The following is a 109,960-nucleotide window of genomic DNA, read 5'->3' on the forward strand; positions in this document are numbered from 1 at the left end:
GGCGAACGACAGCATGCCGGCAGACAGCGCGGCGTGACGGTTTCCATCCGCCCCGTCCTGAGCGGGGCAGACCGCAAGGCGTTCGTCGATCTGGCGTGGCGCATCTATGGCGATGATCCGGCCTGGGTGCCGCCGCTGAAGTCCGAGGTGCACGGGCTGATTGCCGAAAGGGGATCCAACCCCTGGTTCGAACATGGCGAGGCGGCCTTCTGGCTGGCGGAGCGTGACGGGGTGCCGGTGGGACGGGTGTCGGCACAGGTGGACCGGCTGGTGCAGGAGCGGCGGCCGGGGCTGGGGCAATGGGGGTTCTTCGACTATGTCGATGATCCATCGGTGGGCGCCGCGCTGATCGCGACGGCCGAGGCGTGGCTGCGCGGCAAGGGGATGACCATCGCGCAGGGGCCCTTGTCCTTGGGCATCTGGGACGAGCCGGGGCTGCTGGTCAGCGGCTTTGACACCAGGCCGACGGTGATGATGGGGCACCACCGCGCCTGGTTCGAGCGCGACGTGCTGGCGGCGGGCTATCGGGGCGTGAGGGACCTGCACGCCTGGGAGCTGGACATCAGCAAGCCCTTTCCGCCGCTGGTGCAGCGCATCGTGGCGGCGGGGGAGAAGGGCGGACGCATCCGCATCCGCGAGATCGACAAGGCGCGCTTTGCGCAGGAGGCGGCGCTGGTGCTGTCGATCCTGAACGAGGCCTGGTCGGAGAATTGGGGGTTCGTGCCGCTGACCGACGCCGAGGTGGCCTATGTCGGCAAGAAGCTGAAGCCGATCGTGTTCGCCGACCTGGTGCGCATCGCCGAATATGACGGCGAGCCGGTGGCCTTCATGATCACGCTGCCCGATGTCAACGAGCTGACGGCGGACCTGGATGGCCGGCTGTTTCCGTTCGGCTGGGCGAAGCTGTTGTGGCGGTTGCGCAAACCGAAGGTCAGCCGCATGCGCGTGCCGCTGATGGGGGTGCGGACGCATTTGCAGGGGACGCGCGCGGCGTCGATGATGGCGTTCATGATGATCGAGTATATCCGGCGGGCGTCGGTGGCGAATTATGGCGCGACGCGGGGGGAAATCGGCTGGATCCTGGAGGACAATGAGCCGATGCGCAGCATCGCCAAGGCGATCGACAGCGAGATCAGCCGCACCTACCGGATTTTCGAAAAGCCGCTCTGACCCTGCTTGCCGGCGGGGCCGGGCCGGGGCATCCTGAGGCCCTTGTGGTGAGGGAGGCGTTGATGCGGTTTCTGTCTGGATTGATGGCGCTGTGCCTGACGCTGCTGGCGGCAGTGCCGGCGGCGGCGGAGGCGCTGCTGTTGCGCAACGTGCGGGTGCTGGACGTGGTGGCCGGGCGGCTGGGGCCGGCGACCGATGTCAGCGTGCGCGACGGGGTGATCCAGCGCATCGCGCCCGGGCAGGCGGCGGACGGCGCCCGGGTGATCGATGGCCGTGGCGGCACGCTGATGCCGGGCCTGATCGATGTGCATGTGCACATGATGTTCAACGCCTTCGGGCCGGCGGACCTGGGGCGGGACGACCTGACGCCGGACAGGATCGCCGCCGCCGCGGGGGCGCAGGCGCGGGCGATGCTGTTGCGGGGGTTCACCGCGGTGCGCGATGTCGGCGGGCCGGTGTGGCCGTTGAAGGCCGCGATCGACGCGGGGAAGGTGCCGGGGCCGCGCATCTGGCCATCGGGCAACATGATCAGCCAGACCAGTGGCCATGCCGACCTCAGGGCGCGCGACGAGCCGTCGCGGCGGTTCAGCGGCAAGCTGAGCCGGGTGGAGAAATTCGACATCGGGATCATCGCCGACGGGCGTGACGAGGTGCTGACGGCGGTGCGCGAGAATCTGCGGATGGGCGCCAGCCAGATCAAGATCAGCGCGGGTGGCGGGACCTCATCCGAATATGATCCGCTGGATGTGACGCAATATACGCTGGATGAGATGAAGGCGGCGGTCGAGGCGGCGGACGATTGGAACACTTATGTGACAGTGCACGCCTATACGCCGAAATCGGTGCGGCGGGCCATCGAGGCGGGGGTGAAGTGCATCGAGCATGGCCAGCTGCTGGACGAGGCGACGCTGAAGCTGATGGCCGAGAAGGGCATCTGGCTGTCGGGGCAGAATCTGGTCGCGACCACCGAGGCGATGGACGCGGGGCGGCGCGAGAAGCGGCGGCCGGTGATCGAGGGGCAGGACCGGGTGTGGCCGATGGCGAAGCGGCTGGGGGTGAAGCTGGCCTGGGGCACGGATTTCCTGTTCGAGCCGGACCTGAACGCGCAGCAGAATGCCTATATCCTGAGGCTGAAACCCTGGTTCACGCCGGCGGAGATCCTGAAGCTGGTGACGCATGACAATGCCCAGCTGCTGGCGCTGTCGGGGCCGCGCACGCCCTATCCGGGCAGGCTGGGCGTGGTGGAGCAGGGGGCGCTTGCCGACCTGATCCTGGTGGACGGCAACCCGCTGGCGAACATCGACCTGCTGGCGGCGCCGGCGACGAAATTCTCGATGATCATCAAGGGCGGCGAGGTGGTTCAGAGCCTGATCAAGTAGCGGCGCGAAGCTGCACCCAGGCGGGGGCGTGGTCGCTGGCCTTGTCCTCGCCGCGGGTGTCGGCATCGACGCCGGCGTCCGCCAGGCGGTCCGCGGCAGCGGGCGACAGCAGCAGGTGGTCGATGCGGAAGCCCCAATTCTTCTGCCAGGCGCCGGCCTGATAGTCCCAATAGGTGTAGCAGGGGCTGTGCGGGTGACGGGTGCGGATCGCGTCGGTCCAGCCCTGGGCGAGCAGGCGGCGGAAGGCGGCGCGGCTTTGCGGCTGGGTCAGCGCGTCGTTCGCCATCATGGCGGGGCGGGCGATGTCGATCGTCGCATCCGTGGGGATGACGTTATAGTCGCCGAGCAGGACGGTGGGGGTTTCGAGCGCGAGCAGCTGCGCGGCGTGGGCGTTGAGGCGTTCCATCCAGGCCAGCTTGTAGTCGAACTTGGGGCCGGGCTGCGGGTTGCCGTTGGGGAGGTAGAGGCAGCCGAGGCGGATGCCGGCGACCTCGGCTTCGAGGTAGCGGGCCTGTTCGTCGCCGTCGTCTCCGGGCAGGCCGGTTTGCGTGGGCGTGATGGCGGTGCGGGCGAGGATGGCGACGCCGTTGAAGCCCTTTTGACCGTGCGCGGCGACCTGCCAGCCGGCGTCATTCAGCGCCGCGACAGGGACATTGTCGGTCTGGCACTTGATTTCCTGGAGGACGACGATGTCGTTGCCGCTGTGGCCGAGATAGTCGAGCAGGCGGGGCAGGCGGGCGCCGATGCCGTTGACGTTGTAGGTGGCGATCCTCACACCGAGAAGCTGGTGCCGCAGCCGCAGTTGGAGGCGGCGTTCGGATTCTTCACTTGGAAGGCGGCGCCGCCGAGCGACTCGACATAATCGACGGTCGCGCCTTCGACGAAGGGCAGGCTGACACTGTCGACCAGCAGGCCAACGCCGTCGGTGGTGACTTCGGTATCGTCGTCGGTGGCGGCGTCATCGAGGCCGAACTTGTACTGGAATCCGGCGCAGCCGCCGCCATCGACGGAAAGGCGGAGCTTGAGCCCGGTCTTGCCTTGTCGTGCCGCGATGGTCGCAACGCGGGCCGCGGCGGCGGGGGAGAGGGCGATGCTCATGGCGGCTAGATAGGCGTTGCGCGCGGTGGCGGCAAGCACGGGGCGTTCTGGGCGGCGTTATTGCGCCTTGGCCCGTTGCGGCCCGACGCCGTTACTGCGCGTCGGCAAGCTGCGGGCCGACGCGGCTCTGCTGCATGGCGAGGACGAAGCCGGTGGCGTCGAGGAAGGGCCGCGGGTTGACCTGGCGGCCATCGACATGAACCTCGAAATGCAGGTGGGTGCCGGTGGAGCGGCCGGTGGAGCCCATGGCGCCGATGGTCTCGCCGACATTGACGCGGTCCCCGACCTGGGCGCGGATGCGCGACAGGTGGGCATAGCGGGTCATGATGCCGCGGCCGTGGTCGATGTCGATGGTGTTGCCATAGGCGCCGAACCAGCCGGCGCGGACCACGGTGCCGCCGGCGCTGGCGCGGATCGGTTCGCCGTGCGCGCCGGCCATGTCCACGCCCTGGTGGTTGGCGGCGCCGCCATGGAAGGGGTCGTAGCGGAAGCCGAAGCCGCTGGTGTAGCTGAAGGAGGCGACCGGCATGAAGGAGGGCAGCGCGGTCATCGCGTCTTCGAGCTGCGAGACGCGCTGCCAGTTGACGAACAGGTCGGCAAAGCGCGGGTCGGCGCCGCCGGTGGCGGGGACATAGGGCCCGCCCATGCCGAGGCGGCCGCGGGCGGCGAAGCTGGATTGCGCGACGAACCGGTCGGCGTTGAGGCCGAGGCGGGCGAGCAGCGCTTCGGCATCGCGCAGGCGGGTTTCGGCGGTGGCGGCGGCCTTGTCGACGAAGGCGAGCTGCGCGGCTTCGAGTTCGGCGAAGGGTTTCAGCACGCCGGCTTGGGAGGGATCGATGGCGGTCTTGCCGCGACCCAGGCGGGGCAGCATGTTGGCGAGTGCATCGGGGCGGGTCTTGCCGGTGAGGAGGCCGGCGAGGAATTGCTGGCGCGCCTCGATCCGTTCGGCGGTGGTGGCGACGGTGCCCTGGAGCGCGGCGGTGTCGGCCTTCATGGCGGCGATCTGCGCCTGCATGGCGGCCAGTTCGGCATCCTTGGGACTGGGAGCCACCATGGTGGCGGTCGAGAGGCTCATCCACCCGGCCACCAATGCAGTCATCGTCATTGCCATTGCTTGCGTACCCGATCCGACCCTTATGTCGCGGGTTTTGCTGGCGCTGTGCAGGATGATCCGCCGTTCGGGCAGGATGCGGGACAACCATTCGTCGGCCCGTTTCCAGGCACCCCGGTTTGGCATGTCCACGCGTTCGACCCTCTTGTGCAGTTCAGCGTGCGCCAAACCCTCGACCCATTGATATTCCCGTTGCGGTTGTCCGCTTGGTTGGGGGTCAGAAAGCATCATGCGGCGGGGCTGCCAAGCGGAAGATACCAGCCCGGCGTCAGACCGGCCTGAAGCCGCGCTGAATCGTTGAACGGGGGCTTAACCATGCCGCGAAAGTGTCGCTGGACGAGGGCATGGAAAGCGGCCTGTGGCGGGGTTTTGGCACGGTCACAGACGAATCGGAACCAGCGGTTGCCGATGGCGACATGGCCGATTTCATCGGCCAGAATGCGGGTTAGGATCGAGACGACGCGCTCATCTCCGACGGCCGCGAATCGGGCGATCATGGCGGGTGTGACGTCGAGGCCGCGGGCTTCGAGCACCTGGGGCACGATGGCCAGGCGGGCGGCGAGGTCGTGGCGGGTGTCGTGCGCCGCCTGCCACAGGCCGTCATGGGCGGGGAGGTCGCCATAGTCGCCGCCGCTGGTTTGAAGCCAGCGGTGCAAGAGGTTGAAATGCTGGGCTTCCTCGTCGAGCACCAGCACCCAGTCGTCGGCGAAGGCGGGTGGCATTGGGGGCGCGAATCGGCCGAGCATGTCGGCGGCGAGGTCGATGGCGTTGAGTTCGATATGGGCGAGCGCGTGCAGCATGGCGAATCGGGCGCGGGGGCTGCCGGCGCGGCCCCGGCGCGGCATGCGGCTGGCGGGGAGCATTGCCGGTCGCGCCGGCCGGGCCGGCGAATCGGGGAGCGGCGCCGTGCCCGCGAGGGTGAGGGTACCCGCCCGCCAGGCCGCCGCGAGCGCCCGGGCGGCATGCGCCGTGGCCGCCGCATCGCCGGTGGCGAGCACCCCGGCGGCCACGGCGGCGAGGCTGGTCATGGCAGCGCGCGGGCGGCGGCCAGGACGGCGTCGGCGTGGCCGGGCACCTTCACCTTGCGCCAGATCTGGGCGATGCGGCCATCGCGGCCGATCAGGAAGGTGCAGCGTTCGATGCCCATGTAGGTCTTGCCATACATGGATTTCGCCACCCAGGCGCCGAAGGCTTCGGTCACTTCGCCCTCGTCGGCGCCGAGGGTGATGGTGAGCTTGTGCTTGGTGGCGAACTTGCCGTGGCTGGTGACGCTGTCCTTGGAGACGCCGAGGATGGCGGTGTCGGCGGCGGCGAAGTCGCCCGCGAGCGCGGTGAAGGCGACGGCCTCGGTGGTGCAGCCGGGGGTGTCGTCCTTGGGGTAGAAATAGAGCACCAGCTTGCGGCCGGCGAAATCGGCGCTGGTGATCGGTCCCGAAGGGCCGGCGAGGGTGAAGGCGGGGGCGGGGTCTCCGACGGCGAGGATCATGCGGTCTCTCCTGACTGGAAGGTGGTGGCCCATGCGGCAAGGACCTGCTGCCGGGCGAGAGTCAACGCCGATTTCACCGCGGCGAAACCAGGGAGGCCGAGGGCGCGGGCCAGCAGCAGCCCGGTGGCGGCGGAGGGTGCGGCGCCGTCGCCCGCGGGCATGACGAGCCGCAGCAGGACGAGGAGGCGCATCAGCACGCCATGCGCGTCGGCGAGTTCGGGGGCGACGGCGGCGATGGCGCGGTCGAGCTGCGGCGGGATGGGCGCGCCACGCAGCAGGGCGCGGGTCTGGACAATGAACTCCAGGTCGACGAGACCGCCGCGCATCAGTTTCAGGTCCCACGGGCCGGCGGCGGGTTTGTGCCTGGCGATCTCGCGGCGCATCGCCATCGCCTCGCGCGGCAGGGTGGCGGGATCGCGCGGCTGGGCGACGATGGTGTCGATCATCGCCTGGGCCGCGGCGACGGCGGCGGCGTCGGCGCCGAGGGGCCGGGCGCGGGTGAGGGCCATATGCTCCCAGCTTTCGGCCTCGGCGGACTGGTAGGCGGCGAAACTGTCGAGGCTGACGGCGAGCAGGCCCTGCGCGCCCGACGGGCGAAGGCGGGTGTCGATGTCGAACAGGCGGCCGGCGGCGGTGGCAACGCTGAGGTCGGCGATCAGGCGCTGGCCGAGGCGGTTGAACCAGGCGGTCGCGGAGAGGGGTGCGGGGCCATCGGATTCGCGGCGGAAATCGCCGCTGAACAGCAGCACAAGGTCGAGGTCTGACTGGGCGGTAAGTGCCTGGCCGCCCCAGCGGCCGAGCGCGAGGATGACCAGATGGCAGCCCGCGCAGCGGCCGTGCCGCGCGGCAAAGCGCGCGCTGGCGGCGTCTGCCAGGCGCAGCACCGCGGCGTCGGCGATGGCGGCGAGGGTGGCGGCGGCGTCGAGCGGGTCGATGGCGGCGTCCAGCAGGCGGACGCCGAGCAGGAAGCGGCGTTCGGCGGCCCAGCGGCGGACGCGGTCGAGCAGGGCCTCGCCATCGAGGTTGCGGGTGGCGAGCGCGAGTTCGGCCTGTGCCTCGGCGGGGCCGGGCAGCGGCGGCGGCGGGTCCAGGAGCGTGTCGATCAGGCCGGGATCACGCGCGAGGGCGTCGGCGAGCAGCGGCGTGGCGGTCAGCAGGCGGGCGAGCAGGGTGACGAGCGGCGGGTGGGCGGAGAGCAGGCCCCAGAACTGCACGCCCGAGGGCAGCGCCCGGATGAAGCTGTCGAGGCGGAGCAGGCCGGCGCGCCCCTGCTTGCCGCGCGCGACCGCGGGCAGCAGGGTGGGGAGCAGGATTTCGAAGCTGCGGCGCGCCTCTGGCGCGCGGAGCGCGCGCGGCCGGCCGGCGCGCCAGCCCGCCAGCAGGCTGCGCACCAGCGGCGGGTCGGCAAGGCGGGCTTTGGCGAGCCAGCGGTCGAGGGCGTCGCTGTCGTGCGGCAGGCGGGGTTTGCGGTCGCCGTCCTCGGCAACGAGGCGGTCGTAAGCGCGGGAGACGGTGCGGGTCAGTGGCAGCAGGGCCGATTCGAGGGCACGCCAATGGGGGGCGCCGGCCAGCCCGGCGACGGCGGCGCGCGCGGCGGCGAGGCGCGGGATGCTGTGGGTCTGGGCGTCGTCGAGCATCTGGAGCCGGTGTTCGAGGGTGCGCAGGCGGCGATAGGCGTCGGCCAGCGTGGTGGCGTCATCGGAGGTGATGCGGCCGGCGGCGGCGAGGGCGGGGAGGGCATCGAGCGTGGCGGGGGCGCGCAGGCTGTCGTCCCGCCCGCCGAAGATCAGCTGGTGAATCTGGGCGAAGAACTCGATTTCGCGGATGCCGCCGCGGCCGCGTTTCAGGTCATAGCCGGGGCCGGGTTTTTGGCCCTCGCTGTAATGGTCGCGGATGCGGTGGCTGACATCGCGGATGTCGGCGATGGCGCTGAAATCCAGGGTGCGGCGCCAGACGAAGGGCTCGATGTCGGTGAGGAAGGCACGGCCGAGCGCGGTGTCGCCGGCGGCGGCGCGGGCGCGGATGAAGGCGAGGCGTTCCCAGGCGAGGGCCTGGGATTGATAATAATGCAGGGCGGCGTTGAGCGCGAGGCTGGCGGGCGTGCTGTCGGGATCGGGGCGGAGGCGGAGGTCGACGCGCAGGGCATAGCCGTCGGCGGTGCGTTCGGAGAGGATGGCGGCGATGCGGCGGACGAGGCGGACCGCGGCTTCGCCCGGTTCTTCGGTGGGGCGGCGGGGCAGGGTGTCGGGATCGTGGATGAAGATTAGGTCGATGTCGCTGCTGTAGTTGAGCTCGTGGCTGCCCATCTTGCCGAGGGCGAGCGCGGCGAGGCCGGCGGGGGACGAATCACGCTCCGCGAAGGCGGCGGTGATGGCGGCGTCGAGTGCGCTGTCGGCGAAGCGGGTGAGGGCAGCGGTGACGGTTTCGAGCGGCCAGAGGCCGGCGAGGTCGGCCAGGGCGACGGTAAGCGCGACGCCGGCACGGGCGTGGCGGACGGACGGCAGGGGATGGGCGGGGTCGAGGCGGGCGAGGGCGGTGGTGAGGGCGGCCTCGGGGCCGTCGGTCGTCAGCGTGTCGAGGAGGGCGGTTTCGCGGCGGATGAGGCCGCGCAGGAAGGGCGAGTGGCTGTTGGCGCGGTGAATCGCGTCGGGCAGGCTCACAGGTGCAGCATGCCCGCCATGACGGGGACGCAGGGGCCGCCGACGGTGACGGCATTGGGGCCGGCCTCGACCTCGATCAGCGACGGACGACGGACGTGGCGGCCCTGGTGGAGGGTGAAGCGGGTCTCGGCCGGGTCCAGCGCGTTCAGCCAGGCGCCGAGTGCGGCGGCGGCGCTGCCGGTGGCGGGATCCTCCGTAACGCCGGCGAGCGGGGCGAACATGCGCACCTCGATATGGTCGGTGTGCCGGGCGTAGAGGTGCAGGCCGAGGAGGCCGGCGGACTGGCCGATGTTGCCCTCCGCGGCCTCGAAGGCGGCGACGTTGCAGCGGGCGCGGGCGAGCGCGTCGGCGCCGACTTCGGCGATCAGGAACTCGGCGCCGACCGAGGCGAAGCGGGGCGGGTGGCGGGTGGTGAGGATGTCGGCGGGGTCGAGACCGGCAAGCGCCGCGACGCGGACGGGATCGACGATGGTGCCCAATGCCAGCGGGCGGGGGGCGCGGACGGTGGCGCCGGTGATGGCGCCGGCTTCGCGCCTGATGGTGACGGGAACCAGGCCGGCGGCTTCCTCGAAGATCATGCGGTCGGGGACGGGGCGGCCGAACAGCGTGCCCAGGCGGGCGAGGACAAAGCCGGTGCCGACATTGGGGTGGCCGGCGAAGGGCATTTCCTCTTCGGGCGTGAAGATGCGGACATGGGCGGTGTTGGCGGGGTCGGTCGGCGGGAAGACGAAGGTCGATTCGGCGTAGTTGAACTCACGCGCGATGGCCTGCATCGCCGCCGTGTCCAGCCCGCGCGCATCGGTGATGACGGCGAGCGGGTTGCCGGCGAAGCGGCTGGTGGTGAAGACGTCGACGGTGGTGAAGGGAAAATCGGGCATCGCCGCGCTATACCAGATCGTCGGGCACGAACCAGCTTGGCCGGGCGAAGGCGCGGGCCTTGGTGATCTGGTGCGGGACGATGAAGCCCTGCCGCTCCTCCGGCTTGCGGGCGGCGTTGGCGACCGCCTGCTCCCGCCAGCTGTCGAGCGCGGTTTCGGGCGCGATGGAATCGCGTTGCAGGAGGTCGTGCCACAGCGCGTCGCGGAAGGCGCCGACGGCCCCGGGTTCGTGCCAGAGGAAGCCGGTTTCGGTGTCCCAGCGGAAGCTGCGGCCGTTGATGTTGGCGGACGAGATGAGCGCGCTGTGGTCGTCGGCGATGAGCAGCTTGCTGTGCACATGGATCATGCCGCTGCCGAAGCCGACACCGCGGCCCTCTTCATATTCGGCGATCTCATCCGGCCGGGCGCGCTGCTGCTGGGCGAGCGAGAACAGGCCGACGCGGCGCGGGATGCGGCGCCGCAGGTGACGGATGGCGCGCATCTGGAGCCATTCGCCATGGCGGTGCGGCGCGCGGCGGTCACCGTCGAAGGCCACCTCCTCGGGCGCGTTGGGCAGCAGGATGATGACCTGGAGCGCCGGGCATTGCCGGGCCCGTTTGACGATCCAGCGGGCGACGCGGCGCAGGCGGAAGAATTGCGCCTCGATATAGAGGATCGTCTCGGCGCTGTTGATGAGGCGGCGGTGGGCCTCCTCGATCTCGGTGATGCGGCGGATGGGGCCGACTGCCCAGGCGACGGGGTTGCGGCGGGATTGCGTGCGGACGAGCTGCACCCGGGCGTTGCCGCTGGCAGGCGGGGCGGGGGCGGGCGTGCAGGGCGTGAAGACGATGTCCGGCGCCTCGCCCGCCATCCAGTCCTTCAGCCGCTGCGGCAGCCGTTCGCTTTCCATTTCCCACAGGCGGCAGAAATGCTGGTGGAAATCGGCGACGACCGGCCCGGTGACGCGGGCCGACAGGTCGTGCCAGCTGTCGCCGACGCGGCGGCGGTGGCGGCGGTCGTCCCACCGGCGTTCGTCGATGTCGAGGCCGCCGACGAAGGCGGTGTGGCCGTCGACCACGGCGAATTTCTGGTGATAGGTCGCTGGCCACAGGCGCGGCAGGTGGCGCCAGGAGGTGGGGCGGCGCCAAGGGCTGAGGCCGGGGATGAAGGCGTCGGCGGCCAGCGATGCCAGCGTGCGGCGGGCAAAGAACCAGACGGGCAGGCGGGCGAGATGACGGAACAGGCCGCCGAGCTCGCCCTCATGCTGGACGACCAGCACCTGCATGTGGGTTTCATGGGCATCGCGGGTGAGGGCGTGCAGGGTTTTCCAGGTCCGCCAGCTGTCGGCGTGCAGGCGTTGCCCGAGCGTCGGTTCGAAATCGCTGAGGAGGAGGCGTACGGTGAGCCCGCGGTGGGCGGCGTCCGCGAGCAGTTCGCCCCAGGTGGCGAGGCCGGCGGCCGTCGCCTCGGGCGAGCGGGTCTTGGTGTCGGGATCGAGGATGCGGAAGGCGAGGTTCAGGCTGTGCGTGGCGCCGAGGATGGCGGCTTCGAGCGCCGGGTAGAAGGCGGCGGCCAGCACCAGCGGCTCGACGGCGCAACCGGCGCGGGGGGGATAGGGGGCATCGGGGCCGCTGCCCGGAGGCAGGAAGAGGGCGGGGGTCATGGGGTGACGGCGACGTTGTCGAGCAGCCGGACGCCTTCGATCCGGGCAGTGGCGAGGAGGCGGGCGGGACGGTCGAGCGTGTCGAGCGGTTCGAGGCTGTTGGCGTCGGTGAGGGCGACATAGTCGACACTGTCGAAGCCGCCGGCGAGGATGGCGGCCTGGGCCTCCGCCAGGACGGTTGCGACGGATGCGCCCGATTGCAGCCGGGCGACCGCGGCGGTGAGGGCGGCAGGAAGCGCTGCGGCGCGGGTGCGGGCAGTGGCGGAGAGATAGGCGTTGCGTGACGAGAGGGCGAGGCCGTCGGGATCGCGGGCGATGGGGGCGGGGATGATGGTGACCGGCAGGTCGAGGTCGGCGACCAGGCGCCGGATGATGGCGAGCTGCTGCCAGTCCTTCTCTCCAAACACGGCGATGTCGGGGGCCGCCATGGTCAGCAATTTGGTGACCACGGTGGCGACGCCGTCGAAATGGCCGGGCCGCGCGGCGCCTTCCCAACGGTCACCGAGTCTGCCGACATGGATGGTGGTGGCGAAGCCGGTGGGATAGACGTTTGTGGCGGCGGGCGCGAACAGCAGGTCGCAGCCGACCGTGGCGAGCGCCGCCGAATCGGCGGGCAGGGTGCGGGGATAGGCGCCAAAATCCTCGTGGGCGCCGAATTGCAGCGGGTTGACGAACACGGAGGTGACAACGCGCGCGACGTGCGATTGTGCCAGCCGGACGAGGCCGAGGTGGCCGGCGTGGAGCGCGCCCATGGTGGGGACCAGGGCGATGCGGTCGCCGGCGGCGCGCCAGGCGGAGAGCTGCTGGCGGAGATCGGCGACGCTGTGGACGGTGTGAACGGACATGCGGCCTTCTGATTGACGCGACGCGGGGCTTGCCGCCAATGGCAGCTTTATCGGGAATCGGGGACAGAAATTTGATGTCGGCGCCGCATGTCATCGTCTTTGCCAATGAGAAGGGGGGGTCGGGGAAATCCACCAGCGCCGTGCATGTGGCGGTGGCGCTGTTGACGCTGGGGCATGAGGTGGCCGCGGTCGATCTCGATTCGCGGCAGCGGACGACGGCGCGGTACATGGAGAATCGGGCGGACTATGCCCGGCGCAAGGGGCTGGCGCTGGCGGTGCCGCCGGTGCGGGTGCTGGAGGAGGGCGACGAGGCGGGGCTGGCGGCAGCGATCGAGGGTGCGCCGCGGTTCCTGATTGTCGACACGCCGGGGCGTGATTCGGCGCTGGCGGTCAAGGCGATCGCGCGGGCGGATACGCTGGTGACGCCGATCAACGACAGTTTCATCGATTTCGACCTGATCGGGCAGGTGGATGCGGAAACCTACAAGGTGAAGCGCCCGGGATTCTATGCCGAGCTGGTGTGGAAGGCGCGGCAGGCGCGGGCCAAGGCCGATGGCGGCAGCGTCGACTGGGTGGTGTTGCGCAACCGTCTGTCGAGCCTGGAGGCGCGGAACCGGAAGCGCGTGGGCGCCGCGCTCAACGAGCTGTCGAAGCGGATCGGCTTCCGGGTGGCGCCGGGGCTTTCCGAGCGGGTGATCTATCGCGAGCTGTTTCCGCGCGGGCTGACACTGCTGGACATGGCGGCGCTGGAGGATGTGTCGGTCAGCCATGTCGCGGCGCGGGCGGAGCTGCGGGCGCTGGTGGAGGCGCTGGCGTTGCCGGCGCTGATGCGGGCGGCGGCCTGATGGGGGCGTTCGCGCTGTTGCTGGCGGCCGGTGCGCTGGTGCTGGCGCTGACCGGGCGGTTGAAGCGCGATGGCTGGCGCTGGGTGGGGGGTGCGCTGGGGGCGCTGCTGACCGGCGAGCTGTTCGTGAAGGGGCAGTTCATTCCGGCCGCGCTGGTCGCGGTGTTGACCGCCTGGTGGGTTTGGCGCGACGGCCTGCGCCGCAAAGTGGCGACCTTGCCGATGGACGAGATGGAAGCGCGCAACATTTTGGGGGTGGGGCCGTTTGCAGCCGACGCCGAGATCATCGCGGCGCATCGCCGATTGATCAGCGGCGTGCACCCCGATCGCGGGGGTAGCGCAGAGCTGGCGCGCCGGGTTAACGCGGCGCGCGACCGATTGTTGAGAAAGTGACCCTTGTGAACCATCAGTTCCATCCGACCAGCCTTCGCGAATATGATATCAGGGGGATCGTGGGCGATACGCTGACCGAGGCGGATGCCTGGGCGATCGGGCGCGGGTTCGGGACGGTGATTGCCCGCGCCGGCGGGCGGACGGTGGCGGTGGGCTATGACGGCCGGCTGTCCTCGCCACCGCTGGAGGCGGCGCTGGTGCGCGGGTTGAACGAGAGCGGCGTGGATGCCGTGCGCGTGGGGCTGGGGCCGACGCCGATGCTGTATTTCAGCGTCTATGAGCTGGGTTGCGACGGTGGCGTGATGATCACCGGCAGCCACAATCCGCCCGATTACAACGGCTTCAAGATGATGCTGAAGGACCGGCCCTTCTTTGGCGCGGACATTCGCGCCTTGGGGGAGGCGGCGGCGGCGGGCGATTGGGAGGCCGGGTCGGGATCGTCGCGGGCGCATCGCATCTTCGAGCGCTATGTGGCGCGGTTGGTGGAGGATTTCCGGGGTGGCGCGTTCCGCGTCGGCTGGGATTGCGGCAATGGCGCGGCGGGGCCGGCGGTGCAGGCGCTGGTGGCGATGCTGCCGGGCGAGCATCATGTGCTGTTCGCCGAGATCGACGGTGCCTTTCCCAACCACCATCCCGACCCGACCGAGGAGAAGAATCTGGCCGACCTGAAGCGGCTGGTGGCGGAGAAGGGCCTGGATTTCGGTATCGCCTTTGACGGTGATGGCGACCGGATCGGCGCCATCGATGGCGAGGGCCGGGTGGTGTGGGGTGACCAGTTGCTGGGCATATTGGCCGAACCGGTGCTGCGCGAGCTGCCCGGCGCGACCATCATCGCCGACGTGAAGGCGAGCAAGGCGCTGTATGACCGGGTGGCGGAACTGGGCGGGCGGCCGCTGATGTGGAAAACCGGGCACAGCCTGATCAAGGCGAAGATGAAGGAGGAGGATTGCCCGCTGGCCGGCGAGATGAGCGGCCATATCTTCTTCAAGCATCGTTGGTATGGGTTTGACGATGCGCTCTATGCCGCGGTGCGGCTGATCGAGGCGGTGCATGGACTGGGCGGCTCGCTGACGGCGCTGAAATCGGCGATGCCCGCCATCGTGAACACGCCGGAGATGCGCTTCCCGTGCAGCGAGACGCGGAAGTTCGCGGTGGTGGACGAAGTGCTGGCGCGGTTGCGCGCGGACGGTGCCGATGTGAACGATACCGATGGCGCGCGGGTGACGACGGTGGACGGCTGGTGGTTGCTTCGCGCCTCGAACACGCAGGATGTGCTGGTGGCGCGCGCGGAGGCGGCGGACGAGGCGGCGCTGGCGCGGCTGACGGCGGCGATCGACGCGCAACTGGCGCTGTCGGGGGTGGAGCGCGTGATCGCCGGGCACTGATTTGCTGCACTGCACAAAGGCCTCTTGAAAAGTGTTTTGCTGCGCATTATTGTGCAATGCAGCAAAACACAGGAGTGCGTGCAGATGGCAAGCAAAGCGACGACGACCCCCGCCCCGAAGGCGGACATGACCCCGAAGGCTGATATGGCCCCGAAGACGGTGGCGCCGAAGATCGAAGCGCCCAAGGTTGAAGCGCCGAAGATCGAAACGCCGGTGGTGGTGACTGCGCCGGTTGCGGCGACGGTTGAAACCCCGACGCTGAAGACGGTGGTCGAGGATGTGAAGGCGGTTGCGGCGGATGTCGCGACGCTGGGCAAGACCGCGGTGGCCGATGCGGCCGCCAAGGGCAAGACCGCCGCGGCGGATGTGGTGGAAGCTGGCAAGGAACAGGCCGAGACGCTGCGCGTGAAGGCCAAGGACATGATGGAGAAGAGCATGAAGACGATGAGCGACGTGACCGAGTTCACCAAGGGCAATGTCGAAGCGATGGTCGCCTCGGCCAAGGCGGCGGCTGCGGGTGCCGAAACCATCGGTTCGATGGTGGTCGAGCATGGCAAGGCCCGTTTCGAGGAAACCACCAGCGCGGTGAAGTCCCTGAGCGGTGTGAAGACCCCGACCGAGCTGTTCGAGCTGAACAACCGCTATGTGAAGACGCAGTTCGACCACACGGTCGCCTTCTGGTCCAAGATGAGCGAAACCATGCTGAAGGTGGCGGGTGACGTCGCCCAGCCGCTCAGCAGCCGCATGGCGCTGGCTGGCGAGCAGGTGAAGGGCGTGTTCGCGCGCTGAACCGACGCCGACAAGGCTGATGAAAACAGGCGGCGGGGGTGACCTCGCCGCCTTTTTCTCGGGCGCCGCTGCGGCTATGACGCCGGCATGATCGTAACATCTGATACCATGCGCGAGCTGTATCGCGCCCCTGAACCCGATGTGCTGGCGGCGTTGCTGCCCGATGCCATGCTGGACGCGCCGACGCGCAAGGCGGTGCTGGTGCGCGCCGGCGGGTTGCTGGCGGATCTGCGCGCGGCGGCGGTCGATGGCTGGGTGAACCGCTTTCTGCAGCAGTATCGGTTGAACACCGAGGAAGGGATCGCGCTCCTGAGCCTGGCGGAGGCGTTCCTGCGGGTGCCCGACGCCGACACCGCCGATGCGCTGATCCGCGACAAGCTGGGGATGGCGAACTGGGCGGAGCACAGCGGGCAGAGCGATTCGGCGCTGGTCAACAGCGCGACCTGGGGCCTGGTGATCACGCGGGCGCTGGTGAAGGAGGGCGAGGGCGGCGGCGTGCTGGGGCGGCTGGTGGCGCGCGCCGGGGAACCGTTCGTGCGGACGGCGGTGGGCGCGGCGATGCGGGTGATGGCGCAGCTGTTCGTGATGGGACGGAACATCGCCGAGGCGCTGGAGCGGATGGAGGCGAAGGAGAATCGCGGCTTCAACGCCAGTTTCGACATGCTGGGCGAGGCGGCGCGGACGGCGGAGGATGCGGAACGCTATTTCGCGGCCTATGGGCACGCGGTCGCGGCGGTGGGCAAGGCGGGCAACCGGGCGGCGCACAGCGTTTCGGTGAAGCTGTCGGCGCTGCATCCGCGTTATGAGACGGCGCGGGCGGGGGCGTGCGTGCCGGCGCTGACCGACATGCTGCGGACGCTGGCGCGGGCGGCGGCGGCGGCCAATGTGGGCCTGACGGTGGATGCCGAGGAGAGCGAGCGGCTGGTGATGTCACTGGAGATCATCGCCGGGGTGGCAGACGACCCGGCGCTGCGCGGCTGGGACGGGCTGGGGATGGCGGTGCAGGCCTATGGCAAGCGGGCGGCCGCGGTGGTGGACTGGGCGGCGGAGACCGCGCGGCAGAGCGGCCGGCGCATGACGGTGCGCCTGGTGAAGGGCGCCTATTGGGACAGTGAGATCAAGCGGACGCAGGAAGCGGGCCTGAGCGACTATCCGCTGTTCACGCGGAAGGCGGCGACCGATGTCAGCTACCTTGCCTGCGCCAGGCGGATGCTGGCGGCGGACAGCCTGTTTCCGGCCTTTGCCAGCCACAATGCCCTGACGGTCGCGACCATCCTGCAATGGGCAGGTGGACGGCGGGATTTCGAATTCCAGCGGCTGCATGGGATGGGTGCCGGGCTGTATGAGCGCTTGGTGGCGGAGGAAGGTTATGCCTGCCGGCTCTACGCGCCGGTGGGGGGGCATCGCGACCTGCTTGCCTATCTGGTGCGGCGGCTGCTGGAAAATGGCGCCAACAGCAGCTTCGTGCACCAGCTGGCGGATCGCAGCCTGAGCGATGCCGAGCTGCTCGCGGATCCGGCGGCGAAGATCGCCGGGGTGGGCGGCGCGCGGCATCCGGCGATCCCGCTGCCGGCGGACCTGTTTCCGGGGCGGCGCAATTCGGCGGGCCTGGACCTGGCCGAAGCCGATACGCTGGCGGCGACGGTGGCCGCTGTGCGGGCAGCGGGACCGGTCCATGCCGTGCCGCTGACGCGCGGCGTGGTGGCGGGGCAGGGGCGGCTGGTGGTGAACCCCGCGCGGCCGGAGGAGACGGTCGGGAGCGTCGTGGAGGCGGATGCGGCGCTGGTGGCGCGGGCGGTCGAGGCGGCGGCGCGGGCGGCGCCGGGTTGGGATGCGACGCCGGTCGAGGCGCGGGCGCGGATGCTGGAAGCCTGGGGCGATGCCATCGAGGCGGATCGCGATGGGCTGCTGGCGCTGCTGGTGAAGGAGGCCGGCAAGACGCTGGGGGATGCGGTGGCCGACCTGCGCGAGGCGGTGGACTTCTGCCGCTATTACGCGGTGCGGGCGCGGCTGGATTTTGCTGAGGTGGCGCTGCCGGGGCCGACAGGGGAGGCGAACAGCCTGCGGCTGGCGGGGCGGGGCGTCTATGCGGCGATCGCGCCGTGGAACTTTCCGCTGGCGATTTTCGTGGGACAGGTGGCGGCGGCGCTGGTGGCGGGCAATGCCGTGTTGGCGAAGCCGGCGCCGCAGACGCCGCTGGTGGCGTTTCGTGCCGTGCAGCTGGCGCATGAAGCCGGCGTGCCGGCGGATGTGCTGCATTTCCTGCCGGGCGGTGGCGAGGTGGGCGGGCGAATCGTGGCGGATGCGCGGGTGGCTGGCGTGGTGTTCACCGGCTCGACCGCGACGGCGAGGACAATCGCGCGGGCGCTGCTGGCCGATGACGCCCGCCCGCTGGTGCCCTTGATCGCGGAGACCGGTGGCATCAACGCCATGATCGTCGATTCGACGGCGCTGCCGGAGCAGGTCGTGGCGGATGTGGTGACCTCGGCGTTCCGCAGTGCCGGGCAGCGCTGCTCGGCGTTGCGGCTGTTGTGCGTGCAGGCCGAGGTGTCGGAGGGCATCATCGCCATGCTGAAAGGCGCGATGGACCTGTTGCGGGTGGGTGATCCGGCCGATCCGGCAACCGATGTGGGGCCGGTGATCGATGCCGCCGCCGCGGCGAAGCTGAATGCCTATCGGGAGCGGATGCGCGGGCGCTGGCTGCACAGCCTGGCGGTGCCGGAGGTCGGGCATTTCGTGGCGCCGACGCTGATCGGGATCGATGCGGTCGATGCGCTCGATGCCGAATGGTTCGGGCCGCTGCTGCATGTCTGCGCCTGGCGTGCGGGGGAGCTGGAGGCGCTGGTGACGCGGCTGAATGCAAAGGGTTACGGGCTGACCATGGGGTTGCACAGCCGGATCGCGGGGGTGGCGGACCGGGTGCGGGCGGCGGCGAAGGTGGGCAATCTCTATGTCAACCGCAGCATGATCGGCGCGGTTGTGGGCGCGCAGCCGTTCGGCGGTGAGGGGCTGAGCGGGACCGGGCCGAAGGCGGGCGGGCCGCATTACCTGCCGCGTTTCGCCGTGGAACGGACGGTGAGTGTCGATACCACCAGCGCCGGCGGCAATGCCAGCCTGCTGTCGATTGAAGATTGAGGCAGGCTGTGCCAAGGGCCGCGCGGCGGTCAACAGGCGCGGGAGTATTGTGTGAGTGAGATTGTTCCGGTGTTGTTGTCCGGAGGGTCGGGCACGCGGCTGTGGCCGCTGTCGCGCGCCGATGTGCCCAAGCAGTTGCAGGCGGTGGCGCATGAGCGCACCATGTTGCAGGCGACGGCGTTGCGCGTCGCCGATGGCGCGGCGCCGATCGTGGTGGCCGGCGACGCCCACCGCTATCTGGTGAGCGAGCAGTTGCTGGGCGTGGGGGTGATGCCGGCGGTGGTGATCCTGGAGCCGGAGGGACGCAACACGGCGCCTGCGATCGCGCTGGCGGCGCAGCATCTGGCGGCGGCGGGACGGGGCGCGGCATTGATGCTGGTGATGCCGTCCGACCATCTGATCACCGACGAGGCGGCGTTCCGGGCGGCGATCGCCACCGCGGCGGCGGCGGCCGCGGACGGCAGCCTGGTGACGTTCGGCATCACGCCGACCGAGGCGGCGACCGGCTATGGCTATATCCGGCCGGTGGAGGCGGCGGGCGCGGTGCGCCGGGTGGCGGCATTCGTGGAGAAGCCCGACGCGGCGACGGCGGAGCAGTATCTGGCGGATGGCTATCTGTGGAACGCCGGCATCTTTTTGTTTTCGGCGGACGCCTATCTGGCGGCGCTGGACGGGGCGGCGCCGGAGATCGCGGCGCATGTGGCGCGGGCGGTGGCGGCGGGTGTGCTCGATGGCCGTTTCCTGCGGCCGGAGGCGGCGGCGTTCGCGGCCTGCCCCAGCATCAGCATCGACTATGCCGTGATGCAGACGGCGCCGCATGTGAAGGTGGTGCCGGTGGACATGGGCTGGTCCGACGTGGGAAGTTGGGACGCGCTGTGGCGGGTGACGGTGCCGGACGCGGAGGGCAATGTGGTGCGCGGGGCGGGGACGCTGATCGGGTGCCGGGACAGCCTGGTGCGGAACGAGAATGGGCCGTTCGTGGCGGCACTGGGGCTGGATGACATGATCGTGGTCTCCACGCCCGACGCGGTGATGATCGCGCCGCGCAACCGCGCCGAGGACATCAAGCTGCTGGTCGATGCCATCCATGCCCAGGGGCTGGACCTGGCGAAGGCGCATGCCGAGGTGCGGCGGCCCTGGGGCAGTTACCGCAGCCTGGGCGCCGGCGAGGGGTGGCAGCTGAAGCATATCGCAGTGAAGCCGGGGGGGCGGCTGAGCCTGCAGAGCCATGCCAAGCGCGCCGAGACCTGGGTGGTGGCGAGCGGGGAGGCGGTGGTGACGGTGGGCGACCGGGTGCTGACGCTGAATGCCGGGCAATCGGTGCACATTCCGCTGGGGGCGAAGCACCGGCTGGAAAATCCGGGCCCGGCACCGCTGGAGCTGATCGAGGTGCAGCAGGGCAGCTACCTGGGCGAGGATGACATCGTCCGGTTCGAGGACATCTATGGCCGGGCGCCGCCGCTGGCGGATGCGGCCGAATGATCCTGGTGACGGGCGGGGCCGGCTATATCGGCTCCCACATCGTTCTGGCGCTGCGGGATGCCGGCCGGGACGTGATGGTGCTGGACAATCTCTCGACCGGTTTCGCCGACGCGGTGCCCGATGGCGTACGGCTGGTGGAGGCCGACCTGCGTGACACGGATCGGGTGATCGAGGCGCTGCGAGGGGTGGAGGCGGTGGTGCATTGCGCCGGTTCGATCGTGGTCAATGAATCGATCGAGAAGCCGCTGGATTATTACGGGAATAATGTGTCGGCCTCGGTCAGCCTGGCGAAGGCGATGGTCGCGGCGGGGTGTCAGCGGTTGCTGTTTTCATCGACGGCGGCGGTTTATGGCCCGGTGGGTGATGCGCCGGTCAGCGAGGACGAGCCGCTGAAGCCGGCCAACCCCTATGCGGCGTCCAAGGCCTTCGTCGAGCGCATCCTGGGGGATGCGGCGGGGCAGGGCCTGTTCGACCTGGGGGTGCTGCGGTATTTCAACGTGGCCGGGGCCGACCCGGCGGGGCGGGCGGGCCAGCGCGCGCCCGGGGCGACGCACCTGTTGAAGGTGGCGATGGCCGCGGGGCTGGGGTTGCGGCCGGCGGTCGAGGTGACGGGGACCGACTATCCGACGCGGGACGGGACGGGCGTGCGCGACTATATCCATGTCAGCGACCTGGCAGCGGCGCATGTGCTGCTGCTCGATGCGCTGGCGGCGGAGCCGGGACGACCGAGGCTCTACAATGTCGGCTATGGCCGGGGGGCTTCGGTGTTCGAAGTGCTGGCAGTGCTGGGCGACGCGCTGGGACAGGCGGTGCCGTGGGTGGCGGCGGCGCGGCGGCCGGGCGACATGGCGAGTGTGGTGGCGGACAATGCGAGGATTTTGAAGGAGTTGGGGTGGGTGCCGCGGCATGCGGCGCTGGCGGAAATTGTGCGGGACGGGTTGGCCTGGGAGCGGCGGATGTTGCAGGGTTGAAATCTTGACGATTTTTCGATTTCTGTTCTTTTTTACTACACCATGTTTTGTTTTGAATCAATGGGTTGCAAGGATGTGTCGCGATCATTTCCGGTGAAATGCCGGTGGTTATGGTGGTGGATTGTTGCAGGGCGGGGTGAGGGTGAAATGTTCGTCGTTTGCCGCGTTGGCCCCTTTGTCCGCTTCGCGGCCACCTCCCCCCCTGCGGAGAGGACGGATGCGCCATGCGGGGGAGAGATCAGCAACTAAACCGATACGGTATCTTTTGTCAAGGATTTTTCCGGGTCGGGGTGGAGGGTCCGGAGCAGGAGGAGGGCAGCGAAGGCGGTGGTGAAGAGGAGGGCGAGGCCGGGGTGGAGGTTGCGGAAGCTGAAGAAGAGCCAGGCACAGAGCGCGATCTGGAGCGAGAGGGGCGCGGCGCCGCCGGGGCGCAGGCGGGCGAGAAGGGTGAGGGCGGCGGTAAAGGTGCCGATGAAGAGGCCGAACCAGAGCGGGCCGGCGGGGCCAAAGGCGAGCGTGAAATCACCGATCAGGCCGGGAAAGACGTTTCCGGCGCCGAGGATGAGGTCGATCTCGGTACGGGCCATGTTGAAGGCGAGGAGGTGATCGGGGATCGCCTTTGAGAAGCCGAGGAAGCTGGGCAGCATGTAGGTGAAGGGGGTGAGGATGAAATCGCGCGCCGATTGCGAGCGGTAGCCCTGCATCTGGTCGTTCACGAACACCAGCTCGCGGAACATGTCGTTGTTCACAAAGAAGAGGTCGAAAAGCGGGTTACTTTCCTCGACCGCAAGCGTGCTGCGGGCGGCAAGCGCGGCGGCGATAGGGATCAGGAGGACGGTGGCAGCGAGCCCGCCGATCACGAGTTGGCGGGTGCGGCCGCCGGGGCGGGGCGGCACGCGGGCACCGCTGGTGGCGGCAAGCACCATGGCGACGACGCCCATCATGATGACGGCGCGCGTGCCGCTGCCGACGAAAGCGATGGCAAGACCGGCGAAGCCAAGGAGTGCAGCGGCGCTGTCCAGCCGGCGGCCGAGGGTGGTGTGGGCGATCAGCATCACGGCCGCATAGAGGGCGAGGATTTCAAGGAGTGCACGCAATGAGTCGGCGGCGCTGGCCGAGAAATTATCGTAGCTGAGTGCTTCGCGCGCGGAGGCGGCGCCGGTGAGCAGTTGCAGCAGGAAAGCGGGGCCTTCTGCTGCGAAGAGCCAGACGATGACGATAGCCATGCCGCTGACGGCGAACAGGCCGACCGGAACTTCGGGGATGGTCAGCGTGTAGGGGCGGGGCGGGTGGTCCGGCACGAGGCGGGCGACGAGGGCGATAGCGGCCAGCGCCGCGAGATGGTGGAACAGTAGGGGCCAGACGGTAAGAGCGGCGATGGTCGGGTCGGGGCGGACCTCCTCCAGCCCCAAATTGCCGCCGACGAGCACGTTGAAGCCGGGCAGCCAGTACCAAAAGAGGAAGGCGAAGCTGACGGCGAGCCATGCGAGGCGGGCGCTGGAGTGGGTGCGGATGAGTGGCCAGCCGAGCCAGGCAACTAGGAGTGCGATGACCGGCGCGACGAAGGGGATCATGACCTGGGTCGCATGAATGTCATCGGGCGAGCATAGCAGGCTCGATCAACCCTGTCGCGTCGCGCGGGTCGCAGTGATCATCGATCCTTGCGGAAGAGAGCGATGGCGTCCCGGTGGTTGAGGCCGACGTCGGGCATGATGACGTTCCAACCGGCGGTTTCGAGGGCGGCGGCGAAATCGTCGATGTCGCGGTGGTAAAAGCGGCCGGGGCGCGGGGTGGTGTCGGTCTTGTCCTGCCGGCCTTCCTTAGTCCACGCCGACAGGAGGCGGCCGACATTGTAGCGCAAAGAGTAGTTGACGCCTGTAAGCGTTGCCGGAACCGCCCGAAGTTTGCCGATATTGTCGAGCGCGGCATTCGATTTGTCGAAATTGGCAAACATGATCACGCCGACCGCGCCCGGCTTGGCGACACGGTACAGGTTTTTCAGATAGTCGTTCTGCAGCACCGGATCGATGTGGCAGAAGGCACCGAAGGAGAAGATGAAGTCGGCCGCCTCGTCTGGAACGACGGAAACCGAGGCGTCCGAAACCTCGAAATAGCTGATTTTCTCGCGGGCGGCTTCACCGACATAGGCCCAGAAATCATTATGCTCGGCGCTGAGTACATCGAGGCAATAAAGGAATTTTGCGCCCAACATGCCGCGGGTCCAGGCACCGCGGCCCGGTCCGATTTCGACGACGACGGTTTCGGGATTAATGTTGGGCAGCACAAGGCCGCGATAGACGGCGTTGTTGACGGAGATGAGACCTAGATCACCATATTCGCGGCAGTTGATCGGGTGCATCGGATCGCCGCCGTAGTAGCCTCCCTTCCAGATCTTGCGGAACAGGTCGATGTCGGGGTGAGTCATGGGCATTCCTGTAGAGGGTGAGCGCTTATGCGCGTTGCGCCAGAGCGTAAATCTGGACGGCGAAAGGGCTTTGGCTGATCAGTCCTTGGATGATCCTGCGGGCATGTTCGGCCGGCGATGGCGGACGGCAGTAGGGCACGACGCCGGCGATATCGAGCACACGCAGACCGTTGCGTTCGAAAATCATGCCGAGCGATTGCGGTGTATGGTAGTAGACATGTTCCCACGGCACCAGACCAGGCGTGCGCCCGCGCAGGGAGGCGAGTCGGACCTTCAGCCGGTTCAGGCCGCGCGCTGGCACGGACACGAAGAACAGCCCACCGGGCGCAAGAGCTTCTCGGACTTCGGCCAGCAGGGCCGAAGGGTCGCGGATATGTTCGAACACATCCCACATGGTGATTGCGTCAAGGGGGGGCACGGGGTGGCCGAGCAGCATTTCATAATCTCTGAAACTGGTGGCGTTGCGGACCTTGTCATGCCGTGTGCGCGCGGCGTCGGCGTGCGCTGCGGAGGCATCGAAGCCGAAGGTTTCGAAGCCCTGTTCACGCGCGACATCGAGGAAACTGCCGACGCCGCAGCCGATATCGAGGAGGTTGCCGCCGCGCACCTGGCGTTCGGCCAGCAGGGCCCGCCACTGTTCGAAGGCGTTCTGCTTGGCCTCGAACTGCGTGTAGCGATGCTGCGCATCGAGATTGTCGGCGGTGAGGCGGACATAATCCGGCGAAACCTGGGGTATGTCGCCGACGGTCTGCTGGCAGCCGCAGTTGGCACATTGCCAGCTTTCGTGGCGGTGCCCGCTGGCGGGATCGGTTTCGGCGAAGGCGAAGGACAGCCGCGTGCTGCCGCAGATTTTGCAGATGTGGGTCATGAAGCGGTTTCCGGCAGGCGGTGGGTCCAGCGGTGGAGGATGAGGGTTTCGGCGGCCCAGGCGGCGGCAAGCGCGAGGGCGAGGGCATAGGCGAAGCCGGCGTGCACCGCGGCGAAGGCGACGGCGGCGAACAGCGCGAAGAAGAGGATGCGCAGACGAAACAGGCGTTTTGCGCCGCCATCGAGCTGGACAAGGAAACGGCCCCAGCGGTTGCCTGCGATCAGGCTGTCGAACAGCATCAGGGCGATGAAAAGGGGAAGCGACTGGACCACGGTGTCGGGCACATAGCGGGCGATCATGGGAATGGCGAGGGCCAACATGATGCCGGCGACGGTGGCCGCGAACAATGCGAGCGCTAGGCCGACGCCGCGGCCCCATGCGCGGCGCCAGGCCGCGCCGCGATTGGCGAGAAGCTGGGCAATCCGGCGATAATGTTCGGCATAATAGGGATCGGTGACCATCACGGTTGCGACGCCGATGCGGCGGGCGAAGAAATAGACGACGAGCATCTGCGGGCCGACGAGGGCACCGACGACGAGCTTGTCGGCGACATCGGTCATCGCGCTGCCGACGTCCCACAGCCAGTTGCGGAGGATGAGGCGGGCACCGGCGACCGTGTTGGCGACGCCCTGCCAGCGGAAGTGGCGGACAGCGAGGGGCAGATAGATGAGGGCGATGCGGATCGCATCGGGCAGGAGGAAGAAGAAGAGGATGAGCTGGGCGCGGCCGGCATTGGCGGGGAGCAGGCCGAGCTGGACGAGGAGCGGCGTGGCGGCGACGAGGATGACGCGCAGCAGGTTGGGGAGAATCAGCCAGACGAGGTAGCGGCCCCAGGATTCAGTCGCGCGGAGCCAGCCCATGCAGGAGGACATGGCGGTGGTGGCGAGCGAGAGATACATGGCCCAGGCCCCGGCGGTGAGGTGGCCGGCACCGGCAAGAGGAGCGAGCGCGGTGACGGCGAGGATGAGGGCGAGGCCCACGAGAAGCCCGGTGAGTTCAAGCGCCACGCCTTCGCCGTAGCGGGTTTCGAGGGCAGGGCGATCGGGCGCGCCTAGGAGATAGACCCAGCTGCCGGGGATCATCAGCATCTGCAGGATGGCGACCGCGGACTGGACGAGGATGATTTCGCCCAGCATGCGGTCGCCGAAGCGGTCGGCCAGCCCCAGGAAGAACAGCACCGACAGGCCGGCGGTGAGACCGGAGGCGATGGTGGGGATGGCGACGGCGAGGGGCGGGGGTTTCACCGGTGGATGCCGACTTTTCCCAGCAGGGTGCGGGCGGTGCGGCCGGCGACGATGTAGGCGGAATGGCGGGTGAGGGTGAGACTGTCGGCGGTCTCGATGGCGGTGGCCATGATTTTGTAGCGGCCGCCGAGGTGGAGGCTGTGGGGGCGTACGGGGGTTCCGTTTTCGGTCGTGAGCCAGAAGCCGTCGGCGGCGAAGCGGAGGCTTTTGCGCCCCAGCGTGGTACGGAAGCGGGTGCCGAGACAGTGCGGCATGAAGAAATTATGGTCGATGTAGCCACCGTTGATGACGCGGTTGCTGTTGACAAAGGCGGTGTTGGTATCGGCCACGAACTGATAGAGCAGCGTCATGTCCGAGATGCTGGCACGGGGGTTGCCGGCGGCGGTCTTTGCGGCGTGGATGCGGGCGAGGCGATCGAAATCGCTGGCGTAGAGGGCGACCATGTAATCGCAGAAGGCGTGGAGCGTGGCACCGGTCCAGATCGAGAAGCCGCCGTTGATGCCGTCTTCGAGCACGTCATCGGTGGAACCGATGCTGCCGACGAGGGCGGTCGTTTCGCGCAATTCGGCGGGGAGCGCTGAGAAGCCGTCCTGGACGACGAGGTCGCTGTCCGCCAGGACGAAGCGGTCGGTAGGGGTGACATTGGCGGCGATCTCGAACCAGCGGCGGAAGCTGGCGAGTTCGAACCGCTCGGCATTGGGGGAGAGGTGCCGGTAATGGCGTTTCAGCTCGGTGAAGCCGGCGGGTTCGGCGGCGGGGTGCAGGATGCGGACGTCGTAGCCGGCGCGGGTGGCGGTGCGGCGGAAGACGCCGACGAAGGGGGCATCGCGATCCTCGCAGCTCCACATGATCATGGGTTGCGTCACCAGTAGGCTCCGCCGGCGGTTTCGAAATTCTGGAAGCCGGGGGGGCGTTCTTCGAGCCCCGGGCGGGTCCAGTGGCTGTTCTGGAGCGCGGCGTAGGCGGGGTTGATGGCCCAGCGGTTGCCCATGATGCCGAAAAGGAGCTGGGTGGAACCGCCCAGCACGATGACGGAGGCGCCGCGCGCCTTGGCACGCGCGCCGACGGGAAGGCCATAGGCGCCGGCGCCGATGATGACGATCTGCGGATCGGTGGCGGCGACCATCGAATCGAGGCGGTCGAGATTGTCGAACCAGCTCTGGCCCTCTGTGTCGGTCTCGCACTGGGTCTGCGGGGCCTGAACGACTTTAAGGTCGGCCTCGCCGAGGGTGGGCTGGGCGAAGAGATGGGCGCGTTTTTCCCATTGCGCCATGATGGTGGTTTTGAACGGGCTGACAATGGTGACGCGGCGGCCTTCCCAGGCGAGCGGCCAGCGGCGGGTGCCGAAGAAAGGGTCGAGGTCGATGATGCGGCAGCGGCGCGCGGTGGGCGGGCAGAGGAGGGCGTCGTGCGGGGTCCAGGCGGCGTAGAGGTCGATCGCCGCGATGGATTGGAGATAGAGCGCGGCGAGGCGGTCGATGCCGGGGTCTGTGGTGGGGAAATAGCCGGCGAGGAGTTTCAGACGCTCGCGGTTGAGAGGTTCATAGGGCGGGGCGCTGCCGGAATCGGCGGCGACGCGGTGGCGGAGGTAGAAGGCGGCGGCGCGGCCCTCGGTCTCGCCGACGCGGGCGATGAGGTTGTTGCCCTCCACCAGGCGGCGGGCAATGTCGATCTGGGTCGCCTCGCCCATGGTATGGGGGAGGGGGATGCCGCGGGCGAGCATGGCGGCGCGGGTGTTGAGGATGGGGCCGACGCGGCGTTTGGCGCGAACGAGAAGGGGGTCTTGGGTGGTCATGAGGCGGTCTTTAGGCTTGCGGTGGCACCCTCGCACAGGGTTTTGACAAGTTCCTGCGTGTGGACGGTGGCGCGCCAGTTGAGTGCAGAGGCAGCGGGATCGGGGTTGCCGCGGCTGCTGCGCAGTTCATTGGGGCGGGCGAGGGTGGGATCGGTGGTGACGTGGGCGCGCCAGTCCAGCCCGAAATGGTCGAAGGCGTAGGCCACGAACGCTTCGAGGGTCATCGAGGTTCCGGTGCAGACGACGTGATCGGCTGGTTCGGGCTGGTCGAGCATGCGGGCCATGGCATCGACATATTCGGGTGCCCAGCCCCAATCGCGGGCGATGGAGAGATCCCCGAGCGAGAGGGTTTCCTTGCTGCCGGCGGCGATGCGGGCGGCGGCGTGGACGATCTTGGCGGTGACGAAGCGCGGTGGGCGGAGGCGCGATTCATGGTTGAAGAGGTGGCCGGTGACGGCGAACAGGCCATAGCTTTCGCGGTAGGAGCGGACGAGCATGGCGGCCGATGCCTTGGCGACGCCATAGGGGGAGAGGGGGCGAAAGGGGGTGTCGGCGGTGGCGGGGACGCCGCCGGTGTCGCCAAAAGATTCGCTGCTGCCGGCGTTGTAGAAGCGGACGGCGGGCGCGGCGGTGCGGATGGCTTCCAAGAGTGTGGCGGTAGCGGTGACGATAGAGGTGAGGGTGGCGATGGGTTCGGCGAAGGACTGGCCAACGGAGGATTGGCCACCGAGGTTGAAGACACGGGCGGGGCCGAGATGATGGAGGAGGGCGGCGACAGCGGTGGGGCTGGTGGGGTCGAGGCCGTGCAGGGGAAGGGTGATGCCAAGCGTGTCCAGGCCGCTGGTGCTGACGGTTTCGGGGGCGCGGCTGGTGCCGTGGACATCGTGACCGCGGGCCTGGAGGAGACGGGCGAGGTAGGCGCCGTCCTGGCCGGTGGCACCGATGATGAGCGAGACGGGTTTCATGCGAGATCACCCCATGCGGCGCGGGTGAGGGCGTAGGTCCGGTCCCAGTTGAAGCGGGCGGCATTGGCGAGGCCGGCGCTGATGACGGCGGCGCGGGTGGCGCTGTCGGCAAGGCTGAGGAGTTGCGTCGCGTAGGCTTCGGCGGACTGCTCGGCGGCATAGAGCGCGGCGGTGCCGCCGACTTCGGGGAAGCTGCTGCGGTTGGCGACGACCGCCGGGCAGCCGCAGGCCTGCGCCTCCAGGATGGGAAGGCCGAAGCCTTCATAGTCCGACGGGTAGAGGAAGGCGAAGGCACCGGCATAGATGTCCCGCAGCTCGGGATCGGTGACGCGGCCGAGGTGGCGGTGGCGGTGGGGCAGCGCGGCGGCGAGGATGGCTTGCTCGTCGGGCGTGAGGTCGGGGCCGACGATGGCGAGGCAAAGGCCGGATCGGGCGACCGCGGCGATGGCGAGGTCGAAGCGCTTGTAGCCGGCGCGCTGGCCGACGAAGACGACATGATCCTGAAGGTCGTTGCGGCGGCCTTCGGGCAGGTAGAAGGCGGTGGTATCGGCGGCGAGGGGCGTGACACGGGCACGGTCAGGCGAAATGGCGGGGCAGGCGGCCAGCAGGTCCTGACGGGTGTTTTCGGAGATGCAGAGGATGATGTCAGCAGCCTGGCAGGCACGGCGTTTCTGGGTGCTGTGAACGGTACGCGCCAGGCCGCTGCGGTAGCGTTCATAGACGAAATCATAGGCGGTAATGACGGATTTGCCGCCGCCGAGGGGCGAGCGATAGTAGGTGGAGTGGCTGACCGGCTGTCGCAGGCGGTGCGGCAGGTAGCGGGACAGGCCGACGGGGAGGCTTTCGCGTGCCTGGGTGACGGCGAGCGCGGCGAGCGCCGCGGCGCGGTTGCTGGAGAGCGCGGCGGGGAGGCCGAGGGTGAGGGCGACGCCATCATCATCGGCGGCACGACGCAGCAGTTCCCACGCATAGGTGGAAATGCCCCCGAGCCGCTGCAGGCCGAAGATGATGCCGTCGAAGCCGACGTTCACGCGGCGCGCGCGCCTTGTTCGTCGCCAGCCAGCAGTGCGTCGAAATAGGCGATGGTGGCTTTCAAACCCTCGGTCAGGTCGACCTTCGGGCTCCAGCCGAGCTCGCGGCCGGCGAGGCCGATGTCCGGCCGGCGCTGCCGCGGGTCGTCGGTCGGCAGCGGGCGGTGTTCGATCCGGGAACGGGAGCCGGTGAGCGCGAGCACCTTTTCGGCGAGTTCGAGCATGGTGAATTCGCCGGGGTTGCCGAGGTTGACCGGACCGATCAAGCCGGCATCGGAGTTCATCAGGCGGACGAAGCCCTCGATGAGGTCGGAAGCGAAGCAGAAGCTGCGCGTTTGCGTGCCATCCCCGAAGATGGTGAGCGGCTGGTTTTGCAGCGCCTGGACGATGAAGTTGGAGACCACGCGGCCGTCGTTGGGGTCCATGCGCGGGCCGTAGGTGTTGAAGATGCGCGCCACCTTGATCTCCAGCGCATGCTGGCGGTGGTAATCGAAGAACAGGGTTTCGGCGCAGCGTTTGCCCTCGTCATAGCAGGCGCGCGGGCCGATGGGATTGACGCGGCCCCAGTAGCTTTCTGGCTGGGGGTGCACCTCGGGGTCGCCATAGACTTCGGAGGTGGAGGCCTGGAAGATGCGGGCGCGGACGCGCTTGGCGAGCCCCAGCATGTTGATGGCGCCGTGGACACTGGTCTTGATGGTCTGCACCGGATTGACCTGATACTGGACCGGGGAGGCCGGGCAGGCGAGATTGTAGATTTCGTCAACCTCCACGAACAGGGGCAGGGTAACATCGTGGCGCATCAGTTCGAAGCGGGGGTGATCGAGCAGATGTTCGATGTTGCGCTTGCGGCCGGTGAAGAAATTGTCGACGCAGAGCACGTCGGCGCCGTCGGCGAGCAGCCGGTCGCACAGGTGGGAGCCGAGGAAGCCGGCGCCGCCGGTAATCAAAACCCGCTTGGCGGCTGCCAACATCGCGGTTACTCCCTGAAAAAAGATGGTGTGTAAAGTCGGGCGCTCTTGCCCGCGACCGGCCGCGAGGTCAACCGACAGGTGATGGTGCGCATGAATGCGATGACGGGAAATGGCTGGATGGTGCGGCTGCGGACGCGGTGGTGGTGGCTGCTGGTGGCGGGTGCGTTGGGGCTGTTGGTGGCGCTGGTGCAACTGAACCTGTCCACCTACGACTATCTGGCGCAATATCGTGTGACGCCCGTGCGGGCGGAGGCGTCGGGCGTGCCGGCGGGCATCTCTTCGATCGCGGCGGTGGCGGGCGTCAATCTGGGGCGGGGGGACGCGGCACGGCCGTTCACGCTATATTTGCAGATGCTGAAGAGCCGCGAGGTGGCGGGCGATCTGGTGAGGAACGAGGCCTTGTTGCGGGGGGCGTTTCCGGCACAGTGGGATGCGGCACGCGGCGTGTGGCGGGAGCCGGCGAGCCGGACGCGCTGGTTGCGGCAGTTGATCCAGGGATTGGCGGGGGCGCCGATCGCCACCTGGCACAAGCCCGGGGCAGCGGAGATGCAGACCTATCTGGAGCGCGAGCTGACGGTGGCGGACGACCAGCGCAACGCCATTGCCCGGGTGAGCCTGGCGGCGCCGGATCCGGCCTTTGCCATGGCGATCCTGAAAGCCGCGCATGAGTCGGCGGACCTGCGGCTGCGGCAGCGGGCGCTGGCGCGGACGAAGACGGCGGTGACCTATCTGACCGAGACCTTGCCGACGGTGACAGTGGCGGAACACCGCGAGGTGCTGGCGCAGGCGCTGGGCGAGCAGGAGCGGGTGCGGATGATGGCGGCGGCATCGGCGGCGTTCGCGGCGGAACCGCTGGGCAGCGTGACGGTATCCGCAAACCCGGTGACGCCGAACCCGTTCGTGAACATCGCGGCGATCGTAGGGCTGTTCCTGGTGCTGGGGGTGGCGGCGGTGTTGAAGGTAAAGTTTCCGTTCAGGTCGGCAATGGTGTAGGCTGAAAGCATGTGGCGCCGTTGTCTTGAGCTGTTGCTGATCGCCGCGCTGTTGCTGGGCGGTGCCCATTCGGCGGCGATGGCGTTGCCGGTGGCCATGGTCGAACCGGTCGCGGCGGCGGTGCCGCCCTGTCATGCGATGGCGGCGGCGGTGGAAGCAAAGGCGCCGCAGAAGCCGACGCCGGAGGCAACCGGCTGTTGCGGCAAGCTGTGCGCCGGCGGGTGCGCGATGCTGGCGGTATCCGCCGTTGCGCCGGCGATCCGGATTCCGGTGGCAATCCTGTTCCAGGCGCCGCGCGTGGAGGCGGTGCGTGCGCCGCCGCAGGTTGCGGTCGCTGGGCCGGAACGACCGCCAAGACGCTTCGTCTGATCGACGCCCGCGCATGGGATGCGCGGGCCGTTATCTCGATCTGACGGAGATTTCCGATGACAAAAGGATGGACCGCGATTGCGGTCATGAGCCTGCTGGGCGGCGCGGTGGATGCGCGCCCGGTGAGCTATCCCGGTGGCTGGACGCTGATCCAGACGCTGGAGCCGGACGAGGCCGCGGGCCTTGTCCATTACACGCCCAACCGGCACTGGTCGGTGGGCGTGCGGGGGCAGCTGATGCGCGAGAGCGACTGGGCGCTGCTGGGGGTGCAGCCGACCTGGCTGGTCAAGCGCTGGAATGGCGAGGGCAGCCAGGCCAACCTCTATCTGTCCGGCGTGGCGGGCGTGGCGTGGCGGACGGAACCGCACCACCAGGCAAAACCCGGCGGGCGTGATGGCGTGCTGCGGCCTGCGGTGGCGGCTGAGATCGCCGCCGACTGGGAGACCCGGCGCTGGCTGGTGATGGCGATGGCGCGGGTGAGCCATGCCGACACCATCGAGCGCGGCGACATGCAGCGGTTGCGGGCCGGGTTCGCGCCGTGGATCGGCGACTATGGCGATGTGCACCTGTGGTTGTTCGGGCAACTGACACGGCAATCGGCGAGTGCCGACCGCTGGCAGCCGGCGCTGGTGGCGCGGGCGTTCTGGAAAACGGCGATGCTGGAGGCGGGCGTGACCGATCGCGGCGGGCTGATCCTGAACTCGACGTTTCGATTCTGATCCGAAAGGGAAAGCAATGAAGAGCATGATGATTTCGCTGGCGCTGCTGATGGTGGTGCCGATGGCCGCGGCTCCGACGGCGGCCGCCGAGGCTGTCGCCGGGGCACAGATGGTGACGCTGAAAGTGAAGGGGCTGGTGTGCGATTTCTGCGCGCGCAGCATCGAGGCGATGATGAAGAAGCGTGCCGATGTGGCGACGGTGCATGTCGATCTGGACAAGGGCGAGGTGCATCTGCGGCTGAAGCCGGGGGCGACGCTGGATGATGCCACGGCGCGTCGGTTGATGCTGGATGCCGGGTTCACGGTGGCGGCGATCGAGCGGGTGCCGGCGTGAGGGTGCTGGGGTGGCGCGATACCCTGGCGCCGACGCTGAGCCTGTTCGCCAGCGGATCGACGCTGGTGTGTTGCGCCTTGCCGGCGCTGCTGGTGAGCCTGGGGCTGGGGGCGAGCCTGGCGGGACTGGTGAGCGCGGCGCCGTGGCTGGTGGAGCTGACGCGGTGGAAGGCATGGCTGTTCGCCGGCAGCGGCGCGCTGCTGGGGCTGGCGGCGCTGATGCAGTGGCGGGCACGGGGCTTGCCCTGCCCGGCGGATGCGGCGGCGGCACGGGCGTGCCTGCGGCTGCGGCGGGTCAGCGCCGCGGTGCTGGCGCTGTCGGCGCTGTTGTGGGCGGTGGGGGCGTTCTTCGCCTTTTTCGCGGCGCGGCTGTTGTTGTAAGGAGGAGGCGGGGCGGCAGGCTGGGATCGATGGCGGGACCGGGCGCCGCGGCCGGTGCCGCGCCCCCTGCGGAGGGCTTTGCCCGTGAGCAGAAAAGATGGTGGGCTCGCCGGGACTCGAACCCGGGACCTACAGATTAAAAGTCCGTTGCTCTACCAACTGAGCTACGAGCCCGCACCGCGAGGGCGGGGCATAAGCGCGGCGCGGGGTTTGTGCAAGCGGGCGTGAAGGGCGCGGATGGTCGCATTGAGGATGGGGTGGCGCCAGCGCGGCGCGATCTCCAGCAGGGGATCGAGGACGAAGGCACGTAGGTGCAGCGCGGGGTGGGGGAGGGTGAGGCGGGAGGTGGCAAGGGTGAGGTTGCCCATGGCCAGGATGTCGATGTCGAGCACGCGGGCGGCCCAGCGGCGGGCGCGACGGCGGCCGAAATGCTGCTCGATGGATTGGGTGAGGGCGAGGAGGGCTTGGGGGGAGCCGGGCCAGTCCACGATGAGTGTGGCGTTGGCGTAGGTGCGGCTGGAGGGGCCGAGCGGGGCGGTGGCGCGGATGCGGGAGGTGGCGCGGACGCGCACGCCGGCGGCAGCGAGGGCGGCGATGGCGGCGCGCAGCACGGTGGGCGGCGGACCGTGGCGCCCGTGCGGGCGGTTGCTGCCGAGCGCGAGCAGGACGGGGGTTGTTGCGGTGGCGTGGCGGGTCCTAGGGAAGGGCATGATTGTTCCTGGCCTGCCGCACGATCCGGCGTTCGATTGTCCGCGTTGCCCGCGGCTGGTGGCGTATCGCGCCGTGATGGCGTCGCGCTATCCGGGCGGGCATAACGGCGCGGTGCCGAGCTGGGGTGATCCGGCGGCCTGGCTGGCGATCGTGGGGCTGGCGCCGGGCGCGGGGGGCGCGAACCGGACGGGGCGGCCGTTCACCGGGGACATGGCGGGCGACCTGCTGTTCGCGGGGCTGGCGGCGGCGGGTCTGACCGAAGGGGTGAATGGTGGGCATGCGGGCGACGGCTTTGCGCTGAAGGGGGCGATCATCACCAACGCGGTGCATTGCGTGCCGCCGGAGAACAAGCCCAGCGTGGCGGAAATCCATGCCTGCCGGCCGTTTCTGGAGGCCAATCTGCGCGCCTTGCCGGGGCTGCGGGTGGTGCTGGCGCTGGGGCAAATCGCGCATCAATCGGCGGTGAAGGCGCTGGGCGGGCGGTTGCCGAAGGCGCGGTTCGCGCATGGCGCGGTGCACCGGATGCCAAGTGGGGTGGTGCTGGTGGATAGCTATCATCCGAGCCGGTATAACCAGAATACCGGGCGGATCACGGCGGCGATGTTCGCAGAGGCGGTGGCGACGTGTGTTCAGGCGGGCAGGCCAAACCGGGCATAGGTGAAGCGCAGCAGCCGGGTGCTGGGGAAGGCGGGGATGGCCACGATTGTGTCGCCTTCGTGGCGGAAGCTCCAGCTTTCGGCGATGCTGGGCGGGCCGATGAAGACCGCGGGGTCGAGGATGGGGAGCGTGATGCCGCCGGGGTGGCGGGCCGATGGGGCGCGGAGGGCGGCGGTGGCGATGCTGCGGGCCTGGGCGGCGAAGGCCTGGGTGGGGGCGTAGTCGTCGGGGTGGGTCCAGCGTTCCTTGTCGAACGGGGGCAGGGTGAGATCGAGCAGGCGGTCGGTGCGGATGGGCACGTTGAAGAGGCTGTGGTCCACCGCGCCGGTGGGGGGTGTGGCGCCGGGGGCGCGGGCGAAGAAGCGCAGGCGGTGGTAGGCGCTTTCCCAGATCGGCGTGACGGCGTTGTCCGCGGCGTAGAAGATGCCCGGTTTTTCATGCGCGGCGCGGAAGCGGGAGGCGCTGGCGTGACCGTAGCGGAAGGGGGAAGCGAGCAGCCAGGGGAGGTGTTGCGCGGCAGCGGGCAGGTGGGGCTTGGCGGATTCGAGGAGGGTTTCGAGGCGGGCCTGATCGGCGCCGCTGTCGGTCAGGCGGTTGGTGGAGATGCGGTGCTGCCCCTCCACCAGGCGCCAGGCGAGGCCGGCATAGGGGCGGAAATCGGCGGGGGTGGGCGGATTCACACCCGCGCGCGGTGGTCGTCGACATAGTCGGCGACGCGGATCAGGCCGGTGATGCTGGGGAGGAGATCGAGCGGGCGGGCGCCGAGATCGAGGTTGGGGGTGGCGAGCCAGGCGCGGGCGGCGGCATCGTCGCTGCCCATGAAGGCGTCGAGGCTGCGGAACAGGCGGGTGAGGAGGAGGGCGAGCTCGAAGGGTTTTTCGCCGGGCTTGACGGTATAGGCGCCAGCACGGAGGCGGGAGACGCTGGCGGGCGAGAGGCCGAGGATGGCACCGAGCTGGGCGTTGGTGAGATGCCAGAAGGCGGCGACGCGGGCGACGGCACGGCTGATGAGGGCGTCATCGGCCGAGCGGGGGCGGCTGTGGATGAAGGGGGTGGGGGCTTCGGCGACAGAAAAAGGCATGGTTGACGTTCCTTGGAACACCAATGTGGGGGAATGTGCTGAGGAATGCAACGGATTTCAGTGGTTGTGGTGGTCGGCTCTCAATGTCAGCAGCATCGCCATCAAGAAGCTTGCGGATTGCAGCAAATCCTTGCCCGAGTCATTGCCGGTCAACAGGCGGGCGACGAACAGGGCCGCCCATACCAGCGCAGCGGTGAAAAGAAGATAATCCGACACGGAGCGACCGATATCGTTCCAATCGATCGGTCGGGGTGGTGACCGGGTGTAGAATCCTGCCCACCTTTCGGAATCGGTGAGCCATCGAAAGAACAGCAGGCATCCACAGACAATCGCTGTGATCGAAAGTGGATTTTCGAACTGGCCGAAGGATGCGCCGAAGAACATCGCGGCAGCGGCCGCGATGATACAGAGCCATAGCAGCGTGAGGGAGGGCCAACGCAGATACGCCATGCCCGCGATCCTGCGCTGTCAGCGATCCTCTGACAAGCGGCCGTAGAGGTTCGGTCTTCGGTCGCGGAAGAAGCCGAAGGCGGCGCGGTGGCGGGCGATCTGGTCGAGGTTGAAGGTGGCGGTGATGACGCCTTCTTGGGCGGTGCCGAGTTCGGCGGCCATGTCGCCGCGGTGGTCGGCGATGAAGCTGTTGCCGTAGAAATGGGCTTCGCGCGGGGTGCCGGCGTTTTCGGTGCCGGTCCTGTTGGCGGCGATGACGGGGACGACATTGGAGACGGCATGGCCGACCATGGCGCGGACCCACAATCTGCGCGTGTCGAGCTCGGGGTCATGCGGTTCGTTGCCGATGGCGGTGGGGAAGAACAGCAGTTCGGCGCCCATCAGCATCATGGCACGGGCGGTTTCGGGATACCATTGGTCCCAGCAGATGCCGACGCCGATGGTGGCGTGGCGGGTTTCCCAGACCTTGAAGCCGCTGTTGCCGGGGCGGAAATAGAATTTTTCCATGTAGCCCGGCCCATCGGGGATGTGGCTTTTGCGGTAGGTGCCCATAACGGCGCCCTGGTCGTCGATCATGGCGATGCTGTTGTAATAATGGTGGCCGTCGCGCTCGTAAAAACTGGCGGGGATGTAGACCTGTTCGGTACGGGCGACCTCGCGCATCGCCTCGACCGCGGGGTGGGTGGCGAGCGGCGCGGCGGTGGCAAAGATGGCCTCGTCCTGCGCGGTGCAGAAATAATGGCCTTCGAACAGTTCGGAGGGAAGGATGATCTGCGCGCCCTCAGCGGCGGCCTGGCGGGCGAGGGCGGCGGTGGCGGCGATGTCGGCGTCGCGCTCCCCACTGTAGGCGCGCTGCAGGGCGGCGACGGTCACGGTTTTGCTCATGCGGGCACCTGTTGGGTGATGCAGTGGAAGCTGCCGCCACCAGTCAGGATATGGTTGGCGCGGTGGCCGGTGACGCTGTGGTTCGGGAACAGCGCGGCGATCGCGGCGACGGCGGCCTGATCGTTGGGCGCGCCATAGGTGGGCACGACGACTGCGCGGTTGGCGATGACGAAGTTCATGTAGCTGGCAGGGAGCGCTTCGCCGTCGACCTCCAGCTGTCCGACGGAGGGGATGTCCACCACGGTCACGCCGAAATCATGCGCCCGCGCCCGGGCGTCCGCGATGACGTCGGCATTGGGGTCGTCGGCGGTGGCGACCGGCAGGGCAAGGGTGTTCGGGGCGACGAAGCGGGCGAGATTGTCGACATGGCCGTCGGTATGGTCGTTGAGGAGACCATCGCCGAGCCAGAGGATGCGGGTGAAGCCGAGGGTTTCGGCAAGCGTGGCTTCGATGTCGGCGCGGGTCATGGCGGGGTTGCGGTTGGGGTTGAGCAGGCATTGTTCGGTGGTGACGCAAAGCCCGGTGCCGTCGCCGTCGATGGCGCCGCCTTCGAGCACCATGGGATGGCGGGTGAGCGGCACGCCGGCGGCGAGCGCGATCCCCTCGGCGAGGCTGTTGTCGAACGGCAGGTTATATTTGCCGCCCCAGCCGTTGAAGGTGAAGGCGAGCGCGTCGCTGGCGGTGCGGAAGAGGGGTGCGGTGTCGCGCAGCCAGATGTCGCCGAAGGGGATTTTGTGGACGCTGGCGGCGCCGCCCAGCGAATCGCGGGCGCAGGCGAGTGCCTCGTCATGCGCGCAGACGATGTGGAGCGCGACATGGGGCGCCAGCGCCTTTGCCATGCGCGCCACTTCGAGGCGGGCAGGGGTGAGGTCGTCGCGCCAGAGGTCGGCATCGGAGGGCCAGGCGGTCCAGAGCGCGCGCTGCGGCGCCCATTCGGCGGGAAAGATCATGGGCGCGGACTTAGCGGGGTTTTTGTGACAGCGCTACCGCAGCCGGGCGAGCGGGGTGAGGTTGTCGGAGAGGGTGACGCCATAGGCCGGGCCGAGGGCCTCGGGGGTCAGGACGGCGGTGGCGGGGCCGTGGGCGGCGATGCGGCCAGCACGCATCAAGAGCACGTCGTCAGCGATGCGGGCGGCCTGGGCGAGATCATGCAGGACGAGGACGACGCCGGTGCCGGCGTCCGCGCTGGCGCGCAGGTGACCCAGGATGTCCAGCGCATGGGCGGGATCGAGGCTGGCGAGCGGTTCGTCGGCGAGCAGCCAGCGGGGTTGTCCGGCGAGCACGCGGGCGAGGAGGACGCGCGCCCGCTCGCCGCCGGACAGGTTCAGCGCCGGGCGGGCGGCGAGGTGGGCGGTATCGGTGGCGGCGAGCGCGGCGGCGATGGCGGCATGGTCGGCGGCAGTGAGGCCGAAACGGCCGGCGTGGGGCAGGCGGCCCAGCGCCACCAGTGCCGCGACGCTGATGTTCCAGTGGAGTTCGGCGACCTGGGGGAGGAGGCCGATGCGGCGGGCACGATCCCGCGGGCCGAGGCTTGAGATCGGCTGGTCGTCGAGGGTGAGACGGCCGCTGGTGGGGGGCGTGAGGCCGGCGAGGCAGGCGAGCAGGCTGCTTTTGCCGGCGCCGTTGGGGCCGAGGATGACGGTGATGCGGCCGGGGGTGAAAGCGGCGGTGAGACCGTGCAGCACCGGGGTGCCGCCGAGGTTGAGGTGTAGCTTGTGCGCGGTGAGCATCAGGCGAGGCTCCGCCGCAGGCGCCACAGGAGCGCGAGGAAGAAGGGCGCGCCGAGGAGCGACATGGCGACGCCGAGGCGGAGTTCGGCGACGGTCGGGAGCGCGCGGACCGCGGTGTCGGCGAGCAGCAGCAGCAGCGCCCCGGCGAGCGCCGAAGGCAGGAGGATGGCGGAGGGGCGCTCGCCCATGAGCGGGCGGACGAGGTGGGGCACCACCAGCCCGACGAAGCCGATGATGCCGGCGGCGGCGACCGAGGCGCCGACGCAGAGCCCGACGCCGAGAATGACGAGGCTTTGCAGGCGGGCCATGTCGGTGCCGAGCGAGCGGGCGACCGATTCCCCAAGGGTGAGCGCGTCGAGGCCGCGGGCGGTGAGGGCGAGGATCGCCATGCCGAGCGCGAGCAGGGGGAGGGTGAGGCGGACATCATTCCAGCTGCGGTCGGTCAGGGCGCCGATCAGCCAGGTGACGATTTCGGTGGTGGCAAAGGGGGTGGGGGCGAGGCTGATGAGAAGGGTGGTGAGCGCGCCGGTGAGGCTGGAGAGGATGAGGCCGGCCAGGGTGAAGAGGATCAGGCTTGAATGGCGGCCGGCGATGAGGGTGAGGGCGGCCATGCCGAGCGCGGCGCCGGCGAGGGCCGCAAAGGGCAGGGCGGCGGCGCCGAGGGCCAAGAACAGGGTGGCGACCGCGCCCAGTGCCGCGCTGCTGGACACGCCGAACAGGCCGGGGTCGGCGAGCGGGTTGCGCAGATAGCCCTGCATCACGGCACCCGAGAGGCCGAGCGCGGCGCCGATGGCGGCGGCGAGCAGGGTGCGGGGCAGGCGGAGTTCGAGGATGATAAGGCTGGCGGTGGGGTTGGTGAGCCAGTCGGCGGGGGGCAGCCAGACCTTGCCGGTGAGCAGCGAGAGGGCGAGCGCCGTGGGGAGGGCAAGTGCGAGGAGGAGGGGCAGGCGGGTCATGCCCGCGCGGCTTTCAACGCCGCGAGCGCGGGGATGATGTTGGGGCCGCCGCATTGCAGCAGGCGGCTGGGGAACGGCGCGCGGGGGAGGGAGCGCAGGACGGGGTGGTTCAGGCGGCGGTCGGCGGTGGTGGGGTCGGTGAGGAGCAGGGGGGGCGGGGCGGTGGCGATGGCTTCGAGCGTGGGGACATCCCAGGGTTTCGTGGTGAGGCGGCGGGCGGCGTTGCGGAAGCCGGCAAGGGTGAGCAGCTCGTCCGCCAGCGTGCCGGGGCCGGGGGTGAGGCCGCCGGATTGCAGGATCAGGGCGTCGGCATGGCGGGTGGCGCGGGTGGCGCGGCTTTGCGCGATGGCGGCGTCGATGCGGGCGTTGAGGGCCGCGCCACGATCCGCGTGGCCGGTCAGGCGGGAGACCTCGATGATCTGTGTTTTGCTGGCGGCGATGCTGTCGGGAACGGGGAGTTTGACGAGGCGGATGTTGAGGCGTTGCAGTGCAGAGATGGTCTGGGGTGCCACATGCGGCCCGGCGAGCACGAGGGTGGGGCGGCGGGCGATGACCTCTTCGGCGGTGCCGCTGGTGATGGGGAAACGGTTGGCCCAGGCGAGGGGGACGGAGGTGGCGCGGGGGTCCTGCGAATAGTGGCTGATGGCGGAAAGCTGGGCCGGGTCGGCGACGTGCATCAGGATGGCATCGAGGCAGGGGTTGATGGAGACGATGCGCTGGGGTGCCGCAGCCAGGGGGCCGCAGCACAGCAGGAGTGCAGGTATGAAATACCGTTTCACAGGCGGAGCCTGATGCCGGCATAGGCGGCCCGCCCGGGGGTGCCATATTGGAAGGCGGTCTCGTAGCGTTCGTTGAACAGGTTCTCGATACGGGCGAAGAGGGCGAACTGGTCGGTCAGCGGCAGGCTGGCGCGAAGGTCGACGAGGGTGTAGCCTTCGAGGCGACGGCTGTTCGACGCATTGTCAAAGCTGGACCCGACATGGGCGAGGGTGAGGCCGGTGTCGAGACCGAAGGGCCAGCGATAGTCGAGCGATGCGCTGGCGCTGTGGCGGGCGCGGCGGGGCAGGATGAGGCCGGAGTCACGGTTGCGGGCGTTGACTAGGCTGTAGCCGGCGGACAGCCGCAGCGCCGGCGTGGGCGTGGCGTTCAGCGCCAGTTCGAGGCCGGTGGCGCGGGAGCGGCGGATATTGTCGTAGGTGCCGAAGGGGCGGTTGAGGCAGATCGGCGAGGGGTTGGCGAAGCAGCCGATGAAATCGATCTGATTCTTCGTGTCGCGCTGGAAGGCGGTGGCCGACAGGGTCAGCGTGCGGTCGATCAGGCTCTGCGTGATGCCGGCGTCGAAACTGCGGGCGGTTTCGGGTTGCAGCCGGACGTTGCCGAAATCGCTGAACAGTTGGAACAGGCTGGGGGCCTTGAAGCCTTCGCCATAGCTGGCGCGCAGGATGGTGGCACCGTCGTTCAGGCTGAGGGCGCCGTTGGCGGCAACGCTGGTGTTGCCGCCGAAGCGGTCGTGATCGTCGTGGCGCAGGCCGGCGTTCAGGGTGAGGCCGGGGAGCGGCGTGGCGCTGAGCTGGGCATAGATGCTGTCCAACCGGGCGCGGGCGGTGGCGGCGGGGCCGCCGAAGCTGCTGGTGCGAAGCCTGGAGGTTTCGCGCTCGACACCGAAATCGGCGCGCAGCGTGTCGGTGAGGGTGAAGCTGCCCTGATAGTCGAGGCGGATGTTGCGGCCGAGGCCATCGAAGGTCGTAAAGCCGTTGCCGTCGTCGGTGAGGCGCTTGGTGCTGGTGAGGGCGTAGCCGAGGCGGTTTTGCAGCCGGCCGTCGAACAGCGCGGCATTGACGCCGGCGTACAGGACGGTTTCGCGGGTGCGGGTCTGGTCGAGCGTATCGGCGAGCGTGAAGTCGGGCGGCGGGAAACCGTCCTGCCGGGTGCGGCTGTTGGCGTGCCAGCCGCGCAGGTCGAGCGAGATGGCGTCGCCGAGGGCGAGGTTGAGACGGCCGTTTGTCGTCCAGGTCCGGAAGCCATCGCGCTCCTTGCCTCCGCGGGCTTCGCTGAAGGCGGAGATGCCGTCCGTGGTGAACCAGCCGCCGCCGAGGCTGGCGGAAAGGGGCCCGGCCTTGCCGGAGACATTGCCGGAGAGGCGGCCGGTGTCGCGCCAGCCGGCTTCGGCCTCGGCATCGAGGCGGGGCGTTTCGGTGGGGGCGCGGGTGATGAAGTTGATGACGCCGCCGATCGCTTGGCTGCCCCAGAGCACCGACTGCGAGCCGCGAACCACCTCGATGCGGTCAAGGTTGGTGGTGGTGAGGTTGCCGAAGTTGAAGCCGCCGCCGGGCGCGGCGGGGTCGTTCAATTTGATGCCGTCGATGAGGGCAACGGTCTGGTCGCTTTCGGCGCCGCGGATGGTGACGGTGGCGACGCCGCCGGGACCGCCGGTGCGGGAGAAGCGGACGCTGGGGACGTCGCGCAGCAGGTCGACGACGGCGGGGGTCTGGCGAGTTTCGAGGGTGGCGCGGTCGATGACGCTGACCGACTGGCCGATGCGCTGGATGGGTGTTTCAGCGCGGGTGGCGGTGACAACAATGCTTTGGGCGATGGTGCCGCTGTCGGTCTCGGCGAGCGCCGGGGTTGTCAGCAGGGTGGCCAGCAGGGCGGCGGGGAGCAGGATGTTTTTCGGCATGAGTCTTCCCTTCGTGTCCAAAGGGGTCATGCGAGCTGGCGGGATTGCCATTCGTCACGACCCGGTCGTCACGAAAGGCGAGCAGCCCTGTGGGGCTGGCCCTCGTTACGCGCGGCACACCCCGACCGTGCGAGCAACGACAGCGCCGGGCAGGTCTCCTGGCTCGCGGGTCATCACGGGTGCGCCGCCTTCCCAGGCCGAGGCCCAGTGGCAATTGGCGCGCCCATTCGCCGCTCACAGTTGCGGGGACAGCGCCGGTCTCGAATGGAATTCGTTCCGGCTTCCCTTTTGATCCCCTCGCGGGGAACCTGGCGCTGCCCTATGTTATCCCGGGGCGAGGATGCTGGCAAGCGTGCGGATGCTGGCGGCGTGGCGGGCGCCGAGCGCGGCGACATCGTCGAGATAGCCGCCGCCCAATGTGCTGGCGAGCGGGATGCCGGCAGCCTTCGCGGCGGTCGCCACCAGCCGATCGCGGGCGGCGAGGCCCTCCTCGGTCAGCGCCAGCCGGCCGAGGCGGTCGGTGACGTGGGGGTCGACGCCGGCCTGGTAGAGGATGAGGTCGGGGCGCGGGGTGAGGAGGGGCGGCAGTTCGGCGGCGAGGGTGGCGACATAGGCATCGTCGCCGGTGCCGTCGGGGAGTGCCACGTCCCGGCTGGAGCGGGCCTTTCGCGCGGGGAAGTTGCGGGCGGCGTGCATCGAGAAGGTGGTAACGCGAGGGTTGCCGGCGAGGCAGATGGCGGTGCCATCGCCCTGGTGCACGTCGAGGTCGATGATGAGCAGGTGGCGGACGTCGGTCTCGGTGAGCAGTCGGGTGGCGGTGACGGCGAGGTCGTTGAAGACGCAGTAGCCGGCGCCCGTGTCGGGCAGGGCGTGGTGGCTGCCGCCGGCGGCGTTGGCGGCGAACCCCGTCTCGAGCGCGGTGAGCGCGGCGAGCCAGGTGCCGCCGACCGACAGTTGCGCGCGCAGGCTGACCGGCGGCGTGACGGGAAAGCCGATGCGGCGTTCGATGGCGGACGGCACGGCGGCGGCGAGGACGGCGGCGACATAGGCCGGGTCGTGCACGGCCTCCAGCCAGCGGCGGGGCATGGGTTCGGGGGTGAGGAGGCGGGGGGTGTCCGGCGCGAGGGCGTTGAAGGTGGCGGTATATTTGCTCATCGGGAAGCGGCTGTGGGCGGGGAGCGGCGGGCTGTAGCCGGGGTGCCAGACGAGCGGGAACATGCGGCCGATGTAGGCGAGTCGCGGCGGAAATGCCCCCATCTTTCCGCTTGGCAGCGGCGGGGGGTGGGGGTATAGGCGCGCCTTCTTGCCGCGTTCCTCGATAGCTCAGCGGTAGAGCATCCGACTGTTAATCGGACGGTCGTAGGTTCGAATCCTACTCGAGGAGCCATTATTCTTGCCGGCTGCGCCGGAGAAGGCGGCGGACTCCCGCCGGCGCGCGGTCGCGCTTGCGGCCTTCGGAAATTCTTTGTTGACCGGCTGACGCCGGAGAAGGCGGCGCACTCGCGCCGGCGCGCGGTCGCGCTTGCGGCCTTCGGCCGTTGGCGCATGTGCCCGATGAGTGGGTCTAATCCGGGGCCAGGCCGACGCCTTTCAGGAGGATGCTGCCTTCGAGAATTGTCAGCAGTTTCAGCGCGTCCGTATCGGGATCGGGGCTGTCGAGCTGGGCGCGGCCCCAGGCGAGGAAGCCGTGGGCGATGGGGGTGGCAAGCGGGCGGAGCAGCGGGTCGCCGCGGGCGGCGAGCGCGGCGATTTCCAGCCAGAGCTGCATGTAGGGCCAGGCGGCGTCGGACAGCAGCACGGTGCGCAGGCGCGGCAGCAGCAGGTCGAAGGGCAGCGGCTGGGGGCCGGCCTGGGCGGCGAGCAGCGCGGTCATGCGGGTGGCGACCACGGTGAGGGCGGCGCCGAGGGCATCGGCCTTGTCGGTGAAATAATAGAGCAGCATGCGGTCGGACAGGCCGGCGGCGGCGGCCAGCGGCCGCAGGCTGGCGGCGCCGAGGCCCTGGGCGAGGAGATGATCGGCGAGCGCGTTGGCGAGGACGGCCCGGCGGTCATCATTCTTGCTCATCGGGGGGCCTTTCGGGCGGGAGATTTGCACAGCCGGCGGCGGCGGGGAAGGGGCGGGCTTGGGCGGCGGCGGCAGCTGGGCTATGCCGGCGCGGCAGGAGAGATGCGATGCTGTGGCGTGTGGCGGTGGGTTTGCTGTTGTTGGGGGCGCTGAGCGGGTGCGTGGTGCGGACGGCGGCGAAGGTGGTGACCTTGCCGGTGAAGGTAGTGGCCGCGGGCGTGGATGCGGTGACGACGAGCCAGTCCGAGGCGGACGAGAAGCGTGGCCGGGAGCTGCGCGAGGCGGAGGAGCGCGCCGAGAAGGAGCGCCGGAAGGCGGAGAAGGCGCAGCGCAAGGCGGAGCGCGAGGCGGCGCGGAACGGGCCGTCCTGAGGCCATTGACCGCGGCCGCCGGGGTGCGCATGGGGCGGCGATGATCACGATGTATGGCATCCCGAATTGCGACACGGTGAAGAAGGCCCGGGCGGCGCTGGATGCGGCCGGCGTGCCCCATCGCTTTCATGACTATAGGAAGGCCGGCATCGATGCGGCACGGCTGCGGGGCTGGGTGGACGTGCTGGGCTGGGAGGCGGTGCTGAACCGGGCGGGGACGACGTTCAGGAAGCTGGACGCCGCCGCGCGCGAAGGGCTGGATGCGGATAGGGCCGTAGCGTTGATGCTGGCGCAGCCGTCGATGATCAAGCGGCCGATCGTGGAGGCGGGCGGGCGGCTGATTCTGGGCTATCGGCCGGGCGTTTATGAGGGGCTGGCATGAGGCGGCTGATATCCTCCGGCAATCCGCTGGAGGCGGCGGTCGGCTATAGCCGGGCGGTGGTGCAGGGCGACTGGTGTTTCGTGGCCGGCACCACGGGCCGCGATCCGGCGACGGGCGTGGTGCCGGGCGATGCGGCGGCGCAGGCGCGCGTGGCGCTGGGCATCATCGGCCGGGCGCTGGACGACGGCGGGTTCGGACTCGGCGACGTCGTGCGGCTGACGGTCTATGTGACGGACGTGGCGTTCGTGGACGCGGTGGGCGCGGTGCTGGGCGAAAGCTTTGGTGCCATCCGGCCGGCGGCGACGATGGTGGTGGTGGCGGCGCTGTGGGTGGAGATCGAGGCGACGGCGTATCGCGGTTGACCGTCCGCGCGGGCTGTCGCACATCCAAGGCATGACTCCCGAGCTTGTCGCCCTGATGGCCGGACAGCGCGCCTATTATGCCGCGCGCGCCCCGACCTATGACGATTGGTGGCAGCGCAATGGCATTTATGACGAGGGGGATGGACGCAACGCGGCCTGGACTGCGGATGTCGAGGCGCTGCAAGCCTGGCTCGGATCGCAGGGCCGTCTGGGACGGTGCATCGAATTGGCCGGGGGCACGGGGCTGTGGACGACGAGGCTGGGACGGCAAGCGGATGAATTGCTGGTGGTCGATGCCTCGCGGGAAGTCCTGACGCTGAACCGGGCCCGTGGCCATCCACCGCATGTTCGTTTCCGTCAGGCCGACATCTTCGCCCTTGAACCATTGCAGCAGTTCGACACGGTGTTTTTCGGTTTCTGGCTGAACCACGTGCCGAACAGCCTGCGGGCACGCTTCTGGGCGCTGGTGCGCGGTCTGCTGCGGCCGGGCGGGCGGGCGCTGTTCGTGGATTCGGCGGCAGCGAGCACGATCTGGCGGTTTGATGAAAGCATCGACCGGCAGGGCGATCGCATCCAGCAGCGCGAGTTGGACGGTGCTGTTTTTGGCGTCGTGAAGCAGCCGCTGGCGCCCGATGACGTGCGACAATGGCTTTGTGCGGAAGGCTGGTGGGCCGATGTGGCGCAGACGAACGAGTTTTTCATCCACGGCCGATGCGAGCCGGCAGCGGTGGAGGTCGTTGCGCTGACGTGCACGTGCGACATTGCCCCTGTTCAGTTCGAAGGGCGCACGCGTGATGACCGCCCGCTCTACATCCGCCAGCATGAGGGACCGGCAACCGTGTGCATTGGCCGACCCCGCGAGACGATGGCCGCCGCGGTGCAAGGCGATCCGCAGTTTCTGGTGCCGTTGCTGGCGCAGGATGATGCGCGGAATATGCTTGATGATATCGCGCGCTGGTGCGACCTGACGCTTCCTGATCACATCGCGGGGCTTTGACTGTGTCCACGACCTTCACGCTTGATACCGCGACGTCGCGCGCGCATCCGGTGCCGGAGCCCGTCCGGCGGTTGACGGTGCCGGCGATCCAGCGCCGGAAGGCGGGCGGGGTGACGGCGGAGCCGGTGGTGATGCTAACGGCCTATACCGCGCGGATGGCGCAGCTGCTGGATCCGGTCTGTGACATGCTGTTGGTGGGGGATTCGCTGGGGCAGGTGATCTATGGCCTGGACACGACCGTCCGGGTGACGCTGGACATGATGTGCGCGCATGGCGCGGCGGTGGTGCGGGGGAGTTACAAGAGCGTGGTGGTGATCGACATGCCGTTCGGCAGCTATGAGGCGAGCCCGGAGGCGGCATTCCTGAGCGCGGCGCGGGTGATGAAGGAGACGGGGGCGGCGGCGGTGAAGCTGGAGGGCGGGGAGGCGATGGCGCCGACGATCGCCTTTCTGGTGGCGCGGGGCATCCCGGTGGTGGGGCATGTGGGGCTGACGCCGCAGGCGGTGAACGCGCTGGGCGGCTATGGCGCGCGGGGGAAATCGGCGGCGGAAGCGGCAAAGATCGCGGCGGACGCGCGGGCGGTTTCGGATGCCGGGGCGTTCGCGATGGTGATCGAGGGGGTGATGGAGCCGCTGGCGCGGGATATTACCGGGCAGGTGTCGGCAGTGACGATCGGCATCGGGGCCTCGCCGGCGTGCGATGGCCAGGTGCTGGTGCTGGACGACATGCTGGGGATGTTCGAGCGGGTGCCGCGCTTTGTGCGGCGGTTCGATGATCTGGCGGGGCGGATCTCGGCGGCGGCGGAAAGCTATGCCGCCGCGGTGCGCGAGCGGAGCTTTCCCGCCGATGCCGAGCTGTATGGCGTTCAGCGGGCCGACAGCAAGCCTGCGTAAGGCTGGCATTTGCAGGTTCGCGCGGCTAAGGCGGCGGGCTACACGGTTCAGGAACGAGATTTGGCCAGCAAACCCCCCGCAAGCGACCCCCGCGACGATGCCTTCATCCGCGAGGTGGACGAGGAATATCGGCGCGACGAGGTGAACAAGCTGTTCGCGCGCTGGGGCCGGCCGGTGCTGCTGGCGCTGATCGTGGCACTGGCGGCCTTCGGTGGCTATCTGTTCTGGCGGTCGGAGCAGGCGAAGGCGCGGGCGGAAGCGGGTGAGGCCTATCTGGCAGCGCTGAACAAGCTGGACAGCGGCGGATCGACCGAGGCGGTTGCATCGCTGGCGGCGCTGTCGAAGAGCGATACGCCGGGATACCGGGCGCTGGCGCTGCTGGCGCAGGCGGCGGTGGCGGCGCGCGGCGGCGATGTGCCGAAGGCGCTGGGGCTGTATCGCGCGGTGGCGGACGATGCGACGCTGGATCCGCCTTTCCGCGACCTCGCGAAGGTGAAGGCAGTGCGGCTGGAGTTCGACAGCCTACCGCCGGCGCAGGTGGTGGCGCGGCTGAAACCCTATGTGCAGCCGGACAATCCCTGGTTCGCGGTGGCGGCGGAGATGACGGCGCTGGCGCATCTGAAGGCCGGGGAGGCGAAGCTGGCGGGGCCGCTGTTCCTGCAGGTGGCGGCGGACAGGATGGCGCCGCCCTCCGCGCGGGCGCGGGCGGAGCAGATGGCGGCGATGCTGGGGCAGGACACGACAAAGCTGTTGCCGGAATCGTCGTCGACCTCTGCGACGAAGGGCTGAGGATGCGCAGAACTCTCCTTGTGATGGCGGCGGCATCGATGCTGGTGACGAGCTGCGGCATTTTTCGCGGCGGCAAGACGAAGCAGCGGACGCTGGGTGACCGGGTTTCGGTGCTGAATTTCGAGCAGCAGGTGCGGGCCGAGCCTGAGCTGAAGGATTTGCAGGTGGTGCTGCCGCCGCCGGCGGACAATGCCGCCTGGACGCAGCCCGGGGGCGCGCCGGCGAAGACGCTGGGGCATCTGGCGCTGGGGGATACGCTGCGCGAGGCCTGGCAGGTCTCGGTGGGGCGGGGCAGTGACGGTACGCGGCGGCTGAACGCCACGCCGGTGGTGGCCGACGGCCGGCTGTTCGTGATGGATGTGGAATCGACCGTTCGCGCGTTCGACGCCAGGAGCGGCCGGGCGCTGTGGAGCGCCAGCCTGCGGGTGAAGGGCGAGGATGTGCGCGCGGCGTTCGGCGGCGGCGTGAGCGTGGGCGAGGGGCGCGTTTATGCCACCAACGGCTTTGGCCAGGTGGCGGCGTTCGAAGCGGCGAGCGGCAAGCAGCTGTGGCTGCGGCAGTTGCCGGTGCCGCTGCGCGCGGCGCCGACGGTGGCGGACAACCGGCTTTATGTGATGAGCCAGGACAACCAGTTGCAGGCGCTGGATGCGGCAACGGGCGAATCGCAGTGGGAAGCCAATGCGACGGTGGAGCCGGCAAGCATCCTGGGGCCGGGGGCGCCGGCGGTGGCGCAGGATACCGTGGTGGCGGGGTTCAGCAGCGGTGAGCTGTTCGCGCTGCGGGTGGAGAATGGCCGCACCGTGTGGCAGGACCAGCTGGCGCGGACCGGGCGGACGACGGCGCTGGCGGCGCTGGCCGACATCGCGGCCTCGCCGGTGATCGACCGGGGCCGGGTGTTCGCCATCGGCCATGGCGGCCGAATGGTGGCGCTGGAGCTGGCGACGGGGCAGCGGGTGTGGGAGCGGAGTTTCGCCGGCACCAGCACGCCGTTCGTGGCCGGCGAGTTCGTGTTCGCCGTGACGGTGGACGGCGAGGTGGTGGCGATGACACGCGGCGAGGGGAAGATCCGCTGGGTGACGCGGCTGCCGCGCTGGGACAATCCGGAGAAGAAATCGGGCGCGATCGAGTGGTTCGGGCCGGTGCTGGCGAGCGACCGGCTGATCCTGGCGAGCAGCAGCAAGAGGCTGGTGACGATGAGCCCCTATACCGGCGCGCTGATATCCGAGGTGAGGCTGGGGGCGCCGGCCTATCTGCCGCCGATCGTCGCCGACCGGACGCTGTTCGTGCTGACGGATGACGGCAAGCTGACGGCGTTTAGATGACGTCGCCCATTCAGCAAAAGTGGGCACCGGTTTTGCGCCCGGAATGGGCGGTACAATGAGTCCCTTGCCTGCCGTTGTCATCCTGGGGCGGCCGAATGTGGGGAAATCGACGCTGTTCAACCGCCTGATCGGCAAGCGGCTGGCGCTGGTGGATGACCAGCCGGGCGTGACCCGCGACCGGCGCGAGGGCGAGGCCCAGCTGTTCGACCTGAAGTTCCGCATCGTGGATACCGCCGGGCTGGAGGAGGCCGAGGCTGAAAGCCTGAGCGGCCGGATGCGGGCGCAGACGGAGGCGGCGCTGGAGGGGGCGGCGGCGGCGCTGTTCGTGGTGGATGCGCGCGCCGGGCTGACCGAGGGGGACCGGCATTTCGCGCGCTGGCTGCGGCAGCAGGGTCGGGTGCCGATCGTGCTGGTTGCCAACAAGGCGGAAGGGGTGGTGGGGACCGAGGGCGCGATGGAAGCCTATGCGCTGGGGCTGGGCGATCCGGTGCTGTTCAGTGCCGAGCATGGCGAGGGGCTGGCCGACCTGTTCGAGGCGTTGCAGCCGATCCTGGATCCCCTGCAACCCGATGAGGTGCAGGAGGATGACGGCGAGGATGAGGAGACGAAGGCGCAGCGGGCCGAGGCGGCGCCGTTGCAGCTGGCGATCGTCGGCCGGCCCAATGCCGGCAAATCGACGCTGATCAACCGGCTGCTGTCGGAGGAGCGGCTGGTGACCGGGCCGGAGGCGGGGATCACGCGGGACAGCATCGCCATCGACTGGGCGTGGCAGGGCCGTCCGGTGAAGCTGATCGATACCGCCGGGATGCGGCGCAATGCGCGGGTGCAGGACAGGCTGGAGAAGATGTCGGTCGCCGATACCCGGCGGGCGATCGATTTCGCCGAGGTGGTGGTGATCCTGCTAGATGCGACGCTGGGGCTGGAGGCGCAGGATCTGCGCATCGCCGACCAGGTGTTGCAGGAGGGGCGGGCGCTGATCGTGGCGCTGAACAAGTGGGATGTCGCGGTTGACCAGTCGAAGCTGTTCAACGGGGTGAAGGCGGCGCTGGAGGATGGGCTTTCCCAGGTGAAGGGGGTGCCGCTGCTGACGGTGAGTGGCGCGACCGGCAAGGGCCTGGACATGCTGATGAAGGTGGCGTTCGAGACGCGCAGCGCCTGGACGCGGCGGGTGCCGACGGCGGCGCTGAACCGCTGGTTCGAGGCGGCGCTGGAGCGCAACCCGCCGCCGGCGGCGGGCGGCGTGCGGATCAAGATGCGCTACATCACGCAGGCGCGGTCGCGGCCGCCGACGTTCATCATCTTCGGCAACCGGCTGGATGACCTGCCGGACAGCTATGTGCGCTATCTGGTGAACTCGATGCGTGAAGATCTGGGGCTGGGGGGGCTGCCGATCCGGTTGAACTTGCGGAGCCGGAAGAATCCATTCGATTGAAAGCCTGTCTGCAAATCGCCCAGGCCGGGCTGCGAACGCCGATTCTCCGCGCTCCGGTGCTCACGTGCCTTGAGCACGCTGCGCTCTGGTGCTCGACAATCAACGTTCTCGCCACAGCCTGAGCAATTTTCAGACAGGCTTTCGGGCGAACGTGACTTCACCTCGCCGGCGCCCTACATCGCGGGGCATGCGGCGGCTGGATGAATTGCTGGGATGCGGGGCGGCCGGGGCGGTGGCGCTGGTGGAGCGTGAGCGGCAGCTGGGCTATGCCGAGCTGGACGGGCTGGTGAGCACGGTCGCGGGCAATCTGGCGGGGCGCATCGCGGCGGGGGACCGGGTGGCGGTGTGGCTGCCGAAATCCATCGAGGCGGTTGTGGCGCTGCTGGCCATCTCTCGCGCCGGTGGCGTGATGGTGCCGGTGAACCCGGCGCTGCGCGGCCCGCAGGTGGCGCATATCCTGGAGGACAGCGGCGCGGCGCTGCTCCTGACCCATGCGGCGCGGGCGGTGGGGGTGTCGCATGGCCAGGTGCTGACCTTGGAAGCCGATTGGGCGGGGTTGAGCGCGGGCGGCGGCGGAGCGGTGCATGCGGCGGGTGAGCTGGCGGCACTGCTCTATACCTCGGGCTCGACCGGGCGCCCCAAGGGGGTGATGGTGACGCACGCCAACCTGTGGGCGGGGGCGGAGAGTGTGAGCGACCGGTTGGGAACGGCGGCGGACGACCGGGTGCTGGCGGCGTTGCCGCTGAGTTTCGATTTCGGCTTCAGCCAGCTGACGACGGCGTGGCGGCGCGGCGCGCGCGCGGTGCTGCTGGACTATCTGGCGCCGCGCGATGTGGTGCGCGCGGTGGCGCGGCATGGCATCACGCAGCTGGGGGCGGTGCCGCCGCTGTGGGTGCAGCTGGCGGGGCTGGACTGGCGTGGGGTGACGACGCTGAGGACGCTTTCCAACACCGGCGGGCGGCTGCCGGTGCCGGTGGTGCGGCAGCTGCGGGCGATGTTTCCGCAGGCGAAGCTGCACCTGATGTTCGGGCTGACCGAGGCGTTCCGGGCGACGATGCTGCCGCCTGAATTGGCGGATGCGCATCCGGACAGCATCGGGCGGGCGATCCCGGGCGCGGAGGTGCTGGTGTGCCGGGCGGATGGCAGCCTTGCCGATGATGACGAGCCGGGGGAGCTGGTGCAGATGGGGCCGCACGTGACACGGGGCTATTGGCGCGATGCCGAGCGGACGGTGGCACGGTTTCGGCCGGCGCCGGCCGCCTCGGTGCTGGGGGGCATGGCGGTATGGAGCGGCGATACGGTCCGGCGCGATGCGGCGGGGCTGCTCTATTTCGTGGGGCGGGCGGACGAGACGATCAAGACGATGGGGATGCGGGTGTCGCCCACGGAAGTCGAGGAACTGGCGCATGCCAGCGGCGCGGTGCGGGCGGCGGCGGCATTCGGGGTGGAGGATGCGGTGGCGGGGCAGGTGATCCGGTTGTTCGCGGTGCCGGAGGGCGATGACGCGGGGGCGCGGTTGCGGGCCTTTTTCAAGCGGGAGGCGCCGGGGCATCTGATGCCAGCCGACATCATCTGGCGCGAGGCGCTGCCGCTGTCGGCGAACGGCAAGATCGACCGGGCGGCGTTGAGGGCGGAGGCGTGAGCGGGCATGTGCCGCCGGGGTTCGGCGTGCGCGACGGGGCATTGGTGATCGCCGGGCGGACGGCGGAACAATGGGTGGCGGAGGCGGGGGATACGCCGCTGTTCGTCTATGACCGGGTGCGGGTGGCCGCGAAAGTGTCGGCGTTCCGCGCGGCGTTTCCGGGGGTTCGGCTGCACTATGCGATGAAGGCCAATCCGTTCGCGCCGCTGCTGGCCTGGATGGCGGGGCTGGTGGATGGGGTGGATGTCGCCTCTGGCGGGGAGCTGGCGGCGGCGGTGGCAGCGGGCGCGCGGGAGATCAGTTTCGCCGGGCCGGCGAAGAGGGACGCGGAGCTGGCGGCGGCGATCGAGGCGGGGGCGACGATCAACCTGGAGAGCGTTGGCGAGATGCGGCGGGCCGCGGCGCTGGCGGCGGGGAAGGGTTTGCGGGCGCGGGTCGCGGTGCGGGTGAATCCGCCGTTCGAGCTGAAGGGCAGCGGCATGCGCATGGGCGGCGGGGCGAAGCCGTTCGGGGTGGATGCCGACGCCGTGCCGGACATGTTGCGGGCGATGGCGGGGCTGCCGCTGGATTTCCGGGGGTTTCACATCTTTGCCGGCAGCCAGAACCTGGACGCGGGTGCGATCATCGCGGCGCAGCGGGAGACGGTTGCGCTGGCGGCGGCGCTAGCGGCGCAGGCCCCCTGCCCGCCGGCGCTGGTCAATCTGGGCGGCGGATTCGGGGTGCCCTATTTCCCCGGCGATGTCGCGCTGGATGTCGGCCTGGTGGGGGCGGCGCTGGCGGAGGCGCTGTCGGCGCGGCCGGCGGTGCTGGCGGAGACCGAATTCGCGCTGGAGCTGGGGCGCTGGCTGGTGGCGGATGCGGGCGTCTATCTGACGCGGGTAGTGGACCGGAAAATGTCCGGCGGGCAGCTGTTCCTGGCGTGCGATGGCGGGCTGCATCACCAGCTGGCGGCGAGCGGCAATTTCGGCACGGTGATCCGGCGCAATTATCCGCTGGCGAACGCGACGCGTTTTGCCGCAGAGCCCGAGGAGGTGGCGAATGTGGTGGGGTGCCTGTGCACGCCGCTCGACAGGCTGGGGGACCGGGTGATGCTGCCGCGGACCGAGGAGGGCGACCTGATCGCGCTGTTCATGGCAGGTGCCTATGGCCGGACGGCGAGCCCGGGGGCTTTTCTGGGGCATCCGCCGCCGGGGGAGATTTTTGCCTGAGGCAACGGTGGTCGCGCATCCTGTTGCGCAAGAACCGGTTTCCGCTTTCTGCGCGCTGCGCCCTATTTCTGGAAGCGGGAGGCGAGGGACTGGTCGCGCGGCAGGGTGGAATCATCGGGCATGAGCAGGGATGCGGTGGCGATGCCGACGGCGACCCCGAGCGCGATGCCGCCGATCCAGATGGCGATCAGCCAGGGTGAGCTTGATTTGTCCTTCAATTGCATTCGTCCCGCTCCCGACCCTTGACGCCGGACTTGATAGACCGGTCGTGGACCGCATCCTGGGGATGGGATGCGTTTCTTGGTTAATGCAAAAGCTGTGCCAAACCGCGCCGCAAAGGATTCCAGCGCGTTGGGAAAGAAGCTGCAGGAAGGATGTAAGTTATTCCGACGTGCTCAGGCGCCGTCATAGTTCGCACCGACGAACCACAGGCCATCCGGTGGTGCGTTGAGGCCAAGGGCGGCGCGGTTGCGGGCGGCGAGGGCGGCGGCGAGTTGCGCGGGGCTCCATTGGCCACGCCCCACCAGGACGAGGCAGCCGACCATGGAGCGCACCTGGTGATGCAGGAAGCTGCGAGCGGCGGCGTGGATGGTCAGGCGGTCGTCGTCCGCGACGACATCGAGCCGGTCGAGGGTCTTGAGCGGCGAGGCGGCCTGGCAGGCGACCGACCGGAAGGTGGTGAAGTCATGGTGGCCGATGAGATGCGCGGCGGCTTTGGCCATGGCTGTGGGGTCGAGTGGCGGGGGCAGGCGCCAGACCAGGCCGGCTTCGTGGGTGAGCGGGGCGCGGCGGAGCAGGATGCGGTATTCATAGGCGCGGCCGGTGCAACTGAAGCGGGCGTGCCAGTCCGGTGGCGCAAGCCGTGCATCGAGGACGGCGACGGCGGCGCCGGCGGCGCGGAGATGGTAGTTGAGCGCTTCGGACAGGCGGAAAGGAGTGAGGTCTTTCGCAAGATCGAGATGGGCGGGCATGGCGGTGGCGTGGACGCCGGCGTCGGTGCGGCCGGCGGCATGGACGGTGGTGGTTTCGCCGAAGGCGGCGAGGACGGCGTCTTCGAGATGCTGTTGCACGCTGGGGCCGTGCGCCTGGCGTTGCCAGCCCATCAGGCCGCGGCCGTCATATTCGAGCGTCAGGCGGAAGCGGGTCATGCGAGGGGGAGAGGGAAACTGCGGCCACGGGCAAAATCGGCGAAGGGCATGGGCTTGCCGCCGGCGGGTTGCACCCTGTGGAGGGTAAGGGTGCCGGTGGGGAGGGCGATGTGGCCGTTGTGGGAGAGGGTGGGTTGAACTGCGTTGCGGTCGACGAAAGAGCCGGCACCCACCCCCGCTCGCTGACGCGAGTCGCCCCTCCCGCTCTCCGCTTCGCGGGGCAGGAGGGGAGTTGCGCTGGCGTCTGTGATTTTCACACGTTCGCCGCCGGCCAGGAACCAGGCGCCGGGGGTGGGGGTCATGGCGCGGAGGCGGCGGAGGATCGCGTCGGCGGGTTCGGACCAGTCGAGGCGGGCTTCGGCCTTGTCGATCTTGTGGGCGTAGGTGACGCCGTCCTCCGGCTGTGGCACGGGGGTGGGGCGGGTGGCGAGGGCCTGCACCATGAGGGTGGCGCCGAGCTGGGCGAGTTCGGCGGTGAGGGCGCCGGCGGTCTTGTGGGCGATGGGGGTAACGGCAGTGAGCAGCATGGGGCCGGTATCGAGGCCGCGTTCCATCTGCATGATGGTGACGCCGGTGACCTGGTCGCCGGCGAGGATGGCGCGCTGGATGGGGGCGGCGCCGCGCCAGCGGGGGAGCAGGCTGGCGTGGATGTTGAAGCAGCCCAGGCGCGGAGCATCGAGGATGGCTTGCGGCAGGATGAGGCCGTAGGCGGCGACGACGGCGGCATCGAGGTCGAGCGCGGCGAAGGCGGCGCGGTCGGCATCGCCGCGGAAGTTGGCCGGGGTGCGGACGGGGAGGCCGAGGCTTTCGGCGGCGCGCTGCACGGCGCTGGCTTGCAGCCGCCCGCGGTTGCCAGGGCGCGGCGGCTGGCAATAGACGGCGGCGATCTGGTGGCCGGCGTCGAGCAGGGCGTGCAGCGCGGGCACGGCGAAATCCGGGGTTCCCATGAAGGCCAGTCGCATGGCAGGGCAGGTGGCAGAGCGGCGGGAGTTCGACAAGAGCATGGCGAGTGTGGAGCTGGAGCAGCTGACGGGGTTGCTGGCGCGGTTGCCGGGGCTGGGGCCGCGCTCGGCGCGGCGGGTGGTGTTGCAGCTGATCAAGCGGCGGGAAGCGCTGCTGGAGCCCTTGATCGCCGCGCTGAGCCGGGTGGCGGCGACGCTGTCGACCTGTGGCGTGTGCGGCAATGTCGATACGCGCAATCCGTGCGGCGTGTGCGTGGATGCGAAGCGGGACGCGGGGTTGCTGTGCGTGGTGGCGGAAGTCGCGGACCTGTGGGCGCTCGACCGGGCGCGGCTGTTCGCCGGGCGATATCATGTGCTGGGGGGCACGCTGAGCGCGATGGATGGGGTGCGGCCCGAAGATTTGTCGGTGGAGGCGTTGCTGGCGCGGGTGGCGGCGGATGGCGTGCGCGAGGTGGTGCTGGCGATGAATGCGACGCTGGAGGGGCAGACGACGGCGCATTATGTGGCGGAGCGGTTGGCGGGCACGGGCGTGGCGGTGACGCAGCTGGCGCATGGCGTGCCGGTGGGGGGGGAACTGGATTATCTGGACGAGGGGACACTGGCGCAGGCGCTGCGGCTGAGGCGGCCTTTGCAGGGGTGAGACCGGCCGATAAATCGCCCAGGGCGGGCTGCGAAAGGCGATTTGCTGCGCTCCGATGCTCACGCACCTTGAGTGCGCTGCGCTTCGGTGCTCCCAAATCACCATTCTCGCCTCACCCTGAGCAATTTCTCGACCGGTCTCGCGGGACGGGCGGGCGGCAGTCTTGACCTGGTCAGCAAGCGACCATAATTCGCTGGCATGGCCATTCTTCCCATCCTGGAGGTTCCCGATCCGCGGTTGCGGCGGATTTCGACGCCGGTCGACGCGCTGACCGATGAGGTGCGGACGCTGATCGCCGACATGTTCGAGACGATGTATGCGGCGCCGGGCATCGGGCTCGCCGCGGCGCAGGTGGATGTGCCGCTGCGGCTGCTGGTGATGGACATCAGCGACGGCCCGCCGGACGCGGAGGGCAAAGGGACATCCAACCCGCGGGTGTTCATCAATCCGGAGCTGTCGGAGCCGGCGGACGACTGGACGGTCTATAATGAAGGCTGCCTGTCGGTGCCCGACCAATATGCCGATGTCGAGCGCCCGGCGACGGTGCGGGCGCGCTGGATGGATGAGCATGGCGAACAGCATGACGCCGTTCTGGAGGGGCTGCTGGCGACCTGCTTGCAGCATGAGATGGACCATCTGAACGGGGTGTTGTTCATCGATCATCTGAGCCGGTTGAAGCGCGACATGGTGTTGAAGAAGCTGGACAAGCTGCGGCGCAGCGCGGCGTGAGCAAAGGTCGGCTTGAGCGACTGGAGCACCGACGCGCGCCGGACGATCATGACGCACTGGAAGCCGCATTGCAGCAGCGGCTGTACCGGGTGCAGGTGGCCTATCTGTCGCAGGGACGATCGGCGATCATCATGCTGGAGGGGTGGGACGCCAGCGGCAAGGGAGGCCTTATCAAGCGGCTGACGAGCGAGCTGGATCCGCGTTTCTTCGCGGTGCACCCGATCGCCGCGCCGACCGAAGCGGAGCGGAAGCGGCATTTTCTCTATCGTTTCTGGACGCGGCTGCCGGGGCGGGGCGAGATCGCGATCTTCGACCGCAGCTGGTATGGGCGCGTGGCGGTGGAGCGGGTCGAGGGCTATTGCGAGGAGGCGGAGTGGCGCCGCGCCTATGACGAGATCAACGATTTCGAAGCGGGCCAGGTGAAGGCGGGAACACGGGTGATCAAGCTGTTCCTGCACGTCAGTGCGGAGGAACAGGACGCGAGGTTGCGCGAGCGGGTGGAGAATCCGTGGAAGCGCTGGAAGACCGGCGCGGACGATTATCGCAACCGGAGCAAGCGCGAGGGCTATCTGGCGGCCTATGAGGCGATGTTCGCCAAGACCGACACCAAGGTGGCGCCCTGGCACCTGATCGGAGCGGACCACAAGAAGTTTGCGCGAACGGAGGGCATGCGGATCATCGCCGAGGCGCTGGAGACGGGCGTGGACCTCTCGCCGCCGCCGCTGCATCCGGATCTGCACAAGCTGGCGGACGCGGCGCTGGGGCCGATTGACGCCGGCTGAGCGGCCTGCGTTGAATTCATCGCGTGCGGCTGTTAACCATATGGCAGGGAGTGCGCGATGTTGCTGGCGGGTGCGAACGAAGGCTCGGACGGGGGCGTAACACTGGCGACGCTGAGCGAGGCCTATTCGCCGACCGAGACGCGATTCCGCCCGGAGGAATCGCCGTTCACAACGCTGTTCGCGGACATCACGCATCGCTGCAACATGGCGTGCCGCAATTGCTACATTCCGGTGCGCGACCTGCCCGACCTGCCGGTGGACTGGCTGTATGAGGTGGTCAGGCGGCTGCCGCGTCGCGCGCGCATCCGGCTGGTGGGGGCGGAGCCGACGATGCGGGAGGATCTGCCCGACATCATCCGCACCATTCGCGCGCTGGGGCATATCCCGGTGGTGCTGAGCAACGGGCTGAAGCTGGGGCGCCGAAACTATGTGGAAAAGCTGAAGGCGGCGGGGCTGCATACGGTTTATCTGAGCCTGAACGGGGGCTTGCGCGACGATCTTTACCTGGCGATCGATGAGTTGGCGTGTGCTGAGCGGAAGCTGGCGGCGCTTGACAATTTGCTGGCGCTGCGGATGCATGTGACCACGGGGACGATCCTGGTGCCCGGCGTGAATGTGGGACATCTGCCGGAATTCATCGATCATCTATTGGGCAAGGGGGTGCGGGACATGCATTTCCGCTCGGTGGGGCAGGTGGGGAATTACATCCGCGATGCCTCATTCACGCTGGACGAGCTGGAGGCAGCAGTACGCGGAGCGCTGCGGCCTGAGCATGGGGAGTTGCGGCTGCTGGCAGCCTATGGGTCGAGCCGGGATTTCGCGCTGGGGCGCGCGCGGGTGCAGTTGACGCAATGGCCGGAGCTGGGAAGCCTGGAGCGGGGGCGGATCGCGCCCGACGGGATGGTGGAGCCGATGTTCGAGAGCATCGTTGCCAATGAACATCGCTATTGACCTCGGATTGTTGCCGCGCGCGGTGCTGCGGAAGAGGCTGCTGGGCGCGGTAGCGCGCTGGCGGTTCGAGGATACGCGGCTGCATGCCCTGCTGTCGGCGGGGAGGACACCGAGGGGGCTGATCCTGCGCTATGCGCTGGCGACCTATCGGTCGGCGCTGATCTTCACCGCGACCATCGCCGAGATGGTGGAGAAGGCGCCGAGCGACCGCGCGAAGCTGCACCTGCTGATGAACCTGCTGGAGGAGGAGGGGGCGTTCGTGCGTGCCTCCACCGGGCTTGTCGTGCGGCATGAACGGAGCCATCCCGCGCTGGCGCTGCGGTTCCTGGAGGCGTGCGGCGGCAGCGCGGCGATGCTGACAGGTGCCGAGCAGCACGCGACCGGGCCGGGGCGGGCGTTGCTGCGCGAAGGCCGGTGGGTGGAGGCGGTGGCGCATCTGCTGGTGGGGCAGGAATTGCGGTTCGGCGAGGCCTCCGGCGAGCTGGCGGCGCTGTTCGAGCGGGCGGGGGTGGCGCGGCGCGACCTGGCCTTTTTCCATGCGCATGTGGGGACCGATTGCCGGCATGGGGAGGAGGCGCTGGACCTGGTGCTGGACCATGCCGACACACGGGGCTTGCAGGAGGCCTGTGTGGCGGAAGCGGAAGCCGGCGGGCGCATATGGTTTGACATGCACGGGGGTGCGCGGAGTGATGTGATCGCGGCGGCATGAATTTTGCCTCGTGGGGCTTTGTCGGCCTGTTCCTGCCGCTGTTGTGCCTGTGTTTCTGGAGCCTGAGGGGGGAGGCCGCGCGATGGCGGCAGCCGCTGCTGACGGCGGCATCATTCGGATTCTATGCCTGGTCGGGCTGGGGCAACGCAGCGCTGCTGCTGGCATCAATGGCGGTGAACTATGGCGCCGCGCGGTGGCTGCTGCAGGTGGAGGCCGGCCGCAAGGCGGTGATGTGGGGGGCGGTCGCGGCCAATCTGGCGTTGTTGGTGGGGTTCAAGGTGGCGGCGCTGGGCAATGCGCCAACGGATGGTTTTCAGACGAGTGAGGCGATCCTCATTCCGCTGGCGCTGTCCTTCATCACCTTTCAGCAGATCGGCTTCGTGGTGGCGGTCTATCGGCGGCAGGTGAAGGCGGCGCCAGTGGCGGATTATGCTTTTTTCCTGTGTTTTTTTCCGCAGTTGGTGATGGGGCCGATCCTGCGCTATCAGGATGTGGCAGGGCAGTTGCGGTCGGGAGCGCTGGCTGCCGTGCGGCGCGAGGATGTGGGCGTCGGGCTCGCGATCTTCGTGTTCGCGCTGGCGAAAAAGGTGCTGCTCGCGGACCCGCTGGGGGTGGCGGTGGACCGGCTGTTCGTGGCGGCAGCGTCCGGTCCGGTGCCGGTCCAGGACGCCTGGTTTGCGATCCTGGGGTTTCAGTTGCAGCTGTTCCTGGATTTCAGCGCCTATGCCGAGATGGCGATCGGGTTGGGGCGGATGTTCGGGGTGCGGCTGCCGATCAATTTCGACCGGCCATTGTTCGCGACCGACCGGTTCGACGTGTGGCGGCGCTGGCACATCACGTTCGCGATCTTCATGCGCACCCATGTGTTCATGCCGTTGGTGCGGACGCGGCGGGTGCCGGTGGCGGTGGCGCTGACCATTACCGGTGTTCTCTCTGGACTGTGGCACGGACTGGGGTGGACGTTCGTGTTGTGGGGGTTCGTGCAGGCGGGTATCCTGTTGTTGACGCATCTGCGGAATATGAAGGCACGGGCGGCGCCGCCGGTGGCGGGGGCGCGGTGGCTGGCGGCGATCGCGCTGACCTTCCTGACCAATGCATTGCTGGGGGCGATGTTCCGGGCGCCGACGTTGGAGACGGCGGGGCATGTCTATGGCGCGCTGCTGGGCGTGGGGGATGGGGGCGGGAGTTTGATCGGGCTGCGGGGGATGATCCTGTTTCCGCTGTGCGCCCTGGTGATCTGGGGGTTGCCGGATGCGGCGCAATTCTTCCGGCGATACTGGAACGCCATCGATCCGCGCCCGGACCCGGGCATGCCGCCGGTGCATGCGCTGGAACGGCGGTTCGGTTTTGTGCTCAACCGGCGCTGGGGCATGGTGATGGGGGTGCTGCTGCTGCTGGCGTTGCTGATGTTGAATGAAGCGCGCAGGTTCGTTTATGTCCAATTCTGACGGCTTTCTGCCGGCGTTGCTGGGCGTGATCGCGGCGGGGCTGCTGGCGCTGGTGGGCAATGCGGTGTGGGTGGATCCGTTCCGGGTTTTTGGCGAGGGGCGGGGGCATCACCTGTGCCCCTCGGGCTGGCTGGCAGGAGTGGAACGGGTCCAGAAGCCGTTGATCCTGGCATTTCGGCGACCGGAGGTGGCGCTGATCGGCTCATCGAAGGTGATGCAGGGCTTTGACGAGCGCGATGCGGCGGTCGTTTTCCGTGGCGCGCGCGTGGCCAATCTGGGGATGGCGGCGGCGGACATGCGGGTGGTGCTGGACATGGCCGGGCGGGCGTTACGGACACCGTCCATGCGGCAGCTTTGGATCGGGCTGGATTTTGGCATGCTGGCACCGCAGGACGCGGCACCCGCGCTGGCGACGGCGGATGGGACATCGCGATGGGAGCGGTTGCGGCGCGGCGTCCTGTCGGCTGAAGCGCTGAAGGCAGCGGTGTCGATGCGGATAGGCGACTGCGACGTGCCGCGCCTGAGCGGTTGGGGATTCAATGTGGGAAGGGTAGATCGGCGGGGCGATGGGGTGGCGGTTCGGCGGCAGGTGCTGGCGACGCTGGCGCCGCTGAAAGAGCCGGGGCGGCGGGTGCAGGCGGAGGCGGCGGCGCTGGGCGGGTTGCGAGCGCTGGCAGGCGCGGCGCAGCGACGCGGGGTGCGGCTGGTGCTGTTTCATTCGCCCGTTAGCGCCGACTATCGGCGGCTGCTGGAGGCCGAGGGTCTGGTGGCGGCTGAGCGGAGCTGGCGGCGGCAGGTGGCGGGATTGCCTGGTGTCACGCTGGTGGAGGTGCGGCCACAGGCATTTTACGATCTGACACACTATCGCCCGGAGGTGGGGCGGACGATCCTGATGACGGGTCAGGCGATCATGTCGCGGTAGTGGTAGATGATATAGGTGCCGCCGTTTCGCTTGGCGTCGACCTTGATGCCCTTGCCCTTGGCGCGGCCATTGAAATCGTCGAGCGAATCGACGCTCTTGATGGTGGCGGACGTGCCGACGCCGAAGTTGAGCTCCAGCCCTTCCTTGCGTTGAAAATCGTTCCACACGCCCTGGGCCTGGATGGCGCCGACGACCGCGTCCTTGAAATCCTGGAGGTCGATCTCGTTCATCAGCACGACCGTATTGTCGCCCGTGCAGGCGCCGCCGGGGCCGGCGAAGGGGTTGGGCAGGCCGAGGGCGTTTCGGTGCTGGTCATAATGACCGTCGACGAAGCCGGCACAGCCGGCGTGCTTGCGGGTGGCCGGTGCCCAGGTGGTGCAGGTACACAACGTTCCGCCCTTCGGACCTTCGGCACACAGGCCGGCTTCCCAGATCTTCTTGTGCTTGTGATTGCAGACGGTGCAGGTCTGGTGCACGCTTTCCTTCTGGTTGCAGGTGGCGCAGCTGCCCTGGGACACACGCGACAGCACCAGTTTTTTCAGCTTGAGGAAGCGCAGGACGCTGGCGTCGAGCACCGGCGGCAGTGCCTGTTGCGCCGGACCGGCGAGATTGCCGTAAAGGTTGATGTTGCCGGCGATCTTGGCGGCCTTGACGCCGAGCGCATGCGCCGAGGCGATCGGATCGGGATCGACGAAAAGATGCTTCTTCACGAATTCCTTGTCGAAGCCGACATTGAACGTGGTGCCGCTGCGCGCCTGGATGACCCAGACCTGGCCTGCGGCGGGCTGTTGGTGGCCGCCGCCGTCGCGCTGAATGAGGGTGTCGGCTGTCGGCATGGCTGGCTCCCCTGAACGCGCGGTGCCCGGGACTCGGATGCACGTGCGTGAGAAAGTTAACAGTGTGGCGGGGCGCGTCAATCGTAGCGGATGGCGAGAATTTCCAGGCTGCGGGTGCCGGAGGGGAGCGTGACGGTACGGGTGTCGCCGACGGTAGCGCCGCGGAGGGCGCGGGCGATCGGGGTGTTCCAGGCGATGCGGCCGGCGTGGGCGTCGCTTTCGTCCGCGCCGACGAGGGTCAGGGTCTGGTGCTGGTCATCCTCGTCGGCCAGCGTGACGGTGGCACCGAAGAAGATGCGGGTCCGGTCGGGCTGCCCCGCGGGGTCGATGACGGTGACGGCGGCGAGGCGTTTGGACAGGTGGGCGAGTTCGCGGTCGATTTCGCGCAGTCGTTTGCGGCCATAGATGTAATCGCCGTTTTCGGAGCGGTCGCCGTTGCCGGCGGCCCAGCTGACGGTTTCGACGATGGCGGGGCGTTCGGTGGTGAAGAGGTGGGTATAGCGGGCGCGGAGTGCGGCCATGCCGGCGGGGGTGATGGGGTCGGTCATGGGGGCGGGGGCCGCGCTATGACCGCGGCGTGGCGGGTGGTGCGCCTGCCTGCCGGCCCCCTCCGCTCGCGCAAGCGCGAGTCGCTCCCCCGTGGCGGGGAAGAGCTTGTGGCGGCGCCTGCTCGGCTCATTCGCCGCCGCGGGTGGGGGCGGCGAGCCATTGGCTGGCGCGGGGGGTGGCGCCGGGGCGGCGGGGTTCGAGCATGGAATAGACGGCGGCGTTTTCGATGACGCGCTGGACATAGTTGCGGGTCTCGCTGAAGGGGATCATCTCCACCCAGTCGATGACCTCGGGCAGGGGGCGGCCGCGGGGGTCGCCGAGCGTGGCGAGCCAGCGCCGGACATTGCCGGCGCCGGCGTTGTAGGCGGCGATGGCAAGCAAATGGCTGCCATCGAAATTGCCGAGGCGCTGGCCATAATAGCTGCTGCCGAGCGTGAGGTTGTAGCCGGGGTCGCTGAACAGGCGGTCGGGATCATAGGGCAGGCCGAGCTTGCGGGCGACATCGGCGGCGGTGCCGGGCATGAGCTGCATCAGGCCGCGGGCGCCCACCGAGGATATGGCGGTGCGGTCGAAGAAGCTTTCCTGGCGGGCGATGGCGTGGCTGATCAGCCAGAGGTCGCTGGGCAGCGCGGCATTGTCCAGCCGGGGGAAGCCAGGGTCGGTGAGGCCGAAGACGCCGGTCCCGCCAGAGGCGGGCAAACCGAAGCTTGCGCGCGAGGCGCGGGCGACGCGGACGGCGAGGTCGGGGCGGCTGAGGCTGCCCGCGAGTTCGGTGGCGAGGCGGGCCTGGGCGGGGGTTTCGATACTGTCGGCGAGCGCGCGGAGAAACAGGGACTGGCGTTCGCGGTCGAAGGTCAGCAGGCGGGTGGCGCGGACGAGCTCGTCGGCGTTGAAGGCGCTGCGGTCGGCGGGGCTGACCGGCGGCGGCGCGGCCTGCGGCAAGGCGGGGGCGCGGCCGAGAAATTCCGATGCCAGCTGGCCATAGAAGAAATCGGGGTGGCTGGCGGCGCGGTCGAAGGCGGCGCGGGCCATGGCGGGGTCGCCAAAGGCGTGGGCGGCGCGGCCCAGCCAATAGTCGCCGCGTGCCTGGCTGACCGGTGTGAGGACGGCGGCGCGGAAGCTGCTGAAATGGCGGATGGCGTCCTGCGGCTGGTTGAGGCGGCGCAGCGCGAGCCAGCCGGCGAGCCATTCGACATCGGTGAAGGCCTGGCGCTCGGCAAGGCTGCGTTCGGCGAGCGGCCGGCCGAGTGCGAAGCTGTTGTGGTTGGCGAGCAGCCGCCAGGCCGTGCGCGCGTCCCCCTCTCGCATGGCGGGACGGGCAAGGTCGAGGCGCTGTTTCAGCCAGAGTTCGGGGACGGTGACGCTGCCGGCGCGCACGCGGCTGTTGGCGAGGAGGGCGCGGGCGCTGGCAGTCTGGCCCTGGCGGACCAGCCAAACGGCGCGGTCGTAGAGCAGGCCGGGATCGGTGAGTTGGGCCGCGGGCACGCTGGCGGCGCGCGCCTCTGCATCCGGGGCGTTGTTGCGCAACGCGATGCGCGCCTGGGTGAGGGCGCGGGCTTCGTCTGGCAGCAGGGGCAGCAGTCGGGCGGCAGCGCTGGTGGCGCCGAGCCAGAGCAGGCGGTCGGCGCGGATGATGTGATCGTCGCGGGTGAGGATGCCGCCGAAGCGGGTAAGGAGGGCGGATTCGACCTGCGGGTCGAAACTGCCGGCGCGCCAGGCGGCGCGGGCGGTTTCAAGGTCACCGGTGAGGAGCGCGAGGCGGGCGCGGCCGGCGGCGGTCTGGGGGGGCAGGATGGTGAATACGGCGCGCGCGTCATCATCAGGGGTCTGCGGGTCGGCGGCGGCGCGCTCGGCACGAGCACGCATGGTGGCGGTGGCGGGCCAGGCGGGGTTGGCGGCGGCGAAGGTAGCGAGTTCGATCAGCGGCAGCATCCGGTTGCCCACCAACACCATGGCGGGTGCGGTGACGGCGCCACTGCGACCTGTTACTACGACGATGTCCGGGCCGCCGCGCGGTGCAGGCGCGCGCAGGCGATCCCAAGTGGCGAGTTTGCCGCTGAGCGCGTCGGGCGCCGGCACATCGGGGGGGACGCCGCGTTCGGCGTTCACGAACGCCCGCATGAGCCAGGAAGACGGGTCTTGCGCCGGGGCGGGGGAGGCGGCGGCGAGGGTGAGGGCGGCGAGCAGCAGGCGCAGCGGCGGAATCGGGCGGATTGGTTGCGTGGGCATGGGGGAGGGTTTAGGCGGGTGAAGATGAAGCTGCTAGGAACAAGATGATGGAAGCCCCGCGTTTTTCAGGTTCGATCCCGGCCCTGGTGACGCCGTTCCGGGGTGGAGCGGTGGACGAGGCGGCGCTGGCGGCGCTGATCGACTGGCAGATCGGCGAAGGTTCGAGCGCGCTGGTGCCGTGCGGCACCACGGGCGAGGCGGCGACGCTGAGCATCGCCGAGCATGACCATGTCGTGCGGTTGACGGTGGCGGCCGCCGCCGGCCGCGTGCCGGTGATCGCGGGGTGCGGATCGAACGACACGCAGGCGGCGCTGGATCACATGCTGGCGGCGAAGGAGGCGGGCGCGTCGGCGGCGCTGGTGGTGTGCCCCTACTACAACAAGCCCAGCCAGGCCGGGCTGGCGGCGCATTTCGAGCTTCTGGCGGAGCGCGGGGGTCTGCCGGTCATCCTCTACAACATCCCCGGGCGCAGCGTGGTGGACATGGCGACGGCGACGATGGCGGCGCTCGCCAGGCATCCGGCGATCATCGGCGTAAAGGAATCGACGGGCGACCTGGGGCGGATCAGCGCCATCCGCCATCATTGCGGCCATGATTTCCAGATATTGTCGGGGAATGATGACATGACGCTGGGCATCCTGGCGCAGGGCGGGGTGGGCGCGATCAGCGTGACGGCGAATGTGGCGCCGCGGCTGTGCGCGGACCTGGCGGCGGCGGCGGCGCGGGGCGATTATGTCCACGCGCTGGCGGTGAATGACCGGCTGTGGCCGCTGCATTCGGCCCTGTTCAGCGATGCCAGCCCGGCACCGGTGAAGCATGCGCTGGCCCGGCTGGGGCGGATGGCGGCGGACGTCCGCCTGCCGCTGGTGGCGGCGAGTGCGGCATCCCGCGCGGCGGTGGAGGCGGCAATGATGCATGCCGGGCTGACAGGGGGGGGTGGGGCATGAGGCCCAAGCCGGCGGGGACGAAGCTGAAGACGGTCGCCGAGAATCGCCGGGCGCGCTATGAATATTCGATCGACGAGGTGTTCGACGCCGGCATCCAGCTGACGGGGACCGAGGTGAAATCGCTGCGCTTTGGCGAGGGGAGCATCGCCGAAAGCTATGCCGAGGTGCGCGACGGCGAGGTGTGGCTGGTGAACAGCAATGTCCCCGAGTTCAGCCATGGCAACCGGTTCAATCATGAGCCGAAGCGGCCGCGGAAGCTGTTGCTGAAGCATCGCGAGATCGAGAAGCTGCATGGCGGTGTGGCGCGACAGGGCATGACGCTGGTGCCGCTGAGCATCTATTTCAACGAGCGTGGCAAGGCGAAGGTGGAACTGGCGCTGGCGAAGGGCAAGAAGCTGCACGACAAGCGGGCGAGCGAGAAGGAAAAGGACTGGAAGCGGGAGGCGGCGCGCATTTTGCGCGACCGTGGGTGAAATGAGGCGTGAATCGTTCACATTTCTGCCACGCGCAGCCGTATAGGCAAGGATGATGAGCGAGCCCGTGGACGCCGAACGGCGCTGGAAAATGAAGGTGCCGAGCCGGGAGGTGTTGCTGGCGAACCGCTGGATGCGGCCGTTTGCGAAGCATCTGTCCGACCCGCGCATCTGGCAGTGGAACCGGCGCAGCGTGGCGCGCGGGGCGGCGCTGGGGATGTTCATCACCATCGCCGTACCCTTGCCGATCCAGATCCTGCTGGCGGCGCTGCTGGCGGTGTTCGTGCGGGCGAATGTGCCGGTGGCGGCGCTGTGTGCTTTCCTGTCGAACCCCTTCACCACGCCGGCGATCCTGGCGGGCGCCTATTGGGTGGGAAATCTGGCATTGGCGGTGGAGAACCGGATGCCGGTGCCGCTGCTGCCGCAATCGGGGAGCTGGATGGAGCGGGCGCTGGAATGGGTGGCGCAGGCGAGCCTGCCGATCGCCATCGGGCTGCTGATCATGGCAACGGTGTTGGCATCGGTGAGTTATGTGGCGGTGCATCTGGCCTGGCGGGTGCGGATCGGGCGGAAATGGGCGCGGCGGCGGGCGGCGCGGAGGAAGATGGCATGAGCGAGAAGCTGATCGGCGTGAAGCAGGCCTGGGCGAAGGCGGGGCGGTTGCTGACGGGGAAGGCCGATGAGGGGTATGAGGCGCGGCTGCCGCCCGGGCAGCGGCTGGTGACCAACTGGCCGGTGCTGGACCTGGGGGTGCAGCCCGACGTGCCGACGGCGAGCTGGCGGCTGGAGGTGGACGGGGCGGTGACGACGCCGATGACGCTGGACTGGGCGGCGTTCATGGCGCTGCCGCAGGTGGAGGATGTGAGCGACATCCACTGCGTGACGCAATGGAGCCGCTATGACAACCGCTGGCAGGGGGTGTCGACGGCGACGATCCTGAATGCGGTGCAGCCGTTGCCGCGGGCGGCGCATGTGATCCTGCACGGGTTTGACGGCTATACCACGAACGTCTCGCTGGACCTGTTCGCGGAAGCGGATTGCCTGCTGGCGCACAGCCATGACGGGGCGCCCCTGAGCCGCGAGCATGGCGGCCCGGTGCGGGCGATCATTCCGCGCTATTATTTCTGGAAGAGCGCGAAGTGGTTGAAACGGATCGAGTTCGTGGCGGAGGATGCGCCGGGGTTCTGGGAGGTTCGGGGATACCATAATGTGGGCGATCCGTGGTTGGAACAGCGCTATTCCTGATCGGAACATGATGGGAACATTTTGCTTGCAAGGGTAGAACAAAAGCGATACGTCGGAGCTTCTGACATGCCTTGCGCCGGGTGGGGCGAGGCCGTAACGAGGGAGCGGGTCATGGCGGCAGCGCTGAAACTGGTGGACACGAAAATGGACAAGCAGAAGGCACTGGAAGCGGCCCTGGCGCAGATCGACCGCGCGTTCGGCAAGGGCTCGGCGATGAAGCTGGGGCAGCGCGAGGCGCTGGAGATCGAGGCGATTTCGACGGGCTCCCTGGGGCTGGATATCGGGCTGGGGATCGGCGGGCTGCCCAAGGGGCGGATCGTGGAGATTTACGGCCCCGAATCGAGTGGCAAGACCACGCTGGCGCTGCACGCGATTGCCGAGGCGCAGAAGCTGGGCGGGACGGCGGCGTTCGTGGATGCCGAGCATGCGCTGGACCCGATCTATGCCAAGAAGCTGGGGGTGGATACCGAGAATCTGATCGTCTCGCAGCCGGATACCGGCGAGCAGGCGCTGGAGATCGTGGACACGCTGGTGCGGTCGAACGCGATCGACGTGCTGGTCATTGATTCGGTGGCGGCGCTGGTGCCGCGCGCCGAAATCGAGGGCGAGATGGGCGACAGCCATGTGGGGTTGCAGGCGCGGCTGATGAGCCAGGCGCTGCGCAAGCTGACGGGGAGCATCAGCCGCTCGCACTGCCTGGTGATTTTCATCAACCAGGTTCGGATGAAGATCGGCGTGATGTATGGCAATCCGGAGACGACGACGGGGGGCAATGCGCTGAAATTCTATGCCTCGGTGCGGCTGGACATCCGGCGGACGGGGCAGATCAAGGACCGCGACGACATCGTGGGCAACACGACGCGGGTGAAGGTGGTGAAGAACAAGGTGGCGCCGCCATTCCGGCAGGTGGAGTTCGACATCATGTATGGCGAGGGCATCAGCAAGACAGGCGAAATCCTGGACCTGGGCGTGAAGGCCGGGATGGTGGAGAAGTCGGGCGCCTGGTTCAGCTATGATTCGATCCGCATCGGGCAGGGGCGGGAAAATGCCAAGAAATTCCTGAAGGAAAATCCCGAGGTGGCGGCGAAGCTGGAAGCGGCGATCCGGGCGAATTCGGCGGGGGTTTCAGACGCGCTGATGGCCGGACCGGATGCCGACGAGATGGAGTGAGTGCCGCGGGACGTGGTGCTTTCTTTCGAAAGTTGCGCGTCGGATGCAAAAGTCCGGACATTGATGCTGGAAATCATGTCATATTTCTGTTATGGCAGTGCCACCGGCGGTGACGTCGGGTCGCACAGCTGACGCGCCGCCCTGTGTTCCGCCAGGGGCCGCGTTGCAGAAACGGATCAGGCGCGGGACACGTCCAGTCAGATTTCCAGCATAAGCTCCTTGGGGCGGGCACCTGCATGGCATGGCGGACGAATTGAAAGGATGGACCCTAAGATGGCAGCCAAGCCGCTCAATTTCGTTGTTGGTGACAATGTCGTTTATCCCAAGCATGGCGTGGGCAAGGTCACGGAAATCCTGACCAGCGACATCGCCGGTGCCAAGCTGGAGCTTTATGTGTTGCGGTTCGAGAAGGAACGCATGACTTTGAAGGTGCCGACCGCCAAGGCGGAGAGTGTGGGCATGCGCAAGCTGTCCAGTGAGGCGACGTTGAAGGATGCGCTGCTGACGCTGAAGGGCAAGCCGAAGATCAAGCGGATCATGTGGTCCCGCCGGGCGCAGGAATATGAGGCCAAGATCAACAGCGGCGACCTGGTGTCGATCGCCGAGGTGGTGCGCGACCTGCACCGCGCGGAGGACCAGCCGGAGCAGAGCTATAGCGAACGGCAGATTTTCGAGGCGGCGATCAGCCGGCTGGCGCGTGAGGTGGCGGCGATGAAGAATATCGACGAGCCGGCGGCGCAGAAGGAAATCGAGCAGGTGCTGAAGGCGGCCTGAGGGCGCCCCCCGTCCCCGGGGCGTCATGACCCTGATGCACGGGAGGAGCCTGCGCGTCAGGTCGATCGCGTGGCGCTGTCAGATTTTATCGACGGGATGGAGGGAGCCGGGTGTCGGAAGATGCCCGGTTCCCGCTCTTCTGTTGCCCTCTCCGCTGCAATCGAGCTGCTTTGAGCGTCGATAGTTCGAGCAGGCCGGCCTGCTAATTTTTAACGACAGGATGACTGCGGCGAGTCGCGGGCTTGCCGGGCATCGGGCGTGTGCCGCATAGCGGGGCATGTTGAACGGATTTCAGGGGCCGCTCTGGCTGGTGGGCTGCGGGGCGATGGGGGGTGCGCTGCTGTCGCGCTGGCGCGCCGCGGGCCTGCGCGACGATCAGGTGACGGTCATCGATCCGGCGCCGAAGGCGGTGCCGGCGGGCTTCGCCGGGATCCTTGTCGATTCGCCTGATGCGGCAAGTGGCACGCCTAGGCTGGTGGTGCTGGGGGTGAAGCCACAGATGCTGCCGGTGGTGGCGGCTTCGCTGTCGGCGCGAATTGCCGGCGCCTTGCTGATTTCGATGCTGGCGGGCGTTCGCACCGGGACGCTCGCCAATCTTTTCGACCGGGCACGGATCGCGCGCATCATGCCCAACACACCGGCGAGCATCGGCGCGGGGGTTACAGCGCTATATGGTGCAGGGCTGCCAGCGGCGGACATGGCCATGGTCGAGGCGCTGTTGAAGCCGGCCGGGCAGACGCTGTGGCTGGAGGATGAGAGCCGCTTTGACGCGGTGACGGCGCTGTCGGGCAGTGGCCCGGCCTATGTGTTCCGTTTCATCGAGGCGTTGGCGGGGGCCGGGGAAGCGGCGGGGCTGGATGCGGCGACCGCGGGGGCGCTGGCGATGGCGACGGTGACCGGGGCGGCGGCGCTGGCGGCGCAATCGGGGGAAACGCCGGCGGCGCTGCGGCTGGCGGTGACCAGCCCGCAGGGGACGACCCAGGCGGGGCTGGATGTGCTGGACGGCGACGGCGCGCTTTCGGCGTTGCTGCGTGGTACCGTCCGGGCGGCGGCGGAGCGCTCCCGCGCGCTGGCGGCCGCCGCGGATGCGGCGGCGGACGCGAAGGCGGCGGCATGAGCAAAGAGGTGAACCGGGCACTGGCGCTGAAGGGCTGGCTGGCGGCGTTCGCCGACAAGGGCTGGCGTGGCGCCGATGCCATCGCAGCGGCGGACGCGGCGGGAATGGCGCATGGCGCGCTGTTGGCGTTGCTGTGTGATCGGCTGGATGCGGTGGCGGCATGGCAGGATCGGGTGGCCGATGCGGCGGCGCTGGCGGCCGGGGCGGGAGCAGGATCGGCGCGGGATCGATTGTTCGACGGGATGATGGCCGGGTTTGACGCGGTTCAGGCGGACCGGGCCGCGGCGCTGGCGCTGTGGCATGCGCGCGATCCGGCGCTGGCGGCGTCGATCGTGGGCCGCGCCGGGCGGGGGCTGCGGCGGCTGGCGCGGGCAGCGGGCGTGGCAGAGGGTCTCGATCTGCCGCTGCGGCTGGCGGTGCTGGGCGGCGTGGCCGCGCGGGCGTTGCGGGTCTGGGCGAGTGACGAAAGCGCCGACATGGCGGCAGTGATGGCGTCGCTGGATGGCGATCTGGCGCGGGTCGAAGACTGGGCGAAGCGGGCGGTCAGTTTTCCAGGGATTGCAGCGATTCGACCAGCGGACGATCCGCCGGGGGAATGAGGCCGGTCAGCACGTCCCAGAAGCCACTGACAGCGCCCTGGCCGGCCTCGGCATAGGCGCTGGCGACGCGTTCGCGCAGGGCATCGAACAATTCGGCATCGAGCATGGCGCCATCGGGCGTCAGGCTGAGCAGGCGCTGGCGTCGGTCGGTGGGGCCGACATCGACGGCGACGAGATTGGCGGCGGTAAGGTCCTGAAGCACGCGGGAAAGCGACTGTTTGGTGATGGCGAGCAGGCGCAACAGGTCGGAGACGGTCATGCCGGGGCGGCGGGCGATGAAATAGAGTGCGCGGTGATGGGCACGCCCGAGCCCGCGGGTGGCCAGCAGGGCATCGGCACCGCGGATCATGTGGCTGTAGCCGAAGTAGAGAAGTTCGATGCCGCGGCGCACCTCGGCCTCGCGCAGGAAGAGTGGAGAGGCGCGGCGCGGAGGCTGTAACACGTCAGTCATGTTGACCTATTTCGCACGGACTGCTAGCAGCGCGCAACGCAAAAGATGGATTGGGAGCGCGACGGTGGATCAGGGTTTCGATGATCGCGACGGGATGATCTGGTTTGACGGCGCGTTGCGGCCCTGGCGTGAGACCAATGTCCATGTGCTGACGCATGCGATGCATTATGCAAGTGCCGTGTTCGAGGGACAGCGTGCCTATGGCGGCGAGATTTTTGCGCTGTCGCAGCACAGCGAACGGTTGATCAACAGCGCGCGCATCCTGGGGTTCGAGATCCCCTGGAGTCGGGAACAGATCGATGCGGCCTGCCGGGAGACGCTGGCAGCGAGCGGGTTGCGCGATGCCTATATGCGCCCGCTGGCGTGGCGCGGCAGTGAGCAGATGGGGGTGGCGGCGCCAAAATCGAAAATCCATCTGGCGATCGCAGCCTGGGAATGGGGCGCCTATTTCGGTGCCGAGGCGCTGGCGAAGGGGCTGAAGCTGGAAATCGCGCCTTGGCGGCGGCCAGCGCCTTTCACCGCGCCGACGGCATCGAAGGCAGCGGGGCTGTACATGATCTGCACGATGTCAAAGCATCATGCATCGGACCATGGCTATGACGACGCGCTGATGCTCGATTGGCGCGGGCAGGTGGCGGAAGCGACCGGCGCCAATGTGTTTTTCGTGAAGGACGGCGCATTGCATACGCCGGTGCCGGACTGTTTCCTGGATGGTATCACGCGGCGGACGGTGATGGGGCTGGCGCGCGCGCGGGGCGTCGAGGTCATCGAGCGGGCGATCTGGCCGGAAGAGCTGGAACAGTTCGAGCAATGCTTTCTGACAGGCAGTGCAGCGGAGGTGGTGCCGGTGGGCAGCGTCGGGCCGTGGCGGTTCGAGGTCGGGGCGCTGACGCAGCAGCTGATGAGCGACTATGCCGCGACGGTGCGTGGGCATGTGCTGAACAGGTAACAAAGTTAACGCTGGCTCGGTGGACGGGTGCAGGGGCGGGACGAAGTGCCGTTCATGCTGCAACTGCGAAGCTTGTAACGGCGGCGTAACGGCGGTAAATTAGGGAACCATGTGTGGGCACCAGCGTATGTATGTGCTGGTGCGTTGATTTTGATGGATAGGTTTATGATGTCGGCTCGGGGCAGTCACTTTGTTGCGAAATTGTTGCGCGACGGCGGGTTTTTCGGACTTGCCGTCTTGTTGTTGCTTGTGATGCCGTCGGCAACCAGCCTAGGTCTGTCTGCGAGGGATTTGCCACATCCGACCGGAAACGGTGCACAGCAAGTTGCTGACCGTACCGCCGGTGCAGCAGTTGAGGCATTGGTGACCTACTGAACGGTCGCCAGCGTCTGCTGCGCCGGTGCTGACGTGCAAAACATGCTTTCCCTTTTTCCGCAGTGACCTTAGACGCGCCGGGAGATGAAATCCGGCGGCACAGGAGCATGGCCTTTGTTGATGGTGACGCGGGTGCGGAAACAGGGTCTTTCATTGGCGTTGCTTGCGATGACGGTGGTTGGCACTGCCCTGCCGGCGCAATCGATCGACCCGTCTGTTCTGGAAGGTTTGCAAGGGCGGCTGGGAGGGCGAATCAATCCGTCCGACCTGCTCGACAGTTCCCGTGGGGTACAATCACAGGTCACACCGCCGCAAACGCCGGGGGGTGTAATCACCTCTACCGGCCGGGTTGATACGGTCGAAGAGCAACTGCTGCGTCGCGCCGAGGCGAGAAAGACGCTGGAGACCTTATATCAACCCTCCGCGGTCGAGAAGGATTACCGGCAGCGGCTGCGCAGCAGCAATTTACGGCAATTTGGTTATGAGCTCTTCCAACAGGGCGCACCACCGACGGGAACGCTGACGGGCTCGGTTGGTGACGACTATGTGCTGGGCATCGGCGACGAGCTGGTGGTGAATTTCCAAGGCGCGACCAACGAGACCAAGGCGGCGCGTGTCTCTCGCGATGGCATGTTGATCGTGGGAAGCCTGCGGCCGGTACAGGCGGCAGGGCGCACAGTGGGGAGCGTGCGCGCGGCGTTGGCGGCGGAGACTAGACGTACGCTGCTGGCGACCGAAATCTATCTGTCGGTGGGCACCGTGCGTGCCGTCAGCGTGTTCGTGGGCGGTGAGGTGGAACGGCCGGGCCAATACAGTCTGACCAGCCTGGCGGATGTGATGACGGCGATCGCCAACGCCGGCGGCGTGCGGCGGACGGGCACGTTGCGGAACGTCCGGGTCGTGCGCGGCGGGGCCACGCTCAGCGTCGACCTTTATGGTTATCTGGGGATCGGCGCCCCGTCTGCGGTACGGCTGCGCGATGGCGACCGGGTGATCGTGCCGGTGATTGGCCCGACGGTGGCGGTGACGGGGTCGGTGGCGCGGCCGGGAATTTATGAATTGCGCGGACCAGCCTCGGTGGCGGCGGTGCTGGGCTTTGCCGGCGGATCGTTGCGGCAGCGCGGCGGCGAAGTGGTGATCAGCCGGATCGCGCCCGACGGCAGCGAGAGTTTCACCCGCGCGAATGCGATGAAGGCGGGTGTGCTGGGCGGCGATATCGTGTCGCTGGTGGCGGGCAGCAGCGGCGGGCAGGTGGGGCGCGTGGCGCTGTTCGGCAATGTCGACAACCCGGGTGCGCGGGCGTTGGGATCGACGCCAACGCTGTCCGACCTGGTAGGCTCACCGGCGGATTTGCGCAGCGATACCTATCAGCTGGCGGCGATCCTGTTGCGGCGTGACCCGGCGACGGGTGCGCGGCAGTTCGAAACGGTGAATTTGGCGGCGGCGCTGCGGATGCGGCCCTCCATGCGGTTGCGCAGCGATGATGAGCTGTTCGTGTTCAGCAAGGCCGATATCGCCTTCCTGAACGGCGCGGCGGTGCGACGGGTGGCGCTGGGGCAGCAGAATCCGTTGCCGGACTGCGTGTCGTTGTCGCGCCTGGCGGGACTGGTGAGGGATACGCAATCGAGCCGCTTCAATGTGGTGACACGCGGCGGGTTCGTGGTGGAGCGGGCGGGGCAGTCCGATATCGGTGGTGTGGGCGGTGTGCTGGCGACCGGCGGAAACCGGCGCACGACCGAGGCTTTGGCGGAACGGACCCTGAGCGAAGCCGAGCAGAAGGGGAGCTGCCCGGAGATTTTCGAGCAGGAGCCCGACCTGCTGCCGGTGCTGATCGAGAATGCGGTGAGCGTGGGCGGTGCGGTGCGCAGGCCTGGTGCCTATCCGGTTGGCGGGGCGGTCAGCGCGCGGGACCTTGCGGTGGTGGCCGACGGGCTGGTGGGCGGTAGCAGCGGTTTGCAACTGGATATCATGCGGGTAGGCGGGCAGGCTGAGCATGGCGATGGCTCCGCACCGGACGCCCTGACGCTGGCGCGGGTGGGACCAGGGGATGACATCCGCTTCAACGCGGCACAGCCAATGTTCGAAGGCTCGGGCGTGCTGTTGGCGGGCGAGGTGGCGCGACCGGGGCTCTATGCCATTCGCAAGGGTGAGACGCTGGGGCAGCTGATGGCGCGGGCCGGCGGACTGACCAACCTGGCCTATGCCTATGGCACGGTGTTCACGCGGCGCAGTGTGAAGGAGCAGCAGCAGGAGGGTTTCCGGCGCACGGCGCGGGAATTGAACAACAGCCTGCTGGCGGTGTCGGCGCGGAAGCAGACGGCCGAGAGCAACCTGGCGGGGGCCGCCGCGCTGATTCAGACGCTGGCGACGACCGAGGCGCCCGGACGGGTGGTGGTGGAAGCCGATCCGGGCGTACTGGCGCGGCGGCCTGACCTCGATACGGTGCTGGAGCCGGGGGATGCGGTGTTCGTGCCGAAACGGCCCAATTTCGTGCTGGCGCTGGGCGACGTGAACAACCCGTCGGCGCTGCAATATGTGAATGGCAAGGACGCGGCCGCCTATCTGCGGGAAGCAGGTGGCACCCTGTCCACCGCCGACAAGGATCGGGTGTTCGCCGTGCTGCCGAATGGAACGGCGTTGCCGGTGCGCAGCGGGCGATGGTCGCGTAGCGGCGGGCTGGCGCTGCCGCCGGGGACGACGATCATCGTGCCGAAGAATATCGATCCGCTTTATCGGCTGGACGTGATCCGCGACATCACCACGATCATCGCCTCGCTGGCGACATCGATCGGGACGGTCGCCATCCTCGCAACTCGGTGAACATGACCACGACGGCGCTGTTGCTGGGCCTGCTGGGGGCGGCGGTGGCATCCGGGGTGGGCTGGTGGGCGAAGCCGCTGGGCATGCGGCTGTCCCTGCTGGATTTTCCCGATCTGGCGGGCGGACGTAAACTGCATGCCGAGCCGACACCGCTGGTGGGCGGCATCGCGCTGATGCTGACGATGCTGCTGGCGGTGGGGTGGATGCTGTTCGCCGGGCCTGACATCGGCGCATCGCTGCGGGTGCACATGCTGTGGTTCCTGCTGACGGTGGGCGTGATGTTTCTGATCGGGCTGGCGGATGACCGGTTCGGGTTGACGGCGTTGCTGCGGCTGGCGCTGGCGACGGCGATCCTGCTGTTCGGGGCGGCGGAGGTGTTCGAGTTTCAGGTGAGTTTCCTGCGCTTCGCCGGTGACGCCGAGTTGATCCCATTGCCCGGGCTGTGGGGGTTGGGGTTCACGCTGCTGTGCCTGATCGGTTTCCTGAATGCGGTGAACATGGCGGACGGCAAGAACGGGCTGGTGATCGGACAGGCGCTGATCTGGGCCCTGGTGCTGGCGGCGCGGCTGCCGGCGGAGCTGTTGCCGGTGCTGGCAGCGCTGGCGGGCACGCTGCTGGTGCTGTTCCTGTTCAACATGCGCGGGCGCCTGTTCCTGGGGGACAGCGGCAGCTATTGCCTGTCGGCGATTTTCGGGCTCCTTGCCGTGTTCGGCTGGAACAACGGCTTTGCCGACATGAATGCCGATGATGTCGCACTGATCTTCGCCCTGCCGGTGTTCGATACGCTGCGCCTGATCGTGCAGCGGGTGGCGCAGGGGCGGTCGCCGTTCAGCCCGGGGCGGGACCACCTGCATCATTATCTGTTCGATCGTTGGGGTTGGCCGGGGCCGTTGCCCTGGGTGCTGGCCCTGGTGGCATTGCCGAACATGGCGGCGCTGATCTGGCCGGGAACGGGGCTTTGGTGGCTGGGCGTGACGCTGCTGGGCTATGTCGGGCTGATGTGGGCGGCGCGACGCGGCCGGGTGGCCGCGGCGATTTAGGGCTTGGCATTTCGGGTGTGCGGGGCTATCTGCCCGCCTCCGGTCGCGGCGGTTGCAGCGGCGTGTTGGGGTGTCGCCAAGCGGTAAGGCACCGGTTTTTGGTACCGGCATTCCCAGGTTCGAATCCTGGCACCCCAGCCATTCCCTGTCCGATCGGCCTTCGTGATTGGCAGGGCGCCCGCGTTGCGGCACGGTGGCGGCATGGGTAAGCCATCCTATGACATCGAGGGGCGGGATTGGCCCCACCGCGAAGCCAGCCGGTTCATCGAGGCTGGCGGGGTACGCTGGCACGTGCAGGTAGCCGGTGAGGGGCCGGACATTTTGCTGCTGCACGGCACCGGGGCGGCGACGCACAGCTGGGCGCCGCTGTGGCCGCTGCTGGTGCCGCACGGGAGGCTGATCGCCGTCGATCTCCCGGGGCATGGGTTCAGCGGGCGCGGTGACCTGCGGCTGCCGGGAATGGCGCGCGGGGTGGCGGCGCTGCTGCCGGCGCTGGGGGTGGAACCGGCGCTGCTGGTGGGGCATTCGGCGGGGGCGGCCGTAGCGGTGCAGCTGGCGCTGGACGGGATGCGGGCGCCGATTCTCAGCATCAACGGTTCGTTGTTGCCCTTTCCGGGCGTGGCGGGGCTGTTGTTTCCGGCGGCGGCCAAGCTGCTGTTCCTGAACCCGCTGACGCCGCGGATGTTCGCGCTGCGCGCCCGCCTGCCGGGGGAGGTGGGGCGTTTCATGGCGCGGGCGACGGGCTCGCGGATTCCGGAGCCGCAGGTGGCGCTCTATGCGCGGCTGTTGGCGACGTCCGGCCATGTCGGGGCGGCGCTGGGGATGATGGCGAACTGGGACCTGGAGGCGCTGGCGGCGCGGTTGCCGACGCTGGACATGCCCTTGACGCTGATCGCCGGCGAGAAGGATGCGGCGGTGCCGGCGGACGTGGCGCGTCAGGTGGCGGCGAAGGTGCCGGGCGCCGAGGTGGTGATGCTGCCGGGCGTGGGACATCTGGCGCATGAGGAAGCGCCGCACCTGGTGGCGCCGTACATCATCCGGGCATTGACGGGAGGACGGGATGGTTGATCCGCATTACTATGGCCTGATCGAACTGGTGCTGTTCGGAGCGATTGCCTTGGGGCTGGGGTTTGCGCTGTGGTGGCCGGTGCGACCGTCGAAGATCCGGGCAGCGAGGGATGCCGAGGCGGCGCGTCTGGCGGAGCGTTCGGCGCAGGGTTCAGCGCAGGGTTCTGGGCATGCGGAACGGGAGCATGGCGCGGACGAGAGGTGAGCGGAAGCGCGTGAGGCTGAGCGATTCGTGGATGGCGCTGACGGGTTCGCCGAACAGGTGGGTGGTGAGCTGGGTGCGGGCGTAGAAGGGCGAATCGGTCCAGGTGCGGTTGACGGTGGCAAATTGACCGGCGTCGGCGCGGGTGGTGCGGGGGATGCGCCAGGCGCTTCGGGGCAGCGGCGCGAGCGGCGGCGCTTCGACAGCGCGTGCGGCGCCGGCGGCATCAAAGGCGAGGGCAAGGGCGAAATCGCTGCCGTCGCGGCGCTGGCCTTCGTAGAAGACGACGGTATCGTGGGCGAGATGGGCGCGTGACCAGTCCCAATGGGTGAAGCCATCCTCGAGCGGGGTGGCGCCGAAATTGCTGTCGAAATAGGCGGTGCCGTGCCAGCGCAGCGCGGGGCTGGTCAGCTCGACCTCGATGCGGGCGGCGGTGGCGACGGGCTGCCAGACATGGCGGCCTTCCGCATCGAGCGCGAAGCTCTGGGTGACAAGGGCGTGCGGGTAGACGCGGATGGTGCCGCGGATGCGCTGCGGCAGCGGCGCGCAGATTTCATCGAGCGCGATGGTGAGATGGTCGCCCGTCCAGTGCAGATGGCTGGGACCGATGGCGAGATGCGCCGGTGAACGCTCCAGCGCCGCGGCGCGGCGTTCGGTCATCGCCCAGCGGCTGGCGCGCGGGCTGCTGAGCGCGATGTTGATGGCGACATGGTTTTCCGGCGCGCGGCGGCCGGCCCAGGCATAATAGGGGGAGAAAACACTGCCGATGAAGGCGATGAGGGTCAGGCCGTGCGCGCCGTCCGCGGAGAGGGCATCGACATACCACCAGGCATAGCCGCCCGGGACGACCGCGCCGTCGAAGCGCGGTCCGCCAGGATGCAGGCCACCGCCTGCTGGCCTGACAGCGCCGCCATCGGCACGCCCGCCCCCGGATGGCAGCCGCCGCCGGTCAGATAGAGGCCCGGGATCGCCGTACGGGCGCCGGGGCGTTTGAAGGCCGCCAGCATCCCATGGGTCGCCCGGCCATAAAGTGCGCCCCCCGTTGCCGGGAAGAGGGAGTTGAAGTGTGTGGGGGTCGTGATGGCCGAAGCCATGGGGGTGAGGTGCAGGTCGCAGCGGGTCAGCAGCGCCTGCAGGGCCGTGTCGCATGCGGCAAGCTCCTGTTCGGACAAGGTGTGGGTATCGCCCCGGGCGGGGGCGTTGATGATGATCTGGAGGCGTTCGGGGGCGCTGGTTCTGGCATCCGCAGAGGCGGCGCGGTCTTGGGCGCATATATAGGCAGTGGGCGCGAAAGGCAGGCGGCCGGCGGCGAGGTCGGCAAATTCGCGGCCATAGTCGCTGCTGAAGAAGACATTGTGGTGGGAAAGCGAGAAGCCGGCGGTTTCGGCCTGGTGCAGCGTGACCAGGGCGGAGAGCGACCGATCCCGGTGCGGCCGCACGGCGCGGGAGGCACCGGCGATGGCGCCGACCGCGAGCGCCTGCGGATCGGCATTGACGAGGATCGTGGCGGCATGGAGCTGCTCGCCGGACGCGAGTTCGACGCCGGTGGCGCGACCGTCGCGGGTCAGGATGGCGCGGGTTTCGGCGCTGGTGCGGATGGTGGCACCATGGCTGGTGGCGAGGCGGGCGAACAGGTCGGCGAGGGTGTGCAGGCCGCCGGCGATGCGCCAGACGCCCATGGCCTCGACATGGGCGATCAGCATCAGCGTGGCGGGCGCGGCGAAGGGGGAGGCGCCGCTGTAGGTGGCGTAGCGGGCGAACAATTGCCGCAGGCGAGGGTCGGCGAAGTGGCGCCCGAGCGCGCGCCAGAGCGTTTCGTGCGGGCGGATGCCGGCGAGGCGCGGCAGGCCGGCAAGGCCGATGCGGGCGGTGAGCCCCAGGGCCGAGGTGCAGCCGCCGCGCAGGAAGGGGGTTTCAAGGGTTTCGTAGATGGCTTGCGCTTCGTGGGCGAAGCGCTGGTAGCCGCGGGCGGCGCCGGCGCCGGCGAAAGCGCCGATGGCGTCGGCGCTGCGCGCGCGGTCGTCGTGGAGGTCGAGCGTGGAACCGTCCGGCCAGGCGTGGCGGGCCAGCAGGCTGGCGCGGGTGAGGGGGAGCGACGAATCGAGCGTGAGGCCAAGCGAATCGAGGATGGCATCGAATACCCAGCGCATGGTGAAGACGGTGGGACCGGCATCGATCATGGCAGTGCCGACGGGAAGCTGGCGGAGCTTGCCACCGATGCCGGCGGCGCGCTCCACGACCGTGACGCGGAAGCCGCGCGCCGCGAGCAGCGCCGCGCTGACCAGCCCGCCGATACCGGCGCCGACGACGATGACCGGATCGTCCGCCATGCTTCCCTCGTTCCGCGCCCCCTGTTTCCAGCGTGCGCCTGTGGATTGACCTTGGCAAGTGGCTTGTCCAGTTTGCCTGACAGTAGGGAAGGGCGAGGATGGCGTGGGATGAGCGCTGGGCGGGGTGGCGCAACGGGATGCTGGGCAGCGCGCGCTTCCAGGCGCTGGCGGCCCGGACGCCGGGGCTGCGCGGCATGGCGCGACGGCACGGCGCGGCGCTGTTCGACCTGGTGGCGGGCTTCGTCTATGCCCAGGTGCTGGCGGCCTGCGTGGAACTGGGGCTGTTCGAGCGGCTGGCGGGTGGCGCACGGGATGGCGCCGGCCTGGCGTCCGACATGGGACTGTCGGACGCGGCCACGGAGCGGCTGCTGAAGGCGGCGGCGGCGCTGGCGCTTGTGCAGCGGCTGCGTGACGGGCGCTGGATGCTGGGGGTGAGGGGAGCGGCACTGCGCGGCAATCCAGGCATTGCGGCGATGGTGGCGCACCACCGCGCGCTCTACGCCGACCTCAACGAGCCGGTGGCGTTGCTGCGGCGGGAGCGGGGCGGGGCGCTGGCGGGCTATTGGGATTATGACCGGGCGGCCGCGGACAATGTGGCGGCCTATTCAACGCTGATGGCGGCCTCGCAGCCGATGGTGGCGCGGCAGGTGCTGGACGCGGTTTCCCTGGCGGATGCACGATGCCTGCTGGATGTGGGCGGCGGCGAGGGGGCGTTCCTGGAGGCGGTGCGGGCGCGGTGGCCGCGGCTGGCGCTGCACCTTTTTGACCTGCCGCCGGTGGTGGCGCGTGCACAGGCAAGGCTGGGGCCGGGGGTGACGGTGCATGGCGGCAGTTTTCATGACGACCCCCTGCCGGTGGTGGCCGATGTCATCACGCTGGTGCGCGTGCTGCACGACCATGATGATGCCGAGGCGCTGCTGCTGCTGCGACGGGTGCATGCGGCGCTGCCGGCGGGGGGGCGGCTGGTGATCGCCGAGCCGATGGCGGACACGGCAGGCGCGCGGGCGATGGGCGACGCCTATTTCGGCCTCTATCTGTGGGCGATGGGGCGCGGGCGGCCGCGAACGGGGGCGGAGATCATCGCGATGCTGCGGGCGGTTGGTTTTGCCGGCGCGCGCATGCGCCGCACCGGGTTGCCGCTGGTTGCGGGTATGATCGTGGCCCATCGATGACGGTTGGAGTGTAAATGTTTATTGACAGGGTGATGCGTCAATCATAGCTTACATCATGGAAGTTCCGGTCACCTGACAGGAAATTCCGGGCGGCTGCTGGCGGGGGCCAGGATGCCCTGGGGATGGGAATGCGCACGCAGGCGGTTGTCTTGAATGCACCTGAGAGCCTGGCACTCGCCACGCTGGCGTTGCATGACATGATGGCGGACGACCTGACGGTGGACATTGCGTTCAGCGGCATCAGCACAGGCACCGAGCGGCTGCTGTGGAGCGGACGGATGCCGGCATTTCCCGGCATGGGCTATCCGCTGGTGCCGGGATATGAATCGGTCGGCACAGTGGTTGCTGCGGGCGATGCTGCGCAGCATCGGATCGGTGAGACGGTGTTCGTGCCGGGCGCCAATTGCTATCACGGCGCGCGGGGCCTTTTCGGCGGGTCGGCGGCGCGCGTGGTCCTGCCCTCGGCGCGGGCCGTGACAGTTGCCGAGTCCCTGAACGAGCGGGCCGTTCTGGTGGCCCTGGCGGCGACGGCGCGGCATGCGCTTGCAGGCGGCACCGCGCTGCCTGAACTGATCGTCGGGCATGGGGTATTGGGCCGGTTGCTGGCGCGGCTGGTGATCGCGATGGGTGGTGACGCGCCGGTCATATGGGAGACGGATGCCAGGCGGCGGGCGGGTGACACCGGCTATGCCGTGGTCGATCCCAGGGATGACGACCGGCGCGACTATGGCGTGATCCTGGACGCCAGCGGGGCGGGCGACCTGCTCGACACGCTGATCGCTCGGCTGGCGCGCGGCGGGGAAATCGTGCTGGCGGGGTTTTACGAAGCCCCGATGCGCTTTGCCTTTCCGCCGGCCTTCATGCGCGAGGCAAGGCTGCGGGTGGCGGCGGAGTGGACGCCGGAGGACCTGGGCGCGGTGCTGGCGCTGGTGGAAGCCGGGCTGCTGAGCCTGGACGGATTGATCACGCATTGCCGGCCGGCTGGGGCGGCGGAGGCGGCATACAGGCAGGCATTCGGCGACGCCGATTGCCTGAAGATGCTCCTCGATTGGAGAGGCTGCGCATGAGCATGTATGACCCCGAGCGGTTGCGCGAGGAAGCGCGGCAGGAGCCGGATCCGGTGCACACCGGACCGGTGACCAAGGAAACGCAGATCATCGCCATCTATGGCAAGGGCGGCAGCGGCAAGAGTTTCGCGCTGGCCAACCTGTCCTACATGATGGCGCAGCAGGGCAAGCGCGTGCTGCTGATCGGTTGCGATCCGAAGAGCGACACCACGAGCCTGCTGTTCGGCGGCAAGGCAACGCCGACGATCATCGAGACGTCGTCCGCCAAGAAGCTGGCGGGCGAGGAGGTGCGGATCGAGGATGTCTGCTTCCAGCGCGACGGGGTGTTCGCGATGGAGCTGGGCGGGCCGGAAGTGGGCCGCGGCTGCGGCGGGCGCGGCATCATCCATGGCTTCGAGACGCTGGAGAAGCTGGGGTTCCATGAATGGGGCTTCGACTATGTACTGCTGGATTTCCTGGGCGACGTGGTGTGCGGCGGCTTCGGCCTGCCGATCGCGCGGGACATGTGCCAGAAGGTGATCGTGGTTGCGTCGAATGACCTGCAATCGCTCTATGTCGCCAACAATGTCTGCAAGGCGGTGGAATATTTCCGCAAGATGGGCGGCAATGTTGGTGTGGCGGGCATCCTGATCAACAAGGACGACGGCTCGGGCGAGGCGCAGGCCTTTGCCAGGGCGGTGGGGATTCCGGAACTGATCTCCATTCCCGCGCACGAGGATATCCGCAAGAAATCGGCCAACTACCAGATCATCGGCACGTCCGAGAGCCAGTGGGGCGTGTTGTTCGAACAGCTGGCGGAGAATGTGGCGAATGCGCCCCCGGTGCGGCCGACGCCGCTGGACCAGGATGGGCTGCTGGCGCTGTTCAAGCCGGAGGAGACGGGCGGCAATGTGACGCTGCGGCCGGCGAGCCAGGCGGACATGCGCGGCGCCGCCTATGTGGCGAAGCCGAGCCTGGAAGTGGTGTACGACGCGGTATGAGCGAGGTGCTGCCCTTCCCGCGGGAGCGCGACGTGCTGAGTGTGGGGGCCGTCCCCACCCCCGGCCCCTCCCCTGAGGGGGCGGGGAGTTGCTCGTCGGCGGCAACGATGAAGGAAGCGGCGGCGAAGGCGGGCAAGTCCGAGGTGCTGGCGCGCTATGCGGCGGACTATCCGGTGGACGCGGCGCGCGGTCCGCATGACCAGCCGCAGTCGATGTGTCCGGCGTTCGGGTCGTTGCGGGTGGGGCTCAGGATGCGGCGGACGGCGTCGGTGCTGTCAGGCTCGGCCTGCTGTGTCTATGGCCTGACCTTCACCAGCCATTTCTATGGGGCGAAGCGCAGCGTCGGCTATGTGCCGTTCAGCTCCGAGACGCTGGTGACGGGCAAGCTGTTCGAGGACATCCGCGACGCGGTGCACGGCCTCGCTGATCCGGCGCTGTATGACAGCATCATCGTGACCAATTTGTGCGTGCCGACGGCGTCCGGCGTGCCGCTGCAACTGCTGCCCAAGAGCATCAATGGCGTGCGCATCGTGGGTATAGACGTGCCGGGGTTCGGCGTGCCGACCCATGCCGAGGCGAAGGATGTGCTGGCCGGCGCGATGCTGGCCTACGCGCGCGGCGAGGCGGAGGCAGGCCCGGTGGCGGCGCCGCGGGAGCGGTCGGACAAGCCGACGATCACGCTGCTGGGCGAGCTGTTCCCGGCCGATCCGATGGTGATCGGGCAGTTGCTGGCGCCATTGGGGCTGGCGGCGGGGCCGGTGGTGCCGACGCGGGAGTGGCGGGAGCTGTATGCGGCGCTCGACTGCGCGGCGGTGGCGGCGATCCATCCCTTCTATACCGCGAGCGTGCGGGAGTTCGAGGGCGCCGGCCGCAAGGTGTTGGGCTCGGCACCGGTGGGGCGCGATGGCACGGCCGCCTGGCTGGACGCGGTGGGCGAGGCCTGCGGGATTGCGAAAGGCGCGGTGGATGCGGCGAAGAACCGCTTCCTGCCGGCGATCGCTGGCGCGCTGGCGGCGATGCCGATCAGGGGTCGGGTGACGGTGAGCGGTTATGAGGGCAGCGAGCTGCTGGTGGCGCGGCTGCTGATCGAGAGCGGCGCCGACGTGCCCTATGTCGGCACGGCCTGCCCGAAGACGCGATGGAGCGAGCCGGACCGGGCGTGGCTGGAAGCGAAGGGTTGCCGGGTGCAGTATCGCGCCAGCCTGGAGCAGGATCTGGCGGCGATTGCGGAGTATGGCCCTGATCTGGCGATCGGGACGACGCCGGTAGTGCAGCATGCCAAGGCAAAGGGGCTGCCGGCGCTGTATTTCACCAACCTGATTTCTGCCCGGCCGCTGATGGGGCCGGCGGGGGCGGGTTCGCTGGCCACGGTAGTGAACGGTGCGATGGCGAACCGGGATCGCATGGTGAAGATGCGCGGCTTCTTCGAAGGCGTGGCGGAGGGGCCGAACGCCGGCATCTGGCAGGGCAAGCCGGTCGATCGGCCGGAGTTCCGGGCGAAGTTCGCGGCCCGGCGGATCGCGGCGGCAAAGGCCGAGGAGGCGGTAGGCGTATGACGCTGATCCTCGATCATGACCGGGCCGGCGGATACTGGGGGGCGGTTTACGCCTTTACAGCGATCAAGGGATTGCAGGTGATCATCGATGGTCCGGTGGGGTGCGAGAACCTGCCGGTGACGTCGGTGCTGCATTATACCGACGGGCTGCCGCCGCATGAATTGCCGATCGTGGTCACCGGGCTGGGCGAGCAGGAACTGGGGCGCGACGGCACCGAGGCGGCGATGAAGCGCGCGTGGAAGACGCTCGATCCCGATCTGCCCGCCGTCGTCGTCACCGGATCGATCGCCGAGATGATCGGCGGCGGGGTGACGCCGGAGGGGACGAACATCCAGCGCTTCCTGCCGCGCACCATCGACGAGGACCAATGGCAATCCGCCGACCGCGCGCTGACCTGGCTGTGGACGCAGTTCGGGGTGAAGAAGGTGCCCGCGGCCCGGGTGCTGAAGGAAGGGCAGAAGCCGAAGGTCAACATCATCGGGCCGACCTATGGCATGTTCAACATGGTGTCGGACCTCGCCGAAATCCGGCGGTTGATCGAGGGGATCGGCGCCGAGGTGAACATGACCTTCCCGCTGGGCAGCCATCTGGCGGACGTGAAGAAGCTGGCGGATGCCAGCGTGAACGTCTGCCTGTATCGCGAGTTCGGGCGCGGGCTGTGCGAGACGCTGGAGCGGCCCTATTTGCAGGCGCCGATCGGGCTGGAGAGCACGACGGCCTTCCTGCGGACGCTGGGCGAGTTGACCGGGCTGGACCCGGAGCCGTTCATCGAAAGCGAAAAGCACACGACGCTGAAGCCTTTGTGGGACCTGTGGCGCAGCGTGACGCAGGATTTCTATGCCACCGCGAGTTTCGCCGTGGTCGCGACCGAGACCTATGCCCGGGGTTTGCGCAACTTCCTGGAAGTGGACATGGGGCTGCCCTGCGCCTTCTCCTTCAGCCGCAGTGCCGGGGTGAAGCCGGACAATGCGGCGGTGAAGGAAGCGGTGCGGACCACGTCTCCGCTGGTGGTGTTCGGCAGTTTCAACGAGCGGATGTATATCGCCGAGACCGGCAGCCGGTCGATGTATGTGGCGGCGTCCTTTCCGGGAATCGCGATCCGGCGGGCGACGGGAACGCCCTTCATGGGCTATGCCGGCGCGACCTGGGTGATGCAGGAAGTGTGCAACGCGCTGTTCGACGCGCTGTTCAATATCATCCCGCTGTCGACGCAGATGGATGCCGTGGAGGCGACGCCGGCGCGCGGTCTGCGCGAGCTGCTGTGGGACGATGAGGCCAAGGCCGAGCTGGACGCGCTGGTGGAGCGGCAGCCGGTGCTGGTCAGGATTTCGACCGCGAAGCGCCTGCGCGATGCCGCCGAGCGCCATGCGCGCGCCGCCGGCGAGGCGAAGGTGACGCCCGAGCGGCTGGCCGCCGCGCAGGCCCAGTTTGAAAGTCTGGCGGCATGAGCCGCCGGCTTCCCCCCATCTCCGTTGCACCGTTGTGCAGCGAAGATCCGCCGGAGGAGGGCAACGTCGCCGTTCTCAGCCGTCGGCCAGACATGGAGAAGAGACTATGAGCGATAATAACAGGCATCTCAGCGATGCAGAGGCGAAGGAATTCCACGGCCTGTTCATGATGAGCTTCATCGTGTTCACGATCGTGGCGATCATCGCCCACTTCCTCGTGTGGAACTGGCGGCCTTGGCTGCCGGGGCCGACTGGTTATGCAACGCCGGCTGCCGCATCTTCGACGATGCAAACGCCTGCTGCTTCCTGAGGAGAGACGACCATGTGGAGAATCTGGCAAACATTTGAACCTCGTCGGACGCTGACCGCGCTGGCGATCTTCCTGTTCACGCTGGCAATCCTGATCCATTTCATCCTGTTGAGCACGGATCGCTTCAACTGGCTGGATGGCCCGGCGCCGAAGGCAGCGATGCCCGCGGCGGCGGCAACGGCGGCGCCGTAGGATCACCATCCTGCCGACGTCGCGTTGACGAAAGAAGGCGCGACGGATGCAACCCGCGACGGATTGCGTCCGCCCGCTTTCAACAGAATACCCGCCGGCGGTGCTGCGCTGGCCGAGAGAGGCATGGGACGGAAGGACCCGAGATGGCACTGCTCAGCTTTGAACGGAAATACCGTGTTCGAGGAGGCACGCTGATCGGCGGTGACCTGTTCGACTATTGGGTAGGGCCTTTCTATGTCGGTTTCTTCGGCATCACCACGGCCTTTTTCGCGGCGCTGGGAACGGCGCTGATCCTGTACGGCGCGGCCATCGGGCCGACATGGAACCCGTGGCTGATCAGCATCGCGCCGCCGGACATCAGCTATGGCCTGGCGCTGGCGCCGCTGCGGGAAGGCGGGCTCTGGCAGATCATCACGATCTGCGCGATCGGTGCCTTTGGCAGCTGGGCGCTGCGGGAAGTGGAAATCTGCCGCAAGCTGGGCATTGGTTACCATGTGCCGATCGCGTTTGGCGTGGCGATCTTCGCCTATGTGACGCTGGTGGTGATCCGGCCGCTGCTGCTGGGGGCATGGGGGTTCGGTTTCCCCTATGGCATCTTCAGCCACCTGGATTGGGTGTCGAACACCGGATACCAGTATCTGCACTTCCATTATAACCCGGCGCACATGCTGGCGGTGAGTTTCTTCTTCACCACGACGCTGGCGCTGGCGCTGCATGGCTCGCTGATCCTGTCGTCGGTCAATCCGGCGAAGGGCGAGACGGTGAAGTCGCCGGAATATGAGGACACCTTCTTCCGCGATCTCGTCGGCTATTCCGTGGGGGAGCTGGGCATTCACCGGCTGGGGCTGTTCCTGGCGCTGAACGCCGGCTTCTGGAGCGCGGTGTGCATCGTCATCAGCGGTCCCTTCTGGACGCGCGGCTGGCCGGAATGGTGGACCTGGTGGCTTAACCTGCCGATCTGGTCGTAACGGATAAAGGGGAGCGATCATGGCGACCTATCAGAATTTCTTCACCCAGGTGCAGCTGCGCGGACCGGCCGAATATGGACCGGTGGCGAAGGACAGCGAACCGCGCACCGGCACCCCGGGCTTTTCCGCCCTGATGGGGCGGCTGGGCGGCGCGCAGATCGGCCCGATCTATCTGGGCAAGCTGGGCCTCATCTCTTTGTTCACCGGGTTCATCGCGTTCGAGATCATCGGGCTGAACATGTGGGCGTCGGTCAACTGGGATCCGGTGCAGTTCGTGCGGCAACTGCCGTGGCTGGCGCTGGAGCCGCCGGGGCCGGAATGGGGATTGAAGGTGATCCCGCCGCTGGCGCAGGGGGGGTGGTGGCTGATCGCCGGCTTCTTCCTGACGGTTTCGGTGCTGACCTGGTGGTTGCGCACCTATCGCCGGGCGAAGGCGCTGGGCATGGGCACGCATGTTGCCTGGGCATTCGCCAGCGCCATCTGGCTCTATCTGGTGCTGGGCTTCATCCGGCCGGTGATGATGGGCAGCTGGAGCGAGGCGGTGCCGTTCGGCATCTTCCCGCACCTGGATTGGACCGCGGCGTTCAGCATCCGATACGGCAACCTGTTCTACAATCCGTTCCACGCGCTCTCGATCGCCTTCCTTTACGGGTCGACGCTGCTGTTCGCGATGCACGGCGCCACCATCCTGGCGGTGGGGCGCTATGGCGGCGAGCGTGAGCTGGAGCAGATCACCGACCGCGGCACGGCATCCGAGCGCGCGGCGCTGTTCTGGCGCTGGACGATGGGCTGGAACGCCACGATGGAATCGATCCATCGCTGGTCCTGGTGGTTCGCGGTGCTGACCACGCTGACCGGGGGCATCGGCATCCTGCTGACCGGCACGGTCGTGGACAACTGGTATCTGTGGGCGGTGCAGCATCATTATGCGCCGGCCTATCCCCCCACCGGGGTCGTCGATCCCCTTCTGTCGGGAGCCGCGCAATGATGACGGGACGCACAACCGCTGCCCTGCTGGGCATGTCGCTGGCGCTGACCGGGTGCGAGCTGGGCACCAAGGTCGTGAGCCAGAACGGCTATCGCGGCACGGGGATGGACCAGATCGTCACCAAATCCTCGCTGACGAAGGCGAAGGCCGACAATGTCGTGCCGCCGCCGCCCTATCCGCTGGAAAGCCGCGACGGCGAACTGGCGAAGGACACCTACGAGAATGTCCAGGTGCTGGGCGACATCAGCAGCGAGGAATTCAACCGGCTGATGATCTCGATCACGGAATGGGTGTCGCCGGACGGCTCGCCGGGGGGTGGCTGCAACTACTGCCACAATCCGGAGAACCTGGCGTCCGACGAGGTCTATACCAAGGTGGTGGCGCGCAAGATGATCGCCATGACCCGGCAGATCAACAGCAACTGGAAAAGCCATGTGCAGGGCACGGGCGTCACCTGCTGGACCTGTCACCGCGGCAAGAATGTGCCCGACAACAAATGGGCGATGCAGGTGCCGGGCAATCCGATGACCATCCGCGGCAACAAGCGGGGGCAGAACAGCCCGGTGGTGGCCGTGGGATACAGCTCGCTGCCGAACGACATCTTCGCGCCCTATCTGTGGGGATCGCAGGAGATCCGGGTGAACAGCCAGAAGGCGTTGCCTTCGGACCATTATGCCTCGATCCACTCGACCGAGCGCACCTATGGCTTGATGATGCGCTTTTCGACCGCGCTGGGGGTCAATTGCACCTACTGCCACAACAGCAACAATTTCGGGAAGTGGACGGGCAGCACGCCGCAGCGGGTGACCGCCTGGTACGGCATCCGGATGGCGCGCGATATCAACAACAACTATATCGACACGGTGGCGAACGTGATGCCGGCGAAACGGCTGGGGCCGGCGGGCGATGCCTATAAGGTGAACTGCGCGACCTGCCACCAGGGCGTGAACAAGCCATTGAACGGCGTGAGCATGCTGCCCGATCATCCGGCGCTGGCGGGCCCGCGGATGCCGGTGGCACCGGTCGCTGCGCCCGTGGTGGCGACGCCGGCCGCGCCGGCAACGCCGGTTGCCGCGGCTGCGGCTGCACCCGCCGCCTGAGCAGGCGCTTCGCTGACACCCATGACCCTCTCCCTTCGGGGGGAGGGTTTCTTTTTTGGTACGGGAGGTCGACGTGTGCCGCTATGTCTTTGAGCGGGCGGAGCGGGGCATGGCCCAGCGCCACAGGGCGCTGTCCTTGATGGGAAGCATCAGGAACAGATGTTCGATCAGGCCGAGCGCGGAAAGCGTGGCGAGGATGGCCGCGGCAGTCTGGCCGCCGCTGCCCGGCGGCAAGGCGAGGGCCGCGGTTGCGAAATGCCAGACCAGGGCGGCGCAGCCCATGATCGAAAGCGGGAACAGCGGGTTCATGGCGCGGCGGCGGAAATAGCTGCCGAGGTAGGCGAGATGGTCGGGCAGCATCTCGGCCGAGAGGTTGGCGACGCCGAGATGGATGTTGAGCTTGGACGACAGTCTGAGCGCGAACAGCAGCGCGAAGCTGTGCGCGGCGAGCATGTTGGCGGCGTTCCAGCTGACGGCGTAGAGCGCGACAAGCGTGGCGGCGAGCGCCAGTTCATGATGGATGAGGGTGGCTGCGGCGGCGCGGAAGCGGGCGAAGCCGCGGAGGTCGGGGGCGGCGTGGCCGCGATTGGGTCCGGTAACGAAGCCCATCAGGAAGGCGGTCTCATGCCAGCCCCAGAGGGTGAGCGCGGCCAGAAAGGCGACGATGGCGCCGGCGCCGTCGGTGACCGCGGTGCTCCACAGGACGGCGAACGTGGCGAAGCCAGCGAGGAAGGTGAGGGCGAGCAGGCTGCCGCCGTGGGTGCTGCGCGGGCGCCGGTCCAGCCAGAGGATGGCGCCGGTGCCGACGAACCAGCCGAGCATCACGATCGGCAGCGCGGGCCAGAAGGCCGCGATCATGATCGTGGTCGCGCCCGAGCGCTCATGGGGAGGGCGGCGTGGGCAGCGGCGCGATGCCCGGAAGCAGGGCGGCGAAGGCGTTGCGGTTGGTGGCGCCGAAGGAGCCGACCTCGATCACGCGACCGGTGGCGAGGTCGGTCAGCGACAGCTCGCCATTGGCCCAGGCGGTGAGGCGGAAGGGGGTTTCAGGGCTTTTGCCGGCGAGCCGCCGTTCGCGGGCGAGGCCGCGCATCACGCCACGGATGAAACCGTTGGTGCTGCCCGCCTGGACGCTGCCGGCAACGGCGCCGGTTTTGGCGTCGAGGATCTGCACGCCGCCGCCTGGCGCGTCGAGGAAGCGCAGGTCACGGCTGGCGAGCGCCTTGGTCTGCGCGGCGGCGCGCAGCGCGACCGGATCGGCGGATTGTGCGACCCAGCCGAGGCGGACGGCCGTGGTCAGCAGCAGGGTGGTGGCGATCAGGCCGCCGGCCAGCAGCAGCATGGCGCGGGGAAAGGGCTCGGCGTGGTGGTCGTGGCTCATGCCGGCTGCGCCAGGCCGCCGTGCGTGACGGGGCCTTCGGGAAGGGTGATGGGCAGGCGCTGGCCGGTCGGGACGACCTCTGCGAGGGCGCCGGCGATCAGCGTGGCGACACCGGCGGCATCGGGGATGGCGCGCAGCATCGGTTCCGGGCGGGACAGCGCCCAGGGGCGGGCATGCGGCCAGAGGTGGAACCAGCCGAGGCCGCTGCGCGTGGTGAGCGCGAGCGGGATGTCGCCGCTGCCGTCGGCATTCAGGCGCAGGCCGGCGATGTTGATCCGGAGCAGCGGGATGTTGATCGCCGTGGGCAGTGCCATGCCGATGCGTAGGACGATGCGGCGGTTGGTGAGGGTGTAGATGCTGGTGCGCGCCGACAGCAGCGCCAGGCCATGGAGCAGGCCGAGGCAGAGCGCGGCGGCGAGCGCGGTGAGCAGCAGGCCGGGGGCACTGGCCCCGGAGGCAAGCGCGGCGAGCAGGATCAGGGCGAAATAGGCGAGGATCAGCCGGACATGGAAGGCATCGCGCGCCAGCCGGCGCCAGTCGGGCGATCCCTGCCAGAGAATATGCTCTCCGGCAGGGAGCGGGCCGGGCAGGCCGCGGATGGGTTCATGGTCGAAATTGGCCATCATTCCTGTCCTAGATCAGCGGTTCGGCACGGTCCGGGGTGGCGTAGAGATAGCCGGCACCGAAATAGGCGACGATCTTCTCTTCCTCCAGCAGGGTGATCTGCTGGTCGGCGGCGAGGCGCGGCGCGCCGGCGAACTGCGCGGCGGTGACAGCGCTGACCACGACGCGGTTGCGCCCCGGCTGCACCTTGGCCATGGTCATCGGCACCAGCACGGTGCCAGCGCCATTGGCGAGGCTGACCGCCAGGTAGCGGATGAGGTGGTCGGCCTTGTCCACCCACAGGTCGCTGACGGTGCCGGCGGTGGAACCGTCCGCCCCCACCACGGCGAGGCCGCGCGGATCGCGGTCTCCGGCAAGGATGGTGACCCCATGCGTGCTGCCGATCGGCACGATGCGGGGATGGCCTTCGAAGTCGAGGTCCGGACGGTCGGCGCGGGCGGCCCAGGCGCCCGGTCCGACACCGGCGGCGAGCGGATCGCCAATGGGCACCAGCGGCGAACCGGAGAAGGGCGAGGTGCGCGCGGCGTTGGCGGGCACCGGCGCCTCGCGGTCGCGGGTGGGGGTGGTGACGTCGGGCAGGCCGTGCGGCATGCGGAAGGTCTTCGGCGTGGCGACCTGGATCGGGCTGTCGACGGGATAGAGCCGGCCGCTGAGATCATCCTCGAGCGGATAGCCCTCGCGCCGGTCTTCGCGGCGGAGGTAGATGACAAGGCCCAGGAAGAAGGCGAAGAAGGCATAGACTGTCAGCTCGGCAACATCGAGCCCGCCTACCAGATGCACATTGTCCATGGTTGCTCTCCCTCATCTTCCTAGGTTGGGAATTCACTGAGCCCGAAGCGATCCCCCGAGCGGTTGGTGCTGCGTTTCACGAGCGGCCCGATGGCCACCAGCGTGGCGAACAGCAGGCCGATTTCCAGGTGCCAGACCATCATGTAGCCGGTGGCGGGGCCGTTCAGCGCCTCCCCCAGCAGGCCACGGCTGGCGGCGTGGCCGATGACGTCGCGCAGCAGCCCGGCGAGCGCAATCCCGATCCCGGCCGCGCTGGCCTGCACCGCGCCCCAGGCGCCGAGCGCCAGGCCGGACAGGCCGCTGTTCGCCAGCGCCATGGCGGCGGTGAGCGTGCCGACCGAGAACAGCCCGCCGCCGAAGCCGACGAAGAGAACACCGATGCCGAGCAGCGACGGCGATTGCAGCGGGGAGGAGAAGATGACGAGTGCGAAGGCGCCGATGCCGACCAGGCAGCCATGGGCGGCGAGGATGTGCGGTTCGGCACCGCGGCCGAGTTGCAGGGCGGCGAACGCGAAACCGAACAGCGCCCCCAACGACCAGAGCGCGGTAAGCGCGGTGGTCTGGCCGACGGACATGCCGAGCACCTGACCGCCATAAGGTTCGACGAGCACATCCTGCATCTGGAAGGCGGCCGCCCCCAGGCCGACGGTGACGAGCAGGCGGGCAGCGCGACCGCCGCTGAGAAATTGCGACCAGGCATCGGCAAAGCGCGGGCGCGGCGTGTCGACGCGGGTGGCGTTCGGGTTCCGCCCCTCCTGTTTCCACAGCGCGACGACATTGAGGAACAGGGTGAGGACGGCGGCGCCCTGGATGACCTGGATCAGGCGGATCGCGCTGAAGTCCGACAGCAGCGCGCCGAGCAGCAGTCCGCTGAACATCATGCCGACGAGCAGCATGACATAGAGCAGGGCGACCACGCCGGGCCGCCGGTCCTCGGGAGCGAGGTCCGTGGCCAGTGCAAGGCCCGCCGTCTGAACCGTGTGCATGCCGGCACCGACCAGCAGGAAGGCGAGGGCGGCGCCGACCTCGCCGACCCAGGTGGCGCCGGTATTGTCGCCGGACATGATCAGGAGGGCGAAGGGCATGATGGCGAAGCCGCCGAATTGCAGGATGGTGCCGAACCAGAGATAGGGCACGCGCTTCCAGCCGAGGACGGCGCGATGATGGTCGGACCGGAAGCCGACGAGCGCGCGCAGCGGGGCGAGCAGCAGCGGCAGCGCGACCATGAGCGAAACCAGCCAGGCGGGCAGGCCGAGTTCGACGATCATGACCCGGTTGAGGGTGCCGACGAGGAGCACCGCCGCCATGCCGACGGTAACCTGGAACAGCGACAGGCGGATGAGGCGCGACCAGGGCAGGTCGGGGGAGGCGACATCGGCGAACGGCAGGAACTCGCGCGGGATGCGGGACCAGCGTTTGGAGAAAGGCGTGCTCATGCGGTGAGCCCGGCGGCATGGTCGAGCCGGGCGGCGCGCAGCTTCAACAGGAATTGCATGGCGTTGACGGCATAGGCGGCATAGGCGGCGAGCGCGAGCCAGAGCTGCTGCTGGGGGGAGCCATAGCCGCCGAAATGCGCCACCAGCCAGGCGCTGTGCAGTGCCAGCACCAGCATCGAGAAGACGTCCTCCCAATAAAAGGCGGGGGCAAACAGCCATTTGTCGAACACCACCTTTTCCCAGATCGAGCCGGTGATCATGATGGTGTAGAGCAGGACCACCTTCACCAGGATCGACAGGTCCGCCGCCGCGGCGCCTTCGCCGGTCAGCAGGGTTCGCAACACCAGTCCGAGGCTGATGAGGAAGGCCAGAAACTGAAGCGGCGCAAGGATGCCCTGCACCAGCGTCCAGCGGCTGCTGTCGCGGCGGCGGCGTTCCTCGGGCGTGTAGAGCGGCTTGCGCGCGGTGGCGCGGTGGCTGGCTGCTGGCCGGTCGGCTGTGTCATGCCCGTGCATCGGCGTCCTGCATCTCCCGCCCTGGCCCTGCCGGAACCCTAAGTCTGGTGGGCTGGGCTGTCAATCTGACTTTACGTCAGGAAAGTTGGACATATTCGTCCTTTGTTGCGAGATGCTGTTGCCAAGGTTGCGAAAGCAGCATAGCTTCGGCGGCGGACAAGCGGCGAAAGACCGCGGGGCGATTGCGATGGTGGTGGTATGGGCCGCCGCCCTTGCGGGGAGAACCACCGATGTGGTCGAGCGGGCGCAGCGAAGTGGAAACCGGCGGCAGCCTGGGTCATGAGGTGATGGCGATGGGGCAGGGCGCGCTGTCCCGGGTGATCGAGAATCAGATCATCCCGCGGTTGCTGATGGCGCATCGTGTCGGGGCGGCGCTGGCCGATACGCATGTCGAGATCGAGGCGCAGGATGTGATGGCGCTGGCGGAGGCCTCGGTCAGTGCGGAGGGACGCGGGGTGTCGGCGCTGATGCAACGGCTGCTGGACGGCGGCGTGACGCCCGAAGCGCTGCTGATCGATCTGGTGGCGCCAGCCGCGCGCGTGCTGGGCACCCGCTGGGAAGAGGACAGCCTGGATTTCGTGGATGTGACCATCGGCCTGTGGCGTTTGCAGGAGGTGGTGCAACTGCTCGAGTCGCGTTGCCCGGCCGTGCCGTCGGGCGGCCGGCGGGCGCTTTTCGTCTCGCTGGCTTGCGATACGCATCGGTTGGGAACAACGATTGTGGCCGACATCTTCGGCCGCGCCGGTTGGGATGTCAGCCTCGCACTGGCGGCGTCGGACATGGACGCGGCGCACATGGTGCGCGAGCGGGCCTTTGACGTGGTGGGATTGACGGTGAGCTGCGATGGCCATATCGCCGCCGCCACATCCCTGATTGCTGCGGTGCGGCATGCATCGCAGGTGCCGGGATTGAAGGTGATTGTTGGTGGCCCGCTGTTTCAACGCGATCCCGCACTGGTCCATGCCGTCGGTGCCGACGGCATGTCGGGCGACGCGCGCGACGCGGTGGCATTGGCGCAACGGTTGCTGGCGGAGGATGGCGCGGTGGCAGGCCGGGCCTGAGACGGAACGGGTGGCCTTGCCGACAGGCAGGCCGCGAACGGAATGAATGCTCCCTTGCCCGGAGACGCGCCGGTTCCATTCCGGGCGCTGCATGAAACGCTTGGCGTGCTGGGCACGGAGGCGGCGGCGACGGTTTTGGCCGCCGCCGGGGACATGACGCTGGTGATCGATCAGGACGGTGTGATCCGCGACGTGGCGCTGGGCGCGAGCGGCATGCCGGCGGCCTGGGCCGAGGAGTGGATGGACCGCCCCTGGACGGAGACGGTGACGGTCGAGAGCCGGGTGAAGATCAGCGAGATGCTGCGCGACGCGCAGGCGGAAATCAGCCCACGCTGGCGGCAGATCACGCACCGGTCGGACGCCAACGGCGAATTGCCGATGCGCTATCTGGCAACGGGGGCGGGGCATGACGGGCGGGTGATCGCGATCGGCCGGGACATGCGCGCCGAGGCGGCGATCCAGCAGCGCCTGCTGCGCGTGCAGCAGGCGATGGAGCGCGACTATGTTCGCCTGCGCCACAGCGAGCTGCGCTATCGCCTGTTGTTCGAACGTGCCGGCGAGGCGGTGTTGATCATCGATGCGGCGAGTCGGCGGGTGATGGAGGCGAATCCCGCGGCGCAGCGGCTGCTGGCGCCGGGCGGCGCCGCCCTGACCGGCAATTCCCTGCCGGCGCTGTTCGGGGACAGTGCGCGTGACACGCTGCTGACCTGGCTGGGGGCGGTGCAGGCCGGCAGCAGCGCGCCGTTGACGCTGCATCTGCCCGCCGGGGGCGATGTGCAGCTGGCGGCGAGCCTGTTCCGGCAGGAGCGGGGCAATTTCGTGCTGATCCAGATGCATGCCGCGGAGATTCGGCCGCGCGGCGATGATGGCGCGGGGCTGCTGGCACTGCTGGAGCGGATGCCCGACGCCTTTGTGGTGGCGGGGGAGGGGATGGAGATCGCCACCGCGAACAGCGCCTTTCTGGACCTGGTCGCGGTCGCGCGCCGGGAGGATGTATTGGGGGCGCCACTCGGACGGTTCCTGGGGCGTCCGGGAATCGATCTGGGGCTGTTGACGAGCGAGGTGCGCGACCATGGCGTGGTGAAGGGCTTTGCAACCGTGCTGCGCAGCATCGCCGGCGAGAGTCATGAGGTCGAAGTGTCGGCGGTGGCGGTGGAGTCGCCGGTGGCCTGCATGGGCTTTGCGCTGCGGACGGTGCGGGCGCGGGTGGATGAGACGCCGGCGGGGGATACGGCGCTGTCGCGCTCGGTCGAGCAGTTGACCGGGCTGGTCGGGCGCGTGCCGTTGAAGGACATCGTGCGGGAGAGCAGCGACCTGATCGAGCGCCTGTGCATCGAAGCGGCGCTGCGGCACAGCGGTGACAACCGGGCGGGCGCCGCGGAAATATTGGGGCTGAGCCGGCAGAGCCTGTACAGCAAGCTGCATCGGCACGGCCTGGGCAATCTGGGCGGTGATGAGGATTGAGTGTCAAGCCTGATTGACGGTTGAAACTGTCAGGCATAGCATGCGGCATGTCCTGGCTGACGCTGCCCGCCCCCGCCGCACCGCATCCGCGCGATGTGCTGGCGCTGCTGAAGCCGATCACCTGGTTTCCGCCGATGTGGGCCTTCCTGTGCGGCGTGGTGTCGTCGGGCGTGCCGCTGTCGAGTCGCTGGGGTTTCCTGCTCGCCGGCGTGCTGCTGGCGGGGCCGCTGGTGTGCGGCACCAGCCAGGCGGTGAACGACTGGTATGATCGGCATGTCGACGCCATCAACGAGCCCGACCGGCCGATTCCCTCGGGCCGCGTCGGCGGGCAATGGGGATTGTGGATCGCGGTTACCGGCTCGCTGCTGTCGGCGCTGGTGGCATGGGTGATCGGACCCTGGGTGTTCGCGGCGACCCTGCTGGGGTTGTTCTTCGCCTGGGCCTATAGCGCGCCGCCGCTGCGGCTGAAGATGAGCGGCTGGTGGGGGCCGGGTGCGGTGGCGCTGTCCTATGAGGGGCTGACCTGGTTCACGGGTGCCGCGGTGATGGCGGGCGGGCTGCCCGATGGCCGCATCCTGGCGCTGCTGCTGCTCTATAGCGCCGGTGCGCATGGCATCATGACGCTGAATGATTTCAAGGCGGTGGCCGGCGATGCGGCGATGGGCATCCGGTCGCTGCCGGTGATATTGGGCGAGGGGCGGGCGGCGCGGCTGGCATGCGCGGTGATGCTGTTGCCGCAGCTGGCGGTGGTGGCGCTGCTGCTGCGCTGGGGCCTGCCATGGCATGGCGGCGCGGTGGCGCTGCTGATCGGGTGCCAAGTGCTGGCGATGCGGCGGCTGCTGCGCGACCCGGCCCGGTTCGCGCCCTGGTACGGCGGGGCGGGCGTCGGGCCCTATGTGCTGGGGATGCTGGTGTCGGCCTTCGGGATCGGATCGTTGCTGGGGAGTGGGGCATGAGCGGGGATGGCATGCTGGGCTGGCCGGGAATCGTGCGGCTGGGGCTGGTGCAGAGCGCGCTGGGCGGGATCGTGATGCTGGCGACCTCCATCCTGAACCGCATCATGGTGGTGGAATATGCGCTGTTCGCGGCGGTGCCTGCGGGCCTGATCGCCTGGCATTTCGTGGTGCAGCTGTCGCGGCCGCGCTGGGGCTATGGCTCGGACGTGGGCGGGCGGCGGACGACGTGGATCATCGGCGGCATGGGCGTGCTGTGCATGGGCGGGCTGCTGGCGGCGAACGCCACACTGATGATGCGCGAGATGCCGCTGTGGGCGGCGGTGATGGCGTTCGTGGGTTACACCATGATCGGCGCGGGGGTGGCGGCGGCGGGGACGTCGCTGTTGGCGCTGCTGGCGACGCAGACGGCACCGGCGCGGCGGCCGGCGGCGGCGGCGCTGACCTGGATCATGATGGTGGCCGGCATCGTGGTGACGGCGGCGGTGTCGGGCAGTTTCCTGGATCCCTTCACGCCACAGCGGCTGGCCAATGTGGCGGGCACGGTGCCGCTGGCGGCGTTCCTGCTGACGCTGCTGGCGGTGTGGGGCGTGGAGAAGCCGCGGGCGGTTCCCGCGGCGGACAAGGCGCCGCCGCCGCCGTTCCGGGAAGCGGCGGCCGAGGTGTGGCAGGACGCGCAGGCGCGGCGGTTCGCCATCTTCGTGTTCCTGTCGATGCTTGCCTACAGCACGCAGGACATGATCCTGGAGCCGTTCGCGGGGCTGGTGTTCAACTTCACCCCGGGGGCTTCGACCAAGCTGTCGTCGGTGCAGCATATGGGCGTGCTGCTGGGCATGATCCTGGTGGGGGTGGGGGGTCGTGCCTTCACCCGGCGGGGCGGCGCGGGGCTGAAGCGCTGGGTGATGCTGGGCTGCCTGGGATCGGCGCTGGCGCTGACCGGGCTGGGGCTGGGAGCGCTGGCGGGGCCTGGGTGGCCGTTGAAGGCGAATGTCTTCCTGCTGGGGTTCGGCAACGGGGTTTTCGCGGTCTCCGCCATCGCGGCGATGATGGACCTGGCCGGCATGGGAACGCCAGGGCGGGAGGGGATGCGCATGGGCATCTGGGGCGCGGCCCAGGCGGTGGCGTTCGGCGCCGGCGGCCTGCTGGGCGCGGTGGGCGTGGACATGGGCCGGCAGCTGCTGGGGTCGACGCCGGAGGCATTCCTGCTGGTGTTTTCAGCGGAGGCATTGATGTTCCTGGGCGCGGCGATGCTGGCGCGGCGGATCGACATGGCGGGGAACGCCGAGGCACGGAAAGAGGAGCTGGCATATGGCTGAGCGGTTCGATGTGGTGGTGGTGGGCGGCGGGCCAGCGGGCGCGACCGCGGCGACCGACCTGGCGCGGGCGGGCGTGCATGTCTTGCTGCTGGATCGCGCCGGCCGGGTGAAACCCTGCGGCGGGGCAATCCCGCCCAAGGCGATCGAGGATTTCGACATTCCGCCGCACATGCTGGTGGCGCGGGCGACCTCCGCCCGGATGGTCGCGCCGTCGTCTCGGACGGTGGACATGCCGGTGGGCGACGGGTTCGTGGGCATGGTGGACCGCGAACATTATGACGAGTGGCTGCGGGCACGGGCGGCGCTGGCGGGGGCGGAACGGCGGACCGGCGGTTTCGAGCGTATCGTGCGCGAGGACGTGCGCACCTTCGTGGAGTATCGTGTCGGCCGCGGTGGCCCGCAGGCGCGGGTGGAGACGAAGCTGGTGATCGGCGCCGACGGCGCGCGATCGGCGGTGGCGTGCGCGGAGATCGCCGGCGCGGACCGGATGCCATGCGTGTTCGCCTATCACGAGATCATCGAGACGCCGGCGAACGACTTCGACGGCAGCCGCTGCGACGTCTGGTACCAGGGGCATGTGTCGCCGGACTTTTATGGCTGGGTGTTCCCGCATGGCGAGACCACGAGCGTCGGCGTGGGCAGCGCCAACAAGGGTTTTGCCCTGCGCAACGCGGTGGGCGCGCTGCGCGCGGCGAGCGGGCTGACCGATGCCGAAACCGTCCGCGGCGAGGGCGCGCCGATTCCATTGAAGCCTTTGGACCGATGGGACAATGGCCGCGATGTGGTGGTGGTGGGTGACGCCGCCGGGGTGGTGGCGCCGGCATCGGGCGAGGGGATTTTCTATGCCATGACCTCGGGCCGGATGGCGGCGGACGTGGCCGTCCGATTCCTGGCGACGGGCGACGCGCGGCTGCTGCGGCAGGTGCGCAAGCAATTCATGGCGGCGCATGGCCGCGTGTTCTGGGTGCTGCGGATGATGCAGTATTTCTGGTACAGCAGCGACAAGCGGCGCGAACGCTTCGTGCACATGTGCGCCGACAAGGATGTGCAGGCGCTGACCTGGCAGGCCTATATGCACAAGAAGCTGGTGAAGGCCCGGCCGGCGGCGCATGCGCGCATCTTCTTCAAGGACATGGGGCACCTGATCGCCAGTGCGGTGCGCTGATTGACGACGCTGCCGGTCGATATCGTGCTGGCTGTGTTGCTGGTGGAGGCGGGCGTGCTGCTGGCGCGACGGGTGGCGCTGGCGGACGTGCTGGCGGCGCTGCTGCCGGGCGCGGCGATGCTGCTGGCGCTGCGGGCGGTGCTGTCAGGGCAGGGAACGGGCGCCGCCATGATTTGGCTGGCGGTTTCCGGCCTTATCCATGCATGGGATTTATACCGCCGCGGCTGGCTGAAAAAGCCGCGGCGTTAACAAGCGTTTAGCCGCCGTTCGCCTTCAGGAAGGCGATCAGGTTGGCGCGGCGCTGCGGATCCTTGATGCCGGCGAACGCCATGGTGGTGCCGGGGATGGTGCGGCGCGGGTTTTCCAGATATTTGAAGAGATTGGCTTCGGTCCAGACGATACCGCTGCTGGCATTGGCCTTGGAATATTTGAAGTTCGGAACCGACCCGGATTTGCGGCCGATGATGCGGGCGAGCGAGGGGCCGATCTTGTTCTGGCCGGGTTTCAGCGAGTGGCAGGCGGAGCATTGCACGAACACCGCCTTGCCGGCGGCGGCATCGCCCTTTGGCATCGCCTGCGCCGAGACGGGGGCGGCGGCGAGGGCGAAAAGCAGGGGGAGGACGCGCATATTTGCTCCTTTGCAACAAAGTCTTGGCCTTGCCAAAGGGCAGGACGGTGCCGCTGTCAAGGATTTTGGCAATCGGGGACAGCGGCGTGGTGCCGCAAGGGGTCAGGCGCCGCCATTGGCCTTGATGTAGGCGATGACGTCGGCGCGTTTCTGCGGATCAGGGAAGCCGGCGAATGCCATCTTCGTCCCCGGGACGGTCTTCTTGGGTCCGGCGAGATATTCGAACAGCTTCGCCTCGGTCCAGACGATGCCGCTCTTCTTGTTGGCGGCGGAATAATTATAGCCCGGGACGCTGCCGGCGGTGCGGCCGATGACCTTGGCGAGCGAAGGGCCGACCATGTTCTTGCCCGGCGTGAGCGTGTGGCATGCCTTGCATTGCAGGAAGAGCTTGGCGCCGTTTGCCGCGTTGCCTTTCATGCTGGCGTAGGTCTGCGCGGAAACGGGAGTAGCGAGCGCGGTGGCGATCAGCGCGAGATGGACGGTATTCAGCTTCATGCGGCACTCCCATGATGACAGCTTATACTGCACCATGGGGCTTAACAGTGCGTGAAGGTTTCGCAAGACGTTTCCATGCCGATAGGCTAGTCTCTCTCATTCTTCACAGGGGCGTGTGGAGATGAGGGAAGTTTATGAATGATTTGTCATTTCCGCGGGCCCCGGGGTGGCGTTTCCATCCCGATCGCGACCGGCTGATCGCCGAGGCGCATGCCCGCCCCTATACCCCGATGCCGGTGCCCGCGATCGCGACGCGCATTGCGACACTGTCGGGGCAGGATGCAGCGGCGGACGACCGGGCGCACATGGCGGCGCTGTGCCGGAAATATGGCGCCGCGGTGCCGGCGGATGATGCCAAATGGTGCGCGCTGGACGCCGGCGTCTGGCAGCTGCGCTGGGAGCGGCATACCGAATTTTCGACCTGGACCTTCTTCCGCTCGGCGCAGCGCGCGCATCCCTTCCTGGAGACCGCGACCGAGCAGGTGCCGGCGGACTGGCTGGCAGGGCTGCCGGGTGAGGTGCTGGTGGCGACGACGCTGGAAATCCGCAGCCGGGAGGGCGCGCCGTCCCCGCTGGGGATGCTGGGGGGCGATGCGATCGGCGCGCAGCTGCTGGACGGGGCGGTGACGATCTACACCGATTGCCGGCCGGACGCGCTGGGGATGACCCGCTTCCTGGGCCTGGATTCGAGCAATGATCCGGGGTTGTGCGGACGGGTGGCGCGCAGCCTGCTGGAGATCGAGACCTATCGCATGATGGCGCTGCTGGCCTTCCCGCTTGCCGGCGAGGCGACGGGCGAGGTGGCGTTGATCGAGCGCGAGGCGGCGGAGCTGGCGGCGCAGCTGGCGCAGGAGGCGGATGCCGACGCCGACCGGCGGCTGCTGGCGCGCCTGGCGGAGCTGGCGGGCGAGGCGGAACAGCTGAACGCGCGGACGAGTTTCCGCTTCAACGCCGCGACCGCCTATTACCGGATCGTGCTCGACCGGATCGCCGGATTGCGGGAGGTGCGGATCGAGGGGTTGCAGACGCTGGGCGAGTTCATGGAGCGGCGGCTGGGGCCGGCGATGCGCACCTGCGACACGGTGGCGGAGCGGGAGCGCGACGTGATCGCGCGGATCGCCCGCACCGAGCAGATGCTGAACACCCGGGTGGAGGTGGCGGCGGAGGCGACGAGCGCGGCGCTGCTCGCCTCGATGGACCGGCGGTCCGACCAGCAGCTGCGGTTGCAGCGCACGGTCGAGGGCCTGTCGGTGGTGGCGATGACCTATTATGCGGTCGGGCTGCTGGGCTATGTGTTCAAGGCGCTGCATGACCGGGTGCCGCAGCTCGATCCGGCGGTGGCGACGGCGCTGTCGGTGCCGCTGGTGCTGGGGGTGGCGTGGCTGGCGCTGCGGCGGGTGCGGGAGACGATGCTGCGCGATTAGCTTCACATTGCCTTTTCGCCGGCGCGCGCCTATGTGCGGCGCTTCCGATTTTCCGTCCGAGACCCGATCCATGCTGATGACCTTTCTGCTCGTCGTTCACACGCTGCTGGCGCTGGCGCTGGTGGGGGTGATCCTGATCCAGAAGTCCGAGGGCGGCGGGCTGGGAATCGGCGGCGGCTCGACGGGTGGCCTGGTGTCGGCGCGGGGCGCGGCGGATCTGCTGACACGCTCCACCACCGCGCTGGCGACGCTGTTCATCGTCACCAGCCTGCTGCTTGCCTTCCTGGCGGCGGGGCAGGGCAAGAAGGCGACGACGATCGATACGTCGCTCGCGCGGCAGACCGCGCCGGCGTCACCGATCGGGCCGCTTCCTGGTGCCCCCGCGGTGCCCGCGACTCCCGCGCCGGCGGCCCCGGCCCCTGCGGATTCGGTGCCGCTGCAGAAATAGGGCGGCGATTCGTCCCCAGTTTTTTGCGGTGCGAACGGGTGACAAGGCGGCGGGGCACGGCTAAGCCTGTTCTCCCATGACCCGGTTCATTTTCATCACCGGCGGCGTGGTATCCTCGCTTGGCAAAGGTCTGATGGCAGCGTCGCTGGCGGCGCTGTTGCAGGCGCGGGGATATCGTGTGCGCATCCGCAAGTTCGATCCCTATCTGAACGTCGATCCGGGGACGATGAGCCCCTACCAGCACGGCGAGGTCTATGTGACCGACGACGGCGCCGAGACCGACCTCGACCTCGGCCATTATGAGCGCTTCACCGGCGTGTCGGCGCGGCAGTCCGACAATGTGACGTCGGGACGGATTTACCAGCAGATCATCGCGCGGGAACGGCGCGGCGACTATCTGGGCGCGACGGTGCAGGTGATCCCGCATGTGACCGATGCGATCAAGGCGTTCGCGCGGGCGGAAACCGACGACCTGGATTTCGTGCTGTGCGAGATCGGCGGCACGGTGGGAGACATCGAATCGCTGCCGTTCATCGAGGCGATCCGGCAGCTGCGCAACGACCTGGGGCGCGGTCAGAGCGTGTCCGTCCATGTCACGCTGGTGCCGTTCATCGCGGCGGCGGGCGAGCTGAAGACCAAGCCGACGCAGCACAGCGTGCGCGAGCTGGCGGCGCTGGGGGTGCAGCCCGACGTGCTGGTGTGCCGGTGCGAACGGCCGCTGCCCGATGGCGAAAAGGCGAAGATCGCGCTGTTCTGCAACGTGCGGCGGGAGGCGGTGATCGCGGCGCTGGACGCGCCCAGCATCTATGCCGTGCCACTGCAATATCATGCCGAGGGACTGGACGACGAGGTGCTGCGGGCGTTCGATATCGAGCCGGCGGCGACGCCCGACCTGCGGCGCTGGAGCGACGTGCAGGAGCGGCTGGCGAACCCGGAGGGCGAGGTGACGATCGGCGTGGTGGGCAAATATGTCGGCCTGCCGGACGCCTACAAGTCCTTGAACGAGGCCCTGGTGCATGGCGGCATCGCCAACCGGGTGAAGGTGAAGGTGCAGTGGATCGATGCCGAGCTGTTCGAGGCGCCGGACGGCGATGTGGCGGCGCGCCTGGAGCCGATGCACGGCATCCTGGTGCCCGGCGCCTTTGGCGAGCGCGGCGCGGAGGGCAAGATCGCCAGCATCCGCTTTGCCCGCGAGCGGCGGGTGCCGTTTTTCGGCATCTGTTTCGGCATGCAGATGGCGTGCGTCGAGGCGGCGCGCAATCTGGTGGGGGAGGCGGCGGCGACCTCGACCGAATTCCGCGAGAAGGATGATCCGCCGGTCGCCGACCCGGTGGTGGGGATGATCAGCGAGTGGATGAGCGCGGAAGGGTTGCAGCGACGCGCCGAGGGCGGCGATCTGGGCGGCACGATGCGGCTGGGCGCCTATGAGGCCGAGCTGGGCGGCAACAGCCATGTCGCGGGCATCTATGGCGCGACCAGCATCAGCGAGCGGCACCGGCACCGCTATGAGGTGAACCTGGCGTGGCGGGAGCGGCTGGAGGCGCAGGGGCTGCTGTTCAGCGGCATGTCGCCCGACGGGCAGCTGCCCGAGATCGTCGAGCGGCCGGACCATCCCTGGTTCGTGGGGGTGCAGTTCCATCCCGAGCTGAAGAGCCGGCCGTTCGAGCCGCATCCGCTGTTCGCCAGCTTCGTGGCGGCGGCGCTGAAGCAGAGCCGGTTGGTGTAGCACCGGCAAAATGGCGTTTCACCCATGAACAGCACATGGGCGAAACGGCGCTTCACCAACAAAACGGCCGGGAAGGGGTGCTTCCCGGCCGCCTTCGTGACGAAAGTCATGAGCCGGCCCTACCCCGGCTAAACCCTGAACCCTGGCCGCTTTGCGCCGCTCTCGGTCACTGGACGCTAGGACGGGGTGGGGCATCTGTCATCGGGCAATATGACCCGTTCATGACAAATGGCGCGGCTGTTGCAGGCTTGCCACAGGGGGGTGGTGGGGTTGGTCGCGGAAAGCGGTTTGCAGGCAGGGCGCTATCGCCTAGGGACGGTGCCATGTTGATGTCCCGCACTTTTCTTCCCGTGATGCGCGAAACGCCCAGCGACGCGCAGATCGTCAGCCACCAGTTGATGCTGCGCGCCGGCCTTATCCGCCAGACCGCGGCGGGGATCTATGCCTGGCTGCCGCTGGGTCTGCGCGTGCTGCGGCGGATCGAGGCGGTGGTGCGGCGCGAGCAGGACCGCGCCGGCGCGATCGAGATGCTGATGCCGGTGGTGCAGTCGGCGGACCTGTGGCGGCAGTCGGGCCGCTATGACGCCTATGGGCCGGAGATGCTGCGCTTTGCCGACCGGCACGGGCGCGACATGCTGTTCGGCCCGACCAACGAGGAGATGATCACGGCGCTGTTCCGCGACGGGGTGCGCAGCTACCGCGACCTGCCGCGCACGCTCTATCATATCCAGTGGAAGTTCCGCGATGAGGTGCGGCCGCGGTTCGGGGTGATGCGCGGGCGCGAGTTCCTGATGAAGGATGCCTATAGCTTCGACCTGGACGAGGCCGGCGGGCGGGCGAGTTATGATGCGATGTTCACGTCCTATCTGAAGACCTTCGCGGTGCTGGGGCTGCGGGCGGTGCCGGTGCGGGCGCCGACCGGGCCGATCGGTGGCGACCTGAGCCACGAGTTCCATATCCTGGCGGATACCGGGGAGAGCGAAGTCTATTATGACGCTGCGCTGGATGCCGTTGACCTCAGCGATCCGGACGCGCCGGCGACGTTGCGGCGGCTCTATGCCATGGAGGCGGAGGAGCATGAGAAGGTGCTGGCGGGGGCGGGCTGCCCGGTGCCGGCGGAACGGCTGGCGAAGCGGCGCGGCATCGAGGTGGGGCATATCTTTTTCTTCGGCACCAAATATTCGGACGCGATGGGGCTGAGCGTGCAGGGCCGTGACGGCGCGCCGGTGGTGCCCTTGATGGGGAGCTATGGCATCGGCGTGAGCCGGTTGATGGGGGCGATCATCGAGGCGAGCCATGACGCGAACGGCATCATCTGGCCGGAGAGCGTGGCGCCTTATGATGTCGGGCTGGTGAATTTGCGGCCCGATGATGCCGGCGTGCGCGCGGCGGCGGATGATGTGCAGGGGCGGCTGGAGGCAGCGGGGAAGAGCGTGCTGCACGATGAGCGCGATGCGCGGCCGGGCGAGAAGTTCGCGACGATGGACCTGATCGGACTGCCCTGGCAGGTGACGGTGGGGCCGAAGGGGGTGGCCGCGGGCACGGTGGAGCTGAAGCGGCGGGCGACGGGGGAGAAGGCGGAGCTGAGTTTGGAGAGTGCGCTGGCGCGGATTGCCGGCTGATGGCGCCTGCGCGGCCCCACCCTCACCCCGCTCGGCTTCGCCGAGTCGCCCTCTCCCCAGACCACCCCGCGAACAAGTTCGCGGGGACCCCGGATCAAGGGAGAGGGGGATGATTCTTCGGTGGGAGCGGATGATCGCGGCGCGCTACCTTCGGCCGGGGGAGGGGGAACGGTTCATCTTCCTGGTGGCCGGCGTGAGCTTGCTGGCGGTGGCGCTGGGGGTGGCGGCGCTGATCGCGGTGATGAGCGTGATGAACGGCTTTCGCGCCGAGCTGTTCGACCGCATCCAGGGGCTGAACGGCCATGCGGTGGCGCAGGGCTTTGGCGGCCGGCTGGAGGATTGGCGCGGGGTGGCGGCGCGGGCGACGGCGCTGCCGGGCGTGGTGAGCGCCACGCCGCTCATTGAGGCGCCGCTGATGGCGAGTTTCGGCACGCGGGTGGAAGGCGCGCTGGTGCGCGGCATGACGATGGCCGACATCGCGCGGACGCCGGTGATCGCCGACAATGTGAAGGCGGGCAGCCTGAAGGCCCTGGCGGAGCCGGACACGGTGGCGGTGGGGGCGCAACTGGCGCAGAGCCTGGGGGTGCAGGTGGGGGACAGCCTGTCGCTCATCAGCCCGGCCGGCGAGGTGACGCCGTTCGGCACGGTGCCGCGCATCGTCAGCTATCGTGTGGGCGCGATCTTCGAGGTGGGCATCTTCGATTATGACAAGGCGTTCGTGCTGATGGCGATGCCGACGGCGCAGACGCTGTTCAACCTGGGCGATGCCGTGGGCATGGTGGAGATCAAGACAGAGGATGCCGATCGTGTCGCGAGCATCCTGGCGCCGCTGGGGCGGGAGCTTCTGGGGAAGGGCGTGCTGACCGACTGGCGGCAGATGAACAGCGCGCTGTTCGAGGCGCTGGTGGTCGAACGGACGGTGATGTTCTGGGTGCTGTCGATCATCATCCTGGTGGCGGTGTTCAACATCCTGTCCTCGCTGATCATGCTGGTGCGGGCGAAGACGCGGGACATCGCGATCCTGCGGACGATGGGGGCCGGGCGCGCCGCGCTGATGCGGGTGTTCATGACGGTGGGGACGCTGATCGGGGTGGCGGGCGTGGCGCTGGGGCTGGTGCTGGGGTTCACGGTGCTGGCGTTCCGGCAGGGCATCGTCAGCGGGTTCAGCCGGCTGACGGGGACGGAATTGTGGGACCCGTCGATCCGCTACCTGACCGAATTGCCGAGCAAGACCGATCCGGGCGAGGTGGTGGGGATCGTGCTGCTGGCGGTGGGGTTGAGTTTCCTGGCGACGATTTACCCCGCGTGGAAGGCGGCGAGCACGGACCCGGTGAGCGTGCTGCGTTATGAGTGAGGCAGGCGTTGCCGGCTCCCTCCGCTCGGCTGACGCCGGATCGCTTCCCCGTGCCGGGGGAGAGGCGCTGGCGCTGGTCGGGCTGACGCGGCGGTTCGCGCAGGGGGGAGAGGCGATCGAGGTCTTGCGGGGAGTGGACCTGACGCTGGCGCGCGGCGAGATCGTGGCGTTGCTGGGGCCGTCGGGGAGTGGGAAATCGACGCTGTTGCAGGCGGCGGGGTTGCTGGAGGGGGGGTTCGGCGGGCACATCCGCATCGACGGCGTGGAAGCGGCGGGCCTGGACGACAGCGGGCGGACGGCGCTGCGGCGGGACAGGCTGGGGTTCGTGTACCAGTTTCACCATC

114 protein-coding genes, 3 tRNA genes, 1 pseudogene and 1 riboswitch (2 of these 119 running past the window's edge) are annotated in these 109,960 nt (G+C 68.7%); of the genes and pseudogenes, 70 read left to right on the forward strand and 48 right to left on the reverse strand.

Annotation, left to right across the window (positions count from 1 at the left end):
• From H3309_RS05300 to H3309_RS05310, 3 genes are all read left to right on the forward strand, one after another.
• Positions 1 to 37, forward strand: partial view of a sterol desaturase family protein gene (locus H3309_RS05300; protein WP_182297713.1) — the 3' end only. It extends 794 nt beyond the left edge of the window; 37 of the gene's 831 nt are visible here — the last part of the coding sequence; the start codon falls outside the window, past its left edge; it ends in the stop codon at positions 35 to 37.
• Complete coding sequence (locus H3309_RS05305; protein ID WP_182297714.1) at positions 34 to 1,170, forward strand: N-acetyltransferase; 1,137 nt, start codon at positions 34 to 36, stop codon at positions 1,168 to 1,170. The genes H3309_RS05300 and H3309_RS05305 overlap by 4 nt, the downstream gene beginning before the upstream one ends.
• Before the next feature lie 62 nt (positions 1,171 to 1,232).
• Positions 1,233 to 2,549 (forward strand): metal-dependent hydrolase family protein, encoded by a 1,317-nt coding sequence (locus H3309_RS05310; RefSeq protein ID WP_182297715.1) that lies wholly within the window; start codon positions 1,233 to 1,235, stop codon positions 2,547 to 2,549.
• Here the strand turns inward: H3309_RS05310 and H3309_RS05315 are convergent.
• The 9 genes from H3309_RS05315 to panC all read right to left on the reverse strand — a co-directional run bounded on the left by H3309_RS05315 (position 2,542) and on the right by panC (position 12,269).
• Positions 2,542 to 3,324, reverse strand: coding sequence for an exodeoxyribonuclease III (locus tag H3309_RS05315; protein ID WP_182297716.1), 783 nt, complete (start codon positions 3,322 to 3,324; stop codon positions 2,542 to 2,544). The genes H3309_RS05310 and H3309_RS05315 overlap by 8 nt on opposite strands.
• Positions 3,321 to 3,647 (reverse strand): iron-sulfur cluster insertion protein ErpA, encoded by a 327-nt coding sequence (gene erpA, locus H3309_RS05320; protein ID WP_182297717.1) that lies wholly within the window; start codon positions 3,645 to 3,647, stop codon positions 3,321 to 3,323. Before erpA ends, H3309_RS05315 begins: the two co-directional genes overlap by 4 nt.
• Positions 3,648 to 3,738: 91 nt before the next feature.
• A complete protein-coding gene (locus H3309_RS05325; RefSeq protein WP_243453909.1) occupies positions 3,739 to 4,884 on the reverse strand; it encodes a M23 family metallopeptidase in 1,146 nt (381 codons plus the stop codon).
• Between the two features lie 101 nt (positions 4,885 to 4,985).
• Positions 4,986 to 5,786, reverse strand: coding sequence for a ferritin-like domain-containing protein (locus H3309_RS05330; protein WP_182297719.1), 801 nt, complete (start codon positions 5,784 to 5,786; stop codon positions 4,986 to 4,988).
• Entirely contained in the window at positions 5,783 to 6,244 is a 462-nt protein-coding gene (locus H3309_RS05335; protein WP_182297720.1) for a peroxiredoxin, read from the reverse strand. Before H3309_RS05335 ends, H3309_RS05330 begins: the two co-directional genes overlap by 4 nt.
• On the reverse strand, positions 6,241 to 8,904 hold the full coding sequence (locus H3309_RS05340; protein WP_182297721.1) for a bifunctional [glutamine synthetase] adenylyltransferase/[glutamine synthetase]-adenylyl-L-tyrosine phosphorylase: 2,664 nt from the start codon (positions 8,902 to 8,904) through the stop codon (positions 6,241 to 6,243). The genes H3309_RS05335 and H3309_RS05340 overlap by 4 nt, the downstream gene beginning before the upstream one ends.
• Positions 8,901 to 9,782, reverse strand: coding sequence for a PhzF family phenazine biosynthesis protein (locus H3309_RS05345; RefSeq protein WP_182297722.1), 882 nt, complete (start codon positions 9,780 to 9,782; stop codon positions 8,901 to 8,903). The genes H3309_RS05340 and H3309_RS05345 overlap by 4 nt, the downstream gene beginning before the upstream one ends.
• Before the next feature lie 7 nt (positions 9,783 to 9,789).
• Positions 9,790 to 11,424 (reverse strand): phospholipase D-like domain-containing protein, encoded by a 1,635-nt coding sequence (locus tag H3309_RS17710; RefSeq protein ID WP_182297723.1) that lies wholly within the window; start codon positions 11,422 to 11,424, stop codon positions 9,790 to 9,792.
• Positions 11,421 to 12,269 (reverse strand): pantoate--beta-alanine ligase, encoded by an 849-nt coding sequence (gene panC / locus H3309_RS05355; RefSeq protein ID WP_182297724.1) that lies wholly within the window; start codon positions 12,267 to 12,269, stop codon positions 11,421 to 11,423. The genes H3309_RS17710 and panC overlap by 4 nt, the downstream gene beginning before the upstream one ends.
• Positions 12,270 to 12,343: 74 nt before the next feature.
• Between panC and H3309_RS05360 the strand changes: the two genes are divergently transcribed.
• The 7 genes from H3309_RS05360 (at position 12,344) to galE (ending at position 21,268) form a co-directional block, all read left to right on the forward strand.
• On the forward strand, positions 12,344 to 13,114 hold the full coding sequence (locus tag H3309_RS05360) for a division plane positioning ATPase MipZ (protein WP_182297725.1): 771 nt from the start codon (positions 12,344 to 12,346) through the stop codon (positions 13,112 to 13,114).
• The gene (locus tag H3309_RS05365) at positions 13,114 to 13,506 is read left to right on the forward strand and encodes a J domain-containing protein (protein WP_182297726.1); all 393 of its coding nucleotides are present in this window, start codon (positions 13,114 to 13,116) and stop codon (positions 13,504 to 13,506) included. The genes H3309_RS05360 and H3309_RS05365 overlap by 1 nt, the downstream gene beginning before the upstream one ends.
• Positions 13,507 to 13,511: 5 nt before the next feature.
• Positions 13,512 to 14,891 (forward strand): phosphoglucomutase/phosphomannomutase PgmG, encoded by a 1,380-nt coding sequence (gene pgmG / locus H3309_RS05370; RefSeq protein ID WP_182298514.1) that lies wholly within the window; start codon positions 13,512 to 13,514, stop codon positions 14,889 to 14,891.
• Positions 14,892 to 14,975: 84 nt separating this feature from the next.
• Positions 14,976 to 15,680: a phasin family protein gene (locus H3309_RS05375; RefSeq protein WP_182297727.1), complete on the forward strand. Its 705-nt coding sequence runs from the start codon at positions 14,976 to 14,978 to the stop codon at positions 15,678 to 15,680.
• Positions 15,681 to 15,767: 87 nt separating this feature from the next.
• Positions 15,768 to 18,815, forward strand: coding sequence for a bifunctional proline dehydrogenase/L-glutamate gamma-semialdehyde dehydrogenase PutA (gene putA, locus H3309_RS05380; protein ID WP_243453852.1), 3,048 nt, complete (start codon positions 15,768 to 15,770; stop codon positions 18,813 to 18,815).
• A gap of 51 nt (positions 18,816 to 18,866) precedes the next feature.
• Positions 18,867 to 20,297 carry a mannose-1-phosphate guanylyltransferase/mannose-6-phosphate isomerase gene (locus H3309_RS05385; protein WP_182297728.1) on the forward strand — a complete coding sequence of 477 codons (1,431 nt, stop codon included), beginning with the start codon at positions 18,867 to 18,869 and terminating at the stop codon, positions 20,295 to 20,297.
• Positions 20,294 to 21,268: a UDP-glucose 4-epimerase GalE gene (gene galE, locus H3309_RS05390; RefSeq protein WP_182297729.1), complete on the forward strand. Its 975-nt coding sequence runs from the start codon at positions 20,294 to 20,296 to the stop codon at positions 21,266 to 21,268. Before H3309_RS05385 ends, galE begins: the two co-directional genes overlap by 4 nt.
• Before the next feature lie 245 nt (positions 21,269 to 21,513).
• Here the strand turns inward: galE and H3309_RS05395 are convergent, their stop codons facing one another.
• The 9 genes from H3309_RS05395 to H3309_RS05435 form a co-directional block, all read right to left on the reverse strand.
• Entirely contained in the window at positions 21,514 to 22,842 is a 1,329-nt protein-coding gene (locus H3309_RS05395) for a hypothetical protein (RefSeq protein WP_182297730.1), read from the reverse strand.
• Positions 22,843 to 22,919: 77 nt separating this feature from the next.
• Positions 22,920 to 23,693 carry a class I SAM-dependent methyltransferase gene (locus H3309_RS05400; protein ID WP_182297731.1) on the reverse strand — a complete coding sequence of 258 codons (774 nt, stop codon included), beginning with the start codon at positions 23,691 to 23,693 and terminating at the stop codon, positions 22,920 to 22,922.
• A gap of 25 nt (positions 23,694 to 23,718) precedes the next feature.
• Positions 23,719 to 24,561: a class I SAM-dependent methyltransferase gene (locus tag H3309_RS05405; RefSeq protein WP_182297732.1), complete on the reverse strand. Its 843-nt coding sequence runs from the start codon at positions 24,559 to 24,561 to the stop codon at positions 23,719 to 23,721.
• Positions 24,558 to 25,805: a hypothetical protein gene (locus H3309_RS05410; RefSeq protein WP_182297733.1), complete on the reverse strand. Its 1,248-nt coding sequence runs from the start codon at positions 25,803 to 25,805 to the stop codon at positions 24,558 to 24,560. The genes H3309_RS05405 and H3309_RS05410 overlap by 4 nt, the downstream gene beginning before the upstream one ends.
• The gene (locus tag H3309_RS05415; protein WP_182297734.1) at positions 25,802 to 26,671 is read right to left on the reverse strand and encodes a hypothetical protein; all 870 of its coding nucleotides are present in this window, start codon (positions 26,669 to 26,671) and stop codon (positions 25,802 to 25,804) included. Before H3309_RS05415 ends, H3309_RS05410 begins: the two co-directional genes overlap by 4 nt.
• The gene (locus tag H3309_RS05420) at positions 26,668 to 27,600 is read right to left on the reverse strand and encodes a hypothetical protein (protein ID WP_182297735.1); all 933 of its coding nucleotides are present in this window, start codon (positions 27,598 to 27,600) and stop codon (positions 26,668 to 26,670) included. The genes H3309_RS05415 and H3309_RS05420 overlap by 4 nt, the downstream gene beginning before the upstream one ends.
• Complete coding sequence (locus tag H3309_RS05425; protein WP_182297736.1) at positions 27,597 to 28,565, reverse strand: GDP-mannose 4,6-dehydratase; 969 nt, start codon at positions 28,563 to 28,565, stop codon at positions 27,597 to 27,599. Before H3309_RS05425 ends, H3309_RS05420 begins: the two co-directional genes overlap by 4 nt.
• A complete protein-coding gene (locus H3309_RS05430) occupies positions 28,562 to 29,596 on the reverse strand; it encodes a glycosyltransferase family 4 protein (RefSeq protein WP_182297737.1) in 1,035 nt (344 codons plus the stop codon). Before H3309_RS05430 ends, H3309_RS05425 begins: the two co-directional genes overlap by 4 nt.
• Entirely contained in the window at positions 29,593 to 30,567 is a 975-nt protein-coding gene (locus H3309_RS05435) for a UDP-glucuronic acid decarboxylase family protein (protein WP_182297738.1), read from the reverse strand. The genes H3309_RS05430 and H3309_RS05435 overlap by 4 nt, the downstream gene beginning before the upstream one ends.
• A gap of 81 nt (positions 30,568 to 30,648) precedes the next feature.
• Here H3309_RS05435 and H3309_RS05440 point away from each other — a divergent pair, with 81 nt between their 5' ends.
• From H3309_RS05440 to H3309_RS05460, 5 genes are read left to right on the forward strand one after another with little or no spacing between them, the layout of a single operon-like run.
• Positions 30,649 to 31,560, forward strand: a complete 912-nt coding sequence (locus tag H3309_RS05440; protein ID WP_182297739.1) for a hypothetical protein — start codon at positions 30,649 to 30,651, stop codon at positions 31,558 to 31,560.
• 9 nt (positions 31,561 to 31,569) lie between these two features.
• Positions 31,570 to 31,929, forward strand: a complete 360-nt coding sequence (locus H3309_RS05445) for a hypothetical protein (RefSeq protein ID WP_182297740.1) — start codon at positions 31,570 to 31,572, stop codon at positions 31,927 to 31,929.
• Between the two features lie 56 nt (positions 31,930 to 31,985).
• Positions 31,986 to 32,648, forward strand: a complete 663-nt coding sequence (locus tag H3309_RS05450; protein WP_182297741.1) for a hypothetical protein — start codon at positions 31,986 to 31,988, stop codon at positions 32,646 to 32,648.
• Positions 32,649 to 32,664: 16 nt separating this feature from the next.
• Entirely contained in the window at positions 32,665 to 32,982 is a 318-nt protein-coding gene (locus H3309_RS05455; protein WP_182297742.1) for a heavy-metal-associated domain-containing protein, read from the forward strand.
• Positions 32,979 to 33,362, forward strand: a complete 384-nt coding sequence (locus H3309_RS05460) for a hypothetical protein (RefSeq protein ID WP_182297743.1) — start codon at positions 32,979 to 32,981, stop codon at positions 33,360 to 33,362. The genes H3309_RS05455 and H3309_RS05460 overlap by 4 nt, the downstream gene beginning before the upstream one ends.
• 98 nt (positions 33,363 to 33,460) lie before the next feature.
• Here H3309_RS05460 and H3309_RS05465 read toward each other — a convergent pair.
• Together H3309_RS05465 and folK are read right to left on the reverse strand one after the other, a co-directional pair.
• Positions 33,461 to 33,536 (reverse strand) — tRNA-Lys (locus H3309_RS05465).
• Entirely contained in the window at positions 33,527 to 34,072 is a 546-nt protein-coding gene (gene folK / locus H3309_RS05470; protein ID WP_182297744.1) for a 2-amino-4-hydroxy-6-hydroxymethyldihydropteridine diphosphokinase, read from the reverse strand. The genes H3309_RS05465 and folK overlap by 10 nt, the downstream gene beginning before the upstream one ends.
• On the opposite strand from folK, the gene H3309_RS05475 reads away from it, so the two are divergent.
• A complete protein-coding gene (locus H3309_RS05475) occupies positions 34,071 to 34,730 on the forward strand; it encodes a uracil-DNA glycosylase (protein ID WP_182297745.1) in 660 nt (219 codons plus the stop codon). The genes folK and H3309_RS05475 overlap by 2 nt on opposite strands.
• Here H3309_RS05475 and H3309_RS05480 read toward each other — a convergent pair.
• The 10 genes from H3309_RS05480 to H3309_RS05525 all read right to left on the reverse strand — a co-directional run bounded on the left by H3309_RS05480 (position 34,703) and on the right by H3309_RS05525 (position 43,766).
• Entirely contained in the window at positions 34,703 to 35,410 is a 708-nt protein-coding gene (locus H3309_RS05480; protein ID WP_182297746.1) for an RES family NAD+ phosphorylase, read from the reverse strand. The genes H3309_RS05475 and H3309_RS05480 overlap by 28 nt on opposite strands.
• Positions 35,407 to 35,811 carry an antitoxin Xre/MbcA/ParS toxin-binding domain-containing protein gene (locus H3309_RS05485; protein ID WP_182297747.1) on the reverse strand — a complete coding sequence of 135 codons (405 nt, stop codon included), beginning with the start codon at positions 35,809 to 35,811 and terminating at the stop codon, positions 35,407 to 35,409. Before H3309_RS05485 ends, H3309_RS05480 begins: the two co-directional genes overlap by 4 nt.
• A 57-nt stretch (positions 35,812 to 35,868) precedes the next feature.
• The gene (locus tag H3309_RS05490) at positions 35,869 to 36,261 is read right to left on the reverse strand and encodes a hypothetical protein (protein WP_182297748.1); all 393 of its coding nucleotides are present in this window, start codon (positions 36,259 to 36,261) and stop codon (positions 35,869 to 35,871) included.
• An 18-nt stretch (positions 36,262 to 36,279) separates the two neighbouring features.
• Positions 36,280 to 37,146 carry an N-carbamoylputrescine amidase gene (gene aguB / locus H3309_RS05495; RefSeq protein ID WP_182297749.1) on the reverse strand — a complete coding sequence of 289 codons (867 nt, stop codon included), beginning with the start codon at positions 37,144 to 37,146 and terminating at the stop codon, positions 36,280 to 36,282.
• Complete coding sequence (locus tag H3309_RS05500) at positions 37,143 to 38,096, reverse strand: agmatine deiminase family protein (RefSeq protein ID WP_182297750.1); 954 nt, start codon at positions 38,094 to 38,096, stop codon at positions 37,143 to 37,145. The genes aguB and H3309_RS05500 overlap by 4 nt, the downstream gene beginning before the upstream one ends.
• Positions 38,097 to 38,129: 33 nt before the next feature.
• Positions 38,130 to 38,876, reverse strand: coding sequence for an ABC transporter ATP-binding protein (locus H3309_RS05505; protein ID WP_182297751.1), 747 nt, complete (start codon positions 38,874 to 38,876; stop codon positions 38,130 to 38,132).
• Positions 38,876 to 39,832: a FecCD family ABC transporter permease gene (locus H3309_RS05510; RefSeq protein ID WP_182297752.1), complete on the reverse strand. Its 957-nt coding sequence runs from the start codon at positions 39,830 to 39,832 to the stop codon at positions 38,876 to 38,878. Before H3309_RS05510 ends, H3309_RS05505 begins: the two co-directional genes overlap by 1 nt.
• On the reverse strand, positions 39,829 to 40,611 hold the full coding sequence (locus H3309_RS05515; protein WP_243453853.1) for an ABC transporter substrate-binding protein: 783 nt from the start codon (positions 40,609 to 40,611) through the stop codon (positions 39,829 to 39,831). The genes H3309_RS05510 and H3309_RS05515 overlap by 4 nt, the downstream gene beginning before the upstream one ends.
• Positions 40,608 to 42,509, reverse strand: a complete 1,902-nt coding sequence (locus tag H3309_RS05520) for a TonB-dependent receptor plug domain-containing protein (RefSeq protein ID WP_182297753.1) — start codon at positions 42,507 to 42,509, stop codon at positions 40,608 to 40,610. Before H3309_RS05520 ends, H3309_RS05515 begins: the two co-directional genes overlap by 4 nt.
• A gap of 131 nt (positions 42,510 to 42,640) precedes the next feature.
• Positions 42,641 to 42,836: riboswitch (cobalamin riboswitch) on the reverse strand.
• Complete coding sequence (locus H3309_RS05525) at positions 42,834 to 43,766, reverse strand: histone deacetylase family protein (protein ID WP_243453854.1); 933 nt, start codon at positions 43,764 to 43,766, stop codon at positions 42,834 to 42,836. It overlaps the preceding riboswitch by 3 nt.
• A 55-nt stretch (positions 43,767 to 43,821) precedes the next feature.
• Between H3309_RS05525 and H3309_RS05530 the strand changes: the two genes are divergently transcribed.
• Positions 43,822 to 43,896, forward strand: a tRNA-Asn gene (locus H3309_RS05530).
• Between the two features lie 177 nt (positions 43,897 to 44,073).
• Here H3309_RS05530 and H3309_RS05535 read toward each other — a convergent pair.
• A complete protein-coding gene (locus tag H3309_RS05535; RefSeq protein WP_182297754.1) occupies positions 44,074 to 44,574 on the reverse strand; it encodes a TetR/AcrR family transcriptional regulator in 501 nt (166 codons plus the stop codon).
• 107 nt (positions 44,575 to 44,681) lie between these two features.
• Between H3309_RS05535 and H3309_RS05540 the strand changes: the two genes are divergently transcribed.
• From H3309_RS05540 to H3309_RS05585, 10 genes are all read left to right on the forward strand, one after another.
• Positions 44,682 to 44,945, forward strand: a complete 264-nt coding sequence (locus H3309_RS05540; RefSeq protein ID WP_182297755.1) for a hypothetical protein — start codon at positions 44,682 to 44,684, stop codon at positions 44,943 to 44,945.
• A 40-nt stretch (positions 44,946 to 44,985) separates the two neighbouring features.
• Positions 44,986 to 45,327: an ArsC family reductase gene (locus H3309_RS05545; protein ID WP_182297756.1), complete on the forward strand. Its 342-nt coding sequence runs from the start codon at positions 44,986 to 44,988 to the stop codon at positions 45,325 to 45,327.
• Positions 45,324 to 45,689 carry a RidA family protein gene (locus H3309_RS05550; protein WP_182297757.1) on the forward strand — a complete coding sequence of 122 codons (366 nt, stop codon included), beginning with the start codon at positions 45,324 to 45,326 and terminating at the stop codon, positions 45,687 to 45,689. The genes H3309_RS05545 and H3309_RS05550 overlap by 4 nt, the downstream gene beginning before the upstream one ends.
• Positions 45,690 to 45,720: 31 nt before the next feature.
• Positions 45,721 to 46,686, forward strand: a complete 966-nt coding sequence (locus H3309_RS05555; RefSeq protein ID WP_182297758.1) for a class I SAM-dependent methyltransferase — start codon at positions 45,721 to 45,723, stop codon at positions 46,684 to 46,686.
• A 2-nt stretch (positions 46,687 to 46,688) separates the two neighbouring features.
• Complete coding sequence (gene panB / locus H3309_RS05560) at positions 46,689 to 47,579, forward strand: 3-methyl-2-oxobutanoate hydroxymethyltransferase (RefSeq protein ID WP_182297759.1); 891 nt, start codon at positions 46,689 to 46,691, stop codon at positions 47,577 to 47,579.
• Between the two features lie 60 nt (positions 47,580 to 47,639).
• Entirely contained in the window at positions 47,640 to 48,368 is a 729-nt protein-coding gene (locus H3309_RS17645) for a tetratricopeptide repeat protein (RefSeq protein WP_182297760.1), read from the forward strand.
• Between the two features lie 2 nt (positions 48,369 to 48,370).
• Entirely contained in the window at positions 48,371 to 49,690 is a 1,320-nt protein-coding gene (locus H3309_RS05570; RefSeq protein WP_182297761.1) for an outer membrane protein assembly factor BamB family protein, read from the forward strand.
• Between the two features lie 55 nt (positions 49,691 to 49,745).
• Positions 49,746 to 51,122 (forward strand): ribosome biogenesis GTPase Der, encoded by a 1,377-nt coding sequence (gene der / locus H3309_RS05575; RefSeq protein WP_182297762.1) that lies wholly within the window; start codon positions 49,746 to 49,748, stop codon positions 51,120 to 51,122.
• A gap of 187 nt (positions 51,123 to 51,309) precedes the next feature.
• Positions 51,310 to 52,764, forward strand: coding sequence for an AMP-binding protein (locus H3309_RS05580; protein WP_182297763.1), 1,455 nt, complete (start codon positions 51,310 to 51,312; stop codon positions 52,762 to 52,764).
• Positions 52,761 to 53,972: a pyridoxal-dependent decarboxylase, exosortase A system-associated gene (locus H3309_RS05585; protein ID WP_182297764.1), complete on the forward strand. Its 1,212-nt coding sequence runs from the start codon at positions 52,761 to 52,763 to the stop codon at positions 53,970 to 53,972. The genes H3309_RS05580 and H3309_RS05585 overlap by 4 nt, the downstream gene beginning before the upstream one ends.
• Positions 53,973 to 54,034: 62 nt before the next feature.
• On the opposite strand, the gene H3309_RS05590 is transcribed toward H3309_RS05585, so the two are convergent.
• The 3 genes from H3309_RS05590 to fmt all read right to left on the reverse strand — a co-directional run bounded on the left by H3309_RS05590 (position 54,035) and on the right by fmt (position 56,082).
• Positions 54,035 to 54,196, reverse strand: coding sequence for a hypothetical protein (locus H3309_RS05590; RefSeq protein ID WP_182297765.1), 162 nt, complete (start codon positions 54,194 to 54,196; stop codon positions 54,035 to 54,037).
• A gap of 171 nt (positions 54,197 to 54,367) precedes the next feature.
• Positions 54,368 to 55,120 (reverse strand): tRNA pseudouridine(38-40) synthase TruA, encoded by a 753-nt coding sequence (truA, locus tag H3309_RS05595; RefSeq protein ID WP_182297766.1) that lies wholly within the window; start codon positions 55,118 to 55,120, stop codon positions 54,368 to 54,370.
• The gene (gene fmt, locus H3309_RS05600) at positions 55,117 to 56,082 is read right to left on the reverse strand and encodes a methionyl-tRNA formyltransferase (RefSeq protein WP_182297767.1); all 966 of its coding nucleotides are present in this window, start codon (positions 56,080 to 56,082) and stop codon (positions 55,117 to 55,119) included. Before fmt ends, truA begins: the two co-directional genes overlap by 4 nt.
• Before the next feature lie 40 nt (positions 56,083 to 56,122).
• Between fmt and recR the strand changes: the two genes are divergently transcribed.
• The 7 genes from recR to H3309_RS05635 all read left to right on the forward strand — a co-directional run bounded on the left by recR (position 56,123) and on the right by H3309_RS05635 (position 62,263).
• Positions 56,123 to 56,722: a recombination mediator RecR gene (gene recR, locus H3309_RS05605; protein WP_182298520.1), complete on the forward strand. Its 600-nt coding sequence runs from the start codon at positions 56,123 to 56,125 to the stop codon at positions 56,720 to 56,722.
• A 198-nt stretch (positions 56,723 to 56,920) separates the two neighbouring features.
• Positions 56,921 to 57,451 carry a peptide deformylase gene (gene def, locus H3309_RS05610; protein ID WP_182297768.1) on the forward strand — a complete coding sequence of 177 codons (531 nt, stop codon included), beginning with the start codon at positions 56,921 to 56,923 and terminating at the stop codon, positions 57,449 to 57,451.
• The gene (locus H3309_RS05615) at positions 57,448 to 58,233 is read left to right on the forward strand and encodes a polyphosphate kinase 2 family protein (protein WP_182297769.1); all 786 of its coding nucleotides are present in this window, start codon (positions 57,448 to 57,450) and stop codon (positions 58,231 to 58,233) included. Before def ends, H3309_RS05615 begins: the two co-directional genes overlap by 4 nt.
• Positions 58,234 to 58,290: 57 nt before the next feature.
• Positions 58,291 to 59,184 carry a radical SAM protein gene (locus tag H3309_RS05620; protein WP_182297770.1) on the forward strand — a complete coding sequence of 298 codons (894 nt, stop codon included), beginning with the start codon at positions 58,291 to 58,293 and terminating at the stop codon, positions 59,182 to 59,184.
• Positions 59,168 to 59,893 (forward strand): iron-containing redox enzyme family protein, encoded by a 726-nt coding sequence (locus H3309_RS05625; protein ID WP_182297771.1) that lies wholly within the window; start codon positions 59,168 to 59,170, stop codon positions 59,891 to 59,893. The genes H3309_RS05620 and H3309_RS05625 overlap by 17 nt, the downstream gene beginning before the upstream one ends.
• Positions 59,890 to 61,341 (forward strand): MBOAT family O-acyltransferase, encoded by a 1,452-nt coding sequence (locus H3309_RS05630; protein ID WP_182297772.1) that lies wholly within the window; start codon positions 59,890 to 59,892, stop codon positions 61,339 to 61,341. Before H3309_RS05625 ends, H3309_RS05630 begins: the two co-directional genes overlap by 4 nt.
• Positions 61,328 to 62,263, forward strand: a complete 936-nt coding sequence (locus H3309_RS05635; RefSeq protein ID WP_182297773.1) for a hypothetical protein — start codon at positions 61,328 to 61,330, stop codon at positions 62,261 to 62,263. The genes H3309_RS05630 and H3309_RS05635 overlap by 14 nt, the downstream gene beginning before the upstream one ends.
• On the opposite strand, the gene H3309_RS05640 is transcribed toward H3309_RS05635, so the two are convergent.
• From H3309_RS05640 to H3309_RS17650, 3 genes are all read right to left on the reverse strand, one after another.
• Entirely contained in the window at positions 62,242 to 63,099 is an 858-nt protein-coding gene (locus H3309_RS05640) for a hypothetical protein (protein WP_182297774.1), read from the reverse strand. The two genes, H3309_RS05635 and H3309_RS05640, sit on opposite strands and share 22 nt — an antisense overlap.
• Positions 63,100 to 63,176: 77 nt before the next feature.
• Positions 63,177 to 63,647: a GreA/GreB family elongation factor gene (locus tag H3309_RS05645; protein ID WP_182297775.1), complete on the reverse strand. Its 471-nt coding sequence runs from the start codon at positions 63,645 to 63,647 to the stop codon at positions 63,177 to 63,179.
• A 127-nt stretch (positions 63,648 to 63,774) separates the two neighbouring features.
• Positions 63,775 to 65,877 carry a lytic transglycosylase domain-containing protein gene (locus tag H3309_RS17650; protein ID WP_182297776.1) on the reverse strand — a complete coding sequence of 701 codons (2,103 nt, stop codon included), beginning with the start codon at positions 65,875 to 65,877 and terminating at the stop codon, positions 63,775 to 63,777.
• A 44-nt stretch (positions 65,878 to 65,921) separates the two neighbouring features.
• Between H3309_RS17650 and dapA the strand changes: the two genes are divergently transcribed.
• The 8 genes from dapA (at position 65,922) to H3309_RS05690 (ending at position 72,202) form a co-directional block, all read left to right on the forward strand.
• A complete protein-coding gene (dapA, locus tag H3309_RS05655) occupies positions 65,922 to 66,824 on the forward strand; it encodes a 4-hydroxy-tetrahydrodipicolinate synthase (RefSeq protein WP_243453855.1) in 903 nt (300 codons plus the stop codon).
• Positions 66,821 to 67,297, forward strand: a complete 477-nt coding sequence (gene smpB / locus H3309_RS05660) for an SsrA-binding protein SmpB (RefSeq protein WP_182297777.1) — start codon at positions 66,821 to 66,823, stop codon at positions 67,295 to 67,297. The genes dapA and smpB overlap by 4 nt, the downstream gene beginning before the upstream one ends.
• A 52-nt stretch (positions 67,298 to 67,349) precedes the next feature.
• Positions 67,350 to 67,910 (forward strand): DUF2062 domain-containing protein, encoded by a 561-nt coding sequence (locus tag H3309_RS05665; RefSeq protein ID WP_182297778.1) that lies wholly within the window; start codon positions 67,350 to 67,352, stop codon positions 67,908 to 67,910.
• Positions 67,907 to 68,542, forward strand: coding sequence for a sulfite oxidase-like oxidoreductase (locus tag H3309_RS05670; protein WP_207791561.1), 636 nt, complete (start codon positions 67,907 to 67,909; stop codon positions 68,540 to 68,542). Before H3309_RS05665 ends, H3309_RS05670 begins: the two co-directional genes overlap by 4 nt.
• A gap of 111 nt (positions 68,543 to 68,653) precedes the next feature.
• Positions 68,654 to 69,712, forward strand: a complete 1,059-nt coding sequence (gene recA / locus H3309_RS05675) for a recombinase RecA (RefSeq protein WP_182297780.1) — start codon at positions 68,654 to 68,656, stop codon at positions 69,710 to 69,712.
• 273 nt (positions 69,713 to 69,985) lie between these two features.
• A complete protein-coding gene (locus tag H3309_RS05680) occupies positions 69,986 to 70,486 on the forward strand; it encodes a CarD family transcriptional regulator (RefSeq protein WP_182297781.1) in 501 nt (166 codons plus the stop codon).
• Between the two features lie 277 nt (positions 70,487 to 70,763).
• Positions 70,764 to 71,603 (forward strand): pyrroline-5-carboxylate reductase, encoded by an 840-nt coding sequence (gene proC, locus H3309_RS05685; RefSeq protein ID WP_182297782.1) that lies wholly within the window; start codon positions 70,764 to 70,766, stop codon positions 71,601 to 71,603.
• Positions 71,600 to 72,202, forward strand: coding sequence for a hypothetical protein (locus H3309_RS05690; RefSeq protein ID WP_182297783.1), 603 nt, complete (start codon positions 71,600 to 71,602; stop codon positions 72,200 to 72,202). The genes proC and H3309_RS05690 overlap by 4 nt, the downstream gene beginning before the upstream one ends.
• On the opposite strand, the gene H3309_RS05695 is transcribed toward H3309_RS05690, so the two are convergent.
• Entirely contained in the window at positions 72,147 to 72,653 is a 507-nt protein-coding gene (locus H3309_RS05695; RefSeq protein ID WP_182297784.1) for a MarR family winged helix-turn-helix transcriptional regulator, read from the reverse strand. The two genes, H3309_RS05690 and H3309_RS05695, sit on opposite strands and share 56 nt — an antisense overlap.
• A gap of 64 nt (positions 72,654 to 72,717) precedes the next feature.
• Between H3309_RS05695 and H3309_RS05700 the strand changes: the two genes are divergently transcribed.
• The 6 genes and pseudogenes from H3309_RS05700 (at position 72,718) to H3309_RS05725 (ending at position 79,110) form a co-directional block, all read left to right on the forward strand.
• Positions 72,718 to 73,602 (forward strand): branched-chain amino acid aminotransferase, encoded by an 885-nt coding sequence (locus tag H3309_RS05700; protein WP_243453856.1) that lies wholly within the window; start codon positions 72,718 to 72,720, stop codon positions 73,600 to 73,602.
• A gap of 543 nt (positions 73,603 to 74,145) precedes the next feature.
• Positions 74,146 to 76,131 (forward strand): annotated as a pseudogene (locus H3309_RS05705) (SLBB domain-containing protein); the annotation flags it as partial.
• Between the two features lie 668 nt (positions 76,132 to 76,799).
• Positions 76,800 to 77,837: a glycosyltransferase family 4 protein gene (locus tag H3309_RS05710; protein ID WP_182297787.1), complete on the forward strand. Its 1,038-nt coding sequence runs from the start codon at positions 76,800 to 76,802 to the stop codon at positions 77,835 to 77,837.
• Positions 77,838 to 77,903: 66 nt separating this feature from the next.
• Positions 77,904 to 77,978 (forward strand) — tRNA-Gln (locus tag H3309_RS05715).
• A 60-nt stretch (positions 77,979 to 78,038) separates the two neighbouring features.
• Positions 78,039 to 78,905 (forward strand): alpha/beta fold hydrolase BchO, encoded by an 867-nt coding sequence (gene bchO / locus H3309_RS05720; RefSeq protein WP_182297788.1) that lies wholly within the window; start codon positions 78,039 to 78,041, stop codon positions 78,903 to 78,905.
• Positions 78,898 to 79,110 carry a hypothetical protein gene (locus H3309_RS05725; RefSeq protein ID WP_182297789.1) on the forward strand — a complete coding sequence of 71 codons (213 nt, stop codon included), beginning with the start codon at positions 78,898 to 78,900 and terminating at the stop codon, positions 79,108 to 79,110. Before bchO ends, H3309_RS05725 begins: the two co-directional genes overlap by 8 nt.
• Here H3309_RS05725 and H3309_RS05730 read toward each other — a convergent pair.
• Together H3309_RS05730 and crtD are read right to left on the reverse strand one after the other, a co-directional pair.
• Positions 79,057 to 79,767 (reverse strand): hydratase, encoded by a 711-nt coding sequence (locus H3309_RS05730; RefSeq protein WP_243453857.1) that lies wholly within the window; start codon positions 79,765 to 79,767, stop codon positions 79,057 to 79,059. The two genes, H3309_RS05725 and H3309_RS05730, sit on opposite strands and share 54 nt — an antisense overlap.
• Before the next feature lie 122 nt (positions 79,768 to 79,889).
• Complete coding sequence (crtD, locus tag H3309_RS05735; protein WP_182297790.1) at positions 79,890 to 81,437, reverse strand: 1-hydroxycarotenoid 3,4-desaturase CrtD; 1,548 nt, start codon at positions 81,435 to 81,437, stop codon at positions 79,890 to 79,892.
• A gap of 98 nt (positions 81,438 to 81,535) precedes the next feature.
• Here crtD and H3309_RS05740 point away from each other — a divergent pair, with 98 nt between their 5' ends.
• The 10 genes from H3309_RS05740 (at position 81,536) to pufC (ending at position 91,218) form a co-directional block, all read left to right on the forward strand.
• Complete coding sequence (locus H3309_RS05740) at positions 81,536 to 82,609, forward strand: methyltransferase (protein ID WP_182297791.1); 1,074 nt, start codon at positions 81,536 to 81,538, stop codon at positions 82,607 to 82,609.
• Positions 82,610 to 82,737: 128 nt separating this feature from the next.
• Positions 82,738 to 83,676 (forward strand): chlorophyll synthesis pathway protein BchC, encoded by a 939-nt coding sequence (gene bchC, locus H3309_RS05745; RefSeq protein ID WP_182297792.1) that lies wholly within the window; start codon positions 82,738 to 82,740, stop codon positions 83,674 to 83,676.
• Positions 83,673 to 84,656, forward strand: a complete 984-nt coding sequence (locus H3309_RS05750) for a chlorophyllide a reductase iron protein subunit X (RefSeq protein WP_182297793.1) — start codon at positions 83,673 to 83,675, stop codon at positions 84,654 to 84,656. Before bchC ends, H3309_RS05750 begins: the two co-directional genes overlap by 4 nt.
• A 107-nt stretch (positions 84,657 to 84,763) precedes the next feature.
• Positions 84,764 to 86,212, forward strand: a complete 1,449-nt coding sequence (bchY, locus tag H3309_RS05755) for a chlorophyllide a reductase subunit Y (RefSeq protein WP_182298524.1) — start codon at positions 84,764 to 84,766, stop codon at positions 86,210 to 86,212.
• A complete protein-coding gene (gene bchZ / locus H3309_RS05760) occupies positions 86,209 to 87,660 on the forward strand; it encodes a chlorophyllide a reductase subunit Z (protein ID WP_182297794.1) in 1,452 nt (483 codons plus the stop codon). Before bchY ends, bchZ begins: the two co-directional genes overlap by 4 nt.
• A 106-nt stretch (positions 87,661 to 87,766) precedes the next feature.
• A complete protein-coding gene (pufB, locus tag H3309_RS05765; protein WP_182297795.1) occupies positions 87,767 to 87,970 on the forward strand; it encodes a light-harvesting antenna LH1, beta subunit in 204 nt (67 codons plus the stop codon).
• A 12-nt stretch (positions 87,971 to 87,982) separates the two neighbouring features.
• A complete protein-coding gene (pufA, locus tag H3309_RS05770; protein ID WP_182297796.1) occupies positions 87,983 to 88,162 on the forward strand; it encodes a light-harvesting antenna LH1, alpha subunit in 180 nt (59 codons plus the stop codon).
• Between the two features lie 143 nt (positions 88,163 to 88,305).
• Positions 88,306 to 89,130, forward strand: coding sequence for a photosynthetic reaction center subunit L (pufL, locus tag H3309_RS05775; RefSeq protein ID WP_182297797.1), 825 nt, complete (start codon positions 88,306 to 88,308; stop codon positions 89,128 to 89,130).
• 19 nt (positions 89,131 to 89,149) lie between these two features.
• The gene (gene pufM / locus H3309_RS05780; RefSeq protein WP_182297798.1) at positions 89,150 to 90,118 is read left to right on the forward strand and encodes a photosynthetic reaction center subunit M; all 969 of its coding nucleotides are present in this window, start codon (positions 89,150 to 89,152) and stop codon (positions 90,116 to 90,118) included.
• On the forward strand, positions 90,115 to 91,218 hold the full coding sequence (pufC, locus tag H3309_RS05785) for a photosynthetic reaction center cytochrome PufC (RefSeq protein ID WP_182297799.1): 1,104 nt from the start codon (positions 90,115 to 90,117) through the stop codon (positions 91,216 to 91,218). The genes pufM and pufC overlap by 4 nt, the downstream gene beginning before the upstream one ends.
• A gap of 81 nt (positions 91,219 to 91,299) precedes the next feature.
• Here pufC and puhE read toward each other — a convergent pair whose 3' ends face one another.
• Genes puhE through bchF form a run of 6 tightly spaced genes read right to left on the reverse strand, consistent with a single transcriptional unit; the run spans position 91,300 to position 95,960 of the window.
• Positions 91,300 to 92,076, reverse strand: a complete 777-nt coding sequence (gene puhE, locus H3309_RS05790) for a putative photosynthetic complex assembly protein PuhE (protein WP_182297800.1) — start codon at positions 92,074 to 92,076, stop codon at positions 91,300 to 91,302.
• Between the two features lie 22 nt (positions 92,077 to 92,098).
• Positions 92,099 to 92,596: a photosynthetic complex assembly protein PuhC gene (puhC, locus tag H3309_RS05795; protein ID WP_182297801.1), complete on the reverse strand. Its 498-nt coding sequence runs from the start codon at positions 92,594 to 92,596 to the stop codon at positions 92,099 to 92,101.
• Positions 92,593 to 93,222 (reverse strand): photosynthetic complex putative assembly protein PuhB, encoded by a 630-nt coding sequence (puhB, locus tag H3309_RS05800; RefSeq protein WP_182297802.1) that lies wholly within the window; start codon positions 93,220 to 93,222, stop codon positions 92,593 to 92,595. Before puhB ends, puhC begins: the two co-directional genes overlap by 4 nt.
• Positions 93,223 to 93,229: 7 nt before the next feature.
• Positions 93,230 to 94,009 (reverse strand): photosynthetic reaction center subunit H, encoded by a 780-nt coding sequence (puhA, locus tag H3309_RS05805; protein ID WP_182297803.1) that lies wholly within the window; start codon positions 94,007 to 94,009, stop codon positions 93,230 to 93,232.
• A gap of 20 nt (positions 94,010 to 94,029) precedes the next feature.
• Positions 94,030 to 95,445: an MFS transporter gene (locus tag H3309_RS05810; protein WP_182297804.1), complete on the reverse strand. Its 1,416-nt coding sequence runs from the start codon at positions 95,443 to 95,445 to the stop codon at positions 94,030 to 94,032.
• The gene (bchF, locus tag H3309_RS05815) at positions 95,442 to 95,960 is read right to left on the reverse strand and encodes a 2-vinyl bacteriochlorophyllide hydratase (protein WP_182297805.1); all 519 of its coding nucleotides are present in this window, start codon (positions 95,958 to 95,960) and stop codon (positions 95,442 to 95,444) included. Before bchF ends, H3309_RS05810 begins: the two co-directional genes overlap by 4 nt.
• Before the next feature lie 230 nt (positions 95,961 to 96,190).
• Here bchF and H3309_RS05820 point away from each other — a divergent pair, with 230 nt between their 5' ends.
• The 6 genes from H3309_RS05820 to H3309_RS05845 are packed head-to-tail and all read left to right on the forward strand — an operon-like array spanning position 96,191 to position 102,168.
• Positions 96,191 to 97,021, forward strand: coding sequence for a cobalamin B12-binding domain-containing protein (locus H3309_RS05820; RefSeq protein WP_182297806.1), 831 nt, complete (start codon positions 96,191 to 96,193; stop codon positions 97,019 to 97,021).
• Between the two features lie 42 nt (positions 97,022 to 97,063).
• Entirely contained in the window at positions 97,064 to 98,485 is a 1,422-nt protein-coding gene (gene ppsR, locus H3309_RS05825) for a transcriptional regulator PpsR (RefSeq protein ID WP_182297807.1), read from the forward strand.
• Between the two features lie 47 nt (positions 98,486 to 98,532).
• Entirely contained in the window at positions 98,533 to 99,441 is a 909-nt protein-coding gene (chlG, locus tag H3309_RS05830) for a chlorophyll synthase ChlG (protein ID WP_182297808.1), read from the forward strand.
• A complete protein-coding gene (locus H3309_RS05835; RefSeq protein WP_182297809.1) occupies positions 99,438 to 100,754 on the forward strand; it encodes a BCD family MFS transporter in 1,317 nt (438 codons plus the stop codon). Before chlG ends, H3309_RS05835 begins: the two co-directional genes overlap by 4 nt.
• Entirely contained in the window at positions 100,747 to 101,919 is a 1,173-nt protein-coding gene (locus H3309_RS05840) for a geranylgeranyl diphosphate reductase (protein ID WP_182297810.1), read from the forward strand. The genes H3309_RS05835 and H3309_RS05840 overlap by 8 nt, the downstream gene beginning before the upstream one ends.
• A complete protein-coding gene (locus H3309_RS05845; RefSeq protein ID WP_182297811.1) occupies positions 101,920 to 102,168 on the forward strand; it encodes a hypothetical protein in 249 nt (82 codons plus the stop codon). It begins immediately after the preceding gene.
• 7 nt (positions 102,169 to 102,175) lie between these two features.
• On the opposite strand, the gene H3309_RS05850 is transcribed toward H3309_RS05845, so the two are convergent.
• Both H3309_RS05850 and H3309_RS05855 read right to left on the reverse strand, forming a co-directional pair.
• A complete protein-coding gene (locus H3309_RS05850) occupies positions 102,176 to 102,547 on the reverse strand; it encodes a c-type cytochrome (RefSeq protein WP_182297812.1) in 372 nt (123 codons plus the stop codon).
• 102 nt (positions 102,548 to 102,649) lie between these two features.
• On the reverse strand, positions 102,650 to 103,042 hold the full coding sequence (locus H3309_RS05855; protein ID WP_182297813.1) for a c-type cytochrome: 393 nt from the start codon (positions 103,040 to 103,042) through the stop codon (positions 102,650 to 102,652).
• Between the two features lie 134 nt (positions 103,043 to 103,176).
• Here H3309_RS05855 and H3309_RS05860 point away from each other — a divergent pair, with 134 nt between their 5' ends.
• The 6 genes from H3309_RS05860 to H3309_RS05885 all read left to right on the forward strand — a co-directional run.
• On the forward strand, positions 103,177 to 104,466 hold the full coding sequence (locus H3309_RS05860) for a DUF3422 family protein (protein WP_182297814.1): 1,290 nt from the start codon (positions 103,177 to 103,179) through the stop codon (positions 104,464 to 104,466).
• Positions 104,467 to 104,542: 76 nt separating this feature from the next.
• Positions 104,543 to 104,914 carry a preprotein translocase subunit SecG gene (gene secG / locus H3309_RS05865; RefSeq protein WP_450097662.1) on the forward strand — a complete coding sequence of 124 codons (372 nt, stop codon included), beginning with the start codon at positions 104,543 to 104,545 and terminating at the stop codon, positions 104,912 to 104,914.
• A 76-nt stretch (positions 104,915 to 104,990) separates the two neighbouring features.
• On the forward strand, positions 104,991 to 106,640 hold the full coding sequence (locus H3309_RS05870; RefSeq protein ID WP_182297815.1) for a CTP synthase: 1,650 nt from the start codon (positions 104,991 to 104,993) through the stop codon (positions 106,638 to 106,640).
• 323 nt (positions 106,641 to 106,963) lie between these two features.
• Positions 106,964 to 108,262 (forward strand): proline--tRNA ligase, encoded by a 1,299-nt coding sequence (gene proS / locus H3309_RS05875; RefSeq protein WP_182297816.1) that lies wholly within the window; start codon positions 106,964 to 106,966, stop codon positions 108,260 to 108,262.
• A 109-nt stretch (positions 108,263 to 108,371) separates the two neighbouring features.
• The gene (locus H3309_RS05880) at positions 108,372 to 109,616 is read left to right on the forward strand and encodes a lipoprotein-releasing ABC transporter permease subunit (RefSeq protein WP_182297817.1); all 1,245 of its coding nucleotides are present in this window, start codon (positions 108,372 to 108,374) and stop codon (positions 109,614 to 109,616) included.
• Positions 109,609 to 109,960, forward strand: partial view of an ABC transporter ATP-binding protein gene (locus H3309_RS05885; RefSeq protein WP_182297818.1) — the beginning only. It continues 383 nt past the right edge of the window; only the first 352 of its 735 coding nucleotides appear in the window; it begins with the start codon at positions 109,609 to 109,611; its stop codon lies beyond the right edge, outside the window. The genes H3309_RS05880 and H3309_RS05885 overlap by 8 nt, the downstream gene beginning before the upstream one ends.

Origin of the sequence: Sandaracinobacteroides saxicola (genome assembly GCF_014117445.1) — a bacterium.
Classification (GTDB): domain Bacteria; phylum Pseudomonadota; class Alphaproteobacteria; order Sphingomonadales; family Sphingomonadaceae; genus Sandaracinobacteroides_A; species Sandaracinobacteroides_A saxicola.

Coding starts and splice junctions, on each gene's coding strand:
- H3309_RS05725 (WP_182297789.1), top strand. CDS start 78,898: ATGGTTGATCCGCATTACTATGGCCTGATCGAACTGGTGCTGTTCGGA.
- H3309_RS05590 (WP_182297765.1), bottom strand. CDS start 54,196: ATGCAATTGAAGGACAAATCAAGCTCACCCTGGCTGATCGCCATCTGG.
- pufL (WP_182297797.1), top strand. CDS start 88,306: ATGGCACTGCTCAGCTTTGAACGGAAATACCGTGTTCGAGGAGGCACG.
- H3309_RS05635 (WP_182297773.1), top strand. CDS start 61,328: ATGTCCAATTCTGACGGCTTTCTGCCGGCGTTGCTGGGCGTGATCGCG.
- H3309_RS05375 (WP_182297727.1), top strand. CDS start 14,976: ATGGCAAGCAAAGCGACGACGACCCCCGCCCCGAAGGCGGACATGACC.
- H3309_RS05405 (WP_182297732.1), bottom strand. CDS start 24,561: ATGACCCACATCTGCAAAATCTGCGGCAGCACGCGGCTGTCCTTCGCC.
- H3309_RS05545 (WP_182297756.1), top strand. CDS start 44,986: ATGATCACGATGTATGGCATCCCGAATTGCGACACGGTGAAGAAGGCC.
- H3309_RS05540 (WP_182297755.1), top strand. CDS start 44,682: ATGCTGTGGCGTGTGGCGGTGGGTTTGCTGTTGTTGGGGGCGCTGAGC.
- H3309_RS05435 (WP_182297738.1), bottom strand. CDS start 30,567: ATGTTGGCAGCCGCCAAGCGGGTTTTGATTACCGGCGGCGCCGGCTTC.
- H3309_RS05835 (WP_182297809.1), top strand. CDS start 99,438: ATGAGCGGGGATGGCATGCTGGGCTGGCCGGGAATCGTGCGGCTGGGG.
- pufB (WP_182297795.1), top strand. CDS start 87,767: ATGAGCGATAATAACAGGCATCTCAGCGATGCAGAGGCGAAGGAATTC.
- H3309_RS05670 (WP_207791561.1), top strand. CDS start 67,907: ATGAGCGAGAAGCTGATCGGCGTGAAGCAGGCCTGGGCGAAGGCGGGG.
- H3309_RS05505 (WP_182297751.1), bottom strand. CDS start 38,876: ATGCTCACCGCGCACAAGCTACACCTCAACCTCGGCGGCACCCCGGTG.
- H3309_RS17650 (WP_182297776.1), bottom strand. CDS start 65,877: ATGCCCACGCAACCAATCCGCCCGATTCCGCCGCTGCGCCTGCTGCTC.
- bchZ (WP_182297794.1), top strand. CDS start 86,209: ATGACGCTGATCCTCGATCATGACCGGGCCGGCGGATACTGGGGGGCG.
- H3309_RS05450 (WP_182297741.1), top strand. CDS start 31,986: ATGACAAAAGGATGGACCGCGATTGCGGTCATGAGCCTGCTGGGCGGC.
- galE (WP_182297729.1), top strand. CDS start 20,294: ATGATCCTGGTGACGGGCGGGGCCGGCTATATCGGCTCCCACATCGTT.
- H3309_RS05640 (WP_182297774.1), bottom strand. CDS start 63,099: ATGCCGACAGCCGACACCCTCATTCAGCGCGACGGCGGCGGCCACCAA.
- H3309_RS05360 (WP_182297725.1), top strand. CDS start 12,344: ATGTCGGCGCCGCATGTCATCGTCTTTGCCAATGAGAAGGGGGGGTCG.
- H3309_RS05630 (WP_182297772.1), top strand. CDS start 59,890: ATGAATTTTGCCTCGTGGGGCTTTGTCGGCCTGTTCCTGCCGCTGTTG.
- H3309_RS05365 (WP_182297726.1), top strand. CDS start 13,114: ATGGGGGCGTTCGCGCTGTTGCTGGCGGCCGGTGCGCTGGTGCTGGCG.
- proC (WP_182297782.1), top strand. CDS start 70,764: ATGTTGAACGGATTTCAGGGGCCGCTCTGGCTGGTGGGCTGCGGGGCG.
- H3309_RS05860 (WP_182297814.1), top strand. CDS start 103,177: ATGAATGATTTGTCATTTCCGCGGGCCCCGGGGTGGCGTTTCCATCCC.
- der (WP_182297762.1), top strand. CDS start 49,746: ATGAGTCCCTTGCCTGCCGTTGTCATCCTGGGGCGGCCGAATGTGGGG.
- H3309_RS05420 (WP_182297735.1), bottom strand. CDS start 27,600: ATGACCACCCAAGACCCCCTTCTCGTTCGCGCCAAACGCCGCGTCGGC.
- aguB (WP_182297749.1), bottom strand. CDS start 37,146: ATGAGCAAAACCGTGACCGTCGCCGCCCTGCAGCGCGCCTACAGTGGG.
- H3309_RS05400 (WP_182297731.1), bottom strand. CDS start 23,693: ATGACTCACCCCGACATCGACCTGTTCCGCAAGATCTGGAAGGGAGGC.
- H3309_RS05500 (WP_182297750.1), bottom strand. CDS start 38,096: ATGATCTTTCCCGCCGAATGGGCGCCGCAGCGCGCGCTCTGGACCGCC.
- H3309_RS05425 (WP_182297736.1), bottom strand. CDS start 28,565: ATGAAACCCGTCTCGCTCATCATCGGTGCCACCGGCCAGGACGGCGCC.
- recR (WP_182298520.1), top strand. CDS start 56,123: ATGGCGAGTGTGGAGCTGGAGCAGCTGACGGGGTTGCTGGCGCGGTTG.
- bchO (WP_182297788.1), top strand. CDS start 78,039: ATGGGTAAGCCATCCTATGACATCGAGGGGCGGGATTGGCCCCACCGC.
- H3309_RS05475 (WP_182297745.1), top strand. CDS start 34,071: ATGATTGTTCCTGGCCTGCCGCACGATCCGGCGTTCGATTGTCCGCGT.
- H3309_RS05455 (WP_182297742.1), top strand. CDS start 32,665: ATGAAGAGCATGATGATTTCGCTGGCGCTGCTGATGGTGGTGCCGATG.
- def (WP_182297768.1), top strand. CDS start 56,921: ATGGCCATTCTTCCCATCCTGGAGGTTCCCGATCCGCGGTTGCGGCGG.
- H3309_RS05535 (WP_182297754.1), bottom strand. CDS start 44,574: ATGAGCAAGAATGATGACCGCCGGGCCGTCCTCGCCAACGCGCTCGCC.
- H3309_RS05490 (WP_182297748.1), bottom strand. CDS start 36,261: ATGGCGTATCTGCGTTGGCCCTCCCTCACGCTGCTATGGCTCTGTATC.
- H3309_RS05620 (WP_182297770.1), top strand. CDS start 58,291: ATGTTGCTGGCGGGTGCGAACGAAGGCTCGGACGGGGGCGTAACACTG.
- recA (WP_182297780.1), top strand. CDS start 68,654: ATGGCGGCAGCGCTGAAACTGGTGGACACGAAAATGGACAAGCAGAAG.
- pufC (WP_182297799.1), top strand. CDS start 90,115: ATGATGACGGGACGCACAACCGCTGCCCTGCTGGGCATGTCGCTGGCG.
- H3309_RS05695 (WP_182297784.1), bottom strand. CDS start 72,653: ATGACTGACGTGTTACAGCCTCCGCGCCGCGCCTCTCCACTCTTCCTG.
- H3309_RS05810 (WP_182297804.1), bottom strand. CDS start 95,445: ATGAGCACGCCTTTCTCCAAACGCTGGTCCCGCATCCCGCGCGAGTTC.
- dapA (WP_243453855.1), top strand. CDS start 65,922: ATGATGGAAGCCCCGCGTTTTTCAGGTTCGATCCCGGCCCTGGTGACG.
- H3309_RS05525 (WP_243453854.1), bottom strand. CDS start 43,766: ATGGGGGCATTTCCGCCGCGACTCGCCTACATCGGCCGCATGTTCCCG.
- H3309_RS05730 (WP_243453857.1), bottom strand. CDS start 79,767: ATGACCGAACGCCGCGCCGCGGCGCTGGAGCGTTCACCGGCGCATCTC.
- H3309_RS05690 (WP_182297783.1), top strand. CDS start 71,600: ATGAGCAAAGAGGTGAACCGGGCACTGGCGCTGAAGGGCTGGCTGGCG.
- crtD (WP_182297790.1), bottom strand. CDS start 81,437: ATGGCGGACGATCCGGTCATCGTCGTCGGCGCCGGTATCGGCGGGCTG.
- panC (WP_182297724.1), bottom strand. CDS start 12,269: ATGTCCGTTCACACCGTCCACAGCGTCGCCGATCTCCGCCAGCAGCTC.
- puhC (WP_182297801.1), bottom strand. CDS start 92,596: ATGAGCCACGACCACCACGCCGAGCCCTTTCCCCGCGCCATGCTGCTG.
- H3309_RS05325 (WP_243453909.1), bottom strand. CDS start 4,884: ATGCCAAACCGGGGTGCCTGGAAACGGGCCGACGAATGGTTGTCCCGC.
- H3309_RS05680 (WP_182297781.1), top strand. CDS start 69,986: ATGGCAGCCAAGCCGCTCAATTTCGTTGTTGGTGACAATGTCGTTTAT.
- H3309_RS05850 (WP_182297812.1), bottom strand. CDS start 102,547: ATGCGCGTCCTCCCCCTGCTTTTCGCCCTCGCCGCCGCCCCCGTCTCG.
- bchY (WP_182298524.1), top strand. CDS start 84,764: ATGAAGGAAGCGGCGGCGAAGGCGGGCAAGTCCGAGGTGCTGGCGCGC.
- H3309_RS05750 (WP_182297793.1), top strand. CDS start 83,673: ATGAGCATGTATGACCCCGAGCGGTTGCGCGAGGAAGCGCGGCAGGAG.
- chlG (WP_182297808.1), top strand. CDS start 98,533: ATGTCCTGGCTGACGCTGCCCGCCCCCGCCGCACCGCATCCGCGCGAT.
- H3309_RS05710 (WP_182297787.1), top strand. CDS start 76,800: ATGACCACGACGGCGCTGTTGCTGGGCCTGCTGGGGGCGGCGGTGGCA.
- proS (WP_182297816.1), top strand. CDS start 106,964: ATGTTGATGTCCCGCACTTTTCTTCCCGTGATGCGCGAAACGCCCAGC.
- puhA (WP_182297803.1), bottom strand. CDS start 94,009: ATGGACAATGTGCATCTGGTAGGCGGGCTCGATGTTGCCGAGCTGACA.
- smpB (WP_182297777.1), top strand. CDS start 66,821: ATGAGGCCCAAGCCGGCGGGGACGAAGCTGAAGACGGTCGCCGAGAAT.
- H3309_RS05625 (WP_182297771.1), top strand. CDS start 59,168: ATGAACATCGCTATTGACCTCGGATTGTTGCCGCGCGCGGTGCTGCGG.
- H3309_RS05840 (WP_182297810.1), top strand. CDS start 100,747: ATGGCTGAGCGGTTCGATGTGGTGGTGGTGGGCGGCGGGCCAGCGGGC.
- putA (WP_243453852.1), top strand. CDS start 15,768: ATGATCGTAACATCTGATACCATGCGCGAGCTGTATCGCGCCCCTGAA.
- bchF (WP_182297805.1), bottom strand. CDS start 95,960: ATGCACGGGCATGACACAGCCGACCGGCCAGCAGCCAGCCACCGCGCC.
- H3309_RS05820 (WP_182297806.1), top strand. CDS start 96,191: ATGTGGTCGAGCGGGCGCAGCGAAGTGGAAACCGGCGGCAGCCTGGGT.
- H3309_RS05555 (WP_182297758.1), top strand. CDS start 45,721: ATGACTCCCGAGCTTGTCGCCCTGATGGCCGGACAGCGCGCCTATTAT.
- pufM (WP_182297798.1), top strand. CDS start 89,150: ATGGCGACCTATCAGAATTTCTTCACCCAGGTGCAGCTGCGCGGACCG.
- H3309_RS05580 (WP_182297763.1), top strand. CDS start 51,310: ATGCGGCGGCTGGATGAATTGCTGGGATGCGGGGCGGCCGGGGCGGTG.
- H3309_RS05855 (WP_182297813.1), bottom strand. CDS start 103,042: ATGAAGCTGAATACCGTCCATCTCGCGCTGATCGCCACCGCGCTCGCT.
- truA (WP_182297766.1), bottom strand. CDS start 55,120: ATGACCCGCTTCCGCCTGACGCTCGAATATGACGGCCGCGGCCTGATG.
- H3309_RS05335 (WP_182297720.1), bottom strand. CDS start 6,244: ATGATCCTCGCCGTCGGAGACCCCGCCCCCGCCTTCACCCTCGCCGGC.
- fmt (WP_182297767.1), bottom strand. CDS start 56,082: ATGCGACTGGCCTTCATGGGAACCCCGGATTTCGCCGTGCCCGCGCTG.
- H3309_RS05310 (WP_182297715.1), top strand. CDS start 1,233: ATGCGGTTTCTGTCTGGATTGATGGCGCTGTGCCTGACGCTGCTGGCG.
- H3309_RS05445 (WP_182297740.1), top strand. CDS start 31,570: ATGTGGCGCCGTTGTCTTGAGCTGTTGCTGATCGCCGCGCTGTTGCTG.
- H3309_RS05740 (WP_182297791.1), top strand. CDS start 81,536: ATGGCGTGGGATGAGCGCTGGGCGGGGTGGCGCAACGGGATGCTGGGC.
- H3309_RS05520 (WP_182297753.1), bottom strand. CDS start 42,509: ATGCCGAAAAACATCCTGCTCCCCGCCGCCCTGCTGGCCACCCTGCTG.
- H3309_RS05870 (WP_182297815.1), top strand. CDS start 104,991: ATGACCCGGTTCATTTTCATCACCGGCGGCGTGGTATCCTCGCTTGGC.
- H3309_RS05880 (WP_182297817.1), top strand. CDS start 108,372: ATGATTCTTCGGTGGGAGCGGATGATCGCGGCGCGCTACCTTCGGCCG.
- H3309_RS05550 (WP_182297757.1), top strand. CDS start 45,324: ATGAGGCGGCTGATATCCTCCGGCAATCCGCTGGAGGCGGCGGTCGGC.
- puhB (WP_182297802.1), bottom strand. CDS start 93,222: ATGATGGCCAATTTCGACCATGAACCCATCCGCGGCCTGCCCGGCCCG.
- H3309_RS05570 (WP_182297761.1), top strand. CDS start 48,371: ATGCGCAGAACTCTCCTTGTGATGGCGGCGGCATCGATGCTGGTGACG.
- H3309_RS05395 (WP_182297730.1), bottom strand. CDS start 22,842: ATGATCCCCTTCGTCGCGCCGGTCATCGCACTCCTAGTTGCCTGGCTC.
- H3309_RS05510 (WP_182297752.1), bottom strand. CDS start 39,832: ATGACCCGCCTGCCCCTCCTCCTCGCACTTGCCCTCCCCACGGCGCTC.
- erpA (WP_182297717.1), bottom strand. CDS start 3,647: ATGAGCATCGCCCTCTCCCCCGCCGCCGCGGCCCGCGTTGCGACCATC.
- folK (WP_182297744.1), bottom strand. CDS start 34,072: ATGCCCTTCCCTAGGACCCGCCACGCCACCGCAACAACCCCCGTCCTG.
- pufA (WP_182297796.1), top strand. CDS start 87,983: ATGTGGAGAATCTGGCAAACATTTGAACCTCGTCGGACGCTGACCGCG.
- bchC (WP_182297792.1), top strand. CDS start 82,738: ATGCGCACGCAGGCGGTTGTCTTGAATGCACCTGAGAGCCTGGCACTC.
- H3309_RS05665 (WP_182297778.1), top strand. CDS start 67,350: ATGATGAGCGAGCCCGTGGACGCCGAACGGCGCTGGAAAATGAAGGTG.
- H3309_RS05345 (WP_182297722.1), bottom strand. CDS start 9,782: ATGCCCGATTTTCCCTTCACCACCGTCGACGTCTTCACCACCAGCCGC.
- ppsR (WP_182297807.1), top strand. CDS start 97,064: ATGAATGCTCCCTTGCCCGGAGACGCGCCGGTTCCATTCCGGGCGCTG.
- H3309_RS05645 (WP_182297775.1), bottom strand. CDS start 63,647: ATGACCGACCCCATCACCCCCGCCGGCATGGCCGCACTCCGCGCCCGC.
- secG (WP_450097662.1), top strand. CDS start 104,543: ATGACCTTTCTGCTCGTCGTTCACACGCTGCTGGCGCTGGCGCTGGTG.
- H3309_RS17710 (WP_182297723.1), bottom strand. CDS start 11,424: ATGACCCCCGCCCTCTTCCTGCCTCCGGGCAGCGGCCCCGATGCCCCC.
- H3309_RS05440 (WP_182297739.1), top strand. CDS start 30,649: ATGGTGCGCATGAATGCGATGACGGGAAATGGCTGGATGGTGCGGCTG.
- puhE (WP_182297800.1), bottom strand. CDS start 92,076: ATGATCGCGGCCTTCTGGCCCGCGCTGCCGATCGTGATGCTCGGCTGG.
- H3309_RS05330 (WP_182297719.1), bottom strand. CDS start 5,786: ATGACCAGCCTCGCCGCCGTGGCCGCCGGGGTGCTCGCCACCGGCGAT.
- H3309_RS05485 (WP_182297747.1), bottom strand. CDS start 35,811: ATGCCTTTTTCTGTCGCCGAAGCCCCCACCCCCTTCATCCACAGCCGC.